Below are 115,343 nucleotides of genomic sequence, written 5' to 3'. Positions count from 1 at the left end.
TCCAGACAATCCCGGAACATCGAAGATCACGTCTTCTTCGGTCTTCCCCCGTGAATCCATGAGGGGCATCAACCGTTCAATGACATGCTCCCCTATCGCCGTGATCAACTCCGGTGGTATCTGCAAGGACAATCCCCGGCCCTGATCGCTCCCGTGACCTTCCTTCATGGACGGACTGTTCATGGATCATTCTCCATTCCCGTCCATCCCCGGCTGGCCCGGCAGATGGGTTTGTGTTCCTCATTCAGCAGCATCAACAAATCTTCCCCCCTTGCGTCTGTCCGTTTCCTGATGCTCCGGCTTGTTGTTCTTATCATGTGCCAGCGATTATCTCCCCCGGGTGCGGGTCTTCTATCGTCCCCGGCAGGGATCGTTGAAAATAGACGCCATTTCCCCTGATAAGCCCCCCTCGTTTCGGTCGGATCGCGTCCATCTCTGCCGCGCTTCTTCCCGCTCTTGTGAAATTCGGGTTCTTCCCCATGCGGAAAGGATAGAGGATACAGGCGGGGGAAATGCAGTCCCGTACAAACGCTGCCTTCCCGCCTTGGCAAGCAAGGCAGAAGAGGCGGATCAACCGGACCGACGGACGACCTTTTCCAAGTCGGTGGGAATCGAACCCACACGGTTGGAAACCGTCCCCGCTTGCTGACTTGTCGCCGTCGCATCCGGTGACCCTCGCGTTTTGTCCTCCGCAGCAATGAACACAGTACCGTCTGATCGCTTGCCCTGGTGTCATTCGTAGCTGCACCCTTTCTTGTGACCCCGGGGGGAGGGGGTCTGGGCATCGGTGAGAAATCCTATCTCTCCCCTTTCTGTACGAATCCATTTTCACCGCCTTAATTGCTGACCGGTCTCGGCGTAGCGTCCAGCATCGCGGCCAGCGCCCGGAGCTGTGCGTCCACATCAACTTCCACCTGCACGGGCGCATAATCCCCGGCCAGCTTGAACCCCATATCAAGCCCCTTGCCGACAATTGACAGGTCCTTGCACTCGATCATGTCTTTGAGCTTCTGGACCCTTCTCCGTCGCGGGATGCCTTCCTGCGCCATCAAATCGGCCATTGCCACAGCTACGTCGGGTTCCTTGGAAAGCCGGTGTCCTATCGCCTTCGCGGATTCCCGGTCAGAGCAATCGTAAGCCTGCATTGCCGATTCCGTCTGACTCTTGCCTTCGCATCGGGCAAGAACGAACCGCTGTTGCTTATCCGTGAGCTTGTCGAAAGACTCCGGGGGCTGCTGTGCTCTGATCTTCGCCATCCGCTGACATACGGCTGAAGGGGATGCTCCCAGGATGCGGGCCGCGTCTTTCTGCTCGACGCCCTTGTCAATAAGGGCCATCAGTTCCTCGTTGGTGAATTTCTTCTTGTTGGTCGCCATGGATTCACTCCTCACATGCATGAATTGCTTGAACACGCCTTAAGCGTCCTGAATTGCCCTAAATCTCCCGGCTTTTCTTTCGCCTCTTCAGTTCTTCGAGCACGTCGTCATAGAAACTTCCGCCCCCGGGAACGTCCTGCCTGCCAAGGGAATCGCTTGTAAAACTGGTGCCTGTAGTGGGAACCTCCGAATCACCCCAAGCGACCCCGGACAGGGAACCCCCTGTTTCCGTATCAGCCGTGCCGGACCCGCCCCGGATTCTCCGCAGGTACATGGACAGCGCGGAAAGCGTGTTGTTATCGTCGGAGGTGTCGAGAAGTTCAGGCAGGGCCAGGTTTCCGGCATACTTCAAGGCCTTGCCGCCAAGTCCCCCGGCTGCACCCGCATATGCCAGGGCAGAACCCGCAAGCCCTTTTGAATAGTCCTCACCCGCAATCTTGCTGCCGACGCCGTACCCGGCAGACGCCCCTATCGGACCCCATATCGAACCGATGGCCGTGGCGGCTGGCTTCACGTAAGAACGAACAGACTCCGGGACGTGCTTCCCCGCCTCGCGGATGTAGTAATCGACTTCCAGGGGGTCCAGGGCCTCGTCAATCCCCTTGCCGATGTTCTCTATCAAGTCACCCTCGGAAGAAGTGGCCTTCGACAGCCCCTCCGTCGCCAACCCGCCGCCGAGCGAACCGATGTTGTAGGCAATGTCCAAAGCGTTCTGGACACCCGAAGACACTCCCGATTCCTTCGCCAGCGTACCGATGGGGTTGCCGAGAGCATAAAAGGCCGAAAACGGGTTGTCCCATACCGACTCGTCCCGACCGGCCATGTAGTTCTGATAAACGCTCCAATTTCGCTCGTACTCCGACTGTGGGGCAAACGGTGACGAATAGGCGGCACCGGCCCGGTAATCATCCCCCAAACCTGTATATCCAAGGGCCGTCTTGCTGCCTGTCATCAAGTCCTTCGCGCCCCCGTAGATCCCGAACGGGTCGTTGTCGGCATTGTAAAAGGTCGTGTCCGGATCTCCGAAAATCTCCGAACGCAGCGACTCCCGGTCATCCGCGCTCAGTGTCCCGATGAACTCGGTCCACTTCGGCGAGGTGATGAACCCGCTTTCGTCTGCTATCGCCCGAAGATCAGCCAGCTTGCTTGCCATGGTTTTAATCCCTCCTATCGGTTGTTTCTCTTCCGCCCTGCCGGGCGTCTTTTTAGTTTTGCCGTTTAGTGTTTAGGGGGGTAACCCCCCCTTCTAAACTAAACGGGCGAAGCCCTATTTAACTAAACGGCTATCATGTTGATTATGTGTATGTTCTGCCGTTTCGTTTAGCTCCGTTTAGCTCTTTGTTTAGCCTAAACGTTTAGCGCCTCCGTTTAGCTGCTAAACGCCTAAAAACCCCCCTTGATGATCTTCCCCTGCTTGTCCAAAATGCCCGCCTCCACGGCATCCCTTTTGATTTGCGATATGCGCCCCTTCGATATGTCCAGAGCCTCCGCGATATCCTGGTACGAAAGGCCCTGGTCCAGCATCCGGATGGTTTCCTCTTTGACAGCAGCCTTCACACTCGCCCATGACCAGACAAGCCCGCCGTGTTCGTCCTGCTTGAGGGTGAAGCGGGTCTCCTGAATCAACGAAAGATCCTCGTGGGACACGCGGGTCTTGCTGAAGGACATGATGAAGTCAGCGCCGTTCTCCGGCTGGTAGTTCTGCGGGTGCTTCAGGATGATGGACAGGTCAATGTTGTCTTCCCTGCTCGATGTTCCCCGCTGGCTCCCTTCCTTGCCGACGTGGTGCAGGAGCATGGTGGTGATCCCGGCGAAGCGGAGGTCTATCAACCAGGCGTTGATGGGGTCCCAATCCTTTTTTGAATTCTCGTCTATGCCACCGGCCAGGGATGCAATGTTGTCCACGACGAAAAACCGGACGTGCCGGGTGACAAGAATTCTCTTCATGGTGGATCGCCACGACTCGTTTAGGAGGTTCGCCCGGGGAAGTCCCAAGGTGTTCGCGTAGGCATCCGAATAGATGTAGAGGGGTTGTTCCCTTCCATCAGCAGGGCAAAGCAAGGCTAAACGCTTCCGAACGTCCTGGGCTGCCATTTCCCCGTCCAAGTACAGGCAGGGGACAGCTTCCCGGACCTTCCAGGGGCCGAAGGCGGACCGCTTCGTGATTGCATCGGCCATGCTCAAGCCCGCCCATGTCTTCCCGGTTCCCCGCCAGCCGGAAACGAGAATGATTTGATTCTCGGTAATCAACGGATGCAGGAAAGACCGCTTTTCCGGAAGGCTGATTCCACAGAATCCCGTCGAATCCATGACGGCGTCTTCGATGGTGAAAACCTTCGGTGGGGAATAGGGCGGTGCTGCTTCGATCATGACAGACAGGCGTTCCGCAGCCTCTTCCTTACTCCCGAACCTCTTGACCCAATCCGAAACGTCTCCCTTGCTCGGAACATCTGACAGGTCTAACCATTTCAGGGAAGCGGCGATCCCGTTCAAGTAGGATGCAACTTGCGCCCCGTGTTCCCGGCCCTCCTGGTCATTGTCGGGGATCAAGACAACATTCTTCCCCTGCAAGCTGTCGCCGTATTCAGGTCGCCACTTCTTCGCTCCCATCGGGGACGTGGTGCCGCAAAAGCCAAGAGCCGCCACGGTGTCGGCGTCCTTCTCACCTTCCACAATGACAACCTCGGACGCCTTCAGCACTTCCGGCAGACGGTAGAGGACCCGCTGCACCCCTTCCAGATTGTAAATCCATTTGCCCGTCCCGTTCATTCGGCGCTGCTTGAACGTCTTGGGATCATACCGGCAGACTTGGAAGAGCAGCTTTCCTTGTGCGTCCGTGTAGTCGTAAGCCTTGACGAACCGGGGGCCGCTGTCATCAACAGGGATGCCGAAATCCTTGGCAATGCCCTTGAGGACCTTCGGGAAGTCCCGTTGCGTGTCCAGGTTGTTTAGCTTCGCGTAGAAATGGACGATCCCGCCCTTTTTCCCGCAGCCGTGACAGAAATACCCGCCCGTCATGGCGTTGAAATTCAGGGACGGCACCTTGTCGTCGTGGAACGGGCAGAGGGCCTGCCATTCATCCCCGCCGATCTTCCGGGCCTGGGGCAGGTACTTGCTGTAGAAGGTCTCGTACTGTCCCTTGAAGTGAGTCCTGATGATGTTTTGATCCATCCGCTACGCCTCCAACAGATAGACGAGACAATCCAGCTTGCGGGAAAGGATCGTATCGGGTTCTGCCGTCATCTGACCTTCAAGGATAGCCTTCATTTGCAGGAGAGACTGCCGGAAACGTAGGGCGCGGATCTCATCATTGATGAGCTTGACGGCCTGCCGTTTCAGAATGATCTTCCTGCGTGTGGTCTGTAATGGGTCTGGTGTGCTTTTTTTCATTTGCCGTTTCCATCCGTATCCTGCTAGCGGGCTGCAAGCATCCGAGCCCTTAGTTTCCGCAAGCGGGAAACGTAGTCCAGAAGGGGAACCTCTGGATTTTCATTGTAGATACTGATTGCTCTTAGGACAGATTGGGAGTTCGGGAAGTCGAAGACAACCCGCGTTCCCTGTTTGGTGAGGCACGGTGCATAACCGCGCATGTCGAGAAATGCTGCTGTGTGGATGTCAAGGATGGGGATCTTTTGCCGTTCCATTTCCATTTCCTCCATTCAATCGCCAAATAAAAAAGCGGCTTCCATCAGCAATGCTGCCAATAAGAAAGCCGCCCCAGTTGTCCCGATAGCGTTATTTCAGGTTAGGATTCTGTACGCACGCTTATTTATTGGCTTCAATAGCGTGCACACAGTACCATGTGTTTTGGAGTGATTGAAGATGTCAGAATTAAAGTCTTTTTAGTGCATCAAATCTGCCATCCCCTTTTGGGGAATATACCCATTTCCGCCGATTCTATAAGCTCAATCGCCTTTGCGTGGTATCTTTGGTATTTCCTCTTCGTCATTTCAAATTCTGCACTCTTATCTGCTGCGGTGCCGATATCTTCGATGATATCTCTCCATTTCATTTTCTCTTTCCTTCGATCATAAACATCGAGATATGCCTGATATTCATCTCGAATATTTCCAAGTTGTTTCTTTTTGATCAAACTGTGCTCGGTACGCTTTTCTATTTTTCTGTTGATAATCTCGACTATTGATCTCATCGAGGGCTTACGGTCCAGACTTATTTTTAGATACAGATAACCATCTTCCTCTTGATTCCTGAAATACGCCCCCAATGAATCGTCAAGAGATTCGACATTTCCATTTATTGTTTCCTGCCCTAACACGGCATAGTAAGCATAGATCGAATATTGTTCTTCGAGGTCTTCACAGAGATCGCTCACCTTTCTATTTCTCTGTCTTTCTTCTTCCCACCATTCATCAAATCGCCGATTGTATATGTCTCCGAAGCGCTGCCAGTTCCTATATAGAGCAAGATCGGCAAGGCTCGTCGGCCGTTCTTTACTGCTTCTCTTGCAAAAAGATTCATACTTTTCGCTTCTCTTTAAGTATTCCCATCGGAACTCGGCAAGCCTTCGATCTTCTCCCATGTTGCGCCTCCCGAAGCGCTCCTGATGCAAATCCGGGAAGGCGGGTCAGGATGCCCGCCTTATCGGCCTGCAGAGCCTATCCCGGATTGTATCTACATCTAAACGTTGCCTTCTATCTTTCTATTTGGACCGGGATCGGCAATGTATTGCTAATCTCGGCTTCCACTTCCCCTCTCACCTCAACTTGCCCCATGATCGATACAACGGGAAGTCTGTCTGATACTGCCATTCGCTGCTCGGGACGTGAAGATTTGAAGTCGTGGATAGTGGGGGGCATCCGGTAGAGAATCATGATTTGAACTGTAAGGATACCAACAAGCAAAATCACAATGATCCTCTGATAAAAATCCTTCTGATCAAGAAAAGCTCTGACAAGGCCGAAACCGGAAATGAAAACCTTCTTCATGTGCTTTTCCCTCCTTGATTGTAGGGTTCCAATGGTCTGACCGGCGTACCTTGTGCATAATCTGAATAAATATCTCGAATAACTCATTAATAAGTCAAACAATTTATGATTGCCAAGGGGAGGGAGAAGGCCACCCTCCCCATTACATATCACTGTCTCTTTCGTTCCCGCTTTGGGAGCAGGATGTCACAGGTTCAAATCCTGTCGCCCCGGAGGTTGAGGGTTCAAGTCCCTTCACCCCGATTACTCCCCGGCCTTGGGCGTGAAAATGACGGCTAACCGCACCCCGCCTTCCATCGCGGACTGGTTGTAAGTTGCCCTCTCGATTGCAATGATACCGTAGTGCTCCTTGATGTATTTGATGTGCTGCTCAAGTTTGTGAGTCAGGCTTTCCACCAATTCCTTACCTGCGTAACCCAGCCCATTAACATCTTTGTCGTCCAGGTCGTTCTCCGGGTTCGCGATCACATCGAAAATTGTCTCGATGTGTTCAAGGCCACACCCCACAATGTCCTCCACTGTTTCGTGATAACTCACAATCCTCTGGCCGTTCTTGGTGAAAAACGCGGGCATTCCGTTATCGTCTTTTTGGGTGATCCCATCCTTAACAGCTATAACGTCATATCTTTTCTTCATTCCGGCACCCCCTTTCTGTGCAATTTCAGTCCCGACGCTGTTGTCTATTCCGGAACCATCAACCCCCTGATGCTATCGGTAATGTTGTCGGAATTGTCCCTGATATCGTCCGCAACCTGATCAAGAATCCGCGAAATGCCCTCGGCTGCCGATGCGTCTAAGGTCAAGTCACCCTGTTGTTGCCCCTGATCGTGATAGACCAGGGTCGCCATTGCCCGCAGTTTCCAGACGGCATCAAGCAGATTCGCGGCGCTTTCCTTCATGGCTTCCATCTTTGCTGCTGGTACGGCTATCACACCCATAGCGACCTCCTTTGAAAATTAAAACCCCCGAAGATCTCTCCCGGGATAGGGTATCCCGCCCGGGCGTCGCCGCTCCGGGGATCTTCGGGGATTGTTAATAGTTTCTATTTACCCTATCGAGGAGATACGATAGCATGTATATATCCCCGCATAAGGTGTAAGTCAAGAGCGAATATTGCCCCCGTCGTCGGGATATGGTATGGGGGATTATGCCAACAGAAAAACCGAAAGTGCTAATCACCCTGGAAGACGAACTACTGGAACGGATCGAAGACTTCCGTTACGGAAACCGCATCCCTTCGCGTGCGGAGGCTGTTCGCAAACTCATAGAGGAGGGATTGAAAAGCCTTACTCCACAAAACCGGGACCATAAGGAACAACAAAGACGTAAATGAATTAGGATGTTTGAAACGCGAATCCTATGAACGATAAATTTCATAATAGATTTAGTATCAATCTTGATCTTGATGAAGCCAAGCGACGTTTTATAAATCGAGTTAAGAACTTTATTTTCTTCGATTTTTTCTACACTAGGTTTACCGATGCTGAAAGAAAAAAGATGAGCTTGAAGTCTGCAAGTTTTCTTGGTGAAGATTATTTCCCCAATTTTATATTTACCATATTTATTAATAATGATTTTTATCGTTGCTTGCAAGCTCTTGAAGCTTTTTATAGATCAATAGATGCTAGATACGGTAGTGAAAAAAATGATTTCGATAAACTTATTATGCTTATTATCAAGGAATCTGAGATTGACTTGGGAATAACATGGGAGAGTGGCAGATTTCTTAGGACTGGGGCGAAACTACTTGATGAACAGTTAGTAAATGAGAATTTGCGATGGCTATCAGATGAAAAATTCTCTGCGATATTACAGCCCTTTGAAAAAGGTTTGATGCATTTCATAGAAGCAGAGAAACGTCCGGAGTTGCTTTCTGACGTTATAACGGATATGTACGAAGCCTTAGAAGCATTGGCTATGATCGTAACCGGAAGGGACAACAAAGACTTATCAGCGAATGTCGAATTATTCATTAAAAAAACTGGGGCTTCACAAAACTACAAAAAGATTCTTAAGGAATATATTTCATATGCCAACGATTTCAGGCACGCTCAAGGGAAAAACAAAAAGAAACCAGATTTATCAAAAACTGAAGTTGAGTCATTTATATACTTAACAGGGATTTTCATTAGACTTTCGGTTAACTAAGACATAAGAAATACTGTTCCGACGATTAAAATTCACCCACCTGTACTGATTCCTTCATTTTCTTCTAACGCTTACCCTCTTGCTCTCCGGGGCGGTCTCCACGGCCTTCGGCCATGCTTAGCGCTGTTTTTCGGGATCGTTGTTAAGACGGGTGAGGGGGCGAAGGGTGCGTTCTGGAATCGGTTCTGATTCTTGCACCATGGTGCAAAGGGGGGGCGTGTTTGGTGCTTAGAAGAGATTGCCAGCCTTGTTTAGTTAAGAACCGTGATCGTAAAGAGAGAATCCCCTATCAAGCCAGAGAATATGAAATATCCGCCTATTGATGGCATCTCTATAGCCGACCATGGGCTTTTTATCATGAAATCTGAACGCAATTATATTAACATCATCTGAAATTTCGGAAGGAATGCCGCGACGCAAGGCGCTCCGGGGGATTATCTCATAGCCGCCCCTTTTTCCTTTCTGCCGAAGATCCGCCCAAGAGGATTGGCTTAATTCATGCAATGTGATTGAAAAATGAGCTCTTTCTTCTTGGGTGCAATTAGTAATGCAGTAATCGCGTCTTATTTTCAGAGAGAATATTGGAGGGAGTTTGTCGGGTGATTCTTCGGTTGGAGTAACGGAAGGCTTTATCTTCTTTCCACCATGCCCCTGGATTTCTCGAAGTTTTCTACTCATTTACAAGAAGTGTTTTGAAATAATATCTCATTGATTTCTTTGAAATAATCTTGTCCCCCTTCCACGCTTCAATCCACGGAGGTTCTTCGTGCGTCATATTCCTTAGTTTCCACGCAGAAAATTGTCCGAATACGCTATAAACATCATCAAGTAAGGACCTTACGTCTTCGCTAAGATTAGATACGTCGAAATAATCCGGGGGTGGTATTGGACCATCCGCGAAGCATTTATAATCATGATAAAGTGCTGGAATGACGGGTCCATGAGCCCATGCCTCGATAGAATCTGAGAATAGTGGCTCATCTTCGATGGCAAGATGGAATCCCTGGGCGTAATAGACCAGCTTTTGAAGTTTTAGATTTGAGATTAGGTCGCCAATCTCTGGGTCATTCAGGGTCAGGAAATATTTTGCGACGTCTCTGCAAGAAACCATTTCCCGCACCTCCCGAATGGTGATAACAATCAATTTCAGTATCGATACGCTTGCTAATTTGTCAAGAAATAATCTTATCAGCGCTCTCAATTGGTTCATAAATCACAATAGAACGTCCGTTCTGCAATGTCTACCAAAATCTTTGTGGTGGTTGACAATTAATGCTTGACTGCCCATGCGTCCCGATAGCTGCACCTTGTTCATGTTAGCCCCCCTGTGAAGTAATTGTGAACCTGACCAGACGGAACGGGCCGTACCATCCCGGAAGACGGTACGGCCCCCATGCGTCAATCCCTAACAAAACCGAACAGGAAGGAACAACAGCCAGCAAGAGTTAAGCCGTTGAAATAACTTTTAATCCGTTGGTCGTCGGTTCGATCCCGATACGTCCCACCAGATAAATCGAAAGGGGTCACAAATCGCACTCGCGGGTTGTGACCCCTTTTTTGTGATGATTGTCCGGTCGATCACGTCTCCCGGCATCAGTCTGTCACCGAATTCTGCTACCAGGACGCCGACTTGTCCCCTTCATCTCTCTTTGAGGGCATCGTCATTCGCCCCGTCCGGCCTGCATTCCATTATTGCCTTTCCCGGACGACGTGGCCCCTGCTCTGAAAAGCGAAAGAGTGATGCGTCTCGAGATTGATCATCACGGATTCTATCAGGGGTTCACGTACCGGCGTCTCCGACACCCATTCCACGAGGAAGTTCGCTCCCGTACCGCTCTGGTCGCTCTTTGGGATGAAGAAGTTTGTGGCCCCCAGGGGCTCCAGGTACAGGCTCGGCGGGGTGAAGTCCTTCACAAGCTTCCCGTCGTTGTTGAAGTACAGCACCTTCGTGATCCGGATCCGATGATCCAGGTCCGTGTTGTGGATGGCGATGAAGGCGCTCACATCGAACATCTTCCTCTCATCGCGGGGGAGGTTGGAATAGATGGGGACGTAGAGGACCTGGCCTCGCACCTTTCTGAAATCCGCCTGCTTCACCGTGAGCACGCTTGCATCAAACGAGCTCTCCGATGCGGCCTGCGTGACTTTCGCCTCTTCCCTGTTGCAAGCGGTCAGGCATGACAGGATCAGGATACCCGTCACGAACATGGCCAAGTGTTTCATTGCGTAGCCTCCTGAGAGATCAAACGGGCGGGGATCATCTCCTTCCCTGACATTTGTGTACCACACCTGGTGGCCGATTTCTGCTACTTTTGGGGCTGTGTCGTTGACGGGCGACGTTCTTCAAGGTATAAGCGGAGACGCTTCAACACATCGATCATCATTTGAAAAGGGTTCACGGCTCCCCTCCGGAGCCGTGAAGGGATGATGCAGCATGGTCGGGCCGCCATGGCGTGATACACCGTCATGGCGCTTTTTTTATTGAGGGCCGGAACATGTCCATATTTCAAGGAGCAGCCGGCAGGATCCTCCGCCTGAAACGTCGATGCCCCAAATGCAGCAGGGACCAGGTGGTTCCGGAGAGCAGGGAACGTGAGACGGTAAAGTGCCGTTTCTGCAAAGCCGATATACCCCCGAAAAAGCCATGAGCCGCCCCCCCTTCGCACCTCGATTCCAACCGTGCCCGCCGACCGGAACCAGCGCTGTCCCGACGGCAATTCTCTGCTGGCTTGCTCTTCTGCTGGCAGCGGAATGGATGCTTCCCTCCCTGGCAACAGCGGCGGAGGGAGCCGGCGGCGGTCACGGCGTCATCGCCAACATCGCCATGTGCATGATCGGCGCCAGCGCCATGGGGCTCCTGATGAGGCTGCTCCGCCAGCCGGTGATCCTGGGACATATCCTGGCAGGGGTACTCATCGGTCCCGTCGGCTTCGCGCTGATCGCCGGCCACGCGGATATCGTCACCGTCTCGGAGATCGGCCTGATCCTGCTCCTGTTCATGATCGGCCTTGAGATCGACCTCCACAAGATGCTGTCCTCGGGCCGGCTGGTCCTCCTGCCCGGTCTTCTGCAGTTTCCCCTCAGCCTCGGGTTCGGATACGGCGTCTTCACGCTTCTGGAGGGGATGGGGGTCTCCCTGGCACAGGGCGGTTTCGCGAAACTGTATTTCTCCGTGGCCATCGCCATCAGCAGCACGATGATCGTGGTGAAGCTCCTCTACGACAAATTCGAGATGGACACGCTGGCGGGCCGCATCACCGTGGGAATCCTGGTCTTTCAGGACGTGTGGGCCATCATCGTGCTTGCCGTTCAGCCGAACCTGGCCAATCCCGATGTGCCGAACATCGTCCGGACATTCGCAACCGGCGCGGTCCTCGTGGCGGCATCATTCGGCGCAAGCAAGTATCTTCTGCCCCGGATGTTCCGGTCGGTGGCCAAGATCCCCGAGCTGGTGGTCGTCATGAGCCTGGGCTGGTGCTTCCTGGTGGCCCTCGTGGCGGATCACCCCCGGGTCGGGCTCTCCATGGAAATGGGCGCCCTCATTGCCGGGGTGTCCCTGGCGACATTTCCCTATAACCTGGAGGTGGTCGCCCGGGTGGTGAGCATACGGGACTTCTTCATCACCCTGTTTTTTGTCGCCCTGGGCATGCAGATCCCCTGGCCCAACGTGGACATGATCATCATGGCCCTCGCCCTGGCCGCCGTGGCGGTGTTTGTCCGATTCATGAGCGTCTTCGGCATTCTCTATCCCCTCCGTGCGGGCCACCGTGTGTCGCTCCTCTCCACGATCAACCTGAGCCAGATCAGCGAGTTTTCCCTTGTTATCCTTACTCTCGGAATCGGTTTCGGGCACATCCCGAAGGAGACCGTCACGCCGGTGATCTGGGTGTTTGCCATCCTGGCGGTGGCATCCACCTACGCAATCCAGTACAGCCACCCGCTTCAAGACCGGGTAAGCCGCCTGCTGACGCTGATCGGCCTGAAGGACGTGGGCGGCGGGGAGGAGGAACCGGAAGGGGAGGCGGTCCACCCGGTCGTGGTGCTGGGATTCTTCCGGAATGCCAGCGCCTTTCTGGACGAGGCGGCAAGGAAGTCGCCCCATCTCATGAAGAAGATCGAGGTCATCGACTTCAACCCCGTAGTCAAGGAACGGCTGGATAGAATGGGAATCCCCTGCGTCTACGGCGACATCAGCCACCTGGACACGCTTCATCACGCGGGCATCCACCATGCCCGGGTGGTTCTATGCTCGATCCCCGACAGCATTCTCAAGGGAACCAGCAACCTCCGCCTGCTGCATATCCTCAAGGGGATGTGTCCGAAGGCGGCTGTCATCCTGACGGCGGAAGGGTCCCAGCAGGCCCGGGAACTCCTGGCCGCCGGGGCCGACTACGTGATCCAGTCGGCGGCCCTGGCAGGACGCGACGCACTGCAGGCGGTGGAGCGGTGCCTGGAGGGAAGGCTCGGCACCTTAAAGGAGGATTCGGTTGCGGACCTGGCGGGCCGGCAAGAGATCCTGGATTGAGCCGCCTGACACGTCCATGGGAAGACACCTTCAAAGGCGCCAAAGACCCGCCAAAAAAGGAGAACACCCGGAACGGGCCTGCAGACGTTCATACCGGGGCCGGGATGGCGGTCATGGCATCAATCCCATGGATATTATAAAATGATTCGCTCGGGCAGATTCCTTCCGGAACCCCGTCCCTTTCTCCCCTGAACCTTTCAAGGTACGTCCTCGACCTGCCCCATGCAGCCGTGTCGTCAATTCCCTGACGAGCCTCGTCAAGCAATCCACCATGCCGGGGCTATCCTCCTCCTGCTTCTTCCGGTTGCCTCCCCGGAATGAAGGGACGGCATTCATGCCCTGCACGAACGGCGTGGCCGGAAAGCCGCCTGTCCGGTTTCTTCCGCTCGCATCGTTCCCGAAGGCTTGAAGATACAAGCATTCCCCCCCCTTCATCCGTTCCGAAAGGTCCGAAAGGACATGGTCCGGAACGTGCATGACCTGCTCCGAACGCATATTTCCCTAAACGTACCTGCAAAGGTCAAACAGACACAAGGAGGCAAAACGTATGAAGAAGACCATGTCCCTGAATTTCAAGCTGGTGACGGGCGGCATTCTGGTCGTCCTGATCCCCCTGCTCGTGGTCGGCGTCTTCAGCGCCTGGAAATCGTCCGAAGCGCTGTCCGACATTGCCGAAAACCAGGCCGAAATCGTGGCGAAAAACGTGGCCGGAATCGTCAACATGGCCCTGGCGGAAGAGATGAAGCTCATCGCGGGGCTCGCCGTCGATCCGGCCGTCATGGAGGCGGCGTCCGGAAAGACCGACGGGGCAACCCAACGATTGACAGCCATGATGAAGAAGATCGGCCATGACTACGAAGGCCTCTTCGTCAGCGACGCCTCCGGCGTCGGCCGCGCCGACGGCATCGGTGGCGGTTACGTGGGCCTCAACGTCAGTGACCGGGACTACTTCGCCGCGGCCAAGGCCGGGAAGGTAAACGTCGGATCGGTCATCAAGTCCAAGAAGTCGGGAAGCCCCGTGGCGGTCGTCGCCGCTCCCGTCCTGGGAAGCGGAGGCGAGTTCCGGGGAATGGTAGCCGCAGTCCTGAAAATCGATTTCCTCGTCGAGAAGATCGTGGCCGTGAAGGTCGGCAAATCAGGCTACCCCTTCATGACCGACAAGGCCGGGCTTGTCATCGCCCACCCAAAGAAAGAGTTCATCCTGGAGCTGGACCTGAGCAAGCAGGCGGGGATGGAGCAGATAATGAAGAGGATGCTGGCGCATGAGACCGGATCGGAACGCTATGTGTTCCAGGGCACACCCAAGATCGCCGGCTTCGCCCCTGTGGAGCTCACCGGCTGGGGCGTCGGCTTCACCCAGGATCAGAAGGAATTTCTTGCTCCCGCTCACACGATCCGGAACTTCATCCTCATCATCGCCGTCGGCTTCCTGGCCCTGACCGTCGTGGGCGTCCTCTTCTTCGCCCGCAGCATCAGCCGTCCCATCACACACTCTGCCGACCAGTTGGGCGAGGCGGCGCAGCAGGTTTCCGCAGCGGCGGGTGAGGTCTCCGCCTCCAGCCAGTCCCTGGCGGAGGGAGCCTCCGAGCAGGCGGCGGCCCTGGAAGAGACCTCCTCCTCCCTGGAAGAGATGTCCTCCATGACGAAACAGAACGCCGGCAACGCCTCCCAGGCGGACGCCCTCATGAAGCAGGCCAACACCGTCGTGAAGAAGGCCAACGACTCCATGGAGCACCTGACCAGCTCCATGCGGGAGATCACCGCGGCGAGCGAGGAGACATCCAAGATCATCAAGACGATCGACGAGATCGCCTTCCAGACCAACCTCCTGGCCCTGAACGCGGCCGTGGAGGCGGCGCGGGCCGGGGAGGCCGGGGCGGGATTTGCCGTCGTGGCGGAAGAGGTCCGGAACCTGGCCATGCGGGCCGCCGAGGCCGCGAAGAACACTTCGGGCCTGATCGAGGGCACCGTCAAGAAGATCCGGGAAGGGTCCGATCTGGTGGGGAAAACAAGCGAGGCCTTCAGCGAGGTTGCCGTAAACTCCGCCAAGGTCGGGGAGCTGGTCGGGGAGATCGCCGCCGCCTCCAGCGAGCAGGCCCAGGGCATCGACCAGATCAACAAGGCCGTCGCGGAGATGGACAAGGTCACCCAGCAGACGGCGGCGAACGCCGAGGAATCGGCCTCCGCCTCGGAAGAGATGAACGCCCAGGCCGAGCAGATGAAGCAGGTGTCCATGGAGCTCTTGACCGTCATCGGCGGCAGCAGCTCCGACGGGCGCGCCGAAATCCAGCTTTCGCAAGGCCCTGCGCGGAAGCTCCGCCTTCCCACCCTGAAGCGTCCCCCCGCGGCCGGCAAGACCCCGGGAAAAGGGATGAAACCCAAGGACATCATTCCCCTGGATGACGGCGAGTTCAAGGATTTCTGAGAAGAAACCTCCTCGTCACCCCCTGCGGAAACAAAGGAACCAAAGCCTCCGGCCTCGCCGGAGGCTTTTTATTGATAACCCTTCAAGACAAGTCCGTGGGGAAAGCGAATGTCCCCCAAGCATCCCGCCTGGCCGCAATGCCACACCGGGAGCCTTCCGGCATATTCAGCGAAGGATCTTCCCCATGGACTCCATCGCCGCCGTGAGCCGATCCGTCTTCGGGCTCAGCAGGTACAAACACAATGCATGATCGTCCGTTCATGGATCTCTTCAAGGCCGCACCTGAACAAATTGTATTCCACCGGATTGGGAGATCGACAGGAAAGGCCCTTGAACGGGCAAGCAAGGGCATTCGGTCCGGCAGGAATGACCAGTGAGGTCGTGTTTCGCCCCCCCTTCTGAAAGAGGAGATCGCCTGGAAGGAACGGCGGATCTTCCGCTCGACGGATCGAGCCACGGATGAAACAAGGGGGGCACGGACAGAACGCCCGTGCCCCCCTGCACTCCCTGCATACTATGGACACACCGGATCAATCATAAACGACGTGAATCTGGATCGTGGACACGTCGCGCAGCTCGTCATGGGGCACATTGGCGAATTTGGATACATAGCTCGCCTTGTTTACAAGGGGATAATACTCGAACGTCGGGCTGCTCAGCTTCACGCGGGACCGCACAGCCGGCCGGAAAGGTTTCGACCGCCCGTAAACGGTTTTCTCATCGGACATGGATGATACGGCAATCAGCTCCTTCAGGGTTCGCTTCCCGACTTTCGTAATGATCCGGAACCGGCGCACCTCTTCGCTGAAATAGGTCAGCATCCGCTCGCACTTCCGGTTGCCGCTGTCGGCGCATTTGAAAAAGAGCCCGCCGTTGGAATACGCCATGATCTTGAAACCCAGAGCCATGAATTCGCTGCTGGAGGGTACGGAAATCAAGGAGTTGTCCAGGCCATAACGGCCGGGGAGCTGGATGGAATAGTGGATCGAGAGGTTGGAGGTTCCGTCCCCGTTGTCCTCCACCTCCGGCTCCCGGCTGTCGATCCGGTAGGCGGCGGCCACCTCCTTCAGGAATCGTTTGACCAGTTGCCGGTCGTCCTGCTTCTTCTGCCGCTCCAGGAGGGAAACCTTCACCAGTTCCTCCCCGCTGACGAGCATGGTGAGCCCCTTGTCGTTTTCCAGGATTCTGTCCAGGGCCGCCTCCCGCTTCAGCCTCAACTGCTGGTGCTGTTTTCCGCTGAGCGCACCCTTCAGCTGTGCATTCAACTGCTCGATATCCTTCCGGAGGGCCTCGTTTTCCGTCGACAGTTTCTTTGCTTTTTCCTCCACGTCCTTGCGGTCCCGGAGGGCCAGGAGCTGCTTCACCAGGACGCCCGGGTCCACCGTCGCCGAGACATGTATCCGGATCAAGGTCGCCTTGTTTTCCAAAAGCCTTCTTTCTTCATTTACCTCCCGGACTTTCACGATACCGGCGCTGTACTGCCGGATCTCGTCCCGGGAGACGGCGTTATCCCTCACCTCCGTCGTGCTCTCCACGTATGTCCCAACCTTCTCCAGGGCCAGCCGCTTGGCGTCCTGAAGCGCCAGTTTTTTGGCTTCGATGACGGTATCGTTGTCGCCCATGATGTATTCGCCGGTGGCTTCGATGGTCGTCGTCCCGGCAAAGGAGGGAAGCGGGAAAATCAGAAACAGGGCAACGATCCACAACACGCTCATGAATTTTTTGTTCATCTCGATTCCGGTCTGCTCCTCGATTTTTTTGGGGTTTCTCCTCTCTTCAACATGCAATCTCCGGTCCAGTGGGATTCCCGGACCGGTTCAATCCCCTGTTTCAGCCTGGTTTCACATCGATGGCCTGCTGCTCCGGCACAACCAGGCGGATGGCTTCCACGGGGCAGTCGGTTTCGCAGAAGCCGCAGGAGATGCAGGCCTTCGGCTCCGCCAGATAGGCGATCTCGTGTTTCCCGCTGCCGTCCGTCCGGCCGGCCAGACAGGATGCCGGACAGCCTTCAATGCAGATCCGGCAGGACACGCAGGTTTTCCCGTCCACCACCGGTTTCGGCCACAGGGACAGCTTCGGGATTCTCCGGCAGGCGATCCCGAAGGCGTCCTGCACCGCTTCCTGGGGGCAGATGCGCCCGCAGGCGCCGCACTCGATGCACAGGGACGGGTTGATAACGTGAAGGACCTTTCTCTCGCCCGTGATGGCCCCCGTCGGGCAGAGGCGAACGCAGGCCGTGCAGCCGTTGCATTCGGTCGTGATCCGGTATGCCATGATCTACCTTCCTGTTCCGGTTTCCGGAATCTTGATTCCCAGGCGCTCCAGCGCTTCGGGATCGGGCACTCCCGTCTCGGGATCCCAGCCGAACTGGTCCCAGTATTGGCCCCTTATTGTCTCCAATTCCGTAGTCCGGCCCTTGTTCGCTCCCGCGGGAAGGGCCGGCTTTCCCAGCATGCGGTCGGCGACCCTGATGGAGCGCGGGTCCACGCCCTGCTTGATGTTGAAGGCCTGCTTGAGGGTCTGGATGCGCGAGCCGATGTCCAGATACTGCCCGGGTGTCTTCCGCCACCCCGTCGCGGCGTTGAGCCACGCAAACAGGGGGGTCCGGGTCACTCCCATGAGCAGGCCGAACATACAGAGTCCCGCCCCGTTGGCCACGTTCATGTACTTGCTGCACGCGGCCGCCATGACCGCCTTCTCGTGGTCGGCCAGGTATTTCCTGTCCTTCGAATAGAGGGGCTTCGCCCTGGGGATTCCCTTGACCTCCTTCCAGAGCTGGAACATTTCGTAATAAAGTTGGGCACCGATGGTGTGGCGTCCCGGCGTCGCCTCCACGGCATAATGGACGTTGAACCCCGGGTCGTTTCGGCCGTCGTGCATGGCCGGCTCCTGGCCGCCGACGTGCATTGCATACGCCTCGGAGCCCTTCCCGATCCTTCGGGACGCGACTTTCGTGCCGTCCGCGAGGACGTCGCCGATTCCCTCGCGCCGGATCATTTTGTCCACGAGGGCGAGGATGGCCGGGGCGTTCCCCCAGGTGAGCTCCAGGCCGCCGGTGTCCTCCTTCGTGAGGACCCCTTTTTCATAGCACTCCAGGGCAAAGGCCACGGTTCCCCCCGCGGAGATCGTATCCATCCCGGCGCGATTGAGCATCTCGTTCATGTGGAAGATGCTGTCGGCGTCCTCGTTCATGCAAAGACCGCCCAGGGCGAGGACCGTTTCGTATTCCGGCTTGTGGGTCTCCCCGCCCTTCTGTCCCGGCAGGGAGCATTTCCCCCCGCACCCGAGGGGACAGGAATAGCAGTGATACTTCACAAATTCCCGGCTCGTGATGGCATCCGGATTGATGGCGAGAGAGCGGCTGCGCCCGAAGTCCTCGTTCGTCCCTTTCCAGTTCTTGATAGGCGAATCCCCCATCTCGATGGACACCTGGTTCATGCTGACGGTTCCCCACTTCTTGAGGAAGAACTTGTAGAGCAGGCCGTCCTGGGCCATCTGCGTCGGGAGGATCCTCATCAGGGCTCCCACATGGGAAAGGGCGGGCCCCGAAAAGAGGGGCGGCTGGAACTGGACCCAGCGGTTGCAGGCCTGGCTGACACGCTTCATCTCGTGGCGGTTGAAGGGATGGATGCGCCGCTTTCCGTTCACCACCAGCGCCTTCAGGCGCTTGGAGCCCATCACGGCCCCCAGGCCCGACCGGGCGGCCAGGCGCCCCTTGTCGTTGCAGATCCCGGCAATGAGGGAACGGTTCTCGCCCGCCGGCCCGATGCAGGCCACCCGGGCTCCCTTTCCGCCCTCCCGGAGCAGCGTCTCCTCCGTCTCTATGGCATCCCGGCCCCAGAGGGAAGAGGCATCCCGAATCTCGGCCCGGCCGGAATCGACGTACAGGTAGACGGGTTTTTCGCTGATGCCCCGGAAGAAGATCCCGTCGTATCCGCAGCGCTTGATGGCCGGCGACAGGTTTCCGCCGCAGTTCGCATCCCCCCAGCATCCCGTCAGGGGTGACTTGCCCACCACCATCCACCGGCCCGAGAAGAAGCTTCCCGTACCCGTCAACAGACCCGTGACGAAGCCGAGGATATTGTCGGGTCCCAGGGGATCGGCTCCCGCGGGGATCCGGTTGTAGAGGATATAGGCCCCGAGGCCGATGCCGGAGAGGTAATTCTCGTAGATGTTGTCCGGGATGATCTCCTCGGCGACTTCGCCCCTGGACAGGTCCACCATCAGGATCTTTCCCATGTAGCCCTTGTTCATACGGCACTCCTTTTCCCTGCACCCGCTTCAGCGGCCTTGCCGCGCGGCGATCCCCGGCCTTACCCTTTCCTGATGCGGCTCCGGTCCAGGGGCCGGCCCTCCCAGGCCGCTTCCAGGATCATCAACATGTCTCTGGCGTCCATCTCCTCGGGATTGTAGAAGACGGCCCCGTCACGCCGGGCCGCCTCCACGATGGCCGGAAGCTTCTCGCGCGGGACCATGGGCTTCCCGTCACGATCCACGACTTCCTTGAGGAAGCGGAAATGCCGCCCTCCCGTGGCGTCGTGAAGATCCTGGTTCATCTGCCGGACAAGGTCGATCACCTTCTGCGCCCGTCCGGCCGGCGGTGTGGCGGCGTAAGCCTCCGGACCGGCCAGGGGCAGGAGCAGCTCGGCGATGACGGCCTCCCGCTTGTGGAGGTTGTATTCCAGCCCGTAAGGAAGAAACATGGCCATGCAGGCCCCGTGGGGAACCCCGCAGGCGGAGCCCGTGGCATGGCCGAGATTGTGGACGAGACCGACCATGGAATTGGAGAAGGCGATCCCGGCCAGGGTCGCCGCATTGGCGAGGGCCAGCCTCCCCTCCCGGTCACCCGGATTCCGGACCACGGCGAGGAGGTGCCGGCCGATCAGGTCGATGGCGGCCAGGGCGTGGGTGTCGCTCAGGGGATTCTTGGCGAGGCAGAAATAGGCCTCCATGGCGTGGGTCAAGGCGTCCATGCCCGTCGAGGCGGTCAGGGCGGGAGGCAGCGTGAGGGTCATGCGGGAGTCCAGAACGGCCGCGTCCGGGAGAAGAAAATAGCTGGCAAAGGCCAGCTTCAGGGACTTCTCATGGTCCTTGATCACCGCCGCCTGGGTCACTTCGGAGCCCGTACCGGCGGTGGTTGGAATGGCGAGGAAGGGCTTCAGCGGGCGCTTCAGGGCGTTGGCGCCACAAAACGCCAGGAGGTTGTCGGAATTCTCGGAGACCAGGATGTTGACGCCCTTCGCCGTGTCCATGACGGACCCGCCGCCAATGGCAACGATGCAGTCGCAGCCGCTCGCCCGGAACAGTCCGGCCAGGCGGTTGACGACCTTCACGTCCGAATCCGGCGGGACTTCGTCGTTCACCGCCCCGATCTCGACGCCGCCCCGGACGGCGTTCGTCACCAGATCCAGGAGCCCCGCCCCGGCCACCCCCCGATCCGTGACGATGAAGGGCCGGCCGGCCCCAAGCCCGGCCAGGACGGCGGGGATCTTTTCCAGCGCGTCGTGGCCGGACAGGACGTTCACGCGGCAGCAGAATTCGTAATAGCCAGGCACGTTCATGGATTTCACCTCTCGCCGTTCAGGCGGCTCTTTTCCCGTTCCAGGCCTCTTCGAGGACCGCCATCGAGTCCTCCACCATCCATGATCCCTCTCCGCTCGCGGCACCGCCTGCCAGATCCGCCATGCGCTCCCGCGGCAGGCCCGCCTCCTCCAGGTTCCGCGGGACGATTCGCCCCGCGGCCGCCAGAATGTCCTCCAGCATGCGGCCGAGAAGGGGGGGAACCGCTGCGCTGCGCTCCGCCTCCGCCGTTTCTGAAAACCGGTCCATCCCGGCCAAGGGAAGAAGAAGACGGGAAAGGTCCCGGCCATCCCGGCCCGCGAGGCGGGCGGCAACGGAAGGCAGGAGAAGCCCCATGGCGGCCCCCGCGGAGATATCCGCCGCGCTCGCGATGGCCTCTCCCAGGACGTGGGCCGGCCCGAGGGGGGCATTGGAGAAGGCGCAGGCGGCACACACGGCGGCATTCGCCAGGGCGACCCGTTCGTTTTCGTCCGCCGTTCCACGGATTCCCGGAACCAGGGCTTCGCGAAGAAGGGCCAGCGCCCCTCCGGCATACGCTTCCACCAGGGGATTTTCCGGGGCGGTGAAGTATGCTTCGACGGCATGCGCCCAGGCCGCGAGGGCGCCTTCCACCAGGGAGGCGCGATTTCCGGGTGCGAGCATCCGGGGGTCGATGACGACCAGGTCCGGCATCAGGCGGCGGGACAAGTACTTCCTGTCCCCGAGAACGGCATGCTGCGACGCCTCGTAGCCGGTCCCCCCGGAACGGGGAACGGCGACGAAGGGACGAAGCCTTCGCGGTATCCGGTCCTCCCCGGCAAAGGCTTCCAGGTCTTCGGGTCTGCCGGAAACGGCGATGTTCAGGATTTTGGCGGTGTTCATGACGGAACCGGACCCGACGGCCACAAGGGCGTCGAACCCCCGTCCCAGGTACAGGCCGGCCAGATCGCGGATCAGGGCGGGATCCGGGTCCGGAGGAACTCCGCCGTAGAATCCCAGGACCAGGCCCGACTCGCCGAAGGCTTCCTCGACGATCCGGTCCAGACCGGCACGGATTCCCTCCGGATCCGTCAGGATCAGGGGTTTCCCCGCGTTCATCCCGTCCAGTTCGAAGGGGAGGTGCTCCAGGGCTTTCCGTCCCGCGTTGATTTTGATGGGGCTCAGGAAGGCAAAGGATTCGGTCATGGCTCTCTCCTCAGATCCCCAGGACGGACCTGAGATAGATCAAGGGCCGGCCGATCAGGATCCGCCGCAAGGGCCAGGATGGATACCGCTTGACCGCCAGCCTGGCGATGGGTTTCACCAGCAGGTAGACCTCCACGGCGTCGAGGATCCGGACGACGGCGCAGGCCGCGGGGATATCGCCGTCCACGATGAGGCGGTTTCGCGCCGTGGCGGCCGCCGTGCTCTCCCGGAACGTGAACATGAGCATGGCCGCCTCGATGTTCTTGATCTTCATCTCCAGGTCCGGCTTCCGCGGTCCCGGGCTCGTCCCGAGATAGCGCACGCCCCCGCTCGCATCCTTACCGATGGCCATGGCCGGACCCGACGGCAGGACCGCCAGCGAAAAGGTGAATCCGGGTGGCAAGTCATCAAATTCCGAGGCGATTTCGTCATCCACCCGGGCGGCGGCCTGTATCGCCCGGCCGACGAACCAGAGCATGAAGGCAACATACATTCTCTGGAGAGGCTTTTTCCCGGCCGCGACCTGCCGGAATGCATCCATTCATCCACCTCCTGTTCCTTGAATCGACCCGTGGACGGCACCCACTCCATCCGCGGACGGGAGAGCCGATTCCCCGGTCAGGACAGGCCGGTTTTCACGCCGGCACCTGACGGGCATGGACTTCCGAGCGGCGCATTATACAATGACCGGACCGTTCCCCAAAAGACATATTGATAAAAAAATCAAGCGGACCATGAAATCTGTCCGTCGCGTGCAGAACGCCTGCGCGCGGGCCGCGGAGAAGATTCCGCGTACAGGAGGGAGACGGGAACGAGGAGCCATGCAAAGAGGCAGCGGAAGGGGCCGCCTCCGGTTCGCGGCGATGTCTCTCCATCGGCAGTTGCAGGGCTCGTCTCCCCGCCATAAATGCTTGACTTGGGAGCCTGTCCCGATTACATTCGCCTCCCGTGGAAACATCCGGAAAGGCAGGATTTTGCGTATGCTGGAGACCGTAAAGAAATACTTCATTGCCACCCGCCCCTGGTCGTTCACGATGTCTCTCATTTCCGTATCGGTGGGAACGCTGCTCGCCGCGGAGGAGGGATCGATATCCTGGATCTGGTTCGCCCTGACGGCCGTCGGCATCACGACCTTCCACGCCGCGGCCAATCTTATCAACGATTATTGCGACACCCGCTACGGCGTCGACCAGGAGGACTCACCGACGGCGAAATACCGCCCCCAGCCGCTGATCTCGGGAATGCTGACCCCCCGGCAACTCCTTGCGGAGACCGCCGTCATGCTGGCCATCACCATCACCATTGGAACGGTGGCGGCTTTCTTCCGCTCCTGGCACGTCCTCTGGATCGGGATCATCGGGGTCCTGACCTGCGTTTTCTACACGGCGGGGCCCGTCAAGTTCAAATACCGCGCCCTCGGCGAATTCGCCGTCTTCATGATGTGGGGCCCCCTCATGATCGAAGGGGCATATGCCGTACAGCGCGGGGGACTTTCCAGCAAGGCTCTGCTCATTTCCATTCCCTTCGGCGTCCTTGTCGCCCTCGTCCTCTTCGCCAACAACATGCGGGACATTGCCTATGACGCCCGCCAGAACGTCAAGACCATCAGCATCATGCTGGGCAGCCGCAGGAGCTACCTCCTCTTCGCGGGGATGATCGTTCTCTCCTATGCGTACGTGCTCGGAATGATTGCAACGGGCGTCATGAGCTTCTGGGGACTCCTCATCTTTCTCTCCGTTCCCAAGGCGGTGAGCCTTCTGAAGACCTTCCGGGAGAAGATCCCCGACATGGCCGACGCCCTGACGGCACAGTTCGATACCGTCTTTGGGATACTCCTCCTGCTGGCGATCCTGCTGGACACCAGGGCGGTCATTTGATGAAGTCCCGGCTTTTCCATTTTGAACGAGAACCGAAAAAAGCTCCCCCTGGGGAGCTTTTTTCGGCCCGTCCCTGTCCGTATCTGCCCGGCCCGTTCGCCGGCTGGATACTGCAACAAGCGATGCAAACACATACGGAATCTGGTATGGTGCGCATGCCATACATAAATAATGTGCCAGGGAGGATATGATGAGTAACGAAAACCTGGAAGGAAAACGTTGGTGGATCGCCATTGCGGCGATCGTAATGCAGTTGTGCCTGGGAACGGTGTATGCGTGGTCCGTTTTCAAGAAACCCCTGATGAACACCCACGGCTGGGGGGAGACGGAAACGCAGGTCACCTTCATGATCTGTATAGGCGTGATTGGTCTGGCCGCGGCGTTCGGTGGAACCCTAGTGGATAAGAAAGGCCCCAAGTTCGTGGCCACCCTGGGAGGCGTGCTCTTCGGCATCGGGACACTCATGGCGGGGCTGGCCGACTCGATCGGCAGCATCTGGCTCCTGTACCTGGGCTTCGGCCTCATCGGCGGTCTGGGGAACGGCTTCGGCTACGTAACGCCCATCGCCACTCTGATCCGGTGGTTTCCCGACAAGCGGGGGCTCGTGACGGGACTCGCCGTCATGGGATTCGGCGCCGGCGCCTTCTTCATGGGCAAGATCGCCCCGGACATGGTCATCTCCATGGGCGTGGCCAACACGTTCTACATCTGGGGCGTCATCTTCCTGATCGCCGTAACCGGTGCCGCACAGTTCTACAAGAACCCCCCGGCGGGCTGGCTGCCGGCGGGCTTCAAGCCGGCCGCAGCCGGCGGCGTCTCGGCGGCGGATTCCTACAAGTTTGACGAAGCGGTCAAGACCCGCCAGTGGTGGATGCTCTGGGCGATGCTGTTCCTGAACGTCTCCGCCGGCCTGGGCCTCATCTCCCAACTCTCGCCCATGGCCCAGGACGTGGTGAAGGCATCGAATCCCGGGATCCCGGCTGCCGCCCTCGCCGTGGCGGGCGGAACGATCCTGGCCGTCGCCTCCATCTTCAACGGCCTCGGCCGGCTTCTCTGGGCCTGGCTCTCCGACGCCATCGGCCGGAAAAACGTCTTCATGACCATGTTCGTCACCCAGGCGGTCCTGTACATCGTCCTTCCGGGCATCTCGAGCCAGCTTCTCTTCACGGTCATCGCCTGTTATCTCCTGGCCTGCTACGGCGGCGGGTTCGCCACCATGCCGGCCTTCGCCGCGGATTCCTTCGGCCCCAGCTACATCGGCAAGGTCTACGGGATGATGCTGACCGCCTGGGGCGCCGCGGGAGTCGTCGGCCCCCTGGTGTTCGCCCAGATGAAGGGAATCGCCCTGTACGTGGCGGCGGGGCTCCTCATCGTCGGGTTCGTCCTGGCCCTGCTCTACAGCAGGCCTGAACGGAAAACCGCCTGACAGAAACACGCCCGCAGCGGCCGGTCATTTCGCCTTCGGCCACCCTGCTCCGTCACCCCGGCCTGCCAGCGTCCATCCCTGAACCTGGCAGGCCGGGCGTAACGGCTGGAATCCGTTACCCCAAGGAGGGAGCCATGACCAGAAAGCGTTTCGTCGACCTGAGCATCGCCATCGAGTCCGGCCTTCCGTCGGACCCGCCCATGATGATCCCGAAGATCGACTACATCGATCATGCCATGGGCGCCCCCAGCATGCTCGATTTCTTCCCGGGAATCCGGCAGGACCAGCTCCCGGGCGGTGTCGGCTGGGCCGTCGAATTCGTCCATCTCGCCACCCACAGCGGAACCCACCTGGATGCGCCGTACCACTACCACCCCACCCAGGACAAGGGGAAGCCAGCCATGACCATCGACGAGATCCCCCTCGAGTGGTGCATGAGCGACGGGGTCCTGCTGGACTTCCGGCACAAGGGAGACGGTGAGCGCATCACCGCCGGGGATGTTCAGAAGGAGTTGGACAGAATCCGCTACGAGATCAAGCCGCTGGACATCGTACTCGTCCAGACGGGGGCGGAAGCGGCCTGGGGAAAGGCCGAGTATCTGCTCAAGGGGGCGGGCATGGACCGGGAAAGCACCCTCTTCCTGACGGAAAAGGGCGTGCGCGTGGTGGGCATCGACGCCTGGAGCTGGGACAGGCCCCTGCCGTTTCTGGCCAAGGAATTCCAGGAGAAGGGGGATCCCCGGGTCGTCTGGGAGGCCCACTTCGCCGGCATTGAAATCGGCTACTGCCACATGGAGAAGATGGCCAACCTCTCCGCCATCGGTCGCCCCCACGGGTTCACCGTCTGCTGCTTCCCCGTCAAGATCAAGGGGGCATCCGCCGGATGGTGCCGGCCGGTGGCCATCATCGAGGATTGAACACGGGAAGGGAACGGTTCCTTTACAGCCGTGTCGGGGTCACGGTCACGGAGGCACCCGTCCAGACTTTCAGGAAGCTCCGGTAGGGAACCTGGACGGCAAGCCCCGTGGCGGGCTCCGCCAAGGTCATCACCTGCCGGCTGTCATCGTACCCGATGACCACAACAAGATGCCCCTCGCTCTGCCCCGGCTCCTTCAGGGGCACCATGACAGGCACATTTGAATCGATGCAGCGCTTGACGACTTCAAAGCCGGTCCGCTCCCGGAGCCAGGCCCGAAGCCCGGCGATGCGATTGATGTAGCGGCAGATCGTCGCCAGGGTGGTACCGGTATTCCGGTTTTCGTAAACCCCGAAGGCGATATCGTCCTGTCGTCCGGGGAAACCGTAGTATTTCAGGACCATCTCGGCGCTGGCAGCCACACACCAGGGTCCCTTCTGCTTCACCAGGGGGAAAGGGGTGATGAGATGGGAGGTTGCGGCAGATGCTTTCGCCCTGTCCGACGACGAGCCGGCATCCTGCACGGATGCGGCGGAACGGGGATTCGACGACGAGGCCAGCCCGGAGGAAGGCGCCGGCGGGTCATGGAAGATCCGCTCGGCCTGGGCCGGTGCCATGGGCATGTTGGTGAAGAGAACGCTCCCGTCCGGGGCGGTGTAGCGATAGATATCCCCTGCCTCCGCGAATGACGGCAGAAGCATCGCCAAAGCCGGCAGGACAAGGAAGGCCAGGAGAGCAGATCGCGTAACCGTCCCGGGTCGGCCGGCGGCACACAGGAGGAACCTTTGTCCGGAGCCGATTCGGCTCAGGATACCGGACACCGAACCGCGTGTTCGTCCTTCTCCGCAGGATCGCCGTTCCCGGGGAAATGCCTGTCGAACCATCATTCGAGATCAGCCCCGGAAAGAAGGGTTTCGATGCGATCGAAAACATCTTCCAATTCTTCTGTCTGGTCGTCGTCCAGTTTCAAGGCATAGACGGACTGTTTCAAATCTTCCACGGCCTCCCGGATATCCTCGATACGCTCCGCCAGCTTCTCCGCCATTTCCGAAATGGACTCGATCTGAGTCTGCAGCCGCTCGATCATGACTCAACCTCCCCGGCTCCATTCATCCCGGTTCAAGCAAGCAAATCTTCCATTTTCTTGAGGTGCGCCTCGAATCGGGCCCTGTCCCCGTCATCCAGCGAGCTCTGAACGATTGCCTGCCTCAGGTCACCGACGGCCGCTCTGACCGCCTCGACCTTTTCCTGCATGGATATGGATTCTTTCTGTACGTCCTTCAGGATATCCCAGACCGATTCCAGACGCCTTGACAGGACATCCACGATTTCCTCGTACGTCGCCTCCAGTTCACCCTTCAATGCATCCATCGTCACGGTTCACTCCCGTTTCATTGCCGCTGCGCTCCCCGGACCCACAGGCAGTGTGAAACACGGCTGAAAAAGGTCGGGAAGAAATGGTCCTTCCACATCAGAATGCTGACGCCGTCCCGGGTCCGCCAGGCCTACACGTCCCTCATGGAGGGGGCGGAAGCGCCCTTGATATGCATCATACGATTCCCCGGCGGCGATCGTCAAGGAGCAAAGCCGGACCGTTCATGCCTCCCGGATGTATGCGGGGGGGCCTTTACGGAACCGTTGCGAAACCACCACGAATCGGGTACAGCCGTGCTGACGGGAAGGGGGTGGCATGGTGTCATGGCTGAGGCGGACCATCCGCCGCATGGGGCAGGCGGGACCCGACGATTCCGGCCGTGAAGCGGGCCGGTATTGGCGGATGAGCGCCGATGACGACCGGATCCGGGACCAGTCTCACTGGTGCGGCTCCGGGCGCTGGGCGCGGGAACGCTGGATGGAGCACGGGGAGTTCCACCGGGATCTCCTGGAAGAACGGTTCCGCCGTTTTGCCGCTGCCGGAACTGCGTTTCCCCCAGGGGATGCGCAAGCCCTGGAATGGGGATGCGGCGGCGGCGCCCTGACCCGGATCCTCTGCGAGCGTTTTTCACGGATCTACGGGGTCGAAATCTCCGGCGCCACCCTCCAGGAGTGCAGATGCCAGATGGAGCGGCTGGGGCACCGGAATTTCAGGGACACCCTGATCGCCGCAGAGCATCCGGAATCCATCCTGGACATCGTCCCGGCGGGTTCCGTGGATTTCATCCTGTCCATTGCCGTCTTCCAGCACTTCCCTTCACGGGCCTATACCGGACGGGTGATCCGGGTCATGGAGAAGCTGCTCCGGGATGGCGCCTTCGCCTTTTTGCAGATGCGCTACTCGGACGGCTCGGACCGGTACCGGACAAAGGAAGGGGAAGGATCGTACGCCGCTCACGTCATCACCATGACGTCCTTCCCATTCCGGGACTTCCGGAATCTCCTGGAAGACACCGGCCTGGACGTCCTGGAGGCGGCCCGGGATCTGGACGACAGGCAGGAAAACCACGGCTACTTTTTCATCCGGAAAAGAGGCGGTTTGTCAGGCTGAGATTTTTCTGGTAAGCAGAGTCCCCACCCGGGCCGCCGATTCGACGGAGGCGGCGAACTCCAGGAGGAATTGGCATACCATGAGTACGGATCCATACGAAATACTCGCCCAGATGAAGATATCCTCCCTCTGCCTGCAGGTCTGCATGATGAGCACCGATATCGGCGAATCCATGGCCGCGCAGGAAGAATTCGAACAGGTCGTGGAGAACTTCCACAAGATGTTCGGGGACCGGATGGCCCCCGGGCAGCTTGAGACGGCTCGCAGAGACGTGGACCTGTTCCTCTCGATCCTGCAGCCCCTCCTGGACCAGCACATCCGGGAGCGGCAGGCCGGGGGAAGCCGGACGGACCGGCCGTAACAGGATCTCTCCGGAATCCGCTATTTCTTCTTTTCCGTCTCGCTGTCGTATATTTTGATGACCCGGTCCGTGATGTCCAGGGCCTCGTCATAGGCGGCGGCAGAGGATTTATAGAGAATAACCGTCAGCTTTTCCTTCTTCCGGAACTCCGCCAGGATGCGGTTGAGATCCTGGATTACCTTTGCCGTCAGCTCGATTTCCTTTCGCCGCAGTTCCTCTTCGAGATCGTCCTTGAACCGCTTCAGTTCCCTGGCCTCGATATTGAACTTGTCCGTCTTTGTCTTCCGGAGTTCCGCCGGCGCATTGGCGTCGAGTTTTTTCAACTCCTCCTGGAGCTTCACAACCTCTTTCTCCCGCGCGGCATAGGCAGCCTGCCTCTTTTCCTGCTCCTTCTGAAAGACAGCCCGGGCGTCCTTGGCCGCCTTGGAATCCTTGATGATTTTCTGGACGTCGATGATGCCGATCCGCACGGGGGCGGCCTGCGCCGCCGTGACAACGGAAACAAAAATCCACGGGATGCACAACAGAGACAGAACCAGCAGTCGTTTCATAAACATTCCTCCCATCTTCGGCCGAGAGGCCGGAATCGAGTACATGGATCGGGAAGCGGTCCGTGGCATATACCAGAAAAGGGAAAGGCCCGACAGGGAAAAGAGGTGTCCTTCCCGGGGTCATTATGCCCGTCGTATCATGGACTTCTCCATTTGATCGTGTTACCTTGAAGCGGAAGGAACCAGCCGGCCGAGATCTTTCACTTCAAGCCCGATTCAAACCGACGGCACGAAGCGTCGAAAGGGAAGCCCGCCATGCACCCGAGGAAAGACACGTACTGGGGCCGTTTCGCCGCCCGCTACGACCGTGCCACGGAATATGTCGTGGGACGGGACATCCGGGAGAGGCTGGTGGATGAACTGCGACGCGAGGGACCGCTGAAGGAGGTTCTCGAGTGCGGATGCGGGGCGGGTTATTTCACCCGGATTCTCGCGGAGCGTTCGTCACAGGTACTGGCAACCGACCTGTCCGGAGAAATGCTCGAGACGGCCATGATCCGGCTGGGACGATGTCCGAACGTCCAGCTGCGGGAAGCGGACTGCCGGAACCTACCCTTTCCGGATGAGCGTTTCGATACGGTCGTCATTGCCAACGTCCTGCACACGATCCCCGACCCGCTGAGGGCTTTGCAGGAAGCGGGCAGGGTGGTCAGGCGGCATGGCCGGGTCCTGGTCATTTCCTACACGGATTTCGGCATGCCCCCCTGGGAGGTGTTCTGGATGGCAATGCGTTATTACAGGATGTTCGGACCGCCCCCTCCGGATGGGCTGATCTTGTTCACCCCCTCCCGGCTCAGGGAGCTTCTGGAAGAAGCTTCTCTCACCGTTGAGGAGATCCGGATCGTCGGATCAAGAACGACGGCGCTTTACGGCCGTGCCGTCAAGTGAGCTCCTGCCGGAGCCATTCCCGGTAGGCGGGACTCACCTGCACCAGGGGCATGGAGACGATTTCCGGAACTTCGTAAGGATGAATTCCCCGAATGGCCTGCTCCAGCACATCGAACCGGTCTTCCCGGGTCTTCAGGAGGCACTGCCACTCCTGTGCCTCCTCGATCCGCCCTTTCCACCAGTAGGTGCTCGTGATCGGTCCGACCACCTGGGCACAGGCGGCAAGGCGCTTCTCCACCATGGCCCGGGCGATCCGCTGTGCATCCTCCTGCTTCTCTACCGTCGTCACGACCTGGATAAACGTCTCCATCGGCATGCTCACTCTTCAACCACGGATTCCATACTTCTTCAGCTTGTACCGGAGCATCCGCTTGTTCAGCCCGAGGCTCTCCGCCGCCTTGAGGTGCTGTCCCCCGGCTTTTTCCATGGCATCCAGGATCAGCCGCCTTTCCAGGTCCTCCACGGCGTTCCTGAGAGGTCCCTCGCTACCCGTCCCATCCTCCTCGGCTTCGGACCAGTCGTCGCGGAAGGGGAGGTCGTCCGCCGTGATCAGCGGGTTCCGGGCGATCACGACCGCCCGCTCCAGGATGTTTTCCAGCTCCCGGACGTTGCCAGGGTAGTCGTATTTCATGAGCAGATCCTGGGCTTCCCGGCTGACTCCCTCGATCTCCTTGCCGTTTTCGGCACGGAACCGCGAAATGAAATGCTGCACAAGGTCGGGGATGTCGTCCTTTCTTTCCCGGAGGGGCGGAACGGACATGAGGACAACATTGAGGCGGTAAAACAGGTCCTCCCGGAATGCTCCCTCCCTGACCCGGCTTTCCAGGTTGCGGTTGGTGGCGCTGATGATCCGTACGTCCGACCGGAGCGTCTGGTTTCCCCCCAGGCGTTGGAACTCACGCTCCTGGAGAAAGCGGAGCAGCTTGACCTGGACCGATGGCGAAAGCTCCCCTACCTCGTCCAAGAAGAGGGTCCCCCCGTCGGCCTCCTCGAACCGTCCGATGCGTCGCGCCACGGCCCCCGTGAAGGCGCCCCGCTCGTGTCCGAAGAGCTCGCTCTCCAGGAGGTTCTCATGCAAGGCTCCGCAGTTGACAGCGATGAACGGTTTCGTAGAGCGCGGACTCAACTGGTGGACCAGGCGCGCCATCAATTCCTTTCCCGTCCCGCTTTCCCCCTGGATTAGGACCGTTGCCCGGCTGGCAGCGACCCGTCCCGCGAGGTTGATGAGTTCCCCCATGGCGTTGCTCGCGTAAATGATCTGCTCCGAGGTAACGCCTTTCTGCTGGAGCTCCTGGCGGAGAAGCTCGTTTTCACGGATCAGCGTCCGGCGCTCCGCCACCCGGTCCACCAGGAGGAGCAGCTCGTCGAACTCGATGGGCTTTGTGATGTAATCGAGGGCGCCGGCTTTCATGGCGTCGACCGCCGTCTCGATGGTTCCAAACGCCGTGACGATGACGACGTCGATTTCGGGATTGATCCGCTTGACCTCCTTGAGAACCTGCATGCCGTCCATACCGGGCATCTTATAGTCCAGGAGAAGCAGGTCGAAATGGCGGTTTCTCACCTGGGAAATGGCGGTCTCGCCGTTCTCCGCCTCGGCCACGCTGTACCCTTCCCCGTTGAGGAAATCGCGGAGCATCTGCCGCTGCGACTGGCCGTCTTCAACGATCAGGATATTGAGGTTCTTCATTCCCGTCCCTCTAGGTCATTCTTTAGAGTACAGCCTGGCAGATCGGGAAAAGATTCAATCTGTCCCCAACCCGAAATGTTGCAGGCAGCTACTTTTCAACATCTTTGTCAACTCACAAGCCTTCACAGGGCTGCTCAAAAATGTCCGGATGCGAGGCTCCCGATGGACTGAGCCGCGAGTCGTCCTTTTTCGTACATCGAGCGGCGAAGGACGAGGGGAACAAAACAGACGGGCGTTGTTCAGCAGCCCCATCACACTTTGGAGCCGGCTCTCTCCGCCGGCAGAAATATCTCGAAGGTCGTCCCTTCCCCCTGGCGGCTGGTGACCCGGATCTCCCCGCCGTGCCCCCGGATGATTTCATGGGCCAGAGGAAGCCCCAATCCCAACCCCTTCTCCTTGGTCGTGTATTCAGGGTTGAAGATCTGCTCGATCTGTTCCTCCGTCATTCCGCATCCCGTATCGGCAACCCGGATGTTCACCCGTCCACGGGAGGATCGACCTGCCGCCAGGGTCAGCGTACCGCTGTCCTCCATCGATTCCATGGCATTCTTAATGAAATTCAGAAGCGCCTGCTGGAGCTTGTCCACATCCATGGGAACAACCACCGGCGGATCTCCCCAGCGGGTCTCGATGGCAATCCCTTTTTCATCGGCCTCCGCCCGGATCAGGTTCACGATCTTCTGGAGGACCTCCGACACGGGATAATCGTGCAGCTCCAGCCGACGGCTCCTGGAGAAGGTGAGGAATTCCTCGATGATCCCGTTGAGTCGCCGTATCTCGTCTCGGATCACGCCGGTCAGGACCTGAAATTCCTCCTTTTTGCCATCCGCATCGGGCACATAGTCCCGCTTCAGGCGCTGGCTGGCCATGCTGATGGCGTTCAATGGATTGCGGATCTCGTGGGCCACGCCCGCCGCCAGTTTTCCAAGAGCCGAGAGCCGTTCCGCCTTCTCCAGACGCCTCTCCATCTCGACAATCCGGGTGATGTGCCGGTTCTGGCTCTGGTAGAGGAACCACATCGACAGGAGCATGATGACCATGACCAGGGCCGCAAAGATAAAAATCTGGCGCTCGTTTTCCGACAGGATCTGGTCCGCGGCACCCCGGTCGAGGCCGATTCGAACGTATCCCGCCACCTGGCCGTTCAGTTTCAACGGGGTCGCAAAGTCAAAGAGCCTCATTCCCTCGATGGTAACCTTGCGGCTGGAGATCGCCTGGGATCCGGCAAGGATTTTTGATAGCGGAACCTCTCCTTCCGCCCACGCCTCGGGCTCTTTTCCCAGACTTCCCAGGAGCCGTCCCTGCGGTTCCTTCGCCGCCAGGTAAACAAGTCCCTGGCCCTTTCCGAGCTCCCGCAGGGCTCTCTCCACAGAGATCCTGATCCCGAAGGAGCGGTTGGTCTCGGCATCCAGGGCAATGACGGTCGTCCCACTTCCATCGGGTCTCCGCAGGGCGATAAAGGATATCCGCTTCTTCTCCGACAGACGGTTGAGGCCGGAAAGGGTGACAGGCCGGGAACCGGCCGTATCATTCCGCTCGGCATCGGTGGGCAGAAGCCGGCTCGAGTAGACGGAGACGCCTTCCCGGTTGAGGGCGGCGATGAGCCAGACGCCCCGTTCCGCAGCGAGTTTTTTGAGGGAGTCATTGCTCAACCGTCCCTCCTTCCAGTCCCGGTCTACATCCCGGGCGATCTCGACAAGGGAGGCCATGAAAGAGCGCTGGGTGGCCAGCATCGACTCCGAAAGCGGGGTAAACCGTCCTCCCTGGCGGCGCTGTTCTTGCACGAGCCGATTGAGATTGTCGATGTTCTCCTGGGCCAACCGTTCCACGACGCCTACGAAGCCCTGGGCACGCTCCTCCATGAACCGCGTCAGGGTCCGATCGATGCTCTGGCGGGTGAACAGGCCCATAACCAGGATCAGACCGATGAAGACGCCGCAGACAACCGTCATGGCCAGCGGGGGCAGGAACGAACGTCGATCCCGGGCGGCATGGTGTTCCCAGACAATTTTTCGAGGGTCCTTCACGGAGTCGATTCCCTCCGGCAAGATTGTGGAAGTTTTCCGCATCATAGGAGTTTCCCGGGAAAAGTCAACCGCGACGACGTGCCGTGACGGACAACGAAGGCCACCGTCGGCACGGTCCGGGGGGGAGAAGTTTCCCCAACTCCGGCAGGGAATGGACGGCAGACATTTTTTGTCAGGGCGTGACAATTTTTGTCACGATTCTTTAGTAACCGATTTTTCTGTGTTTTTTAAAAGAGAGCCCCGGAAAGCGATCAGCGGGTTGAACAGGCTTTGTTTTCTCCGACCGGATCCAGGAATCGGCCATTCGATACATACGGAACAATATCGAACGGTTACAAACATGCCCGCTTTGGCACGATTCCTGAATAAAGAAAGGCAACAAACGAAACAATACGGCTGATCAACCGGGCAGGGTCGGCCGATGGCAAAGCAAGCGTTTCAAGAAGCAATCCAACAAGACAACCGGAAGAGGAGGCCGTCAGGCCTCCTCTTCCTTTTTGTGCCTGCCCTTCGAATCCTGCATCCGTTTCCGCCACCAGGCCAGTCTTTCTCCGATCATCTTTTCGTATCCCCGGTCCGTCGGGTCGTAAAAGCGCTTCCCCCGCAGCTCTTCCGGCAGATGTTCCTGAAACACCATGGCGTCCTCGTAATCATGGGCATAGCGGTACCCATCGCCGTAACCAAGCTCCTTCATGAGCCGGGTGGGAGCGTTTCGAATATGCAGGGGGACCGGCAGGCTTCCCGTCCTGCGGATCTCTCCCTGGACTCTGCCGAAGGCAATGTAGGCGGCATTGCTCTTGGGGGCCGTGGCCAGATAGAGGGCCGCCTGGGCCAGTGCAAGCTCCCCCTCCGGAGAACCCAGGAAATGGTACGCCTGCAGGGCGTCGATCGCCAGGGATAATGCCCGGGGGTCGGCATTGCCGACGTCCTCCGAGGCAAAACGGATCATCCGCCGGGCCACGTAAAGAGGGTCCTCCCCGGCCGCCAGCATCCGGGCCAGCCAGTAAAGAGAGGCATCGGGGTCGCTGTCCCTGAGGCTTTTGTGCAGCGCCGAGATGAGATTGTAGTGTTCCTCCCCTTCCTTGTCATACAGGAGCGACTTTCTCTGGAGAATCTGTCCGATCCGCTCCGGTGTCACCGCTTCTCCGTCACCTTCCCCGGAAGAAAGAAACGCCGCCACCGCCTCCAGTCCGTTCAGGGCCGCCCGGGCGTCCCCGTCAGCAAAGCGGGCAAGGACCTCCAGGGCGCTGTCTTCGATCCGGAGGTTCATCTTCCCGAGTCCCTGGTCCGCGTCTTCGATGGCTCGCCGGAGAAGACGCACCAGGCTTTGCTCCGAGAGGGGTTTCAGAACCAGGACCCGGCAGCGCGACAGGAGAGGGGCGATGATCTCGAAAGACGGGTTTTCCGTCGTCGCCCCTACCAGGGTGATCAGGCCGCTCTCCACATGGGGGAGAAACGCATCCTGCTGGGCCTTGTTGAACCGATGGATTTCATCGACGAAAAGGATGGTCTGGCGTCCGAGCTGCCTCATCCGGCGCGCCTCTTCAATGACGGCCCGGATTTCCTTCACCCCCGACAGCACGGCGGAGAAACTGATGAAATGAGATTTCGTCTCGCCGGCGAGAATCCGGGCGAGGGTGGTCTTTCCGGAGCCGGGAGGACCCCAGAGGATCATGGAAAACAGGCGATCCTGGCCGATGGCCCGCCTCAGAAGCGTATCCGGCCCCACAATATGCTCCTGGCCGGAGTAATCCTCCAGGGTGCGCGGCCTCATCCGCTCCGCCAAGGGGCGGCCGGCTGCTCCGGGTTCATCCCTCTCGAAAAGGTCCATGATTCATCCCGACGGACCAGTGGACCGTCAGCGCCGCTTTCCCTGCTCCGCCGCATCCAGGATGACGGACATCCGATCCCGGGGCACCGGTTCCATCAGACGCCGGATCTCGTCTTCCGGCAGGCGTTTCATCAGCCGTTCACAGACCTGCGGAACCGCATGCCAGCACTGGAGGGTCCTTATGCAGGGACGCCCCGCGGACTCCCGGAGACAGTAGGTCAGGTGAACTTCTCCACCCAGGCGGGGACAGCGTAGAACGAGTTTCCCGGACTGTTCAGCCATTCTTATCATCCTCTCCCGGGCCCGCCGCCGGCGGCGGGTCCGGCAACGGCTGCATCATGCCCCATGTCGTGGGGGTTGGCAATGAATTAAACGGAAGGAAACGGAGGCCACAAGGGGGTGGGATCGTCCCCATGGCGCAGGATCGTCGGGTAATCCTATCAGAACCGGACAAGCGATCCGCCGCGGACATGACGAGGCATCCGTTCCGATCGGACCCGTCCCGGCGGCAGCGGGCTGGCCGCCGCCACCGGGATGGAAGGCCGATGAAGCAGGAACGAATCCCCGTCAGGGTTTGGGAAAACCCTCGATCGCCTTCAGGGCACGCTCGATCTCCTCTTCAGGCAGTTCGTAGGGTAACAGGTTCCCTTCGAAGTAGGCATCATAGGAGGCAAGATCCACCATTCCATGGCCACTCAGGTTGAAGAGGATCACCTTTTCCTTCCCCTCGGCCTTGGCCCGGCGCGCCTCGTCCACCACCGCGGCAATGGCATGATTGGACTCAGGTGCCGGGATGATGCCCTCGGTCCGGGCAAACTGAACACCCGCCTCAAATGTTTCCAGCTGGTGATATCCCCGGGGCTCGACCAGGCCGAGCCGGACCAGGTGGCTGACGACCGGTGCCATGCCGTGATAGCGGAGGCCGCCAGCATGGATTGGTGCCGGCACGAAGTCATGCCCCAGCGTATACATGGGAAGGAGTGGGGTCATCTTTGCCAGATCGCCGAAATCATAGGCAAATGGCCCCCTTGTGAGCGTCGGGCAGGACGTCGGCTCGGAGGCAATGACCTGCACCTGTTTTCCATGAATCTTGTCCTGCAGAAACGGCGTGGCGATCCCGGCAAAGTTGCTGCCGCCGCCGGCGCAACCGATGACCACGTCGGGATATGCACCAGCCTTATCCATCTGTTTTTTTGCCTCCAGCCCGATGATCGACTGGTGGAGAAGGACATGGTTCAGCACGCTCCCGAGGGAGTACCTGGAATCGGGCTTCGTGACGGCATCTTCAATGGCTTCGCTGATGGCGATTCCCAGGCTGCCCGGGGAGTCGGGATGCTCCGCCAGGACGTTCCGGCCCGCCTGGGTCAGGGTGCTGGGACTGGGAAAACAGTCTGCCCCCCAGGTCCGCATCATCATTCTCCGGTAGGGCTTCTGTTCATAACTGACCCGAACCATGAAAACCCGGCATTCCAGCCCGAACATCGCACAGGCCATGCTGAGCGCGCTTCCCCACTGGCCGGCCCCCGTTTCCGTCGAGAGCCTTTTGATCCCAAAAACCTTATTGTAATAGGCTTGTGGAATAGCCGTGTTGGGCTTGTGAGAACCCGCAGGGCTGACTCCCTCGTATTTGTAATAGATCTTAACCGGGGCACCGAGAAGCTTTTCGAAGTTCCTGGCTCGGCACAGGGGACTGGGGCGATAGAGGATCAGTTTCTCCAGCACCGGCTCGGGGATATCGATCCACCGCTCGGTGGTCACTTCCTGCTCGATCAGGTTCATCGGGAAGATGGGAGCGAGGTCCTCGGCCTTGACGGGCTCTCCTGTTCCGGGGTGAAGAGGCGGGCTCATGGGAGTGGGCACGTCCGCCAGAATATTGTACCACTGCCTGGGGATCTCCCGGTCTTCAAGAAGGATCTTCGTCTGTTCCATGGTTTTCTCCTTTCGTTGTCGGCTGATCGGCCCCGGACCCGCCCATCCGCGAAGTCCTCCGGCCCCTTCGGGAAGAACCCGTCACGGCAAAAAAAATGCCATGGGGTCTTCCCATGGCATGCTCTTTCAGGTTTGTCAGAGTCATGGGAAGGGATCCCCCTGCCCACGGCTCTTTTCGGCAAAGAACGCTACGGGCAGACGCTGTGCGCCTGCCACCACCACAACCTGGATATTGCTGCCTTCAATACGGTCATGTGAACGTCTCTCTGCAAAAGTGGGGGAGGAAATATCACACGGAAATCGGGAAAGTCAAGGTGATTTTCCCTTTCAGATGTCGACCCGGCCCAGAAATCCCTTGTGCCGCCGGTACCAGAGATTCGGAATAAGCCGGTAGAGGATCCGGGAAATCGGGCCGATGTATTCCTTTGTTCGCTTGTCGAACTGGCAGGCCTGAATGAGCAGCTCGCGAATGTCGTTCTTGCTTCCCCCTTCGTTGAAGATGCGATAGGCGCAGGAGAAGAGAGGGCTGTACATGTTTTTCTTCTCCAGGAATTTCTGGACGTTCCGGATGGTGTTGGGTCCTTCCGGAGTCCCGTCGATCTTTTCCAGGACCTTCAGGTTCGTTTCGATGGGATTGCCCGAGTACAATTCGTAAAACAGCTTCCCGTACCGATAGTTCTTGCTCGCCTCGGAAGAGACGGTAACGTACATGTCGCCTACCCCGGCCTGGCTGAAAAAGGCCTGGAAGCTCCCCCCCAGGAGCTTCGAAAGGGATCGGATCTCAACGCCGGACCGGGCAAACAGGGTGCCGGGAATGGAATCGCCGAGTTTCAGGCAGTCCGCAACCCCCTTGATGTTGGCCACGATGTTCTTAAGGGATCCGCAGGCCTCGACCCCGACAATGTCGAAGTTGTAATAGGAAGACAATTCCCGCCGGTTGAACTTGATGATCCGCTCCCTGACAAGCATGGCGTTCCGCTTCTTCCCGGCCACGGTCACGCACACGGGGTTCCCCAGGGCAATGTCCACATCGAAAAACGGACCGCCGATGCAGACGATATCGTACTTGTACTTCAGCCTGTAGAGGCTGTTGTGGATCATCTGGGAAGGAGTCATCAGCTCCTTGGTGATCGGATCCGCCGCCAGTCCCTTGATGGGGGAGATGAGGCAGGTATCCCCGCCCTTTCTTTCCATGATGGGTTTCAGGTAGTCGAGGAATTCCGGAAGGCGGTTCATCGTCAGGGCCAGAACGATAAAGTCGTTGTCTTCCACGATCCGTTCGAGGTCGTTGGTGGCAAAAACCTTGGGGCCCAGCCGGGGCACCTCGTCCATGCTCCCCAGGCGCCGGGCCAGATCTTCCGTCAGATGGATAGGATTGAGATGCTCCCGGTTGATGGATTTGCAAACGGCAGCGTCGTGATAGTAAATGGTCACGCGCTTGTTGTCCCGGCCGAATTTGTAGGCGAAGGATGTTCCCAGGCGGCCCGGTCCGATAATGGCAATGCGGGATGTGTCGAGATCGGTCAGGAGCATGCGCACCCGCTTCCAGGTATTTTCGAGGCTTCAGGTCGATTCACGGCGGCACCCCGAAGATGCGTTGACAAACGGCGGTCAGTCTATGAGAGGCGACCTTGTTTGTCAACGTGAAAGGGCCGGACCGGAGGCATCCCGGTGCGCCCTCGACGCTCCGCCTTGACATGGAGACGGCATCAACGGTATGGATCGCTGACCATCCCTGAAAATCCGTCCCGGAAACGAACCAGAGGAAACCGTCTCATGGCAAAAAAAGCCGAAACTCCACGAGAAGTCATCGCCTACTACGACGAAGAGAACAAGCATATCAAGGAGCACAAAACCCTTCTCGGGAAGAAGCTCGACGGCGAGTACACATCTTATTACGCCAACGGGCAGGTCATGGTGCGGATGCAATTCCGGAACGGCATGCGCCAGGGAGAAGCCGAAGCCTACTACCGGGACGGCCGGATCCGGGAGCGGGCGTCCTTCCTGGACGACCGCTTCGAGGGGAGCTATACCTCCTGGTACGAAAACGGGCAGATCCGGGAACAGGAAAACTACCGGGGTGGCCGGCTGGACGGCCCCTACCGGATGTATTACCGGACCGGACAGGCCAGGGAGGAAGAATTATTCGCAGACGGGAAGCTGCACGGACCCTACCGGTCATGGTACAAGACAGGCCAGTTGAAGGAAGAGGGCTTCTTCGAGAACGACCGGCGGGAAGGTGAATACAAGGCCTGGCACCGCAACGGACAGATCCGGGAACAGGCCGTTTACCGGAACGGCAAGCTGGTCGGAAGGTTCCAGTCCTTCAATGAAAAGGGCGAGCCGGTCCGAACCGTCTCCGAAAACGAAGATATCCCGGATTCAGAGGAAGAATGGCAGGAAAAGGAGCGGCAGGCCGACAACATGCTGCGGGACCTGGAGACCTATCGTGAGGAGGACGAGGAATCGGACAGGAGGGAAAGAACGTGATCGAGCACATCCTCATCGCCACAGACGGCTCCGCCCACAGCATGACAGCCCTGGAATACGGAATCTACATTGCCCGGAAACTCGATGCCCGGCTCACGGGACTTCATGTCATGGAACTTCTGCAATTGCAGGCCCCCGTTTTCAGCGACATCTCGGGTTCCGTCGGCATCCCCCCATGCCAGGAGTTTCTTCCGGTCATGGAAAACACGCTGGAGACAAAAGCGGATGCCATTCTGAAGACGTTTCGACAAACGTGCGAAGATGCGGGGTTGAGACCGGACATCAAAAAGCGTCTCGGGGTCATCGACGAGGTTATCATTGAGGAGGGCCAGCAGGCGGACTGGATCATCCTGGCCCAGCGCGGCGAGCACTTCCATCTCGGAGGCGGAGCGATTCTGGGCACAACGGCCGAATCGGTAGTCCGGAAAGCGGGAAAACCGGTCCTCGTAACGCCAGCGACCTACCGGGATATAGAAAGCATGGCCCTCGCCTACGACGGCAGCCCTCCCGCCGACCATGCCCTGAAGCTGGCTGCCGAACTCTCCGACAAGGCCGCCTGGCCTCTGACGGTTGTCACGGTATCGAACGATCCCGCCGTATCGGACCGGGTGTGCAAACAGGCGGAGACGCTGCTGGACGCCTGGATCATCGACTGGGACATCGTCCAGTTGACCGGGAAGGAAGATCGGGAAATTCTCCGCTTCCTTAAGGAGGGCTCCACCGAGCTCCTGGTGATGGGGGCCTACGGGCACAACCGGCTCCGGGAGCTTTTGGTAGGGAGCACAACCAGCCACGTCATCCGGAAGAGCCCCGTCCCGGTTCTCCTGACCCGTTGAGGTCCTTCTCCACCAGATCCCTCAGGTCGCCGAATACGTCCATCCGCGTCAGGTCGCTGTGAATGGGCGTGATGGTGATCCAGCCCTTCCGGAGGGCGGTGATGTCCGAGTCGGCGTCTTCCGAGGGCGCCGGCTGCGTTTCTCCAGCCAGCCAGTAATAGGTGTTGTCCCTGGGATCCACACGCTTCTCGAAACTCTCGATGAGACGGGCCTTTCCCTGTTTTACGACGGTCACGCCCCGGATCCGGTCCTCCGGCAGCGCCGGGATGTTCACATTGAGCGAGAGGTTTTTCGGGAAAGGGTATTCCATCATAAAGCGGCAGATTTTCCGGGCAAACCGGGCGGCAAAAGAAAAATCGGCTTCCCGGTGGGTGTCCAGGGAAATCGCCACGGACGGAACCCCCATGATGGCTCCTTCCGTGGCCGCCGAGACGGTGCCCGAATAGAGGACGTTGATTCCGACATTGGCCCCCAGGTTGATGCCGGAGACCACCAGGTCCACGGGCCCGCCGGCCAGTTCCCGGATGCCGATCTTCACGCAATCCGCCGGCGTCCCCGCTACGGCATAGCCGAGGGACTGTCCGTTCTTCCTGGCCTTTCTCACCATCAGCGGTCTGAACAGTGTGATGGCGTGCCCCACGGCGCTCTGTTCCACCTCCGGGGCCACAACGAGACACTCGGCATCCAGGGACAATTCGCGATGCAGGGCAGCAAGCCCCCGGGCATAGATCCCGTCGTCATTCGTCAGCAGAAACCTCATCGGGAATCCTCTATTCTCTCACGGGCACGATCTGGCCCTGGGTGATTCTCAGTATCACGGCGCTCCTCCGGCTCTCTCCGTCCGGTGCAAATTCAAGCCTGCCGGCAACTCCCCGGAAATCCCGGTTCTCAAGGATCATCCGTCGCAGTTCCTCCCTGGAACCGGGTTTCTCATCCAGGATGATCCGGACGGCAAGATTCGTCCCGTCAAATGCCATTGCCTCGAGGCTTCCCGGTTCACGACCGGTTGCTGCATAATACCGCTCAATAAAATTATGGACCGCCCGGGATGGATCATTCGTGCAGAACATATCCGTAAAAACGGCTCCTTCCAGAACGTTCCCTCCCGTCCGAAGCCTGGCGGGATGGTTCCAGGATGACAGGCCCATCATCTGGACACCCCCGATTTGAAGATCGGCCAGTTGCGAGGCCGTCAGCAATGCCGGTCCCAGGGAATCGGGAAGGAAAAGGGCTTCGAAATCCACGGCCGCTGATCCCTTAATCTCGATCGTTCCCTCCGGCTCCACAATCACTTTTCCGGGAATCCCCTTGACGCCGGTCAGGGACCGGATCTCGTCCGCAAAATCAGCCTGCCGGCGGCCATACGTTCGCTCGCGCAGGATCCGTCCGCCGCGGCGGGTCACTTCCTCCCGGAACAGCATTGCCGCTTCCCTGCCGCTATGGTCCCCGGGATGGAGCATGGCAAAGCGCCGAAGCCCCTTTCGAGTGACGGCATGGTCGGCCAGGGCCTGAATCTGTTGCCGGATTGTAAGGGAATCTCTCAGGACATAGCCATTCTCGCCACCGATTCCCTCCTGCTGGGTAAACACGAGGATCGGCACCTTCTTTTCCCGTGCGAGGCGTGCCGCCTCCGTTCCCTCCCCCAGCGGCCCGAGAATCAGGATGACCTTCTCGCGATCCGCCAGTTCCTGAACCAGGCCGTAAAGAGTCTCGGAACGGCTTTCTGAATCGCGGATCTGCAAGGTGAGACGGGAGTGGTTCGTGCGATCCCAAACGGCCGCGGCCATCAGGATGGCGTCCAGGACACGGTTCCCATAGGCTGCATATTTACCGCTGAGCGGAAGAATGACGCCGATCGTCGCCGTTGTGCTTTTTTCCCCAGCCTTTCCGGAAACGGGCGGGAAGCCCCGCTGATCCGAGCACAAGGCAACCCGGGCGGGAAGGGAGAAGATCAGAATGGACAGAATGATAAAGAGGAAACGTTTCATTGGTGGACCACCGGAATCAAGCGTTGACATGCTACAGGAAATACGTCCCTCCGTCGACAAAAAAAGGCCCGGAACCGGTCTGACCGGCCCCGGGCCTCAAATCGGGGGACTGTGCTTACTTGACCTCCTCGAAATCGGCGTCCACGACATCGTCGTCTTTCTTCCCGGCGGACTGCTGGGCCCCACCCGCCGCTCCTCCACCGGCGTCCTGGGGTCCGGTCCCGGGTCCGGCGGTGGACTTGGCATACATGGCCTCCGCCAGCTTGTGGGATGCCGTGGTCAATTCCTCCTGTGCCGATTTGATGGCCTCGAGATCGTCGCCTTCAATGGCTTTTTTCAGCCGGGCAATCGCCTCTTCGATGCGCGTCTTCTCGGCGGCATCGATCTTGTCGCCGAATTCCTTCACGTTCTTCTCCACGCTGTATGCAAAGGCATCGGCATGGTTCCGGGCCTCGATGAGCTCACGCTTCCTCTTGTCATCATCGGCGTGGAGCTCCGCCTCCTTGACAAAGCGCTGGATCTCGTCATCCGAGAGGCCGCTGGATGCCGTAATGCGGATGCTCTGCTCCTTCCCCGTTCCGAGGTCCTTTGCCGCCACATGGACGATGCCGTTGGCGTCGATGTCGAAGGTGACTTCGACCTGCGGGACTCCCCGCGGAGCCGCCGGAATGCCGACGAGCTCGAAGTGACCGAGGGTCCGGTTGTCCGCTGCCATGGGGCGCTCGCCTTGGAGGACGTGAATCGTCACGGCCGTTTGGTTGTCCGCCGCCGTCGAGAAGACCTGGCTCTTCTTCGTGGGGATGGTCGTATTCTTCTCGATCAGCTTCGTCATGACTCCGCCCAGCGTCTCGATGCCGAGGGACAGGGGCGTCACGTCCAGCAGCAGCACGTCTTTCACGTCACCCGCGAGAACACCGCCCTGGATCGCGGCTCCCACGGCCACGACCTCATCCGGATTGACCCCCTTGTGGGGCTCTTTCCCGAACATCTCCTTGACCTTCTGCTGCACCCGGGGCATACGGGTCATTCCTCCAACGAGAATGACCTCGTCGATGTCCTTCGGCGCCAGGGATGCATCCTTCATGGCCATCCGGCAGGGAGGCTCCAGCTTCTCGATCAGATCCTCCACGAGCGCTTCCAGTTTGGCTCGGGTGAGCTTGATATTCATATGTTTCGGACCCGAGGCGTCCGCGGTGATGAAGGGAAGATTGATGTCCGTCTCCATGGAGGTGGACAGCTCCATCTTGGCCTTCTCTGCCGCCTCCTTGAGACGCTGAAGCGCCATCCGATCGTTTCTCAGGTCGATCCCCTGGTCTTTCTTGAATTCCGTTACCAGGAAGTCGATCAGTTTCTGGTCGAAGTCCTCGCCTCCGAGGTGCGTGTCCCCGTTGGTGGACTTTACTTCAAACACCCCGTCCCCGATTTCCAGAATCGAGATGTCGAAAGTTCCGCCACCGAGGTCGAAGACGGCGATCTTCTGGTCCTTCTTCTTTTCCAGGCCGTATGCCAGTGCGGCCGCCGTCGGTTCGTTGATGATGCGTAGTACATTGAGCCCGGCGATCTTTCCGGCATCCTTCGTCGCCTGGCGCTGGGAGTCGTTAAAATAGGCCGGTACGGTAATGACGGCATCCGTCACCTTCTGCCCCAGGTAGTCCTCCGCGGTCTGCTTCATTTTTACCAGGACCATCGAGGAGATCTCGGCGGGACTGTAGTTCCGTCCCCGGACGGACACCTGGGCGTCGCCGTTGGGCGCCTCCGTAATTTTGAACGCCGTGATGGACTTGTCATACTGAACCTCTTTCGACGAGAATTTCCGGCCGATGAGGCGCTTGATGGCATAAACCGTATTTTCGGGATTGGTGATGGCCTGTCGCCTGGCCACCTGACCGACCAGGCGCTCCCCGCTGTCCGGAAACGCGATGACAGACGGCGTGGTGCGGTTTCCCTCCTGGTTCGCGATGACGACGGGGTCTCCCCCCTCCATGATGGCAACGCACGAGTTGGTCGTCCCCAAGTCAATTCCGATAATCTTTCCCATGATCCTTCCTCCTTAGCCGCCGTTTCGGGCGGTTTCATCTTCACAATGAATTTTGCCGCCGGTTCGTTTGCAGACGGACACCTTGGCGGGCCTCAACAGGCGACCGTTCAGCAGGTACCCTTTCTCCAGTTCGTCCACGACCTCGTTGTCTTCATGCTCATCCCCGGATACCTGCATCAGTGCTTCATGCAGATTCGGATCGAACGGCTTATGGAGGCAATCGATGGCCTCCACACCATGACGGCCCAGGCAGGCTGTCAACTGGGACCGAAGCAGGTCGAGCCCCTTTCGGAAGGCCTCGAAATCGCAGGACGTCTCCGAGTGGTGCAAGGCACGGTCCATGGCGTCCGTCAGCGGGAGCAGGTCTTTCAGAATGTGTTCGTTCCCGTACTTGACAGCGTCCATTCTGTCCCTGGCGGCACGCTTTCTAAAATTGTCCAGTTCAGCCATGGCACGCAGATACCGGTCGTAATTCTCGGCAGCCTCCCTCTCCTTCTCCTGCAGTTTCGCCCTCAGGGATTCCACGGTATCTTTCACAAAATCCGCACCGTCGGCATCCGCCCCTGCACGGGATAACGGCTCGCCTCCCGGACCATGCACCTCGGTATGTTCCTGTTTCGGCTTCTTGACCATATCCATCATCCATCATCTATCCAGGGGCCGGGTTGCCTTCATTTCAATTCATTTCAGGTCCGGCTTCTGAAAAAGTTTATAATCCACCATCTCGCAGATCACGTGTCCGACCGTGATGTGCACCTCCTGAATGCGGGGGGTGCTGCTGGAGGCCACATTCAGGGAGTGATCCGCCATGCGGGCTATCGGGCCACCGTCCTTCCCCGTCATGGCCAGCGTGATCATCCCGATTTTCTTGGCCGTTTCCAGCCCTTTGAGAACGTTGGCCGACACGCCGCTGGTGCTGATTCCCCAGGCGATGTCGCCCGGTTGTCCCAAGGCCCGGATCTGCTTGCTGAATATTTCACCAAAATCAAAGTCGTTGGCGATGCTCGTAATCACGGACGAATCGGTCGTCAAGGCGATAGCCGGAAGAGGCGGCCGCTCGATCATAAAGCGGTTGACGAACTCTCCTGCCAGATGCTGGGCATCACCCGCGGATCCTCCGTTTCCAAAAAGCAGGATCTTGTTTCCCGCCTTCAAGGCGGCTGTGATCGCAACGACAGCCCCCACAATTTTTCCCAGGTTGTCGTTGATGAAGACATCTTTCAGATGGGCACTCTCTCGAAATCTCTGAACGATCTTGTCTTCCATAAGGCCCCTGTTTTATTGTCTTTATTGCCGACAAGCCCGTACTTCCCAAAGCGTGCCTAATGTAGGAATCGATCCCGGCAATGTCAAGGGTACAGGCCTCTTTCCTGCCTGCAGAAGCGAGGGTTCCGGAGGACAAACCGGGAATGGGTGGCAATGTGAAGTGACGTTGAAACAGATGATGCCCCTGATCTCAGGGACGGGAAGGAAATCCTCGCGTCCGATCCCTGAGCTCCGCCCGCTTTCCTCGGTTCCATGCCGATACCCGACTGAAATACTGCGTGATCTGGGCGATCTGCTCCATCCGGGTGGAACCGCAGCGCCCGCAGGTGTCCCTGAGTCCGCGTTCGACAGCGGAACAATGGAGACAGGATGTGAATTCCGGCGACAGGGATATGCAGCCGCAGGTCGTTTCCCGGAAGACCCGTTCAAGAAAGCGTGATACCGTTTCAGGCGACGGCCTTTCCTCTCCCAGCCAGATCTGGGTGATCGGGAACGCAGGCAGATAAGGGTGGAAGGCTCCTTCCAGCCTGGCCCGCTCGAAGGGCTCCATCGGATCGGAGATGGGCTGATGGGTGGAGTTCGTGTAATACAGCTCCCCCCGGGCAAGATTCCCCCGCACCGTATGACCGGCCCGGGGGGAATGGTACTTAAGGTCCAGGCGGGCAAAACGGTACGAGGTCGTCTCCGCATGCGTCTGTCCCGCCAGAAGTTGAATTCCGAGGCGCCTTCCCTGCTCCGCCGCAGCGGATTCCAGCCGGCGCACTACCTCCAGGCCGAATTTCCTGGCATTGTCCGACCCGTTCAGCCCCTCGCCCCGGTGAAGCAAAACGAGTTCGTGGAGACCCACCATCCCCACGAGCGATGCGGACCGGGCTATATCCATGAACGGCTCCCCGTTCATGGCCATGACCAGGGTGGCCAGGGGACCTTCATCACCCAGGCCGATCAGGCTCTCCAGGTATCGTTTCTTCTGAAGGTGTGCCCGGGCAGCCAGATCGACCCTGTCCCCCAGCAGCTCGAACAGCCGGTTATCGTCCCCACCGGCCAGATAGCCCAGGCGGGGCAGGTTGATGGTGACGTTGTGAAGAAGGAAGGATCGGGATGCCTCCCCTCCGGACAGCGTTCCCGGAAATCCCGGGCCAAAAAGGGACGGAAGTGCCCCCCGGTCAAAGACAAAACAGGGGTTTCCCTTCTCTACAGCCGCCTCGGCTGCCTGTTCCAGCAGCGGCCCCCCCTGGGGATCGGCGAAAAAGCTCTCGGTCAGATGTATCAAGGGGCGGGGGAAAACGAACGGCCGTCCCGTGGCGTCGCCCTTTCGAAATACCTCCAGAAGAGCCGATATGAACCGCCTGGCATCGGGCAGACAATCGGCATAGCTCCCGGATTTCTCCATTCCACCCGGCCCGGTGATTTTCAGTCCCTTGAAATGCGGCGGAATGTCCCAATAAAGGTGAATGTCCGTGAACATTGCCTGTCCGCCCCTGCCGGCGGTGAGTTGTGAAAACTCATAAACAAGCATCTGGGCGAACTGGCGGATTTCCCGGTCCGACATCCCCGCCAGGTAGGGGGCAAACGACAGGTTGATCCCGTCCCACGCCACCATGGCGGCAAGGTGCCCCTGAAGGACCGAGCTGAACCGGACCATGTGAGCCAGCAGAACCTCCGGATGTTTCGCCGGCTTGGCTGCGTTCATGGAATGGGGAAGGCACAGCCCCGCTTTCTTGAGATGCTCCAGGGTGAGGCAGGCGCTGTAGGGCCGATCGACAAAGCCAAGGCCGTGGAGGTGGATGTCACCGGATGCATGGGCATCCCCTACCTCCTGGGAAAACACTTCATGGAGCGCGTATTCGCGTTTGACGCCCTCGGCCAGAAGAAGATTGGTACCCTCCGGACCGTGCGGAATATTTGCGTTTTCCTTGTTCTCGTGAAAAATGAGCTGCCGCACGTCGTACAGGGGGAAGCCGAGGCGGGCATGCATTTTTCTTGCTTGTTCCAGGCCCCGCTCAATCAGCTTTGCGTCCACCATTTCACGGATGAGGGAAGCCGTCAGGACGGCGATTCCCGATGCGACAATCTGTTTTTCCACCTCCCGACTCACAGCCTCGGCTGTCTCCCGGTCGATGTCGGTCTCCCGCATCAGGGCGTCAACGATGCGCTGGCGGTTCCATCGGGCGATCTCCTCGCCGGACGTGCGGACGAAAAGCGTGATGTCTGTGGTCTCGGAAGGAGGTCGGGAGATCATACGTTCGTAGAGGAGGCTTCTTCAATCAATTCAAGGGCCTTTTCCGCAGCCGCGGAGAAGGATCGATCATGGGCGTGGTTGAGTGCAAATACCCGGAAATGAACCACCCGGGCGGGGATGAACCGGTAGATCTCCCGGAGGGGCTCCGCAGAGGTCTGCCCCGTCACCGGGTCGAAGATCAGGATGCGCCTCTCCGATTCCGCCATCGGATTGATGGGACGGGGATCCTGCGTCGCCAGATCGACCCGGAATGACAGGCCCCGCAAGGGCTTCGGCAGGAGAGAGCGGATCCGCTCTTCAAAATGGGCGGCGCTGGAGAATTGGGTGCCCCTCGGGAGACGATCAACGGGGATCTCCGTCGAATAGGCCATTTTCCACTTCAGCTCCCGATTGTAGAACCGTTGCCACTGGCGGGCGAGGCGCTCCTTCTTCCGGTCTCCGCATCCCTGCCACGACCGGACCTCCTGGAAAAGCCGCCACTCGTCGCAATCGAGATACCCGTCCAGGTCATCCGCAGGGCTCCCCGTCAGGAGCAGGTCGAGGGTATCGCTGAAAACCTCCTGGAGATGAAGATCCAGCGCGCGGGTCGTGCGATGGAAATAGACGTTCGTGTACAGGTTCAGGCGGGCATTGACGAAGCGGCTCAGGGCGGTCACGCCGGCCTTGTGAAGGGTAAGGCCTTTCTCCGTGAAAAAAGTATAGAACCGGAGCCGGGCCATGTCCACCATATCCAGGGAAAAGCCGGTCATGTACGCGTCCCGTTGGACATAATCGAGGTTGTCCACGGTGTAGATCCCCGAGAAAAGCTGGCGCAGGAAACGGAGCCAGCGGGGCTTTCTTCCGTCGGCCCTGGACGGTCTCTTGATCAGGAAGGCCACATCACCCGGATTCAGCCGTTCGCCCTCGTCAAACGGCCCATCGGGGCTTCGCCGGATCCTGGTGATCATTCGGCCGAGCCGGCGCGTGATGATCAGCCCTCCGAGATCCTCGTGCGTCAGCCCGTAACGTGACAGGTAGTGATCGTCAAAGAAGTGTCCGTATGGGCCGTGGCCCACGTCGTGGAGGAGGCCGCCCAGGCGCAGGAGCTCTTCCACAAAGGGAAGGCTCGGGGCGTCGGCGCAGATATTCTTGAGGCTGGGATAAAGGTGCCGGGCAAACTCGCCGGCGTTGTGCATCGTCCCCAGGGAGTGCTGGAAGCGGGTATGCTCCGCGGAGGGATAGACCCAGCGGGCGCTCTGGAGCTGATAAATCCGTCGAAGCCTCTGGAGCCAGGGCGTGTCGATCAGGTCCTTTTCGGTCACCTCCCCGGCCGTACCCGGCGTCGGCACGGTGAAGAAAGCATACGAATAGATCGGGTCGGCAATGAGCGCCTTTCCCTGGTAGACCCGGCTGGAATCGTTCCCCGATGAATCCATGAGCGCTTTCTTATACCATTCCGGTTGAAAGTTCAAACGGCCAAAACCTTTTGTTCTTGACAGATTTCGGGGGGATTCCTATCATCAGCGCCGTTCCGTTCACCGTTCCGGGACCGGCACGCATCCGCAACAGGGGGGGTTCCCATGGGCACAAACAACATTGTCTTTCTGGAAGTCATCGAGTGGTTCGACGATTCGGGGCAGGAGCTTGCTCACCGCATCCCCCAGGAAGGTTCGGGGGAGATCAAGTGGGGGGCACAGTTGACCGTGCGGGAAAGCCAGGCGGCGGTCTTCTTCTACAACGGTAAGGCCGTGGATGCCCTCGGACCGGGACGGCACACCCTGAAGACGATGAACATCCCGATCCTGACGAAGATCCTGAGCACCCCCTGGGGAATGACCAGTCCCCTCCGGGCGGAAGTCTACATGGCCAACATGAAGGTCTTCCCAAATTTGAAATGGGGAACCCGCGATCCCGTGGCTTTCCGTGACTCCGAACTCGGCCTGATCCGCCTGCGGGCCTTCGGCGTCTTCAACATCCGGATCGTCCAGCCGGTCCTCTTCATCAACAGCTTGGTGGGAACGAAGGCATCCTACGGAACGGCAGACCTGGAAGAATACCTGAGCCGCGTCATCGCATCGCGGTTCAACGACTTCATGGGAGAGCAGATCGACACGATCTTCAATCTGCCGGCGAAGTACGACGAGCTGTCGGCGGGGCTCAGGCAACTCCTCCAGGAGGACCTGGCGCAGTTCGGGCTGAGACTGCTGGATCTCTACATCAATTCCATCACGCCCCCGCCGGAGGTCCAGAAAGCCATCGACGACAAGAGCAAGCTGGGGGTGTTTGACGACCTGAACAAGCTACTCAAGATGAAGGCCGCCATGGCCCTGGAAAGCGCCGCTGCGAATCAGGCCGAAGCCGGTTCGGCCTTGGGCATGGGAATGGGCTTCATGATGCCCGCCATGTTCGCCGACGCTTTCCGACCCGGCGCAACGGCTGGTACCGGCACGGCCGAGGCCGCCCTCTCCTGTCCAGGATGCAGCCAGCCCGTTCCGAAGGGGGCCAAGTTTTGTTCCTTCTGTGGCCAGCCGCTCCTGCTGTACAAAAAGTGTGCTTCCTGCGGCGGGGACATTCCGCCCCAGGGCCGGTTCTGCCCGGCATGCGGAAAGCCGGCGGATGAAAAGCCCGTGATGAAGAAGTGCGGCGCCTGCGGGACGGAAAACCTGCCGGGATCTTCTTTCTGCAATGCCTGCGGCGAGCGGATCTAACTGGCAGATCGAGCAGCAGTGCCCGCAGTGCGGGGCTCCCGTCACCCTGGACGAGACGGATCGCCTATTTCTTTGCGGGTACTGCCGGACGAAGCTCTACCTGGCCTCGGCCGGTCCTTTCCGGTACTATATCCCCCCCCCTCCCCAACCGGGCAGGAAAATTCTTTTTGTTCCCTACTGGCGGCTCAAGGGGCTGGCATACCGGATGGCCGACCTCGAGTTGCAGCAGCGATTCGTGGACACGAACATCCTGGCCCTCGACACGGCCGGACCTCCGGCTTCGCTGGGTCTCCGTCCCCAGGCCATGAAGCTCCATTTCGTGAGCGACAAGACGGAAGGCAGGTTCCTCGCAGCGGGACGTCTGCCCAGGGAGGCGGCGCCCCGATTCGATACCGACGGCCGCCCGACCCGCCTGGCTGACCAGGCCTACATCGGCGAAACAGTCAGCATTATTTATACACCTGCATACCTGGAGGGAGACCGTCTGTGCGATGCGATCCTCCGGAAGCCGTTCCCCGATTGCCAAAAGGAATTCCGGGACGTCCTTACCCGTCTCCCCGCTGCCACCCCCTGGAATGTCCGTTTCGTTTCAACCCTTTGCCCCTATTGCGGCTGGGACATGGAGGGGGAAAGAGACGCCCTGGTCATGACCTGCCGGAACTGCAACTCCGCCTGGAGTTGCAACGGAGCAGAATTTCAACCCGTCCCGTTCGGCTACCTGGAAAGCCCCTCCGAACCATTCCTGTACCTGCCTTTCTGGCGCCTAGCAGCCCATTTCAAAGGGATTCCCATGGATTCCATTGCCGACCTGATCCGCCTGGGCAATCTCCCGAGGGTGGCGACCCCCACCCTGGAGGCGGCGCCGGTCCATTTCTGGTCCCCCGCCTTCAAGGTGAATCCGGCCCTCTTCATCCGCTGGGCCCGCCAGATGACGATCTTCCAGCCGGAGGAGAAAGAACTGGACGTTCTGCCGAAGATTCCGGCCCACCCGGTCACCCTGCCGCTCTCCGAGGCTTTCGAGACCATTCCGATCACGATGGCCAACATCGCGGCGAACAAACGGATGTTTCTGGCCGGCCTGCAGGACATAAGGATCCATCCCGGAGAATACCGGCTGGTCTATCACCCGTTCATCGTGAAGCAGAACGAGCTGGTCCATGCCGCCATGGGGCTTGCAGTGGACCGGCGGGCCCTGACCTTCGGCGGATTTCTGTGACGAGAGAACCGTCATACGCAACTAACCCCGCATGAACCTGCCGAGCACGTCGGCGATGGTAATGCCCTGCGCCAGGGCCTTATCCCTGACCGGCACCAACTCCCGGGCGCCGGCAAGGCGAGGCTCCTCGCTTGCCGCTCTGTCTTTCATTCCCGCCATGTTCATCACCTCCCTTCACATGTCCTCTGTCTGGATGTGATTGTGCTCCCATGCACCGTCATTTCAATCCGCGATCTTCGCAAAGATACATCAGTACACACGGATGTCCGGGATCGGAGCTGGTCCGATGGTCTTGGTTTTCCTATATAAAAAAGGCCGCCCGGCAATGCCGGACGGCCCTTGGCTTTCAGACCTCTGGCGTCTTGATCAGAGCACTCCAAACCCAAGCATGAGGGCAAAGACGGACAGGACAAGGCCGATCCAAAGGAGAACCATGGTCGTATAACCCATGATGTCCTTGGCGGAGAGCCCTGCCAGGCCGAGAAGCGGCAGCGCCCAGAACGGCTGGATCGCGTTGGTCCACTGGTCACCCCAGGCCACCATCATGGCCGATTTCACCATGTCGATGTTCATCATCTTCGCCGCCTCGACGGTGATGGGCCCCTGCACGGCCCACTGGCCGCCGCCGGAGGGCACAAACACGTTGATTATGCCGGCTCCCCAGAACTGGAACATGTAGAAGGTCTCCGCCGTGGAGAAAGATACGAACCACCCGGCAATGATCTTGGCCAGGCCGGTGCCGATCATCATCCCCATGATGCCGCCGTAGAGAGGGAACTGGAGGGCGATACCACCGCAGGAGCGGATGGCCTGATTCATGGCCTTGACGTAATTGATGGGCTTCCCGTGGAGAATCACGCCGAGCATGAAGAACGTGAAGATGACGATGTCCAGGTTCAGGTCCAGCCCCTTCGCGGAGAAATGGCTGTAGAGGTAGATCAGCCCCATCGCCGCAAAGATGAAATTGATGACGTAGCTGTGGTCCACCCGCTCCGCCATCGTCGGGCTGGCAGGCTTCTCGACGTGGACCGTCTCCCCCAGGAGTTCCTTTACCCTCTCCTCTGTGATCGTCTGGCTCTCTTCTTCCTTGGGGTGCATGAAATAGAAGAGAATGGGGATCGTAAAGAGCAGCAGGAGCGCCGGGATCAGGTTCCAGGAAGCCAGAATCGTATCCGATATCGGTGTGACCGCGCCCGAGACCTTCTCGACCAGGTTCTGGGGATGCTTCGCCGTGGCCAGGAGGAGGGGAATGGAGCCGGAGAAGCCCATGTGCCAGATGCACAGGCCGCTGTAGGCGCCGGCGATCAGGAGCGGAAAGTCGGATTTCCTTTGCCTGCGGGCGATTTCCAGGGCCAGAAAGCCGCCGATGATGAGGCCGAAGCCCCAGTTGATCAGGCCGCCGAAGCTCCCGACGAAGGCGGTGATCATGGCTCCCTTGACGGGCGTCGTCGCCAGGGAGGCCACCCAGTCGAGCACCTTCTTGACAGGCGGGGTCAGGGCCAGGCAGTACCCCGTCACCAGGACCAGGATCATCTGCATGGTGAAGGCAAGGATTCCGTAGACGCCTTTGCCCCAGGTCGTGATGACCTTCATGAAATCGGCGCCTGCAAAGAGCAGCGCCAGGATCGCGGTCAGAAACGTGAGGAGAATGGCGAACAGGTAGGCATCCGGAAGGAAATGCCTCATGACGTAGGTGAAGAAACCGGCAAGCTTGCGAATCATAGAACACCTCCTTATTGAAAGAACAGAACATGAGAAAGGCATCCCCCCGGACAGGCGGGGCGTTCCTCAAAAAAAAACTCCAACTTCAGCATGGAAGTCGGAGTTCGCCCCTTGGAAACACCATCGCTTCTTCCTCCAGGATGAATTCATGATGGTGATACTGAAGGACCGTATCAAAAAATGCCTATACTTGTCAAAGACAAACACCGATTGACACCGTGTCGTTTCCATCGGCTCTCTGATTCATCATCAAATGATACCGCGTTTCCTCAGATCGATTCTCGAGCGGGCGTCAATCCTCATGGCTTCCAGCAGTTCGTTCGTGTGCTCCCCCAATGCCGGCGGCGGCGTTCTCCAGCCGGGCTGCTCCCCGGAAACTTTTACGGGAAAGGCCTGTTGCAGGATCTCGCCGTTTCCGGGCTTGAGCGCCTGAAACCAGAGCCCCCGGTGACAAATCTGCGGGTCATCCAGGACCTCGTCCAGAGAATTCACCGTGGAGAAGCAGACGTCGAAACGGTCCAAGAGTTCCACCCATTCCCCCCTGGTCCGCTGCAGAAAGACGGCCCGGAGCTCCGCGATGATCTCCGCCTGCCGGTCAAGCGGTGCCAGCAGATCCTCTGCAAGGTCATTGCGGCGGATTGCCCGGCAGAAGGAATTCCAGAACTTTTCCTCCAGGCAGCCAAGGGCGATGCAGCGGCCGTCTTTCGTTTCGTAAACATTGTAGCAGGCATAGCCTCCGCCGACCCTCGCTTCTCCCCTTCCAGGCGCGGCCCCCCGGACCGCGATCTCGGACATGATAAGCCCCAGGTAGGGAGACAGTCCATCCAGGAGAGACACATCGAGGTATTGTCCTTCCCCGCAAATACCTCGACGGAGAAGCGCAGCCAGGATGCCCAGGGCGGCCAGGATCGCCCCTCCCGCCCCGGCGATCTGGACCGCCGGCACGATCGGCCGCCGGCCTCTTTCACCCAGGAGATCGAGGATGCCGGAAACGGCCAGGATATTGATGTCATGGGCGGGCTTCTGGCTGTACGGACCGGCCTGGCCGAAACCGCTCAGGGAGCAATACACGAGGCGGGGATTCATCGCCCGGACCGCATCGAAGCCCAGTCCCCAGCCGCCCATTGTTCCCGGGCGAAAGTTCTCCACCAGAATGTCCGCCTCCGGGATCATGCGGCGCAGGATCGCCCGGCCTTCCTCCTCTTGCATGTTGAGGGTCATGCTCCGCTTGTTGCGGTTGATGACGAGAAAAAAACTTCCCGTGTCTCCCATCAGGGGCGGTGACTTTCGAAAACTGTCGCCCCCTTTCGGATTCTCAATCTTGATCACGTCGGCACCGAGGTCCGCCAGAATCTGGGTGCACAGCCCCCCCGGGAGCACCTGCGAGAGGTCCAGCACCCGGGTTCCCTGCAAAGGCAAAGTCATGGACACACTCCTCACACCTTTCATTCTTCCTGGTACTGCCCAAACGATAAATTCGAGAATGGAAGGAACAGGATCGGAAAAGCCATGGAAGGGAATGGCAGGCCGGAAATGGTACACGACCGGCTCATCCTATGGCTGCCGGCGTGACAGGTATTGCTTAAGCCGCTCCAGGCCGCGATAAATCCGCATCTTGGCGGCACTGAGAGAGATGCCCATCACATCCGATGTCTCCTCCAGCGAAAGACCCAGGTAATACCGAAACACCAGAACCTCCCGCTGATCCACCGGCAGACGTTCAAGGGCCCGTTCCAGCATCTGCGCCGCCCTTGCATCATCTATTCTTTCTTCCATACCCGGGGTCTCGTCATCCGCCTTTATGTCCGTCCAGTCCGAATCGACGAGCCTTGTTTCCTCCCGTTGTTTTTTCTTCAGGTGGTTCCGAATTCCGTTCAGGGCAACCGTGTACAGCCATGTGAAAAAAGGCCGCTCCGGGTCATAGCGATGGAGATTCCGGAAGGCCCGAATAAATGCATCCTGAGCCAGATCATCGGCATCCGCCAGGCTTCCCGTCATCCGGTAGGCCAATTGGAGAATGGGATTCTTGTACGCATCGACCAGGAGGGCATAGGCATTGGTCTCCCCTGCCAGAACACGCCGGACAACATCTCTTGCCTGCCGCTGATCCACCCTTCCCCTCCCGGTCCGGAAATCGCAACGACGATCCCGTACCCTGCTGACGCGTCCTCCCGTATGTTTTCACGTTTGGATCCCGGCATCGAATCCCGATAATTTATTTTGATACCATGTTGCCGGCAGCATGACAATGACGGAGGGAATCCGGCTTCTCCTACGTATGATCAGGACGCCTGCCGCCGACATCCAGCCGGAAGCACGTCCGGGATCCACCGGGAAAGGCCTTTCATGATCTTGAAAAACTCAATTTCATGGTTGACAACCCGAATCCCTTGTTTTACAGTTCACGAACTTTTTTCGGGGTTTTTCGATGATGATGGCGATCGTGAAGGACAGTGCAAAGAGCATGACGCGGGATCTGCTGCTCCTATTGTGCCTTCCCCTGCTCCTTCTGGGGTCCCTTCCGACGCCCATCGTTTTTAGGAAGATCTGACCGAAACAAAGCAAGACGATCCTAAAGGCCATGGGTGAGCAGCCCATGGCCTTTTTGTTTGTAACGGACCACTCAGCCAACAGGGAGAATACATGTACGAGATCATCTGGCACGGCAGGGGAGGCCAGGGCGTCGTCATCGCCGCACAGATGCTGGCGGAAGCGGCCTACCTGGAAGGATTCAAGGGTGTCACCTCGGCTCCCACGTTCGGTCCGGAGCGGCGGGGAGCCCCGGTAACCGCCTCGACCCGGATCGCCGAGGAGCCGATCCGCACCTTCTCCCAGCTCGAGAAGGCGGACATCACGGTCGTTCTGGATGACACGCTGTTTCAGGTGGCGGACATCTGGGGACGCTCGAAACCAGGGGGCATGGTCATCATCAACACGGCAAAGCCCCCGGATCAGTTTCCACACCCGGCGGGAATCCGGAAGGCCATCGTGGATGGGGCATCCATTGCCCTGAAGAATCACCTGGTCCGGGAAGGGGCCCCGATCATCAACACCCCCATGCTGGGGGCCTTTGCCAAGGCCACAGGCCTGGTAACCCTGGAAAACCTGGAAAAGGCGCTGGAGGAGAAGCTGTCTTCGGGGGCGGTCCGCCGGAACTTTGCGTCCGTTACGGAAGCCTACCGGGAGACGGCGATCATCAACGGCTGACAGAGCTGCGGTCGCATTGCGGGATGATGGAGACCCGGTAATCGACAGAGACTCTCCTAAAAAAACGAGGCGGTTATGGAAAAACGAGACGAGAACATTTCGGCCATGTGCAAGCCCTCCATCGGGGAGGCGGGACGGACCGGAGACTGGCGCACCGTCCGTCCGGTCATCGATCCGGCAAGATGCATCCCCGCCGTGAAGAAGAAGTCCGCCTGTTTCCTCTGCTGGCTTTACTGTCCCGAGGGTGTCGTCAAAGCCACCATCCCGGTCGAGATCGACATGGACTACTGCAAGGGATGCGGCATCTGTGCCGAGGAGTGCCCGGCCAAGGCCATCCAGATGGTAAGGGAGGACCAGCCCGATGAGTAAGGTGCGGATCATGACGGGCAATTCGGCGGCGGCCGCCGCCGTGATGCTCTGCGACGTACAGGTGGTGGCGGCCTACCCGATCACCCCCCAGTCTCAGCTGGCGGAAATGATGTCCCAGTATATCGAAAGCGGAGAATTGAAGGCTGAATATGTCCGGGTCGAAGGAGAGCACACCGCCCTGACCGTCTGCATCTCCGCCTCCACCGTCGGTGCCCGGGTCTTTACCGCAACGAGCGCCAACGGCCTTCTTTACATGCACGAGCAGCTTCACTGGGCCGCGGGTGCCCGCCTTCCCATCGTCATGTGCTGCGTCAACCGCGGTGTCGGCGCTCCCTGGACGATCTTCAACGACCAGCAGGATTCCCTGGCCCAGCGGGACACGGGCTGGATCCAACTCTACTGCCGCAACAACCAGGAGATCCACGACACGATCCTGCAGGCCTACCGGATCGCCGAATCCGTCTACGTCCCGGTGATGGTCTGCTACGACGGCTTCGTCCTCTCCCACACCATGATGCCCGTGGAGATGGCTGAGCAGGAAGCGGTGCGAGAGTACCTGCCCCCCTACAGACCCCACACGATCCTCACCCCCGAGGACCCCCGCTGCCTGAACCCGGTTCTCTTCCCGAACCGGCGGGCGGACAGCGAAGGGGTGCTCCGGGACGGATACATGGAGATGCGCTACAAGCTGGAAGCCGCCCTGGAGGACGCCCTGGAGGCCATCACCGACGCAAGCGATGCGTTCGCGAAACGCTTTGGAAGGAACCATGGGGGCCTGGTCTGGGATTACCGGACGGAAGACGCGGAACTGCTCCTCGTCGCCATGGGCTCCCTCGCCAGCGAGGCCACCCTTGCCGCCGATGCTCTCCGCGAACGGGGAATCCGCGCCGGCGTGACCGGAGTGCGGGCCTTCCGGCCCTTTCCGAAGGAAGCGGTTCGAAAGTCCCTGTCCAGGGCAAAGGCCGTGATCGTCTTCGAAAAGAGCATCAGCTATGGAAACGAGGGAGCGCTCTGTACCGAAATCAAGGGAGCGCTGTTCGGAACGGAGAGCCGGCCTGCCATATATAACTATATAGCCGGCCTGGGGGGACGGGACGTGAAGTCCCGCGAACTGGAGGCTGCGGCCGCGGAGTGCTGGACCGATCTGGAAGCGGGCCGGCGGGAAAAGAAAACGACGTGGCTCAACTGCATCACGGGGTGAGACAATGCCGGAAAATCTCTTCAAGATCAACAGCAAGGAATACATCCTCCCGGGAAGCCGGGCCTGCCAGGGCTGCGGGTTGTCCCTCTTCTACCGGTATGCCCTGAAGGCGCTCCGGGAAAACACGATCGTCACCCTTCCGGCCTGCTGCCTTTGCGTCCTCCAGGGTCTCTACCCGAGCACACCGGTCATGATGCCTGCCCTCAACAACTCCTTCGCCAGCACGGCGGCATCGGCATCCGGCCTGGTGGCGGGGCTCAGGGCTCTCAACAGAGCGGACACCACCGTTGTAGCCATCGCCGGGGACGGGGCAACCTTCGATATGGGGATCCAGGCCCTGAGCGGAGCCGCCGAGCGGGGAACGGATTTTATCTACGTCTGCTATGACAACGAAGGGTACATGAACACGGGAACCCAGCGCTCCAGCGCCACCCCCATGGGCGCCCTGACGACAACGACGCCGATTCTCACGAAACAGCAGCCGAAAAAGGATTTCCTGAAGATCATGGAGGCTCACAACATCGCCTATCTCGCGACGGCCTCCCCATCTTATCCCCTCGATCTGTATGACAAGTTTGTGAAGGCCAAGAAGATCAGGGGCACCCGGTACATGCACATTCATGTTCCCTGCCCGCCGGGCTGGGCCTATCCGCCCAAGGACACGGTAAAAATGGGCCGGCTGGCTGTGGAGACGGGTCTGTTCCCCCTGTTCGAGATGGAAAACGGGAAATTCCGGTTCACAGGCCGCAGCAAAACCCAGGCAGAGCGCGGCAATCGCCTGCCCGTTATCAACTATCTGGAAAAACAGGGGCGCTTCCGGAAGATGGATGCCGAGCAGCAGCGCCAGATGCAGGCCATGGTGGATGCCAAGTGGGAAGAGTACAGGAGGAAGCTGGAGGACTAGAACGCGGAAAGCAGCCCGGCAACCCAAAGAAAAAGACTCTGCCCGGATGGCGGACTGTCACTTTTTTTCCAGTTGAATCCGAACCATGGCGGCATACCGCCGCGCCGCTCCCATGTTGGCGATGACCGTATCCCGCCCGCGGCCGCCCCGGCGCGTCCTATCTTCCGGATCATCGAGAAGCCGGACGATTCCCTCATACAGGTCGTTTCCGTTTTTCACCGTCAGACCGGCCCCCGCTTCCTCCATGAGCGCTTTTTCCTCCACGAAATCATCCATGGAGGGTCCGTAGAAGACAACCTTGCCCCAGGCGGCAGGCTCCAGGATGTTCTGGCCCCCCTTCGGGACAAGGCTGCCGCCGCAGTACACGACGGTGGCCACGCTGTAGAGCTTGAACAGTTCCCCGATGACATCCACCAGTACGACCCGCTCGGCCTGCCGTTGACGGCCCGCCTGGATCTCCGAGAGGGTGATCACATCGTCGAAGCCCGCTGAACGAACCAGCGAAAGCACCGCCTGGGCACGCTCGACATGCCGGGGAACCAGGATCAGCCTGAAACCGGGATGATTTTCCAGGAGGCGGCGATAGGTCTCCAGCACCACCGCCTCCTCTCCCTCATGGGTGCTCCCCGCCACCAGCACCTCTTCCGATCCGTTGAAATTCAGCTTCCGGACCGTCTCTTCATAAAGCATCGGTGAGGCATTGGCGGCCAGGCCGTCGTACTTCGCATTGCCCAGGACATGCACGCGGTCTTCCGGAAGCCCCAGTTCCACAAGCCGGCGGGAATCCGTGATGGAGATCACCCCCACATCCGCAATGGTGTTCAGGAGAGGCTTCCAGAAGAAGCGCGTCAGGCGGTAGCCGCGAAACGATCGGGGCGAAATGCGGCCGTTCACCATGAGGGCACGGACCCCTTTGTCCCGGCAGATCCTCAGGAAATTCGGCCACAGCTCTGTCTCCACCATGATGAAGACATCCGGACGGACCCCGTTGAGCATCTTCCGGATGACCCACGGGATATCCAGAGGATAGTAAAGAAACGCCGAGACATCCTTGACCATGCGCCGGGCCATGTCCTGGCCCGTTTCCGTGCTCGTCGAGACAACCAGGCAGGCACCGGGATAATGCTCCCGCAGGGAGGCCACGATCGGAGCTGCGGCCGTCACCTCCCCGACGGAAACGGCATGAATCCATATCCGCGGGCTTCCCTGCAGCTCCCGGAAGAAACCGGGATCGACATGACCGAATTTCCGTGTCAGGCTTTTCCGGTACTTCCCGGTAGTCCACATTTTCACGGCATAGTAGGGAATCGCGAAAAGGCCGACGACAAACATCAGCAGGTTGTACAAAAAAAACATGAACGTCCCGTCACGTAATGGTTTGCCCCTGCAGAGCCGGGGATGCGGCGAGGATCTTGGTTCTTTTCCCGGTGGCTGTCAAGGCCTATCAGCCCTCGCGCCCGGGCCCGGCGGTGCCTCCGCTTAATGCAGCCGGGTTGAAGAAAGAAAGGCTTGAATTGACAGGGGTATGCCAATTGTGTATGGAACCGGCAGACACAAGGGAGGACATTTTGTGAAACGCATCGCCCCATCCATCCTTTCCGCCGACTTCAGCCGTCTCGGGGACGAAATCGCAGCCGTTGAGCAGGCCGGGGCGGACTGGATCCACATCGACGTCATGGACGGCCGCTTTGTCCCGAACATCACCATCGGACCAGCCGTCGTCGGACATCTGAGAAAGTGCACAAAGCTCCCCTTCGACGTCCACCTGATGATCGAGGAACCGGAACGGTATGTCGATGCATTTGCAGAAGCCGGGAGCGACTATCTGACGGTCCACACCGAGGCATCGCGACACCTGCACCGGACCCTGTATCAGATCCGTGAGGCGGGGATGAAACCCGGGGTCTCCGTGAACCCGTCGACACCTCTGTCCATGATGGAAGAGATCCTTCCGGACGTGGACCTGCTCCTGCTCATGACAGTGAATCCCGGATTCGGCGGGCAGAAGTTCATCAGGAGCATGCTCCCCAAGATTCAAAAGGCGAAGGAGCTGATCGACCGGATCGCTCCCCGGGTCATTCTGGAGGTGGATGGAGGAATCACGCCGGAGAACATCGGAGAGGTTTCCGCGGCCGGAGCCGGGGTGTTCGTAGCGGGTGCGGCCGTGTTTGGCTTTCCGGACTATGGTGAAAGGATCCGTCTTCTGAAGGAAACCACCGTATAAGGAACTTCTTCAACAGGGCCCCCCTCCCCGACGGGAGGGGGTTTTTGTCTCGCCTCAGGCCATCTGTCGGCCCATCTTTTCCTGCACGGCCTTCGCTTCCGCCACCATTCGCTCGAAGAGCTCCGCCACCGTCGGCTCGTCGTGAATCAATCCTGTGTTCTGGCCGATGGGTAGAATGCCCTTCTCCACGTCGCCGTCTTCCGTCGCCGCCTTGAAGAACCGGAAGGCGTTGGCCATATAGGCAAGCTGTTTGGCGTTGCTGAATCCGGAAGCAAGGACTCCGAGGAACAGCTTGAAGAAAGGAACCTTGATCTGCCGGGCGATGTCCTGGGAACTGAAGAAAGCCGAGATCCAGTCCAGGCCCTTCTTTTCCTGCTGGCGTGCCGCATCCGTGTCCAGAACACGGCAGTAGATGCCGTCGATCCGCTTGGAGAAGATCGTGTCGTAGACGTCCTTCTCAAGGGACAGCTTCTTGAAATTCGAATGAAGAGGGCTCTCCTTCGTATTCATCAGGCGTGTGCCCATGGCGATTCCCTCGGCCCCCAGGGCCAGGGCCGCTGCAAGCCCCCTGCCGTCGGCAAAGCCGCCGGCGGCAATGACGGGAATCGTAAGGACGTCCGCCAGGCTCGGAACCAGGACCAGGGAGGTAACTTCTTCGCCGTGGGCGGCGGCCTCGTTCCCGGTGGCAATGACACCGTCGGACCCGTAATCCTGAGCCCGCAGGGCATGGCGAGCATTGACCACCGTGGCGACCACCTTTCCGCCGTATTCATGGGCGCGCTTGACGATCCAGTCTCCCTTTCCAAGGGCAAAATTGATGACCGGGACCTTCTCATCCAGAAGAATCTTGGCGTTTTCCATGGCTCCCGGGAAGAGAAGGGAGGCGTTCGCACCAAAGGGTTTATCCGTCATCGTCCGGATCTCCCGGATGGCCTTGCGGGTTTCTTCCGCCCCCAACGCTCCCGTGGCCAGAATTCCAAGCCCTCCGGCGTTGGAAACGGCCGCCACCATTTTCGGTGTGCTGATCCAGCTCATGCCGGACAGCAAAATGGGATACTGAATTCCAAAAAGCTCCGTTATCTTCGTCTTCACAGCCTGACTCCTCGTAAAGAAATCGATACCCCTCTCCCCGTCGGGGAGAGGGGCTATGCTTAAATTGAAACCACTGTTTCTACGGTTATCCCTATCTCGTCTGGAGATACCGACCGATGGTCATGATCTCCGCTTCCTTCGTCCCCTCGTAAAGCTCCAGGATCTTTGCATCCCGGTACCACTTCTGCACCGAGTACTCGTCGATGTACCCATATCCTCCGTGAAGTTCGACGCCTGCATTCGCGCAGAACACCGCCGTCTGACCGCTGTAGAACTTCGCCATCGCCGCCAGCGTGTAGTCCGGCTTGCCAATGTCGATCAGCCACGCCGACTTGTACACCAATCCGCGGAGCGCCTCAATCTGAATCACCATCTCCGTCAGCTTCTTCTGGCTCAGCTGATAGTTCCCGATCGGTTGCCCGAACGCCGTGCGCTCCTTGCAGTACTTCACCGACGTCTCCAGGCACGCCTGGGACAGCCCGAGACCCTGGGCCGAGACCATGACCCGCGTCGTGTCGAAGAAGTGCATCAGCTGGATGAACCCCTTCCCTTCCTTCCCGATCAGGTTCGCCTGCGGAACACGGACGTCCTCCAGCGCGATCTCCGCCGTGTCGCTCGCCCGGATCCCCAGCTTCCCCTTGATCTTGTTCCGCGTGATCCCCGGGGTATCCATCGGGACGATGATCAGGCTGAAGCTGTTGTGTTTCTTTTCATCGGGGTTCGTGATGCACGCCGTCACCATGAAGTCCGCAACCGTTCCGTTCGTGATGAACATCTTGTTCCCGTTGATCACGTAGTCCGACCCGTCCTTCACAGCCCGCGTCTTGTATCCCGACGCGTCCGTCCCCGCGTTCGGCTCCGTGTACCCGCCCGAGCTCACCCAGTCGCCCGCACATACCGGCGGTATATATTTCTTCTTCAGTTCCTCGCTGCCGTACTGGAAGATCGACTCGCAGCCGAAGCACGCCGCCACCACGTTGAGCCCGATGCCCATGTCCACCTTAGACAGCTCTTCCGTGATCACCGCATTCCCCAGCATCCCCGCGTTCGCCCCGCCGTACTCCTCCGGAACCCAGGCCCCAACCAGGCCGTTCTCCGCCGCCTTCTTCCGGATCTCCGGGGTGTACTTCTCGTGCTCGTCACACTCTTTCGAAATCGGCGTGAACTCCGCCACCGCGAACTTGTACGCCATCTCCTTCAACATCTTCAGTTCTTCCGACAGCTCATAATCCATTTTAAAACCTCCTGAGGTCTATGATTGTCCGTCCCTCCCGCCGGGAGGGGCAAGTCTCTGAAACATTATGCCCCGTACGTCTTCCGCAGCGCAATCTTGTTGATCTTACCCACGCTCGTTTTCGGAATTTCACTCACAATTTCAATCCGGTCAGGGATCCCGTATTTCGGAATCCGGCCGCCTTCGCTCATCTCCGTCAGGAATTTCTTCAGGTCGTCCGAAGAAACCCTTCCCTGGAAGTCCGCCTTGAGCACGGCCACCATGAACGGCCGCTCACCCCACTTCGAGTCGGAGATGCCAATTGCCGCCGCCTCCAGCACCGCCTCATGCTGGCTGAGCAGGTTTTCCAGCTCCAGGGAGGAGATCCACTCACCGCCCGTTTTGATGACATCCTTGATCCGGTCGGTGATCTGGAGGTACCCTTCCTCATCGATGTTCGCCACATCCCCCGTATGGAGCCATCCATCACGCCAGAGCTCCCTGGTTCGCTCGGGATCCTTGTGATAGCCTTCCGTGAGCCAGGGCGCCCGGACAACAACCTCGCCGGCGGATTTCCCGTCGTGAGGCAATTCATTTCCCCGGGCATCGCGGACGCGCACGTAAACCAGCGGCGCCGGAATGCCTGTCTTGGTATAGTAGTCCACGAGTTTTTCCTTCGGCAAGTCCAGCATCCAGGGCTTGACATTGCAAAGGGTCAGGAGCGGACAGGTCTCCGACATCCCGTAGGCGGCGTAGATCTGGATCCCCAGTTCCATGGCCGCCAGGGCAAGCCCCTTGGACAGGGCCGCCCCACCGATGACGACTTTCCAGTGGCTCAGGTCGAGCTGCTTGACGAAGGGGTTGGAAACGAGCATCTGGATGATTGTGGGCACGCAGTGGGAGAAGGTGACCTTCTCCATGAGGATCAGCTTGAGGAGCATCTCCGGCTCGTAGCGCCCAGGATAGACCTGCTTGACACCGATCATGGTCGCCGCATAGGGCACGCCCCATGCATGGACGTGGAACATGGGAGTCATGGGCATGTACACGTCAGTAGACCGCATGCGTCCGATCCCTTCATAGGAGCCCGTGACGATCATCAGGGCCTGGGCGTGAAGGACGAGCTGCCGGTGGGAGAAATAGACGCCCTTGGGAAGCCCCGTCGTCCCGGTGGTATAGAAGGTCGTGGCCCGGGTGTTTTCATCAAAGTCCGGGAAGTCATAGGGTGGGGCGGCCCCGGCCAGAAGCTCTTCGTACTCGGTGGTGAACGGGATCTTCGAGACCGGCCGGCTGCCGTCCTCGGTGATCAGGATCACCGTCTTGACCGTCTGGATCTGATCCCACACGGCCTCCAGAAGCGGCAGGAAGTCCGTATGGATAATGACGACCTTGTCCTCCGCGTGGTTCATCGTGTAGAGGATCTGGTCCGGTGAGAGGCGCCAGTTCTGGGTGTGCAGGACCGCCCCCATCATGGGCACGGCAAAGAAACACTCCAGGTAGCGGTTGCTGTCGTAATCGAAAACGCAGACCACATCCCCCTTTTTCACACCAAGCGTTTCCAAGCCTCCCGCAAGTCTGTGAATCCGTTCATTCAACTGGCGATATGTCAGGCGGAGCTTGTCCCGGTAGACGATCTCCTGGTTCGGTGCAAACACCAGGGGCATTTCGAGGATATGCTTGATGAGGAGTTGATAATGATAAGGCTGTCCCGGCTCATAGGTTGCCGACATGGGAATTCCCTCCTCTGGCGGAAAGCCGGGAACGGCCCCCCCGAGCCGTCCCCGGGATGTGAATGCGGACGTTATTCTTACTTGTAATTAAAAACGCCCTTTCCCACCTTTCGGCCATATCGGCCTGCTCGGACGAGCTGCACCAGAAGCGGCGCCGGACGGTATTTGTCTCCCAGTTCGCGATGGAGTCCTTCAATGACGCGCAGAAGCGTCTCGTTGCCCACCAGGTCCGAAAGGGCCAGGGGACCGATGGGATGGTTACAGCCCAGGACCATTCCCTTGTCGACGTCCTCCGCGCTGGCGAGCCCTTCGCCGAGTACAAAGAATGCCTCGTTCAGCATCGTGCAGAGGATCCGATTGACCACGAAAGCGGGAGCCTCTTTCACAACCACCAGTTCCTTTCCGATTTTCTTTCCCCAGGCCTCGGCTGCCGCAAGGGTCTCCGCGCTTGTTTCATACCCCTTGATAATCTCAAGGAGCTTCATGACCGGAACGGGGTTGAAGAAGTGCGTACCAATGAACTTGTCGGGCCGCTTGGTCACTGCCGCCATCTCCGTGATGCTCAGGCCCGATGTATTGGTGAAGAAAAGGCAGTGGGCCGGAACGATTTCTTCCAGCTCCGCATAGACTTTCTTCTTCACGTCCATGACCTCGATGACCACCTCGACAACGATGTCGGCATTGGCGGCGGCTTCCTTCATGTCCAGGGTCGGTTTGATCCGGCCCAGAACCGCATTCATGTCATCCTGGGTCCGTTTGCCCTTCTCCACTTCCTTGGTCAGGTTCTTCCGAATCGTGTTCATACCCCCGTCAATGAAGCGCTGCTCGATGTCCCTGAGGGTGACCGAATACCCCGCCTGAGCACATACCTGCGCAATTCCATTGCCCATGAGACCTGCACCCAGCACACAAATGTTCTTGATCTCCATCTCCAACCTCCTTCCCGTGATTATGCGCGGACCGTACCCGCCTCCTGCGGATCGATCGTTGCTGATGATGTGGATTCAGGATGGGCCGTGACAGCCGGGAAGCTTTCAGCTGTCGGTCCCTTGCAGACCGACGTGACAATGGCCTGCCGGAACGGGTGGAACGGGTGGACTTTTTTCGGCCGTTGGACTACATGCTTTTCATCACATGCGACGGCGTTTATAGCACATTCACCAGCCGGTGACAACGTCATGATTGACATTTCAGTCAAGATGCATGCGATTTCATAGAGGGTTGTTATGCATGTTATCCTGGATGGTTACAATGTCATCCGCCAGTCCGACCTCTTGAGATCCTTTGAACGGAGGAGCCTCGAGGAGGCCCGTTCCTCACTGGTCCGTCTTGCGGCGGCATATCAGCGGAAGAAAGGTCACCGCGTCACCGTCGTTTTTGACGGATGGTCCGGCGGATTTCCGCTGGAAGAGCGCGACCGTTACGGAAATGTCGACATCATCTATTCCCGGAAAGGAGAAAAGGCCGACGAAGTCATCAAGCGAATGGTCCATCACAGCGGTGAGGAAATCATTGTCGTCACGTCCGACCGGGACGTGGCGGATTATGCGAATCGCCGTGGGGGAAGCGCCGTTTCCTCACAGGACTTTGAGCCCATTCTGACAAATGCCTCTCTGGAAGCAGGCATAACAGTCGGAGCGGTGGCTGCCGGCGAGGAAGAAGATCGTCCGGCCAAGGGAAAAGGCCCCTCCCGGCGTCCGTCGAAGAGGGAGAAGGCGTATAAGTCTCGATTCCGCAAGCTATAACAGGCAGGCGCCGTCTGCGTCATCCATGAACCTGACAGGGGAAAGGAGGTCTGTCAGCGGGAACAGACCCTGATCAGAAAACGTTCCAGCATGTGCCTGGGGTTGCGGGCAGTCGACTTCAAGGCCAGGTCCATCGCTGCCAGTTCAACGATCCAGGCATTTAGATCGCTGTCGGAGAATGAGCGGGCGTTCCGCAGTGCCAGATAGATAACGTACGGATGCTGGCTCCGGAAACCACCCTCCGGCGGGGCGGAACCGACACCCGCCCGCAGGGCGGGATACACGGCACGCTGAAAGTCATGGTACTCCATGTCGGCCCGATAAGCGGGCGGAAGCTGCCCGGACCGGAGAAAAAGGGCGGCACCCCGGAGATTGCGAACCTCCCGGGCGATCATGGAGAGGATGAAAACGGGCGCTTCGCCTCTCAGGAAGAGCTCATCGAGGGTCAACAGGCATTGGGAAAGATCCCTGGCTGCCAGGGCCGTTGTCAGGTCGAAGACCGTGTCCTCTTTTGTCTTGCCGACGGCTTCTTCCACGTCACGTGCTTCGATGATCGCCCGCTCTCCCGTATAGGCAATCAACTTTTCAACCATCTTCAGGGATTCGCGGAGTTGGAAACCGGTTTTCCGCCCGACGGCAAGCAAAGCGTCACCAGCCAGCCTCTTGCCTGTCCCCGCCAGAAGGTCCTCGACGGACCTGGCAAGGGATTGTTTTTGTCTCGTCTCCCCCTTCACCTGCGCAAACGTCAGAACCCTGCTCTTTTCACTGATGATCTTGAATAGCCTCATCCGGCGGTCCACCGCCGGTGCCGTCAGGATCAGACAGACATCGTCCGGCAGTCCGGCACGAAAAAAGTCCTCCAGACGGCCCGCACCGTCTGCGGACGAAGATGCCGTCACCCCGATCCGTTCACACATCTCCAGGAGTCGGGGGAGCCAGGAAGAGAGATCCCGGGCGGCGTCCACGCCGGCAAAGCGAATCCATTCTTCTGCGGACAGGCTTTTCCAGCCGCCGTCTTTCAGGTCGTTCGTCTGCAGACCGCTGATCGCAAGAAACTGGGAAAAGGCCTGCACGGCCAGAGCCGGACTGCGATCCATGAGTTCCCGGACTTTCTGAATCAACTGTGGAGTTGTGGCGGATGACTGAAACAGCCTTGTGTTCCGTACGATCACGACCTTGCGTCCGGGGATAAGCGCGGGGGTGTTCAGTTGCTCAAGTAGGCGCGACGGGGTTTCCTGCTCTCCGTCGAAAATGAAAAGACTCCATTCCCGGTCGGACTCGGGGACCAGTTCGTTGACGATCTTCTGGAGCGCATCCTGGATGAGAAATTCTTCATCGCCCAGAAGCAGATAGCAGGAAGCGACGGTCCCCTGCCGGATTTCCCGCAGGACGCCCGTCAACGAATCTCTGGTCTCCATGACTTTTTCCCCTGAAAAGGGAACTGAGGATATGCCGGATCTTCCCTCGGGAAGGGATGTGCGGAACGCAGGACAGGTTCAGAGGATGACGAATTTCTGGATATGCCGGACGGCATCCTCCGGGTCATCCGTGATTTTCAGGAGCCCCAGATCCTCTGGATCGATCTTTCCTTCCTTCACCATCACCTTCCTGAGCCAGTCCAGCAGCCCCTGCCAATAGGCCCGGCCCAGCAGGATAACGGGAAAGCTTCGGATTCTCTTTGTCTGAATCAGCGTGAGGGCCTCGAAAAGCTCATCCATGGTGCCGAAACCACCGGGGAAAATGACATAGGCCACGGCATATTTCACAAACATCACCTTCCTGACGAAGAAATACTTGAAGTCAAGGCTGACATTCGCGTATTGGTTCGGTTTTTGCTCATACGGAAGGTGGATATTCAACCCGACGGATTTGCCACCCGCAGCAGCGGCGCCTTTATTGGCCGCTTCCATGATCCCGGGACCACCGCCGGTGATCACGCCGAACCCTTCTTCCGCCAGTCGCCGGGCGAGGATCTCCGCCTTCTCGTAATAAGGATCGGAGGCAGTCAGTCGGGCCGAACCGAAGATGGTGACCGCGTGCTTCACCTTGGAGAGGGACTCGATCGCTTCGACGAATTCCGCCATGATGCGGAAGATGCGCCACGACTCATCGATGGACAGAGCATCTACAAGATACTGCTTTTCATCCATCCCGACCTCCCCTGGCGAAGGAATTCCACGCCAGTCACCTGACCGAAGGCAACAGGTTCATTCCGTCCCGGATACAACCACCCCCTGTTTCAGGAATGACGGCGGCGCTGCACCTTCGCAAAACGACGGCGGGCTTCGATGGCTTTTCTCTTTCGCCTTACGGAGGGTTTTTCATAGGCCCGACGCAACTTCAGCTCCTTGAACAAGCCGCTCTTGGAAAGCTTGTTCTTGAGAATCTTCAAGGCCTTTTCCACATCGTTGTCAAATACCTTTACTTCCAAGGCCATCCATCCTTTCTTGTCATGGTTGACTCATTCCTGTCTCCCCGAATCCAGTCGATCCGGCTCCGTCATACTTAGTGTTATCCTTACATTTCAACAAGATAGACACGATCGGGCATCGGGCACAAAAAAAGGGTAGTACGGCGCATCTGTCCTAATCGTGCCGTAAACCACCCTTTGACGCCGAGTATTCTAGATCACGCTCCTTATCGGCCCGAGACGAGAACGCTCCTGACAACTCTCAGGAACTCCCCGTTTTCTTTTCGCGTCCCGATCGTTACGCGAATGCCGCTGGCTACCCCCGGCCGGACGATTTTCTTGACAAGAATACCCTCCCGGAGGAGCGCATCATATACGTCATCATCTCGGAATTTGCAACAGAAAAATATGAAATTGGCATCTGTCGGATATACCTGCACACCTTTAATGGAACGCAGAGAGTGCAACAACCTTTCCCGCTCCCGGCGGATTCTAGCGACCTGAGCGAGAAACACCGTTTCATGTTCCAGATAGAAAGACGCCGCAATCTGGGAGAGTGCATTCAGGTTATATGGCAGACGGACTTTATTCAACTCCCGCACCAGTACTGGAGCAGCGATTAAAAAACCGACCCTCATGGCGGCCATGCCAATCTTGGACAGGGTTCTTAATATCACGAGCCGGTCGTACTTTTTCAGTTTTGGGAGAAACGTTCTGCCGGAAAAATGATAATATGCCTCATCCACAACGACCACTCCGGGGGAGGCCTGGATCAGGCGTTCCACACGTTCCGCATCAAAACAGGCACCGGTCGGATTGTTCGGATAACTCAGGAATGTGATGGCCGGCTTCTCGGTTTTCAGCAGCCACTCCATGCTATCAAGATCAAGGTCTCCCTGTTCATCCAGGGCAACATCGAGAACCCGGAGTCCGTTATTCATAGCCGAAATCCGATACATGGCAAATGTGGGCACGGGGATCAGGATCGTCGCCCCGGGTCGTGCCATGGCCGTGCAGAGAATGGCAATGGCCTCGTCGGATCCGTTGCCGATCATGATCATGTCTTCACCGACCCCGAAATGCTTCGCATAGGCCTTCCGGAGGTGAAGAGAACCAGGTTCCGGGTAGTGATGGAGGTCAACGGCCTTCATGGCTGCGAACAGCTTGCTTCGCAGCCGCGGGGGAAGCGAATAGGGGTTTTCATTCGCGTCCAGCTTGATTCTTGCGGGCGTATCCTCGATGGAATAAGCCTGCTGGCCAGCCACTTCATCACGAATCAGGGACAGCACCGTTTTCATGTATTCATTCTCCTGCCGGAATTCCTGAAGGAGCACCGTTCTCACGCCTATCGCGCCCGATTCGCTCCGCCAGGGTCAGCTCCCTATCCGTCAAGTTTGATCGGGTGAAGGAAATCCCCCACTCCAGGATAAATGCATCTTCCAGACACCGGCTCAGCACCAGGGGCGTTTCATCCCCTGCGGGACGATAATCGCGAATGCAGGTCACCGAATCCGAAAGCGATCGGACCTGTGCAGCGGAATACCCGCTGGCGCAGAGAAGCTCCACGGTCCTTTCCGCGTTGAAATCGATCAGCATCGATCCATGCTGGAGAAAAGCGTCCTTGGACCGTGCCTGGGCGCTGCCGCAGATCTTGCGGCCGTTTACAAGCAGCTCATACCGGGACGGCCTGGCAAAGCAGGAAGCGTCCAGTAACGCCCCCGGTGAAGGCCTGCCCGATTCCGCATAATCCACCGGAATCCCCCAGTCCCGGAGAGCCCTTCCCAGGCATCGGCTGATCGCAAGGTAGGTTTGCAGGATTCCGGGCTCAAAACGTCCGTCCTGGCGGGCGATCACGGCATAGGTCAGATCGCCTTCGTGCAGGACTGCCTTTCCGCCGGTGGGGCGCCGAACGACGTCAATTCCAAGACGTCTGCAGGCGTCAAGGTTGACCTCTGAGTGGAGGTCTTGAAAATACCCAAGGGAAATGGATGGTTGACGCCATCCGTAGAATCGGATGGTCGGCGGCGAACGGCGGTCCTGAACTTCACGGAAAATGGCCTCGTCGATTGCCATGTTTTCGAATGCCGAGTGAACCTGATAGTGAATGATTCTCCATGAAGACAAGGAAACCTCAGCTCGCCTCCCCTTCCTCGGCAATAAAGTCCTGGTATCCCCTGGCATCCAGAAGATCATCCAGTTCTTCGGGATCCTTCATGGCGACAACGATCATCCACCCCGTATCATGGGCGTCACTGTTAATGATTCCGATGTCATCAGACAAGTCTTCATTGACGTGAACGACGTCACCCGTCACGGGAGAAATCAACTCCACCACACCCTTTACCGCTTCAATGGTACCGAAGGGCTCATCCCGTTCCACCTCATCCTCCGGATCCGGCAATTCGATTGCATGCACTTCACCAAGCCTCTCTTGAGCGTAATCGGTGATCCCGACCGTTGCCAGATCGCCTTCGATGCGAACCCAGAGATGCTCCCGGCTATAAAACAAATCATCAGGAAATACTTTCATATGTAGGCCCCTATCGTAAGAATTCCCCATTGTTGTCCGGTCAAGGATTGCCTCGCCCGGCACAACGATGCATCATTACAAAACTTTCAATTCCTTGGGCATCCTGGAAAGGATCTCCATTCCATCACGTTGGACCAGCACCATTTCCTCAATCCGTATGCCCCATTTTCCCGGAAAATAAACGCCCGGCTCGACTGTTACCACCATCCCTTCTTCAAGCACCTCATCGGATCGTGATGACAATCGGGGCGCCTCGTGAACGTCCAGTCCGACACCATGCCCCGTTCCATGGGAAAAAAAAGGTCCCCACCCGGCCCGTTCAATCCTCTGGCGCGCCTTGCCGTCCACTTCCCTGCAGGAAACACCGGGACGGACTGCGTCAAGCGCCTCCAGAAGAGCCTCTCTCACAACCGTGTATGCCTCTTTCTTTTCCGGGTCCATTGGCCCCACAAAAACGGTCACAGTCTCGTCAGAGCAATAGCCCTCGAAGATCGATCCGCAATCGATGATCACGGCATCACCTTCCTGAATGCGGCGAGGTCCCGGCGCAGCGTGCGGAAGCGCCGAATTTTCACCGGAAGCCGCTATGATCGGGAAAGAAGGGCCATCCGAGCCGTTCTTTCGCAGAAGGTACTCAAGTTCGGCAGCAAGCTCCCGCTCGCTCACTCCCGGCACGATTCGGGGGAAAATCGCCATTACAGAATGGGAAGAAATGGCGGCGGCCTTCCGCATGAGATCGACTTCGCCATCCTCCTTGACAGCCCTGAGATGTTGAACTTCCTCTCCGAGGGGAGAAAGATTCCTGTCACCAAAGGAATTCTTCAAGGACAGGTAAAGATCCACGGACAGAGCGGAGGCATCGAAGCCAAAATTCCGTTGTCCACCATCCAGTAATGCCTCCAGGAGACCCGTTACCTTGTCCTCGAACAGCCTGATCTCCACGCCGTCCGCCTGACCGCCCGCCTGCGTTTTATATCGACCGTCGACCAGGAGAATCGTCCGATCAGGCAGCAGCAGGAGCACTCCATCGCTTCCGGAAAATCCAGAAAGATAGCGGATTGTACGCAGATTAAAAAAAATGATCCCGTCGAGATGGAACTCCGGGAGCATGGAGCGGACCCGAGCCTGCCGGTTGCGGTGGGAACTACCCTCACGTTCCATGGGATTTCAGCCTGTTAATATTATTGAGCCAGCGGGCAAGTTCCTCGGCCAGCCTCCTCCCCGAGCCTCCGCCTCCTCCTGCATCTTCTCTCGGAAGCGATGCCAGTCTCATTCTGGCCTCCTCGTGATCCGGATCCCGCATCAGGATATCTTCCAGAACCCTCCGGGACATGTCCGGATGCCCCTGGCGGGCATAGAGATCGGCCAGAGTGACCGTCCAGAACTGGCGGTCAATATCTTCGATGCGGACATGAGAACGGTCCGAATCGCTTTCCACCGCCAGGTTCAGATCACCAGCATCACCGATTCTGGATGCAATCTCTTCCGCTTCGGATGCATCCGGATCCAGGTGCAGGAACTTCCGGTAGAAGCGGGCTGCATCGTCCAGACGTCCCTTCCTGGCAAATGAGTCACCCGCCTCAAGATAGATTCTGGCTGTAAAACAAATCCAGCGATCAATTTCATGAATCCACTGCTCGGCGGCGTCCAGGTCATCCATGCCCAGGAGAGCTCGGCAGAGGACAATTCTCCCCTCGATGTCGGAGGGGAGGCGGGTCAGGTTCTCCTCCGCAAGCCGACGGGCACTGTCATAGCGACCCTGCTCGAGCAGCAGTTCCGCTTCTTCCAGAAACAGAGAGCTTCCTTGAACGTCTCCTGGTTCCATCGATCAATGTATTCGAAATGTTTAAGTTTTTAGCCACTAAATACGGCTCGGCGAACGCTAGCATAGCCCCCCCGGGGTGTCAAGGAGGAAATCTCCACAACTCAAGGAGATATGCGTGTCGGTAAAGAGAGAAAGACATGGTTTGGTGAAAATGCCGCCCAAATGGTGAAAACCCCCGGTTGTATTGCTTTGAAGCGGGTTATGATCTCCTTTTCAGAAAACCCCATACACATACTTACACCATATATTACAGCAGCTTCGGTACAGTGGAAGTGAATTTCGGTTTTGATGGTCTGACAATTGCAGGGCTTGTCACACTGCCTGAAGAGGCAAACTGCCCGAAAGGGCAGGACGCAAAACCAGCGGCCTACGTCTTGAAAAGGATATGGTGGCAGGGTTGCCGGGCGACAGCAGTCAACAACATCTTTCCAACCCCGGGGTATTCCCGACGGCTGTCCGGAAACCCTGCCAATCGCCCTTCAAGCCGCGGCCTGAAACAAACCGAAAAGGCCGATTCGTTTGTGGATACGCTTCTTGATTTTGCCGTTTGGATATGAGAATATTTATTTGATTTCAATCATATCCCCCCCCTAAAGGAGATCAAGGAGCATGCAAATGACATCGTTTGAGCGGATCATGAAGCGATTTGTCCCGTTGATTCTTCTGGTACTCGTTTTCAGTCTGCCCGCTCAGGTAAACGGCCAAGGCAAACCAGCGATAAAAGACCCCTGTTCGTCTATGACGGAAGCTGCTTTGCATGATATTTTTGACAAGATTGCACCGGGCGGCGTGTCCATCCTTTCAAATCGAAAAAGTCCGGTGGACGGCTTCTGCGAAATCGCACTCGGCAGCAAAATGAATCCGCAGATTGTTTATCTGGATTATACGAAAAATTTCATCCTCGCAGGATCGATGTTCGATGCCCACAGCATGACCAATCTCAGTCTGATATCGAAAAACGCGATTCAGGATCAGTTCCGGGTTGATGTTGCCAAGATCCCCCTGGACAATGCTTTATGGATGGGAAATGCAAAGGCAACAAAGAAAGTGATCGTATTTACGGATCCCGACTGCCCGTTCTGTTCCTCCCTTCACAAGACTCTGCATCAGATCGTAAACGAAAGGCAGGATGTGGCTTTTCTCATCAAGCTTCTGCCACTCCCCATGCACAAGGATGCCTACTGGAAATCCAAGAGCATCCTCTGCAACCGCTCTTTGAAAATGCTGGATGAAGTCTTTGAAAAAAAAGAAATACCCCGGACGGACTGCACGATGGATGAACTGGAAAAGAATCTCCAGTTTGCTCAATCTTTTGACTTTGGAACCCCCACATTGATTTTCCAGGACGGCTCGGTTATTCCCGGGGCCGTACCGAAAGATGAACTGATGAAAAAGCTGGATTCGAAGAAATGACACCGTTACATCGGCAAAGATCATCCGGTTGCCAGGCACAACCATTCGGGAGCACTGGCGGAGGTTTCAATCCCAGAGGGTTCAGTCTCGCCGAGCTCCTGATCGTCATTGCCATCATCGGCACACTGGCGGCTATTGCGGGGTATTCCTGGCAGCGTTATGTCACAAATTCCAATCTCCGGGCTGCTGCCCGCGAGATTGCCTCGGATTTCTCCGCGGCAAGGGAAAACGCCATCAAGGGAAGCCAGAACCATACGATCAACTTCGATGTGTCCGGCAATCAATACACGATCTCTCCGGGAGCAAAAGTCAAGACTCCAACATTCTTCGGCTCGGATATCCGCCTCACGGCCGCCAATTTCGGTATCGGGGGCACGACCATCACATTTCTGCCAAGAGGGACGGCCTCGGCCGGGAATGTGTCGCTTGTAAACAGTCGCGGGTCCACGGCGCAGATCGTAGTAAACATTACAGGAAAGAACTATGTCCAGTTTGCGACGCAATGAGCGGGGGATCGGCCTCCCGGAGGTCATCATCGCCATTTTCCTGACCACCATCGGAGTTCTGGCCATTCTGTCCCTGCAACCCTCAGCATGGAGAACCGTGGGGCGATCCGATTTCCTGGGTCGGGCGGCGGAGGTTCTCTACAAGGAGATGGACACCCGTGAAACCTGGATCATGAATCCCTGTAATGCCGTGGCAACGGGAACCACGACCACAGCGGTCAAAACCAGCGGCATGGCCGGAACAATCGCCGGGGACGCCACGTACACGGTAACCACGACGATCACCAGCATCGGGACCGGAGTCTGGCGGGTAACGGTCAGGGTAACCTGGCCGATCAACCAGACCGGAATCTCAGAAAGCCTGGTGGTCACACGGCAGGAAAAATTCCGATTCCCAGAGGGGTGTCCAAGCGTATGAGAGGCCAGAAAGGGTTTACCCTCATCGAATTGCTGATCACGTTGGTCATCGCCGTCATCCTCATGATGGCGATCTACGGGGCGATCAACACCGCACAGCGATCCACCCAGGGGATCGAGCGGAAGGTGACGGCCCAGCAGGACGCCCGCGCCGCCCTGGAGCTGATGGCAATGGAGATTCGCATGGCTTCGTACAACCCGAATGTTGTCACGAACCTCTGGGTTGACCCGGGCAACTGCTTCAGTGCGAGTGGAAACCAGACCTACCAGGGAATCCAGGCGGCAACGAACAATCTCATGACGATCCAGATGGACATCAACGAGAACTCCGTCATCACGAACAACAACAATACGGATCCCAACGAAACCATCGCCTACGTCTATGATGCGGCCAACCAGTATATCACCAGGGCAACCAACTGCAGCGGCTCTGCACAGCCGTTTCTAGGAGAAACCGCGGCCAGCGGCCGCCCTCGGACGGTCCGGGTCATCAATGACGTGAACGGAAACGGCGCGTACGACGCGGGCGTCGATATCCCTATTTTCCGCTATTTCAACGGGAGCGGAACCGAACTGACCAGTTTCCCGGCGGATATCCCGAACATCCGGAGGATCGACATCACGCTGGCAGTGGAGACGGCGGAAATCGATCCCATGACGAACCAGAGGAGACGCCTTGTCTACTCAACCAGTGTTACTCCGAGGAACCATGCTGCCAACTGATTCGAAGCATCGGCAATATTTTCCGTCAGAACGCGGGTTTGCAATGGTGGCGGCCATTATGGCCTGCCTGATCCTTTTGGCCATCGGCATGCTGGTCATCCACCTGTCCACGGGGGATTTGAGGACCAGCGCGATGACCGTCGGGGACAAGAAAGCCCTTGCCGCCGTGGAAACAGGGATCCACCGGCTCATGCAGACCTTCGACCCGGAAAACCTGTCGGCAACGACGTCCAGCACCCAGGTGGACTCGAGCAACGACCCGAATTCCTTCTATTCCATCGGAGCCGCGGTTTCACCCACTTCGGGCCCCTCCATCATCCCCATGGCAGGGTTTGCGATCGGTGGAGGGCAACAGTGGGGACAGGCCCGTTTTAATGTCGATATTACCGGAAGGAACACCACCTACAACTCTACCGTCACGGTCGGGATCGGCCTCGGCTATGGCCCGGTGGAGATCAGCCTGATGCACCGTTAGACCGGAGGAGACCCATGAAGCGTTCGGCTTGTTTTCTATTGATGTTGTTTGTTTGCCTGGTCCTGCCGTTGACGGCAAACGCCCAGGAGGATGAGGCGGACGAGTCCGCTCTGTTCACCTCCCTGGCGCCGGACGCACTGATCGTTCTCGACCTTTCGGGAAGCATGAACTGGGCGGCCGCCGGAGAATACATGTATGCAGCCAGCTGTTCCTCCGACGGGCCGTTCTATAACGATCCCGCTGCAGGCCTCATAAAGTGCACGATCAGTACGACGAATGTCCCCAAATACGGAACAACGAATTGTGACGGGGCTTTCTACAAGACCAGCCATACTGGTTATACAACCAACTGCAGCCGCCTTTCCATCGCCAAGCGGGGGCTATTTGAAATCCTGGACGACAACAACGACACGTACATCAACCTTCAGGACTCAAACAGTCTGGGAATCCGGCTCGGGTACATGCGCTATTACAATTGCGGATCCGATGAAAGCGGGAGCTACTCAAGCGGCTGCAACATGGTCCTGAAGACCATCGACACCAAGTACAGCTCCATCTATTGCGGCAAAACTTCGAGCTGCTCAACCACCGATGTCGGATCAAGTTCGACCATCTCCGGGGCCACCGCCACAGGCGGCACACCACTGGCAGGCGCCCTGACAGAAGCCAAGTCATACCTTGACTACCACAAAAACACCGACAGCGCGGCTCTATGCCGCTCGAAGTTCGCCATCCTGATCACCGACGGTGCCGACACCTTTGCCTGCAGCGGCAATGGCCAGGAAAACCAGGTGGATCAGTACAAGCGTCGGCGGGCCTTCGTGGAAAAAGCACGGGCGCTTTCCGCCGCCGGCTACCGCACCTTCGTAATCGGCTTTGGAGCCGCCATGCCCCACTTCCTCAAAAACACCTTGAACTGGGCCGCCTACCTCGGAGGCACAGACAACCCCCAGGCAACCAATACAGGGAACCCGACGGCCTATACCGAGGTGACATCCCCGTGTACGGCCGTTACGGTCACCAGCGGCAGCCAGTGCCTGGCCACGGCGGATTACAATGCAGCGAATTCAATCTGTTACCATACCCTGACGGGTGAAGAGGGCCATTACTACTCCCCCAACGACCCCGGGGAACTGTCCCTCTCCGGGTATGCCTTCATCGCTTCGAACCCGGCTGAGCTCTCCTCAGCCCTGAAGGCGGCCTTCACGATCATTCGCGAGGCAACCTATTCCTTCTCCCAGGCCTCCGTCCAGTCGACCCGGACGCAGGACGAGAATTTCATCTATGAAGGCTCCTTCCAGCCCGTGACAAACGATCCCTTCTGGCTCGGGCACCTGAGGAAATACAACATCAATACCGACGGAAGTGTCGGCAGCGTGGTCTGGAACGCGGGCACCATTCTCCAGTCCCGGGGGGCCGACACCCGGACCATGTATACGTACGTGGGAGGAGCCCTGACAGCCTTCACGACGAGCATTGCCAGAAGCTATTTCAACGCCGATTCCGATGCCGAACGGAACATGATCGTAGGATATCTGCGCGGCGAATCCGCTTACAACTTCGATTACTGGAAACTCGGGGACGTGTTCCGCTCCAACCCGATCACCATCAGCACGCCGTCATCCTTTTTTAATGACACCCGAGACGCCAACAACGCGTTTTCCGCGTTTCGATCGAGCCACGCCAGGACCTCCGCCATCGGGAACCGGGTCATCCTCGCCGGCGCCAATGACGCCCAGATGCATGCATTTAAGACAAGTGACGGTGAGGAGGCGTGGAGCTTCATCCCTCCCAATTTCCTGTACCGACTCAAGTCGCTTGCCCATTCAACCCATCCCACGCTGCTGGCCCATGCCTATTACGTGGACGGGCAGGTAACCGTATCCGAGTACTGGACCGGTAGCGGTGACGGCACCAGCAAGACATCCACCGACTGGAAGAGCATCCTCGTCTTCGGCCTGGGCAGGGGCGGAAGCACAACCCTCTGGAGTTCATCCGCTTCCTGTGACACCGGCTTCAATTCCACATACAGCACGACATACTCCAACTATTGCGGATTCTATGCCTTGAACGTAACCAATCCGCTAACCCCGACATACCTGTGGCGCATCATGCCTTCCAGCACCCAGGCGCCGTACCTGGGAGATCCCTGGAGCCGCATGCAGATCGGACGGGTCAGTATCCTGGGGAACGAAAAATGGGTGGGTTTCATCGGAGCCGGCTACAATGCCTCCGAGTGCGCCGGCGGCGGAACCTGCGATCCCCGGGGCAAGGGGTTTTACATTATTGACCTGGCGGACGGTACCGTCCTGTGGAGCTACACCCGGTCGGACAATACGAACATGAATTACAGCCTCCCGGCCCCTCCGGCCATTGCCGATACGGACAATGACAACTTCATCGATACAGTTTACATTGGAGACCTTGGTGGAAGCATGTGGCGATTCAAGATGTGCTCTGCTGCGGATCTCGCCAGCAATCCCTACTGCACGACATCGAGCTGGTCGGGAGGTTATCTCTTTGCCGCCTCTACCGGTACCATACGACCCATTTTCACGAGTCCCGCCGTCGCGAAAGACAAGCAGAACAACTTGTGGATATACTGGGGCACGGGTGACAAGTCGGATCCGACGGCGTCCAACGCTCAGGAAAAATTCTTCGGCCTTAAGGACAATGACCGGACGACATCATACTCGATCAATGACCTTGAAAATATTACAACAGGAACCTACGACACCGCCTCGACCACAAAGAAAGGGTGGTACATCAACCTCGCCGGCCAGGGTGAAAAGATGCTGGCCGACCCCACGGTCTATGGAGGCGTTGTTTATTTCACATCCTATACACCTCCGATCGGGAGCGATCTCTGCTCACAGGCTGGGACAGCAAAACTCTATGGCGTGAACTATACGACGGGTGGTGCGGCCCTGACGACCAGTACGGGAACAGCCCGCAGTGTCACGCTCGGCGTGGGGATCCCCTCCGCACCGGTCATCTCCCTGAAGCCGGGATCGTCGCCGGTGCCGGATCTCTACGTGACCGTCAGCGGAGGTGCCGGAACGGGTGCCAGCACGATGCGTGCTGACATCAACCCCGTGTCGCCATCCAATCGAACGAACATGCTCTACTGGAGGGACCGGCGCCTGCAATAGCGATCCGCCTAGCGAAGAGCGGATTCGGGAGTCAATAGCCAAACCCATGAAAGGGGACAGACACGTCGAGTCTGTCCCCTTTCTTTATAATTCTTGGGTCCTCCATCTACTGAAACCGCTCGGATAAAGGAAGATTCCCTCTCGATTGTCTGGAGCCCCTTGTTTTCTGCACGCTCCGGGAATGCCTCCATCCTCCATTCCGCCATTCATCATTGCGCATTGCGGTGCGCGCACCCATCAATGAACGGATCTACTCCAAGTACAGGACGTGGATCAAGCCATCGACCTTGTGGAGGCAATCTAAACCCCGGTGGGCACTGCAATGATAAAAGCGAAAGATTCTTGACACTACCCAGTTGCGCTTCTCTTCGCTCGCTGTGATCAACTTGCGGCGGGACTTGCACCCGCATGAGTGCGGCCATTCTGGGCGTACAAGAGAAAGCCCCTCCCCGAGCAATTATGCAGGGAGGGGCTTCCCATGTCTCCAGGTTCTGTTCTGCGCGTCCGTCTATCCTTCCGCTGACATCAACGCCGGCTCGGCAAAAACCGCTGTATCCGTCGAATTGATGATCTTTGGCGTGACAAAGATAAGCAACTGCGTTTTCTTCTTCGTGATGTCTTCCGTCTTGAAAAGCCAGCCCAGAACAGGGATCTTATGGATCCATGGAACCCCCGTTACGGCCTCCGTGTCCGTGGTTTTCATGATTCCACCAATGACGATCGTATCGCCGTCTCTCACGACAACCGTGGACTCGATCTCGCTCTTGTTGATCGGTGGGTTGTTCTGCAGGCTTGCGGCCCTAGCGTAGTCTGCATAGTCGTTGGACGCCTTGATCTCCATCGATATCTTTCCATCCGGCGTCAAACGGGGTTTCACCTCCAGCTTCAGGACTGCTTCCTTGAAGGATACCGTGGCCGGACTTGTGGAGGATGCCGGTGTCACGTACGGTACATCCTCACCCTGCTTGATAATGGCCTTGACATTATCCATCGTCGTTATTTTCGGAGAAGATATGATACGGGTCTCACTGATTGTTTCACTGGCGGCGAGCTGCACGTCCAGAACCGCCTTGGAGCTTCCCAGGACGATGCCGAGCGTCGGAGATGTTATGGTTGAGGCCATGGGCAGGAAATTCACAGCCAGGGCCTCACTGGTAAGGCCTATCCCCGTGGGCGGAGTGGTCACGAGAGAATTCAGCAGGGACGGGTTGGTTCCTCCTGCCGCACCATAAGGATAACTGTTTGCACCTCCCAGACCGGTGCCACCGGCCGCCCATTGAACGCCCAGATTCCGGATGAAACTGTCCGTCGTCTCGATGATCTTCGCTTCAATGGACACTTGCCGCAGCCGACCCTTCTCGACGAGCTGTTTCTGTTCTTCTTCCTTGCGGGCCAGTTCCGATTTTCTCTGTTCGTCTTCGATGGCCTTCCTGTCGGCTGTTTCTTTTTTCAGTTTATCCTGGGTTATGATGGAGATAACGTCACCCGATTCCCTTTTCGTCAGGCTGTTCAGGGAAAGAATCGTATCCAGGGCCTGATCCCAGGGAACATTCTTCAGGGTAATGGTAACGCTCCCCTTGATGTCCTCTGCCGAAACGATGTTTTTCCCGCTCACTTCGGAAAGGAGACGAAAGACGGAACGGATGTTCGCGTCCTGGAAATCGATGGAAATTCTCTGGCCGGTGTATTTCGCTTTTTCCCCGTCCGCTGCATCCAGGTCGTAAGATTTTGCGACCTGTACCGGTTTGGTTTCCGCCGGTGCCTGCCCGAGAAGAAGCGCCTTGCTGGAAACTACCGGCGTTTTCGTCGAGGCGGACGGCTTTACGACCGGCACGGAAGGCTTTACAACCGGTGCGGCAGGCTTCGCGAGCGCCAGCGTGGTCACATTGAAATCTACAAGTATAGAACGACTGCTCTGCCTGACGACGAACGGTACCCGCTCCTTCAGGCTGACATCCACGGCGACCCAGCTTCGGCTCCCTGATCCTTTGCCGTCAGCAACAATACTCTTGATGTTGTCTAATTCTCCAGCTCCATGGGTCCGTTTGAGCTTGTCCGGCACGGAAGCCCCTTCCAGCCGAATTCGCACAATGTTTCCATCCCGTTCCTCCACTGTGAATGAAGCGGGTTTCGATACCAGGATATTGACCCGCTCCTTCCCGGTCGGATGATCGAATGTGATGCCTTCCAATACAGCTGGATCGGCGGCATTTCCTCCAGGCAGAAGGACGGCCAGTACAAAGAAAACGACGAGTAGTCCCTCAATCAATCGCTTCATGGTTTCACCCCTTCATCCTTGTGAAGCAGAATCGGAATCCGCTTCGCTTTCACCTTTCCTCCGCCCTCTCGCAACCTCTCCTCCACGATGATCCGATCGGCCAGGATCTCCACCACGCGGCCATCGTTTTGTCCAATGTACGTGCCAGACACCACGGGATAAAACTTTTTGGCGATTTTATCCTCCATCATGGCGACACGACTGGCTTTGCCAACGGCAATACCCACCAGGGAAAACTGTTCCAGAGACAGATTCTGCAACGGGGAGATGGGGCCCATTTTCCGGCGGCCGGTTGTCTTTTTGACCACCAGCGGCTTGTTCAACTCGATAAAGGGCTTGAACGGATCCGGCTTCCCTGCTGGAACATACCGGTACGTCTCCACCGGAACCTGCGGCTGTGGAACCGGCTGTACCGCCGTCTGGGTCCATCCGTCGGCCGCCATCAACAGAAACGCTCCACAGGCGGCTATTCCCATCCAACTACGGTTTTTTCTTTTCATCGGCCTTATCCAGGAACATGTATGTCTTGATGATACAGGATGTTGTAAGGACCCTCTGACCTTTCAGATCCTTTCCCTCTCCCATGGTTATTTCTTCGACATTCACGATTCGCGGAAGCTTGGCCACCTTGTCGAAGAAGACGGCCGCACTGTGAAACGGGCCGTTCACAGAGACCTTTACGGGGATTTCCTCATAGAATGATACGGGCTCAGCCTGCTTCCCCTTTGCTCCCTTGGCCGGTTCCCCTGCCTTTGCATCCGGAGTCTTCTGTTCCGCCCGCTGGTCGGAAGGCTTCAGATTCTGGGCGACCTGTGGCTGCGCCTCTGTTTTCTTCTCCGGGGCCTTCGGTTCAAAGAGAACAAACTCAACCCCCGCCTCCTTTCCGGCTTCCGCAACAGCCAGGAAAAGTCCGGGAATTTCCCTCTGGTTTGGAAGTTTGGTGAGAGCCAGTTGGTATGCATCCTTGAGGGCCTGCACTTCCTTTATAAACTTATCCCTCTGCTTGGCGATGCGGTCTTTCTCGTCAATCTGCTGATCCAGGGTCGCCTTTTTTTCTTCCAGTCCCTTCTTCTTCTCCAGAGCGCCTTCCAGGTAGAAGAACCAGAAAAAATACCCTAGCAGGAGAAGGACCGCGCAAAGAATTCCGATCTTCGCCGGCATGGACAACTTCTTCAGATCCTCCAGGGACGACAGGGCCATGGCTCACATGCTCCTTCTGGTGATGCACTTCAGGGTAAATTGCTGTAGTTTGCGGCCGGTAAGATCTTTTTGCCTGGAGGAGACGAGATCGACAGACTTGATGAATGAGGCCGTTTCAAGACTTTTCATGAATCTGGCAACGGCAATGCTGTCCACGGCCATTCCCTCGATGGTCAGATTCGTCCCTGTTTCCGCAATCTTTTCGAGCCAAATCTCCTTTACCGGAACCAGGGATGTAAACTGGTCCAGCATTCGCACGGGATAAAGACGGTTCTCCTCCAGCTTCTGGATAATGGAAAGCTTTTTCTCCATCAACAATTTATCGGCCTTGAACGTTTCCACCTCGCCGACAATTTTGTTCAGAACCGCAAGTCTTTGTTCATTATTTGCAATATCCGATTCAAGGCTGCTCGTTGTCATGATCATGTAGGCAGCCACGGAACCCAGGAGGACAAGAAACAGGAGAATCACTCCGGCATAGACGAACAACTCCGCTTTTGTGTCTTCTTTTTTCTTCTTCTCAACGTATGGGAGCAGATTGATGCGGATCATTAGTCGCCAATCCTCCTCAATGCGAGACCCACCCCTACCGCGGCAATCGAGGCGATGCGATCCATGGTGTCCGGATCCAGCTTCTTCCTGTTGATGCCGATCTTCCGAAAGGGATTGACGATCTCGGTTTCAATGTTGAGTCTCTGATACAGTTCTCCTGCTAATCCCGGCAGGTTGGCTCCTCCGCCGGAAAGGATGATCTTCTTGATGGATGCGCCTCCATAAGAAGACTGAAAATATTCAATGGATCGTTCTATCTCCAGGATCAGGGGCTCGGCGAAGGAAAGGAGGCTGGCCATGACCTCACGCCGGGCAGCGTCGTCGAAGGCCATCTTCCCGGCTTTGACCTGATCCGCTTCTTCAAACGTCAACCCGAACCGCTCTTGAATCGCCTCCGTGACGGCATTCCCTCCGAGCGTGAAATCGCGTGTAAAAACAGATGTTGCGCTCTTGATGACGCTTATGTTCGTAATGGTCGCCCCGATATTCACAATCACGACCATCTCGTTTTCCTGATAATCGTAATTCTCTTCGTACATGGTCTCCAGGGCAAAGGAATCGACATCCATGATTGCAACGGAGAGGCCCGCATCCATAAGGGCATCCACGAAGCTGTTGACCGCCTCTTTCTTGGCGGCAACGATGAGAACATCCATCTGGTTCGGATTGTATTCCGAGGCTCCGAGGATCTCGAAGTCAAAATTGATATCATCCATGTTGTCGAAGGGAAGGTACTTGGCCGCTTCATCCCGGATCAGCTCACGAAGCTCCTCCTCTTCCATGGTGGCAAAATTGACTTTCTTCACGATCACGGAATGACCGGACAAGGATGTAACAATCGCTTTCTTGCTGCAGCCGGAATTTTTAAACAGTTCTTTAACTTTTTCAGTGAGGGCTCTCTGGTCGACCAGCAAGCCGTCGACGATAATGCCTCTGGGAAGGGGGATCTGAGAAAAGTGATTTAAAAGATAGCCATCAGCGGAATCCAGAACTTCCACCAGTTTCAGTGAACTGGACCCGATATCCAGTCCCACAACCTGTTTCTTTCCGGCAAACAAGTTTCTGATATCGAACATGGGATCACCACAAAAGAAATGGGTTCGTCACTCTCCTCCTGCCGCTGATGCCGGCAAGCGGGCTATTTCCGTCACACTTATTTCGGAAATCGATATACAACGTCTCCTTTCTTGACCATGCCCAACTCATTGCGGGCCACCATCTCAATGTAACCCAGATGGTTTTTCAGCAAATCGATTTTCTTCTGATACTCCCTGTTCTCTTGTACGATATCCTCATTCGCTTGCTGGATGGCTGCCAGCTTCTTGCCCATCCTGTAATTATCCAGCAACCCCCGGTTTCCGAAGGTGATGAGAATCGCCATAAACATTATGAATACGAAAAGATACCTACCTACCCGCATAATATTTAGATTGAGACAGGTATTTCGTTACGCAATTTGGATAGGAAATATAAAGCAAATTTAAACGCTTTGCAACATAAAATCAAATTCAGGATAAAATGATTGAGTTGGAACTTACAATTGGTCAAAAAATGTAAGGCAAAGGGTAGGATGGAATGCTTATTGAGCATCCACCGTTGGCAGGCTCTGTTGAGGTTCGCCGAGCAAAAAATCTCCCCGCTCGATCCAATCCTTGAGGATAACTGCAATTTCCCTGGCTTTATACATACTGGACAACGGCGCCGTCGGCACATCTTTCTCAAACAGCCGAACCGAACCGCTCCGGAGTTCCTTGTAATTCACTTCCGCTAGGCTTTTTGCTGCCCCCTTCGGATAATCCATCCCATAGTCATAAACCTGTGTAACAATCTCTTCATCCCGGACCGCTGTGAAACGGGCCATTTCTTCGTTCAGGATGGGAATCGGAATACCGATCCCTACGAAAAGGGATACGCCATACCCGAGAATGCTTGCGCCGACGATCCAATCCGGAGACATTTCCTTCAGGTTTCCAATTGTTGCAATTGTACCAGCCCCCTCCCGAGGCACACCGTTTTTCCCCCTCACGGCATTCGGATTATGCTGGGTCCCGGGCCAGGCACAGAATCCCTGGGCTCCGCCCAGGAAAATGCGTGTACCGATACCTATGGTCCGGTAGTAAGGGTCATTAAAGAGCGGGCTGAGCTGGCCGGATGTCGAATAATTCGCATTTCCGGCCCGGGGTCGCAGCATCCCCATATAGGTGTAGATTGTGCGGTCCGAAAGATTCACGGCGCAACTGTAGTTCTGATAGGCATTCCGGGGATTGAAAAGAGTCCCGTCTCTAAGATCGTGGATGGTGATGTTTTTCTCGAACTTACGGAGGGGATAGCAGTCCGTTCCATAGGATTCAGCCCGCAACCGGATCAGGTTTCCTGCAACCAGGTCTTCTAGCACGTGGCCGCCACCGTAGTTGAACTCGCCCGGGTACACACTGTTGAGAGGATCGCCCTCCACCACCTCCGTCGCCCCGATGTAACAATCCACCGCGGCGATTCCGGCATAGGCCGGCACGTCGTTGAGCCATACCTTGGAGGCTTTGATTTTTGGGGACGTGTGCCCAAAGTTCAGAAACGCACCGGATGAACACATGGGGCTGAACGTACCGGTCGTCACCACATCGACTCGACGGGCCGCCTCGACGTCCCCATGACGCTCGACGATATCGATCATCTCTTCCGCCGTAACAACCACAGCTCTTCCCTGGCGGATCCGATCGTTGATCTCCCGATAGCTCTTGGCAACCCGATGTTTCTTCATGCTTCCACCCTCATTCCGTATGGCCGAAACCGCCTTCTCCCCGAAGCGTGGAATCGAGGTGTTCCCGCTCAACCCAGATCACCCTGGCCACCCGCTGCACGACAAGTTGTGCGATTCGATCCCCCCTTCGAACGGTAAAGGGGGTACGGCCGTGATTGATGAGGAGAATGCCAATCTCTCCCCGGTAGTCTGCATCGATCGTTCCCGGGGTATTCACCAGTGTTATTCCGTGGTTGAGAGCCAGTCCGCTGCGGGGCCGAACCTGAGCCTCAAAACCCGCCGGGAGGGAGATGGCGAATCCGGAGGGAATCCTCACTCTTTCTCCCGGCTGGATGACCGTATCTCCCGTCACGGCCGCGTGAATATCCATCCCTGCGGAATGCATGGTCATATAGCATGGAAATGGCAGTCCCGTACCACCGGGAAGACGCTGAATGGCCAGTTCCAGGATTTCCATGTCAGGCGTATGCAATCACGGATGGAGAATAGCAAGGGTCAGGTCCTTTTCGGAAACCCTCCCCGTTGCCGCTACCGATATCTTGTCGGGATTGAACATTTCCCGGGCAAGTTCCAGGACATCCAGACATTCCACGGCATCAATGGCTGAGACGGTCTCTTCCGGTGGAATCTGCCGTGCGAAACAGATTTCGTTTTTTGCCAACCTGGTCATATGGTTGTCGGTGCTTTCCATGCTCAGGAGGAAGTTGCCCTTGATCAATTCCTTGGCCCCCCGGAGTTCCTGGTTTGTCAAAGGCTCGCTGGCCAGACGCAGCATCTCGTCCATAACCACCCCGACCACTTCCCGGACCTTGCTGTCACTTGTTCCCACATAGATGCCCAGCATTCCCGTGTCCAGATAGGGGGTCAGGTAGGAATGAACGGCATATGCCAATCCCCGTTTCTCGCGGATTTCCTGAAAGAGCCGGGAACTCATGCTCCCGCCGAGAACGGCATTCATCAGAAAGCCGGCGTATCGTCTCGGATCGATGGATGATGGAGCCGGCGTGCCGATAATCAGATGCACCTGTTCCAAATCCTTCTCCAGGGATCCTATCCGGGGAGTGATCATGGGAACATTCGTCACCTCCCGGACAGCATCTCGTTGAAGTCCCGAAAAGGAGGACTTCACAAGGCGAACCAGCGTTTCATGTTCCAGCCGCCCGGCCGCCGAGATGACTAGATTCTCCCCCCGGTAACGCGGGGAGAAAAACTGCGTCAGGGACTCCCTGCTGAAGCCCTCGACTCTCTCCTTCGTCCCCAGTACGGGAAGCCCGAGTGGATGCCCGTCCCAGAAGAGAGCCTCGAAGAAATCATGGATCTGCTCGTCCGGTGTGTCCTCCAACATATGAATTTCCTGGAGAACAACCGATTTCTCACGCTGGATCTCCTCCGGATCGAAAACGGATTCCTGAAGGATGTCCGCCAGGAGATCGATCGCCATGGGCAGATGATAGTCGGGGATCTTGACGTAGAGGGATGTCAGTTCTTTGCCTGTAAAGGCATTGAGGACGCCTCCGACCGAATCGATGGCCGATGCGATGTCGAAGGCGGACCGCTTCCGGGTCCCTTTGAAAAGCATGTGCTCAACAAAGTGAGACATGCCATTGGTCAATCCGTCTTCATACCGCGTCCCGCACTGAACCCATACCCCTATCGTGATCGACCGGACATGGTCGATGCTCTCCGACACGACCCGGATGCCGTTATCGAGAATGCTTTTCCGGATCATGCTTTCACAGGGCTTCCTTGCGGCTGAGGCGGATCTTTCCGGCCTTGTCGATCTCCAGGACCTTCACCATGACTTCATCCCCTTCCTGGAGAATGTCGGTCACCTTGTTCACCCGCTCCTTGGCCAACTGGGAAATATGAATCAGGCCTTCGGTCCCCGGCAGAATTTCGACGAAGGCGCCGAAATCGACGATCTTTTTCACTGTTCCCCGATATATCTTGCCGATCTCAGCATCCTCGGTCAGCCATTTCACCATGGCAACGGCGCGGGCCGAAGCCTCGGCGTCGCTGGAGGCAATCGTCACGGTCCCGTCGTCTTCCACGTCGATGGTCACACCCGTTTCGCTGATAATCTGGCGGATGTTTTTCCCGCCCGTCCCAATGACATCCCTCACCCGTTCCGGGCGAACCTTCACGGTCGTGATTCTCGGGGCATAAATGGAAATGTCGCTTCTGGCCTGGGAGAGTGTCTCCTTCAGTTTTCCGATGATATGCAAGCGGCCTTCCTTGGCCTGCTGCAGGGCCTGGCGGAGGATTGCCTCCGTGAGGCCGTCGATCTTGATGTCCATCTGCAGGGCTGTGACACCGTTTTTCGTACCGCAGACCTTAAAGTCCATGTCACCTGCATGATCCTCGTCGCCCAGGATGTCGGACAGAACGGCTACATCTTCCCCTTCTTTCAGGAGACCCATGGCAATGCCTGCCACGACGTCCTTCACAGGAACACCGCCATCCATGAGGGCCAGAATACCCCCGCAAACGGTGGCCATGGAAGACGAGCCATTCGAGGAAAGAATCTCGGAAACGATCCGAATCGTGTAGGGGAATTCCTCCGACGATGGCAATACCGGTACCAGGGCTCGCCGCGCCAAGTTCCCGTGTCCGATCTCCCGACGGCCCGGGCTTCTCAGCGGTCTCGCCTCACCCACGCTGTAAGGCGGGAAATTGTAGTGCAGAAGGAAGGATCGGAACTCTTCCCCCATGATGAAGTCGAGTCTTTGTTCATCGGACGAAGTACCCAGCGTCAGGGAGGCCAAGGCCTGGGTTTCACCCCTTGTGAACAGGGCCGAACCATGCGCTCTCGGCAGGATGCCCGTTTCCGACCATATCGGTCGGATTTCAGTGTAAGCACGGCCATCGATTCTCTTCTTTTGTCCCAGGATCATGCCCCGCAGGACCTGCCTTTCCAGGTCCTCAAAAATTCCCCGGGCCTGTGGCGCCGATGCCTCATTTTCTTCTGTAACCGTCTTCAGAACGGTGTCCCTCAGGGCATCCAGTTGGGCATAACGGTCATGCTTCCCAGGCGTCACATAGGCCTGCTGCAATCCAGGCAGGGCCAGTTCCTTGATCCGCAGTGCAAGCGCTTCATCCACCTTCGGCGGTTCAATCACCCGCTTCGGTTGACCGATGGCTTCCCGCATCTTGTCCTGGAGATCAATCACCGCCGCGAGTTCGTCCAAACCACATTGTATGGCATCCACCAACACGTCTTCCGCGACTTCTCTGGCCTCCCCTTCCAGCATGACAAGGTTTATATCGTAGGGCTTTCCGCCGGTACCTGGAGTGACCTTTCGTCCGACGAGAAATAGGCTGAAGTCGCTCTGGGTCATCTGCTCCTGTGAAGGGTTACAGACAAATCGGCCGTCAATTCTTCCCACACGAACCCCACCGACGGGACCCTTGAAAGGAATGTCCGATATTTCCAGGGCGGCCGAGGCACCCAGCATGGCCGCTACATCCGGATTGTTCTCGTTGTCCACCGACAGCACCGTCGCCACGATCTGGGTTTCGTAAACATATCCCTTAGGGAAAAGGGGACGAACGGAGCGGTCAACGATTCGCGAGGTGAGAACTTCCCGTTCGTTGGGACGTCCTTCACGCTTGAAGAAGCCACCGGGAATCTTTCCTGCGGCAGAAGTCATTTCCTGATAATCTACTGTAAGGGGTAGAAAATCGAGTCCTTCCCTCCTGCTTTTGACGGCCACGGCTGTCACGAGAACAACCGTGTCTCCATATTGGACGAGCGCACTGCCGTTGGCCTGGCCCGCCATGTAATTCACCTTGACCGAAATCGGTCTTCCGGCAAAATCTGTACTAAAGACTTGACTCATCGTATTTTTCCTCTTTTTCAGTCGATCCTTGATCGGGCAAGGAATGTAAGGATTCCATGCATTCCTCTCCCGTTTCCGGGATCGGCGGCACGGTTTTCGGACCGCGCATTACTTCCGGAGACCCAGCCGGGAGATGATGCTTCGATAGCGATCCACATCGCTTTTCTTCAGGTAATCCAGCAGCCTTCGCCGCTGGCCGACAAGCTTCAAGAGCCCCCTGCGGGAATGGTGGTCCTTCTGGTGCATTTTGAAATGCTCCGTCAGATACTCGATGCGGGCGCTGAGGAGGGCAATCTGCACCTCCGGGGAACCGGTATCTCCCTCATGGAGTTGATAGCTCTTGATGATGTCTTTTCTCTTCTCCGTATCTAACACCTCTATATCCTCCCTCTTTCACTGATTTCGGTCTATGCTGGACGGAAGAAATACTCGCAGGAGCCTCGCCGCCTGAATATCTCCCTTTTCGGTCAGCAGTTCTTCCGAAGAAAAAAGCATCTCGGCAACGGCGACCAGTTCTCCTTGCACATTCAATACTTTTATCATATCTCCGGGGGCAAGAAAAGGGATATCAACCCCCCGGAGCGCATCCACCCTGGGCTGTCCGCCATCCAGGATTCTCCCTTCCTCATCCGCGTCGACGGTAACGGCACGGACACCACTCCCCAAGGCTTCCGCCATGGGGATCACGGCCTCCAGCAGGACGCTCCGGGCCTCCTCCCGTGTCATGCCGTCGAAAAACACGGCATTTTCAACCGCAAAAGGACCGTTTCGAAGGCGTCGCAACTCTGTGAGGCAGGCCCCGGAGCCAAGGGCTTCTCCAATGTCTGCACACAGAGACCGGATATAGGTCCCTTTCGAGCATGCAACCCGCAGGGTCAGGTACGGAAGCCGGATCTCTTCGACATCGAGACGGTAAATATCCACCCATCGGGGAGGCGACGAAACGGCTTCCCCCCGCCTGGCTCTCCGGTGGAGAGGCTCCCCATGCAGTTTGATGGCGGAGTACACGGGGGGCACCTGTCGGATCCGGCCTATGAACCGGGGGATTGCTTCCTCAATGTCTACGGATGAAACATGAACCTCCCGTTCTGAAAGGATCCGTCCCTCGCGGTCCAGGGTATCCGTCGTTGTCCCCAGGAGCAGCGTCGACCGGTATTCCTTGATCCCCTCCATCAGAAAAGGGGCCAGTTTTGTCGCCTCCCCCAGGCACACCGGAAGAACTCCCGTAGCAAGCGGATCCAGGGTCCCCGTATGGCCCGCTTTCCGGATGCCCAGCGTCCTCCTCACATCCTGAACGACGCGATGAGACGTCCTTCCCGCCGGCTTGTCCACGACTACGACACCATTCATTCCGACAGGACCGCTTCGATCTCCTCCAGGACCCGCCGCACGACATCCGCCAGTTCGCCCTCCAACCGGCAGGCAGCGGCATTCATGTGGCCCCCGCCACCAAAAGAACGGGCCACCTTCTCGATATTAACCCTTCCCTTGGAGCGCAGGCTGACCTTGTACGACCGATCCGCGACCTCCGTGAAAAGGACGGAAACCTGCACCCCCCTGATACCCCGGGGAAAATCGACAAAGCCTTCCGTATGCTCGAAGAGCGCTCCGGAGGCGGCAAAATCGGCCAGCGTCACAACCATCAGTCCGACCTTTCCGTCGAGCTGAAACTCCATAGTCGCCATCGCCCTCGCCAGAAGCCGGATTTTTTCAAGGGGCTTGCTTTCATACACATTCTCGGAAACCCATTGCGGATTGGCTCCACTGGCCACCAGGTCTGCCGCCGCGAACAGACTGTCCCGGCCGGTGTTGCCGTAACAGAATCCTCCCGTATCCGTGAGGATTCCCGTGTAAAGGCAGTCGGCGGCTTCTTTTGACAGTTCCCACCCCAGGGCGACCGCCAGGCGATAAAGGAGTTCGGCCGTCGAACTGGCATGGGCGTCGATAAGGAACACATCGGTGAACCGGTCGTTGGAGATGTGGTGATCGATATTGACAAGCGGACCTGCCTTGCTGATTTCCTCCCACCGGTCTCCAACCCGGTCCAGTTCGCTGCAGTCGAGAAGAAACACAGCATCATACATCCGGCCGGCCGGAAGATCGAACACGACCTCGCCGGAACCCGGCAGAAAGCGGTAGTTTTCCGGAATCGCGTCCTGGGAATAGACAAGCGGTTCTTTTCCGGCGGTCTTCAGCATGTGGTAAAGCGCCAGCATGGATCCGACAGAGTCCCCATCGGGCCTGGCATGGGCGACGACGAGAAAAGACCGTCCCCGGTGGATGATATCAAGAATCTTCTGCATCGTGCTCTGCGTCTCTCTGATGAATCTCCTTGAGCAGTCCCTCGATCCGGCTCCCGTACGCAAAAGACGGGTCGTGCTTGAAAACAATATCCGGCACGTAGCGAAGATGGAGCCTGTGCCCCAACTCCCGTTTCAGAAAACCGGCTGCGCTTTCGAGTCCTTCCCACGTCTCGGCGGCCACATCGTCCTTGCCGAGTTCGACGAAGAAAATCCGTGCCATGCGAAGATCATCCGTCACACGGACATCCGTGATGGTAACGGATCCGATCCTCGGATCACGGATCTGACGACGGAGGATCTCCGAGATCTCCATCCGGATCTGGTCCGCCACCCTCTGTGCCCTCTTGAAGGGCTGCATATTTCCGCTCCTCATAGAGTGCGGGGGACATCCGCTCCGACACACTGGTTATTTCGATCATGGTCTGCAGAATTTCGGCCAGTTGCTGTTCCTGGATAAAATTCAACACCATGTCGATCTTCCGGTTCACATAGGCCCGGTCGTTTCCTACGATGCTGAACCCGATTCTCGCCCGTCCCCACAAGTCCTGCAGGCCCACCTCGGCGATGGATATATTGAACGAATTCTGTGTTCTCTTGAGGATCCGGTTCAGGACTCCCCGTTTGTCCTTGAGGGACCGGCTGTCGGGAATCAGGATTTCCAGGATTCCGGATCCGATGACCATCTTAACTCCCACCAGCCGGAATTCATATCCCGGTAGTTCATCTCTATAATTTCCGCTCGACCCGCTCCTTCACATAGGCCTCGATCACGTCTCCTTCACGGAGGTCGTTGAAGTTCTCGATGCCGATCCCGCATTCATAACCGGTCTGGACCTCCTTGACATCGTCTTTCAGGCGTTTGAGGGAAGCGAACCGGCCGTCATAGAGCACGACCCCCTGTCGAAGCAGCCTTAGTTGGGCGTTGCGGGAGATCTTGCCGTCCACGACATAGCTGCCGGCAATGGTCCCCGCCTTAGGAATCTTGAAGAGCTGGCGGACCTCCGCGTGTCCCTGGACCACATCCCGGTACTCCGGTTCCAGGAGCCCTTCCATGGCCGCCCTCATATCGGCGATTACATTATAGATGATATCGTAAGGTTTGATCTCGACGCCTTCGTTTTCCGCAAGCTCGGCAACCCGCGCATCGGGCCGGACGTTGAAACCAATGATGATGGCATTGGAGGCGGAGGCCAGCATGACGTCCGTCTCCGTCACGGTGCCGGTGGAACTGTGAATGATCTTGACCTTGATTTCATCCGTACCGAGCTTGTTGAGGGCATCTGCGAGGGCCTCGACGGACCCCTGAACGTCGGCCTTGAGGATGACGTTGAGTTCCTTAACACCCTCCTTCATTCGTTGATAAAGTTGTTCCAGGGTGATCTTGGATGTTGCGGTAAGCTCTCTCTCCCGTTCCTTGCGTACCCAGTATTCGCTGATGCTTTTGGCCTTCTTCTCGTCTTCCACACCCACAAACTCGGCCCCTACATGGGGAACCCCTGAGAATCCGATGACGACAACGGGCATGGAGGGTGGGGCTTCTTTCACCCGTCGCCCCTGGTCGTCGATCATAGCCCTGACCCGTCCGAATTCCGTCCGGGAAACAAAGGGGTCCCCTTCTTTCAGCGTGCCTTCCTGAATCAGGACAGTCGCTACGGGCCCGCGTCCACGATCAAGTGTTGACTCGATGATAATACCCCGGGCCGATTGATCCGGATCGGCCTTCAGTTCCAGCACGTCCGCCTGGAGAAGAATCATCTCCAGTAGTTCCTCGATACCCTCCTTTTTTTTCGCAGACACTTCCGAGAAGATCGTGTCTCCTCCCCATTCCTCCGAAACCAGGTTGTATTCCGTCAGTCCCTGCTTGATCCGTGGGATGTCGGCATTCGGCTTGTCGATCTTGTTGATGGCCACCATGATGGGAACGCCGGCCGACCGGGCATGGTTTATGGCCTCCACGGTCTGTTCCATGACGCCGTCGTCGGCGGCAACTACGAGCACGACGATGTCCGTGACTTGGGCTCCGCGGGCGCGCATGGCTGTAAACGCTTCGTGGCCGGGTGTGTCCAGGAATACGATGTCACGGTCCTTGATGTGGACGTGATAGGCACCAATCGCCTGGGTGATTCCGCCCGCCTCTCCTTCAATCACGTTGGTCTGGCGAATCGCGTCCAGGAGAGACGTCTTTCCGTGATCGACGTGCCCCATGATCGTCACGACGGGAGCCCGCGGCTTCAGATTCGCCGGAGCCGTCTCCGGACGCTGAATGGTTTCATCGTAATCAAAAGCGGCCGCTTCCACTTGATATCCGAAGTCACCCGCGATCAGCACAGCCGTGTCGAAGTCGATGGACTGATTGATCCCCGCCATCAACCCCAGCCCGATCAGCTTGTTGATGACTTCGCTGGCCTTGACGCCCATTTTCTTTGCCAGTTCCCCGACGGTGATGGCTTCCATCACCTTGATCCGCCGCTTGCTTGCCTTGGGAACCGTGATCTGGGGCTTCTGCATGCGGACAACCGTGGCCTTCTTCTCATCACGCCAGTGCGCCACCCGCTCGTCGGTATCCAGTTCCTGCCGGATGTCCCGCCGGTCAAGGGATTTGCGCGCCATAGACTTCTTCTTCTGACCCGGCTGCTCGCCCATGACCACTTCAATGGTCTTTTTCTTCTTGTCGGCCACCCATTTCGGCTTCTTGTCCGGTGTCCCACCCGCTGGAGGAGCTGCCGGCGGAACATCCCTCGTCACTTTTAGATCGGGCCTGCGGGGCGCTTCTTTTCTTGCACCCGGGGCGGCAGGAGCCTGCCTCGGCGAAACCGGTTCCCTTCTCACAAACGGTTTTCGGATCTCACCCGGGGCGGGCCTGGATATGACCGTGGCAGTCGTGCCGCGGGAGGGAACCTCCGGAGGCTTTTCAAGCTTCTTTTCCTCTGCAGGAGGAGCAGCCGGCTCCGTCGCTGCAGCGACCGGTTGCGCCGGTTCGGCTTCCTTTTTTAGCGGTTCCGGTGGGGTGGCCGGCGCAGCCGCAGGTTGCACCGGTTCGGCAGGCTCCGGCACGGCCGCTGCGGGCGCTTCATCCGCTTCCGCTTCCATTTCGGCTTCCGCTTCCACAGCCGTTTGCTCGGGCACTTCAGCAGGTTCTTCTTCCGCAGCCGTTCGTATCGCACGGCGCCGGATCACGGTCGACTTGATCCGCTGCTCCACAACCTCCCGAGGCTCCGGCGCCAGCAATTCTTTCTGGATCCTCTCCAGGTCCGCCTCCTCGAGCGTGCTCGAGTGAGATTTCACGATGACACCGATCTTTTCCAGGCGGGAAATGAGCTCTTTGTTGTCCAGGCCCAGCTCCTTCGCCAGTTCGTATACCCTCTTCTTCGACATCCCGACTTCCTCCGACGAAGTCCAAACAGAGGAAAACACCCTGTTGGGTCTTTGATCACTCGCTTTTTCCGGCGACAGTACTCTGCGTGATCATCCTTCCCGCTTCTTCAATCCATTGGGCCGCCACTTGAATGTCCATACCGGGCAGCGCGGAGATCGCCTCCGGATCCGCGGCAGCCAGGGCCGCCACGGTCTTGAAACCGTTCTCATAAAGCTGTTCCGCCTGCTCTTCGCTCATCCCGGGGATCCCCATTAACTCCTTGTGTCCCGGATCCTCCTGGGAAGAAATAAGTGCTTCCGTCTTCACATCGATTTTCCAGCCTGTCAGCTTAACGGCCAGCCGAACATTCTGCCCGTTCTTGCCGATGGCCAGGGAAAGCTGATCATCGGGAACGATGATCTCCATGGCACGGTTTTCCTCGTCCATGAGCACTTTTTCCACCTTGGCCGGGGACAGGGCGCTGCAGACGAACTTGACCGGATCGTCGGAATACGGAACGATGTCGATCTTCTCGCCCCGCAGTTCCTGAACCACGCTCTGCACGCGGGATCCCCTCATGCCGACGCAGGCGCCCACCGGATCGATATCCTTGTCCTTGGTGCGCACGGCGATTTTCGCCCGTTTCCCGGGTTCTCTCGCCACATTGACCAGTTCAATGAGTCCCTCGGAGATTTCCGGAACCTCGACCTCGAACAGTGCCCGCAGGAACCCAGGATGGGTCCTCGAGAGAATGATCTGCGGCCCTTTTGTAATTCGCTTCACTTCCAGGATATAGGCACGAATCCGCTCCCCCCGCTTGTACACTTCCTTGAAGATCTGTTCGGATACGGGAATCACACCCTCCGCCCGACCAAGGTTTACAATGATGGATCCTCCCTCGAATCGCTGGACAAATCCGTTGATCAATTCCCCTTTCCGGTCCTTGTATTCGTCATAGATGTTATCCCGTTCCGCGTCCTTGACCCGCTGGATGATGATCTGCTTGGCCGTCTGAACGGCGATTCTTCCGAAGGTGCTCGTATCGATCTTGATTCCCAGGCTGTCCCCGGGCTCCGCCTCCTCGTCGAGCGTCTGTCGCGCTTCGTCCAGCAGGATATGAAGATCCGGATCGAGAATCTTGTCCACCACCATCTTGAACTGGAAAACCTCCACCTCGCCGGCTTCATCGTTATAGTGAGCCTCGATCTCCACGTGGGGACCCAGCTTCTTGCGCGCTGCCGTCAGCATCGCCGCCTCCAGGGCCTCGATGATGATCTGCTTGTCGATTCCCCGGTCTTTCCCCATCTGTTCGATCAGTCGTTTCAACTCCGGCAACATGAACGTTCCTCCGCTTACAAAATATGGCTCGTCACCAGGCACGCGATCAGGACGGATGGCAGGCCATTCGTCTGCCCCGGGCGCCTGCCGGCGGCTGCCGTTTCCAAGTCTGTGCGCCGATCCGGAGACGATGTGTGCCACCCCGGCTGCGACTCAGTGACGGGTTTTCCTCTTTCCCTTTCGGGGGACCTCCGTACGACGGGTCTCTCCCTCAACATCAATCAGGTTTGCCTTCACAACGGCTTTTCTCGGAATGCGCCGGACCTCACGGTCAACCTCCACCAGGAGCATCCTCTCCGCCTCTCCGGCATCGTACTCCAGGAGGGTTCCGCGGACATTCCTCAGCCCGTCCAGCGAACCGTCCAGCCTCAGCATCACCGGGCTTCCACAAAAGCGGGAAAAGTCACGGTCCCGGGACAGAGGCCGGTTCGGCCCGGGCGAGGAGACCTCCAGTGTGTAAGGCCCCGGCGGCAGATCATGGACCTCCAGGAGATCCCCCAGAACGTGGCTGACCCGCGAGCAGTCATCCAGGGTGACGCCCCCTGTCTTATCCAGGAAAATCCGCACGATCCAGCGGGTCTTCATACGGATGCACTCCACGTGGATCAATTCCACGCCCTCTGCATCCGCAGTGGGTTCCGCCAAATTCCAGATCGCTTCCTCGATGGACCTTCCGGTCGGGCCGTTTTCCATTGCTTTGAAAAAAAAAGTGGGCTCAGGCCCACTCATCAGAAATCCACGATGATCTGGCGGGGCGGTAACATATCCAAACCGCAATATCAAGTGTTTTTTTCCGCAGGAAGCCCGGATTTGCCCCGAAAACAGGGGCTGGAGATACCCCATGAAGGAAGGAAATCAATGGAGCGGGCGATGGGAATCGAACCCACGACGTTCAGCTTGGGAAGCTGACATTCTACCTCTGAATTACGCCCGCCCTCGATGATTCCTGATGTTGAATGGGAGCGCCATCCTAATGGAGACCGATATTTTTATCAAGGGTTTTTTCCCGTCGTATCCTCTTCAAGAGCCGATTGTCGGGAGCCCGGATCGCCGGACGAAGTCCCATCCATCCGGACGGATGCGGCCAACCCGTGTCCCGTCAGCCCCTCCATCGCCGCAAAAGCCGCAACCGAAGCCCCGTAGCGACCGTAGGCCTCCGGCGAAAACTGGATGATGCTTGTCCGCTTGAGGAAATCGTACACACCCAGCGGAGACGAGAAGCGGGCGGTTCCACCGGTAGGCAGGATGTGGTTCGGACCGGCGAGATAATCCCCGATCGCCTCGGGTGCATGCGCCCCCAGGAAGATGGAGCCGGCATGCCGGAACCCGGACAGGATACTCCGGGGATTCTCCACCATCAGTTCCAGGTGCTCCGGCGCGAACCGGTTGGCGACGTCCGCCGCCTGCTCCAGGTCCTTCACCAGGAAGATCGCACCGTACCGATCCAGGGACCGTGTCAGGATCTCTCTCCTGGACAGGCCGCTCACCAGCCGATCCACCTCTGCCGACACGCGGGAGGCATACTCCGAATCGGGCGTAACCAGGACCGCGCTGGCCGATTCATCATGTTCCGCCTGGGCGATGAGGTCCGCGGCGGCGAATGCTGCGGGAGCGCTGCCGTCGGCAACGATCAGAACCTCACTGGGTCCGGCGATCATGTCGATGGAGACCTCCCCGAAGACGATCCGCTTGGCGGCGGCCACATATGCATTGCCGGGCCCTACGATCTTGTCGACCCTCGGCACCGACGCGGTCCCGTGCGCCAGAGCCGCAATGGCCTGCGCTCCCCCGATCTTGAGGATGCGCGTGACCCCGCAAAGCTTCGCCGCTGCGGCGATCAGGGGATGAAGACGCCCGTCCCGTACCGGAGAGGCGAGCAGGATCTCCTTCACCCCGGCGATCCGGGCAGGGATCGCGGCCATCAACACCGTCGACGGATAGGCCGCGAGTCCTCCGGGGGCATAGATGCCCACCCGGTCCAGCGGAAGAACCCGCTGTTCCAGGAGCACGCCCTCCTCATCGTCGATCCGCCAGTCCGGGAGAACCTGTCTCCGGTGATATCGCTCGATCCGCCCGGCGCTCAGGCGAAGGATCTCCCATTCCTGCCGGGAAACGGCCGACAGCGCGGTTTCAATCTCCGCCGACGACGCCTCAACCGCACCATAAGAAAGAAGGCAGCCGTCGAATTGCTTCGTATAGGCGAAAAGGGCTTCGTCGCCCCGGTCGGCCACATCCCGAACGATGCGGAACGTCGTGTTCCAGAGATCCTCGTCGAAGACCCGACCCCGTCCCGCGATCTGCCGGAACACTTCTTCAAACCGGGAATCGCCTGTGCGGATGATCCTCATCTCATGCCTTCTCCCTTTTCACATCGGCCCCGAGAGCGGAAAACTTCTTCTCCATGGACTCATACCCGCGATCCAGGTGGTAGACGCGGGCGACATCCGTCCGTCCCTCCGCGGCCAGCCCTGCCAGGACCAGGGACGCCGATGCCCGGAGGTCGGTGGCCATCACCGGTGCTCCGAGAAGCCGCGGGACCCCTCTCACGAAGGCGCTGCTTCCCTGGATATCAATGTCCGCACCCATCCGCAGCAGTTCGCTCACGTGCATGAAGCGGTTTTCGAAGACTGTCTCGGTCACGACGCTGAAACCCTGCCCGAGGGCCATCATCGCCATGATCTGCGCCTGGAGGTCCGTCGGAAAGCCAGGATAGGGAAGGGTCTTCACATCGACGCTCGCGATCCGCCGGGTCCCGACGGCCCGGATTCCACCCGGCTCCGTCTCGATGGTCATGCCCGATTCCTGGAGCTTCACAGTCAGCGCCTCGATATGGCCAGGATCGCATCCCGTCAGGCGGATGTCCCCGCCCGTCATGCCGGCGGCGATGAGGAACGTACCCGCCTCGATCCGGTCGGGGATGACGGAGGCCTCCACGGGGTGAAGGCGCGGGACCCCTTCAATCGTGATCACGTCCGTTCCCGCTCCATGGATGCGTGCGCCCATCCCGACCAGAACATCGGCCAGGTTGACCACTTCGGGCTCTTTCGCGGCATTCTGCAGGATGGTCGTCCCCTCGGCGAGGGTCGCGGCCATCATAATGTTCTCCGTTCCCGTTACGGTGGAGAGATCGAAGTAAATCCGCGCCCCTTTGAGCCTCCGCGCCCTTGCATCAATGTACCCCTCCTCCAGGCGGATCTCCGCTCCCATCTCTTCCAGCGCCTTGATGTGCAGGTTGACGGGTCTCGCCCCGATGGCGCACCCGCCGGGCAGGGAGACCCGTGCCTGGCCCATCCTGGCCACCAGCGGTCCCAGTACCAGGATGGAGGCCCGCATCGTCTTCACCAGGTCATACGGAGCCTCGCAACTGGTAATCGTGGTGGCATCCACCTGGATGGTTCCGTTTCCCTCCGTTCGCACGCCGAGATTGTGCAGCAGCCTGCGGGCCGTCTTGATGTCTACCAGGTTCGGGATATTGCCGAACCGGTTCGTCCCCTCCGTCAGGAGCGCCGAAAACAGGATGGGCAGCGCTGCGTTCTTGGCGCCGCTGACGGGAACGTCCCCCTTCAGTTTCCTGCCCCCCTGGATGACGATTTTATCCATGCTCGATCTCCATTTTCCTGGCTTTCACGACGCGGTCCCGGCCCCCGTAGTCCTGCCGTATGCCGATGCGGTCATAACGGCCGTCATCCTTCAACGCTTCCGCGATTTCTCCCGCCTGCCGATCGCCCGTCTCCAACAGGAGCCAGCCTCCATCCTTCAGGACGGATGGGGCACCCGCAATCAGCCGGCGGTGTACCGCCGTTCCGTCACCGGGAGCCCACAGGGCTTCTTTCGGTTCATATTCCCTTACCCCGGGAGGCAGTTCCCTGAATTCATCCTCCGGAATGTAAGGGGGGTTCGAGACGATCACATCAAAAGGTCCACATAGCGGCTCCAGGAGGTCCGCCACCACGATGGACACCCGATCCGCCACGCCCGCCCGCTCCGCGTTTCCCGCCGCCGCCGTCGCGGCTTCGGGAGAGCAATCCGTCGCCACAATCCATGCCCGGGGCAGCTCCCGGCACAGCGCCACGGCCACGGCACCGCTTCCCGTTCCGACATCCAGGATGCGATCACGGGCCTGTGCCACCCGGAGGGCCTCTTCGACAAGAATTTCCGTGTCCGCCCGGGGAATCAGAACCCGCGGGTCAACGGCGAAGGGGATCGACCAGAACTCCTTTTCTCCGACGATGTATGCGACTGGTTCCTGTCGCCGTCGTCTCTCCACCCATTCGCGAAACCTGCCGAGGGTGTCCGGGCCGACGATTTCCTCCGGATGGGAATAAAGATGCGTGCGATCCGTCCCGAGTGACCGGCACAGCAGGACTTCGGCGTCCAGGCGCGGGGTGGGCAGACCATGACGGCGAAGGACGTCCGTCGCCTCGTGCAGGACGGAACGGATGGTTGCCATGAATCCCCCCGATGCACAACGGTCTCGGGACGAGCCGGCTTCAGGCGGGTGTCGCCGCCTTGAGGGCGTTTGCCTGGAAATGGGTCGTCAGGGTGTCAATGACCCCCTGGATCTCGCCGTCCAGGATGCTTTCCAGGTTATACAGGGTAAGCCCGATGCGATGATCCGTGACCCGGCCCTGGGGAAAGTTGTAGGTCCGGATGCGCTCGCTGCGGTCCCCGCTCCCCACCTGGCTTCGCCGGGCCTCCGTGATCTCGGCGTTCTGCTTCTGCACCATGATGTCCAGAAGCCTCGCCCGGAGCACCTTCATCGCCTTTGCCTTGTTCTTGAGCTGGGATTTTTCATCCTGACAGGTGACGATCAGGCCGGTAGGCAGGTGTGTGATCCGAACCGCGGAATCCGTTGTGTTGACGCTCTGCCCGCCATGGCCGCTGGAATGGTAGACGTCGATCCGCAGTTCGTTCGGGTCGATCTGAACGTCCACCTCCTCCGCCTCCGGAAGAATCGCCACCGTCACCGCCGAGGTGTGGATCCGGCCCTGTGATTCCGTAACCGGAACCCGCTGCACCCGGTGGACCCCGCTCTCGTACTTGAGGCGGCTGTAAGCCCCGCGGCCCTCGATCATGGCGATGATTTCCTTGAAACCGCCCACCCCTCCGGACGGGCTACCGCTGATCACCTCGACCTTCCAGCCGGACCGCTCGGCATAGCGGGCATACATGCGGAAGAGATCGGCCGCAAAGAGCCCCGCCTCGTCACCGCCCGTGCCCGCGCGGATTTCCAGAAGAACGTTTCTCTCGTCGTTCGGGTCTTTCGGAAGCAGGAGGATTTTCAGGCGCTCTTCCAGAAACGTCCTCTGTTCCTTGAGCCGGGGCAGCTCTTCCCGCACCAGTTCCTTCAGCTCCTCGTCGTCCTCCCGGAGGATCCGCTGGTCCTCCTCGATCTGTCCTCCCAGCTTTTCATATTCCCGCCAGGCCTCCACCAAGTCGTGCAGGTCGGAATGCTCCTTGGCATATTTCTGGTACAGGGAAGGCCTGGTGACTACATCGGAACTGCTCAGCAAACCCTCCAGTTCCTGAAATCGCTGATCGATGTCTTTCAGTCTCTTGAACATGGAGTTACCGAGAATCCGGGAGAAGGGGCGGGAATTCCGGGCATGCCGGCATGCCTGTCACGGCCATGCCTGCCTGGAAGACTTCGGGGGACTTTGCCCCGGGAATGCTGGAACGCCGGTGTGCGGATCGGGATGCAACGGAACCGGACCGTCTCTTCCTGTCGATCACTCCACAAAACCGGCCGCCTGACCGGTCTCATGAACACACCCGGCAAGGGGAGAATTCGCTTACTTTTCCTTCTTCTGCTCCAGGGCTGCATACTTTTTCTTGAATCGCTCGACCCTTCCGGCCGTATCGACGATTTTCTGCTTTCCCGTCATAAAGGGATGGCAGCTGGAGCAGATTTCGACCTTGATGTCCTGCCGGGTGGACTTCGTTTCAATGACATTTCCGCAGACGCAGGTGATGGTCGTATTCTTGTATTCCGGATGGATTCCCTCTTTCATGGGATTCTGTCTCCTTTTCCCTTATTTATCCGAACCGTTTCACGAAAGGGTGTGCATCTAATCAAATCGGCCGGAAAATTCAAGCGGTATTTTACTGGTTCATGGAATCCAGGAACAGCTGGTTCGTATCGGTCTTCCGGATCTTGTCGGTGATGAACTCGATGGCGTCCAGGGGATTCATCTCCTGGAGGAGCCGGCGCAGGATCCAGACCCGGTTCAGATAATTCTTCGCAATCAGGAGCTCTTCCTTGCGGGTTCCGGAGCGGATCAGGTCGAAGGCCGGGAAGATCCGGCGGTCGGCGATGCGGCGGTCCAGGTGCAGTTCCATGTTGCCGGTCCCCTTGAACTCCTCGAAGATGACCTCGTCCATCCGGCTTCCCGTGTCAATAAGGGCCGTGGAGATGATGGTCAGGCTTCCGCCGTTTTCAATGTTGCGAGCCGCTCCGAAGAAGCGCTTCGGCTTGTGGAGAGCGTTGGAATCGACGCCGCCGGAGAGGACCTTTCCGCTGGGCGGAACCACGGTGTTGTACGCCCGGGCCAGCCGGGTGATGCTGTCCAGCAGGATGACCACGTCGCGCTTGTGCTCCACGAGCCGTTTCGCCTTCTCGATAACCATCTCCGCCACCTGGACATGCCGGGTGGCCGGTTCGTCGAATGTGGAGGAGATGACCTCCCCCTGGACGCTCCGCTGCATGTCCGTGACCTCCTCCGGCCGCTCGTCGATGAGCAGGACCATGAGGATCACTTCCTTGTGGTTCTTGGCGATGCTGTGGGCGATATCCTGCAGGAGAACCGTTTTCCCCGCCCGGGGGGGAGACACGATCAAGCCCCGCTGCCCTTTCCCGATGGGCGTGAAGAGGTCCATGATCCGGGTCGAGAAGTTTTCCGAATCCGATTCAAGGGCCAGCTTCTCCTGGGGGTACAGCGGTGTCAGGTTGTCGAAGAGGATCTTGTCCCGGGCGGCTTCGGGATGCTCGTAATTAACCGAATCGACCTTCAGCAGGGCGAAGTATTTCTCGCCCTCCTTGGGGGGCCGGACCTCTCCGGAAATCGTGTCGCCGGTCCGCAGGCTGAAGCGCCGGATCTGGGAAGGGGATACATAGATGTCGTCGGGGCTGGGAAGATAGTTGTAGTCCACGGCACGGAGAAATCCGAACCCGTCCGGAAGGATCTCCAGAACACCGGTCCCGGAGATGACGCCGTTCTTGTCCGACTGTGCCTGCAGGATGGAAAAGATAAGGTCCTGCCGCCGCATGCCCCCGGCCCCCGGCACGTTGAGATCCTTTGCCAGGCCAGCCAATTCGCTGATAGGGAGTCTCTTGATTTCCTCGATGTTCATGTCGATTTCCTTTCCGTGTCGCTGCACGGATTCAGCCGGAACGCCGCCATGCGCCGACACGCGTGACTGTTCCCGGCATCACGATTCCCACTGTCTTCAAGTGGAATTGGCCATGAGTCAGAAATACGAATCTGGATTAGAACTGGTTTGCCAATTGGAACGCTGGAAACACTTGAAAAGGGAGGCTTAGACGTTACCTTTCAAAATTCCCGACTCCCTCTACCCGATGCCCTATAATGTGTCAAGGGATTTTTACCTTACAGGATATCCGGCTTTTGGTCCATCAAAATGAAATTCAGGTGCCTCCCCGAGCGCCCCGCGTCCCGGCGATGGGAAAACCAGCGTTCTTTCCCGCAGGAAGTGCACGTACCAGACAGGTGGACATTCTCCGGAGAAAAACCGCGTTCCAGCAACTGGGAGCGATTCGCCGCCGCCAGGTCGAGCCTCCACTTCCCCGGCCCCGCTGGGGTCAGAAACGATGTCTGGCCGGGTCCCAGGTTCTCCATGGCCTGTTGAACGGGCGCATCCACCTCGTAGCAGCATGGCCCAATGGCAGGCCCGACCGCTGCCAGGAGGTCCCGTGGATCGGACGAAAAGCGGTCCCGAAAGCAGTCGGCCACCCGCCCTGCGACGCCCAGGGAGGTCCCCCGCCAGCCTGCGTGGACCGCCGCGACAACCCCCTTCCGGGGGTCCGCCATCAGGATGGGAACGCAGTCCGCCGTCCGGATGCAGAGGGCCAGGCCCGGCCGGGTCGTGACAATGGCATCGCAGCGAAGGGGCTGGCAGGTGAAGGTCATGAACGCGGGATCATCGATGACCAGGACGTCGTTCCCGTGCACCTGGTGAACGTTGAAAAACTGTCGACGGGTCAGGCCGAAGGCCTCCGCCGCACGGTCCCAGTTCGCCCGGACGCATTCCTCCGGGTCCCCCTCGGAAGAACTGAAGTTGAGGCTCTCGAAAGGTCCGGAGCTGGCTCCCTCCCGGCGCGTGCAGAAGGCATGGGTCACGAAACCCAGTTCCCTCAGGGGCACGCATTGAAGAAACGATACGGATCCTCTCTGTACGAGCTCAAACATGCGTCCGCCTCCCCCGGAGGGCTTCGCACAATCCCGCCATGTCCGCAGGCAGGGGAGACTCGAATGACAGAGGAACTCCCTGAAGGGGATGCCGGAAGGCAATCCGGGCCGCGTGCAGGGCCTGGCGCTTCATTCCACGGAGAATTGACCGGGTTTCCATGTCCGCAACCGACTTCAGCAGGCCGGACCGTCCATAAACGGAGTCTCCCACGACGGGATACCCCTGGGAAGCGAGGTGTACCCTGATCTGGTGGGTCCTGCCCGTCAGGAGGCCGACTTCAAGCAGCGTCGCGGCGCCGAAGCGCTCCCGCACGCGCCAGCGGGTGACGGCATCGCGGCCCCGGGAACTCCGGGTGGACATCTTCTTCCGGTCCGACGGATGCCGCCCCACGGGCAGGAGTACCTCCCCGGCATCCGTCGGGGGCACTCCCAGAACCACGGCCAGATAGGTCTTGTCGATGAGGCGCTCCCGGAACTGCGTGGTAAGCCCCCGATGGGCCCCGTCCGTCTTGGCGACCAGGAGCAGCCCGGACGTGTCGCGGTCCAGGCGGTGGACGATTCCGGGTCGGAGCACCCCGCCGATCCCGGATAGATCCCGGCAGTGATGAAGAAGGGCATGCACAAGGGTGCCGCTGGAATGGCCCGCCGCGGGGTGGACCACCATTCCCGCAGGCTTGTCCACCACCAGCAGGTGCTCGTCCTCAAAAACGACGGACAGGGGAATCGCTTCCGGCTGGACATCCATCGGAGCCGGCTCGGGAATTACCAGGTCCACCGTCTCTCCCTCGCGCAGCCGGTGGCCCGCCTTGACCCGCCGGCCGTTGACGAGGACCCGGCCCTCCTCCACGGCTTTCCGGATCTGGGATCTTGAAAGGCCCGCATCCCGGCCGGCCAGGTACACATCCAGACGAACGCCCTCTTCATCGCCCGTTACCGTATACCGCCCTGTCCTCGGGTCCGTCGTCACGACGCCGACACCGCCCGCAGGGCATCCCGGACGGCGTGGAGGTCTCCCTCATCCAGGGTGCGGGCATCCAGGAGGACCTCCTCATCGGCGATCCGGACGACCACCGGCAGCGGAAGCCGGCGGAGCCGGTCTCCGAGGGAAGCCGACGACAGGCCTGCCATCCGGACGCCGATCAGCCATGTGGGGATGTCCCGGGCGGGAAGAGAGCCTCCTCCGGCCATGGCGGTTCCGGGTTTCAGGGACAAGGCGATCCCCTCGATCCCCGACCGCTTGAGGAGGGTCATGAGCCGGCGGGCGCGTCTCCGAACAGTCTCCGGGGGCTCCGAGAGGGCCTTCAGGACCCGGATTTCCTCCAATGCTCGATCGGGTTTCAGATAAGCAGCCAGGGTCGCCTCGAGGGCTGCCAGGGTCAGCTTGTCGATCCGCAGGGCCCGATTCAGGGGATTCCGGCGGATTCTCTCCACGCTCTCCCTCCGGCCGAGGATGATCCCCGCCTGCGGCCCGCCGAGAAGCTTGTCTCCGCTGAATGTCACCACGTCCGCCCCGGAGGCGACGGCCTCCCGGACAGTAGGCTCGCGCTCCAGCCCGAAGGGCTCCAGGTCGATCAGGCATCCGCTTCCCAGGTCATGCATGACCGGGATTCCGACCCTGCGCCCCAGCGTAACGAGATCGGAAACATCCACTTCCTCGGTAAACCCGACCACCCGGAAATTGCTCGTGTGCACTTTCAGGATCAGGCCCGTCTGCTCCGTAACGGCCCGTTCGTAGTCTCCCAGGCGGGTCCGGTTGGTCGTGCCGACCTCCCGGAGACGGACGCCGCTCTTCTCCATGACTTCCGGAATCCGAAACTCGCCGCCGATCTCGACCAGCTCCCCCCGGGAGACAACGGCCTCCCTCCCCTCCGCCAGGGTGTTCAGAACCAGGAGGACCGCGGCGGCATTGTTGTTCACCACGAGGGCCTCCTCCGCCCCCGTCAGGAGGAGCAGCAGATCCCGGACGTGGTCGTAGCGGAGTCCTCGCTCACCCTTGTCCAGGTCAAATTCCAGGTTCGAGTATCCTCCGGCAACCTCCGCCACATGGAGAACCGCCTCCCGGCTCAGGGGGGCCCGCCCCAGGTTCGTGTGAAGAATCACGCCGGTGGCATTGATAACCCGCTTGAGCCGGGGGGATTCCAGGTCGGCCATCCTCTTTTCAATGCCCTCGGCCACCATCTGCCGGTCCGGAACGGGAAATTCCTCTCCTGTACCCGCAGCCAGGATCCGGCGCCGCAGGTCGTCCACGGCGGTACGGCATGCCTCCCGGACGAATTCCCGGGGAATCTGCCGGAGAAGACCCCGCTTTTCCAGGGAAAGCATCAACTCGTCGATCTTCGGCAGCTTCCGCAGCCGGGATTTTGTCCCTTCCTCCATGTTGATTTCCCTCCCTCACGGAATCCGGTGTTTCCAATCACGTCCCGCTTGCCTGCACGACGGGAATATGAATCCGCGACGCGGCGGGTTCGGCCGCGCGGCCCGGATCACCCGGCCACGGAAAAGGCGGGCTTCACCACACCAGCGGAGAAGCGATGGCGTCGCGGCAGAAATCGCGGAAGTTGTTCACCGCCGTGAAAAACTCACGCATCAGGATGACCCAGTAGTAGCATCCCCGTTCCGTCAGGAAAAACGTACCGTTTCGCCGGCGGAGCCCTCCAGCCGCGGTGAAGGCCGCAATGTCTTTCCAGAGATACGGGTACACGGCCCCAAACTTTTCCTTCAGGTATGACTCCTTCAATTCCATGCCGAATAGCTTCATCATGAAATCGTAACGGATCCTCTCCTCAAGGCTGAAGGTCCGGGAGGCCATCAGCGGCGGCTCTCCCCGACCGATCCGGGTGGCATACTCGGCCACATCGAAGGTGTTGGCATAGCAGGTCCCGTGGAGATACCCGATGGACCCGCTGCCCAGGCCGGCATATTCGCTGTAATCCACGATGTATTCGTCGATGAGGGAGGGTTTGCGGCAGAAGCACCAGGCCGAGGACATCCGGTACGTCGGCCGGAGCCGTTCGAGAATGCGCCGGTAGAAAAGAGCCTCCTGCTTCATGTCCACGTATCCGAGCGTCCGGGTGACCATCTGGCGGGTCGAATCGGACACCATCAGGGGGTAATACGTCACCTGGTCCACGCCGCTCCCCAGCAGGACGTCCAGATCCCGATCGAGCATCTTGGGCGTCTGGGTGGGGAAATTGAACATCATGTCGGCGTTGAGCGTATCGAACGCTCCCTGGTATGTCCGGAGACGAGCGAGAATCTCCTCGCCGCCCCCGTACTTGTCGCGCCGCTCCATCTGCCGCAGGAGCCCGTCATCGAAACTCTGGATGCCCACGGAAAGACGGTTCACCCCCGCCTGCTGCAGGATTTCCACGTTCCGGTCCGTCAGGTGATTCGGGTTCGTCTCCACGGAGATCTCGCGGACTCCGAATGTCTCCCGCGCCAGGTGAAGCGTTTCCGCCAGTTCGTCCGGCAGGACCGTCGGCGTGCCGCCCCCGACATAGATGCCCTGGAAATCATAGCCCCGGGCCCGGTAGAGGCCCATCTCGTTTCTCAGGGCCTTGAAGTAGCGGCGGCAGACCTTTTCCTGGAAAACGAAACGATTGAACGAGCAGTAGGGACACAGCCGTTCGCAGAAGGGAATGTGAAGATAGAGCAGGCGGGACTCCGAGTCGGTGCAGGCCGGCAGTTCCGGGGGCGGGCCGGTCTGGAAATTCACGGCCCTGGAAAATTCCTTTTTTGCCTGCCTGCTGATTATCCGGTGAATCAATGAGGTCAACATGGGTTCTTCCGTCGGTGAGGGGCAGAGGCTAACAGACGCCCCACAAATAATCAAGGAGTTTCGCCCACTCCCTTGCATCACTGGGCGCCTGGTGCTATAGGCTCGCAAGAGTCATGAAAAGAAAGGAATGGAAGGCATGGAGGGGAAACGAGTCCTGACCCTGTGGACCGAAACCGGAAAAAATGCCGGCGATGCTGCCATCCTGAGAACTCCCTGCCGGGAGGCGGCATTCCCGTTCACTCCGGAAACGATCCGGAACATCGAGACGCTGGTGAAAACCTTTCTCGATCGCAATGACGCCCTGGGCCTGGCGGCCCCGCAGATCGGCATCAGCGAGAGGATCGTGGTGTTCCGGAACAAGGGCTTCGACGAGAAGACCTGGTCGAAGAAGGAGGACGATTTCGACGTTCTGGTCAACCCGCGGATCACCCAGTCCCGGGGGGAACCGGTGAAGGCCGCGGAGGGATGCCTTTCCTGCCCCGACATCCAGGTGGAGATCGACCGGTTCCCGGAAATCAAGGTCCGGGCCCTGGACCGCCACGGGAAAAAGATCAACCGGCGCTATCTGGACTTCCTGGCCCGCGTCGCCCAGCACGAGATCGACCACCTGGACGGAAAGCTCATCGTCGATTACGAAGGCAGTCTCTGGTATCCGAAGAAGAAGGAACGCTTCTTCGCGGAGGTGCTCAAGGAGCGTTTTTAGAAAACAGGACAAGGTTTTGCGAAGGGTTGCCCATCAACGTGCCCGAACCATGGCACGGGAATCCGACCGTTCCGTCACAATCCCTCATTTCCTTATCGACAAAGATGACATAGCGATGATATGAACCCTGCCTGAATATACATTCCTCAGGCCTGACCTCGAGATTTGCGCCCGCGATCACCGAACACCCTGCCTCTTTGATCCCCGGGAGTATCCGAAACCCGAGCGGAATCAGCGTTCGGAAGCGCCCCGGGCGAATAGAGGAAAACAATCTTTTCAATGTGTCCCCATCGCAGGCTTGCCTGCCATCGTCTGACCGGACCGGAAGGCCGGCCGGAAAGTCCATGATGCCAGAGGCGTTCATCCTCCGGAGAAGGCTCTTGCCGGCGGACAGAGGGACGTTTTCCCGGAATCCTGGTGCCATCCGGGGCATCCCTTTCTTTCACCAAGAGAAAGGCCCGGGAGGCTCACAATGCGAAGTCTCCGGTTTTCCAGGAGATGACGTCTGACGGGGTTCTCCGTTCGAAAGGAGGGACAGGGATATGAATAAGACCGTGATTCAATATGTGCTTTCACGCCTCTCGGCCATCGGCATCAACGACATTTTCGGGGTGCCGGGAGACTTTGCCTTTCCGATTAACGACGCGATCTGCACGGACGACCGCCTCCGCTGGATCGGCAACTGCAACGAACTGAACGCCGCCTACGCGGCGGACGGATACGCCCGGATACGGGGCGCCGCCGCACTGAGCACCACCTACGGGGTAGGCGAGCTCAGCGCCGTCAACGGGATTGCCGGCTCCTATGCGGAGCACCTTCCGGTCTTTCACCTGGTGGGAATGCCATCGAGCGGGACCAAACGATCCCGAAGCCTGGTTCATCACACGTTCGGCAACGGCCAATTCGATTTTTTTTATCATATGACCGAGCCCGTGGTCTGCGGACGGGCGATCCTGACCCCGGACAACTGCATCGGTGAAACGGAGCGGCTGATTGCGGCGGCTTTCTACAACCGTCGACCGGTCTATATGGGCTTCCCGGCCGACTATGCGAACATGCCGGTGAACGGATCGGTTCCGGTCGTCGAGACCCGCGAAAGCGACCCATCCGCTCTCGAAAAGGCAGTAGACGCCATCGTCGACGCCGTGTGCCGCGCCGGCTCCGCCTGCTTCCTGCCGGGCATCATCGTTTCCCGCTGCGGACTGAAAGAATCCGCAACCGATCTGGTGACCGCATCGGGGCTGCCGTTTGCCGCCATGATCATGGACAAGTCCGTGCTGGATGAGACCCATCCGGGCTACATCGGCATCTATGACGGACGGCTCATGAACGAGGAGGTTCGCGAGTTTGTCGAGGGATGCGACTGCATCATCGAAATCGGCGCGCTCATGACGGACCTGAGTTCCGGTGGCTTCACCGCCAGGATCGACCCGGCAAAGAGTATCAACATCATGCTCCACCATGTTCGGGTGGGTTATGCCGTCTACAACAACGTGGAAATCAGGGATGTGCTGGCGGCGCTGGCGGGAAGGCTCCCCCGGCGCACAGATGTCAAAGCCCCGCGGGTCCAGGGTCTCGACAAGCCGGAAGGCAACCCGGCCGACAAAATCACCTCGTCCTACCTGTACCCGCGACTGGAACGGCTTTTGAAACCGGAAGACATCGTGGTGGTCGAAACGGGCACCGCGTCCATGGGGTTCGCGTTCGCCCGGATGCCGGCAGGCTCGACGTTTCACAACCAGTCCCTGTGGGGCTCCATCGGCTGGGCCACACCGGCCGCCTTCGGCGCCGCCCTGGCCGACCCGAGCCGGAGAGCCATCCTTGTCACCGGTGATGGCTCCCACCAGCTTACGGCCCAGGAGATCTGCATGTTCCACCGCTATGGACTGAAGCCGATCCTGTTCGTCATCAACAACAACGGATACCTGATCGAGCGGCTCCTCTGCAAGGACCCCGGCATATACTACAACGACCTGGCGCAATGGCATTATCACAAGCTGCCCGAGGCACTGGGGTGTGAGGGCTGGTTCGCCGCCCGTGCGACCACGTGCGGCGAGCTCGACGACGCCGTCGGAAAGGCGGAGGGATGCGGCAGCGGGGCCTACATCGAGGTCGTGATGGACACGTACGACGCGCCTCCCCTGCCGCGGAAATTCAAAAACGCTTCGTGAAGAGGCAGGGCCGCAACACCTGGGGAATCAGGGCAGGAAGCTTTCCATTTCTGAGGGAGATAAGACAAGGGGAACGCAGCAGACGGGCGTCTTTCAACGGCCCGCAAGGGCCAGCCTCTTCTCCAACCACCTCGACAAGGTCGTGAAGGCAAAACAGATGATGAAATAGACGACGGAGATGAACAAGAAGATTTCCGCCGGGTAGATCATGGTCCGGTTGTTCACCTGTGTGGCCACGTGGGTCAGTTCGGACACACCGACAATGAACGCCAGTGAGGTGTCCTTGATCATGGAGACGAACTGGTTGACGAACGACGGGATCATGTTCCGCAGGGCCTGGGGCAGGATGATAAAAACCATGGCCATCCAGGGGTGAAGACCTGTCGAGAGAGCCGCTTCGGTCTGCCCTTTCGGGATCCCCTCGATCCCTGCCTGGACGATCTGGGACATGTAGGCGGACGTGAAGATCGAGAGGGCCGCAATGACCGTCCAGGCCTCCGGCATCGTCCGTCCCATGACGAAGGGCAGGAGGAAATACATCCAGAAGATCACGAGCAGAAGCGGGATTCCCCGAACCAGGTTGACCACCGCCAGGGTAGGGTAACGGATCAGCGGATTCCGGACCACGCACATCAGCCCCAGGATCATGCCTCCGAGAAAGGACAGGAAGAGGGACACGATCGCCAGGTAGAGCGTCAGGAGCACCCCGCCCATGGGCCCACTGGGGTAGCGGCCGATCATGAAATGGGCGATGTTGGTCCAGATTACGGTGAAGTCAAAGCCCCCTTCCACGATCACTTCCCTCCCATCATGGGACTGAGAACCTTCCGGTTGTAGATCGTCATCATCCCGGCGATGACCAGCGACAGGATCAGG

109 protein-coding genes, 1 tRNA gene and 1 riboswitch (2 of these 111 cut by a window edge) are annotated in these 115,343 nt (G+C 58.5%); of the genes, 27 read left to right on the top strand and 83 right to left on the bottom strand.

The genetic code is table 11. From position 1 onward, the window contains the following. The 9 genes from PLO63_13760 to PLO63_13720 all read right to left on the bottom strand — a co-directional run. Positions 1-183: the 5' portion of a helix-turn-helix domain-containing protein gene (locus PLO63_13760; GenBank protein ID HOI75206.1), read on the bottom strand. 168 nt of this gene lie to the left of the window's left edge; the window shows 183 of its 351 coding nt (coding positions 1-183); it begins with the start codon at positions 181-183; the stop codon falls past the left edge of the window. 653 nt (positions 184-836) lie between these two features. After that, a complete protein-coding gene (locus tag PLO63_13755; protein HOI75205.1) occupies positions 837-1,376 on the bottom strand; it encodes a terminase small subunit in 540 nt (179 codons plus the stop codon). Positions 1,377-1,434: 58 nt separating this feature from the next. Beyond that, the gene (locus tag PLO63_13750) at positions 1,435-2,529 is read right to left on the bottom strand and encodes a hypothetical protein (protein HOI75204.1); all 1,095 of its coding nucleotides are present in this window, start codon (positions 2,527-2,529) and stop codon (positions 1,435-1,437) included. A gap of 230 nt (positions 2,530-2,759) precedes the next feature. Then, positions 2,760-4,547 (bottom strand): AAA family ATPase, encoded by a 1,788-nt coding sequence (locus tag PLO63_13745; protein HOI75203.1) that lies wholly within the window; start codon positions 4,545-4,547, stop codon positions 2,760-2,762. A 3-nt stretch (positions 4,548-4,550) separates the two neighbouring features. Further along, a complete protein-coding gene (locus PLO63_13740; GenBank protein ID HOI75202.1) occupies positions 4,551-4,766 on the bottom strand; it encodes a hypothetical protein in 216 nt (71 codons plus the stop codon). 460 nt (positions 4,767-5,226) lie between these two features. After that, a complete protein-coding gene (locus PLO63_13735; protein ID HOI75201.1) occupies positions 5,227-5,916 on the bottom strand; it encodes a hypothetical protein in 690 nt (229 codons plus the stop codon). Between the two features lie 112 nt (positions 5,917-6,028). Further along, positions 6,029-6,322, bottom strand: coding sequence for a hypothetical protein (locus PLO63_13730; protein ID HOI75200.1), 294 nt, complete (start codon positions 6,320-6,322; stop codon positions 6,029-6,031). Positions 6,323-6,565: 243 nt separating this feature from the next. Then, a complete protein-coding gene (locus tag PLO63_13725) occupies positions 6,566-6,958 on the bottom strand; it encodes a hypothetical protein (protein HOI75199.1) in 393 nt (130 codons plus the stop codon). Between the two features lie 44 nt (positions 6,959-7,002). Next, a complete protein-coding gene (locus PLO63_13720) occupies positions 7,003-7,260 on the bottom strand; it encodes a hypothetical protein (protein ID HOI75198.1) in 258 nt (85 codons plus the stop codon). A gap of 421 nt (positions 7,261-7,681) precedes the next feature. On the opposite strand from PLO63_13720, the gene PLO63_13715 reads away from it, so the two are divergent. Then, a complete protein-coding gene (locus PLO63_13715; protein ID HOI75197.1) occupies positions 7,682-8,470 on the top strand; it encodes a hypothetical protein in 789 nt (262 codons plus the stop codon). A 670-nt stretch (positions 8,471-9,140) separates the two neighbouring features. Here the strand turns inward: PLO63_13715 and PLO63_13710 are convergent. Beyond that, positions 9,141-9,581, bottom strand: a complete 441-nt coding sequence (locus PLO63_13710) for a DUF4065 domain-containing protein (protein ID HOI75196.1) — start codon at positions 9,579-9,581, stop codon at positions 9,141-9,143. 578 nt (positions 9,582-10,159) lie between these two features. After that, on the bottom strand, positions 10,160-10,693 hold the full coding sequence (locus tag PLO63_13705) for a DUF3124 domain-containing protein (GenBank protein HOI75195.1): 534 nt from the start codon (positions 10,691-10,693) through the stop codon (positions 10,160-10,162). Positions 10,694-11,225: 532 nt separating this feature from the next. Here PLO63_13705 and PLO63_13700 point away from each other — a divergent pair. Further along, a complete protein-coding gene (locus PLO63_13700; protein HOI75194.1) occupies positions 11,226-12,995 on the top strand; it encodes a cation:proton antiporter in 1,770 nt (589 codons plus the stop codon). 547 nt (positions 12,996-13,542) lie between these two features. Beyond that, on the top strand, positions 13,543-15,420 hold the full coding sequence (locus PLO63_13695; GenBank protein ID HOI75193.1) for a methyl-accepting chemotaxis protein: 1,878 nt from the start codon (positions 13,543-13,545) through the stop codon (positions 15,418-15,420). A 530-nt stretch (positions 15,421-15,950) separates the two neighbouring features. Here the strand turns inward: PLO63_13695 and PLO63_13690 are convergent. The 6 genes from PLO63_13690 to PLO63_13665 form a co-directional block, all read right to left on the bottom strand. After that, positions 15,951-17,150 carry a hypothetical protein gene (locus tag PLO63_13690; protein ID HOI75192.1) on the bottom strand — a complete coding sequence of 400 codons (1,200 nt, stop codon included), beginning with the start codon at positions 17,148-17,150 and terminating at the stop codon, positions 15,951-15,953. A 100-nt stretch (positions 17,151-17,250) separates the two neighbouring features. Continuing rightward, a complete protein-coding gene (locus tag PLO63_13685; protein HOI75191.1) occupies positions 17,251-17,694 on the bottom strand; it encodes a 4Fe-4S binding protein in 444 nt (147 codons plus the stop codon). Positions 17,695-17,697: 3 nt separating this feature from the next. Next, positions 17,698-19,674, bottom strand: a complete 1,977-nt coding sequence (locus PLO63_13680) for an aldehyde ferredoxin oxidoreductase family protein (GenBank protein HOI75190.1) — start codon at positions 19,672-19,674, stop codon at positions 17,698-17,700. Positions 19,675-19,733: 59 nt separating this feature from the next. Next, positions 19,734-20,981: an iron-containing alcohol dehydrogenase gene (locus tag PLO63_13675; GenBank protein ID HOI75189.1), complete on the bottom strand. Its 1,248-nt coding sequence runs from the start codon at positions 20,979-20,981 to the stop codon at positions 19,734-19,736. A gap of 19 nt (positions 20,982-21,000) precedes the next feature. Then, positions 21,001-22,164: an iron-containing alcohol dehydrogenase gene (locus PLO63_13670; protein ID HOI75188.1), complete on the bottom strand. Its 1,164-nt coding sequence runs from the start codon at positions 22,162-22,164 to the stop codon at positions 21,001-21,003. A 10-nt stretch (positions 22,165-22,174) separates the two neighbouring features. Continuing rightward, complete coding sequence (locus tag PLO63_13665) at positions 22,175-22,705, bottom strand: hypothetical protein (GenBank protein HOI75187.1); 531 nt, start codon at positions 22,703-22,705, stop codon at positions 22,175-22,177. A gap of 439 nt (positions 22,706-23,144) precedes the next feature. On the opposite strand from PLO63_13665, the gene PLO63_13660 reads away from it, so the two are divergent. The 3 genes from PLO63_13660 to PLO63_13650 all read left to right on the top strand — a co-directional run bounded on the left by PLO63_13660 (position 23,145) and on the right by PLO63_13650 (position 26,384). After that, a complete protein-coding gene (locus tag PLO63_13660; protein HOI75186.1) occupies positions 23,145-24,041 on the top strand; it encodes a prenyltransferase in 897 nt (298 codons plus the stop codon). Between the two features lie 190 nt (positions 24,042-24,231). Then, positions 24,232-25,467: an OFA family MFS transporter gene (locus tag PLO63_13655; protein ID HOI75185.1), complete on the top strand. Its 1,236-nt coding sequence runs from the start codon at positions 24,232-24,234 to the stop codon at positions 25,465-25,467. 134 nt (positions 25,468-25,601) lie between these two features. Next, on the top strand, positions 25,602-26,384 hold the full coding sequence (locus PLO63_13650) for a cyclase family protein (GenBank protein ID HOI75184.1): 783 nt from the start codon (positions 25,602-25,604) through the stop codon (positions 26,382-26,384). Positions 26,385-26,406: 22 nt separating this feature from the next. Here the strand turns inward: PLO63_13650 and PLO63_13645 are convergent, their stop codons facing one another. The 3 genes from PLO63_13645 to PLO63_13635 all read right to left on the bottom strand — a co-directional run bounded on the left by PLO63_13645 (position 26,407) and on the right by PLO63_13635 (position 27,760). Further along, entirely contained in the window at positions 26,407-27,084 is a 678-nt protein-coding gene (locus PLO63_13645; GenBank protein HOI75183.1) for a C39 family peptidase, read from the bottom strand. A 182-nt stretch (positions 27,085-27,266) separates the two neighbouring features. Beyond that, a complete protein-coding gene (locus tag PLO63_13640; GenBank protein HOI75182.1) occupies positions 27,267-27,470 on the bottom strand; it encodes a hypothetical protein in 204 nt (67 codons plus the stop codon). Positions 27,471-27,502: 32 nt separating this feature from the next. Further along, positions 27,503-27,760 (bottom strand): hypothetical protein, encoded by a 258-nt coding sequence (locus tag PLO63_13635; protein ID HOI75181.1) that lies wholly within the window; start codon positions 27,758-27,760, stop codon positions 27,503-27,505. Between the two features lie 313 nt (positions 27,761-28,073). On the opposite strand from PLO63_13635, the gene PLO63_13630 reads away from it, so the two are divergent. Together PLO63_13630 and PLO63_13625 are read left to right on the top strand one after the other, a co-directional pair. Further along, positions 28,074-28,868 (top strand): class I SAM-dependent methyltransferase, encoded by a 795-nt coding sequence (locus PLO63_13630; protein HOI75180.1) that lies wholly within the window; start codon positions 28,074-28,076, stop codon positions 28,866-28,868. A gap of 79 nt (positions 28,869-28,947) precedes the next feature. Continuing rightward, on the top strand, positions 28,948-29,229 hold the full coding sequence (locus tag PLO63_13625) for a hypothetical protein (GenBank protein HOI75179.1): 282 nt from the start codon (positions 28,948-28,950) through the stop codon (positions 29,227-29,229). A gap of 20 nt (positions 29,230-29,249) precedes the next feature. Here PLO63_13625 and PLO63_13620 read toward each other — a convergent pair whose 3' ends face one another. After that, on the bottom strand, positions 29,250-29,780 hold the full coding sequence (locus PLO63_13620; GenBank protein ID HOI75178.1) for an OmpH family outer membrane protein: 531 nt from the start codon (positions 29,778-29,780) through the stop codon (positions 29,250-29,252). Positions 29,781-30,035: 255 nt separating this feature from the next. On the opposite strand from PLO63_13620, the gene PLO63_13615 reads away from it, so the two are divergent. Beyond that, positions 30,036-30,668, top strand: coding sequence for a class I SAM-dependent methyltransferase (locus PLO63_13615; GenBank protein ID HOI75177.1), 633 nt, complete (start codon positions 30,036-30,038; stop codon positions 30,666-30,668). Here the strand turns inward: PLO63_13615 and cutA are convergent. The 7 genes from cutA to PLO63_13580 all read right to left on the bottom strand — a co-directional run bounded on the left by cutA (position 30,661) and on the right by PLO63_13580 (position 39,678). Then, positions 30,661-30,984: a divalent-cation tolerance protein CutA gene (gene cutA / locus PLO63_13610; protein HOI75176.1), complete on the bottom strand. Its 324-nt coding sequence runs from the start codon at positions 30,982-30,984 to the stop codon at positions 30,661-30,663. The two genes, PLO63_13615 and cutA, sit on opposite strands and share 8 nt — an antisense overlap. A gap of 9 nt (positions 30,985-30,993) precedes the next feature. Further along, entirely contained in the window at positions 30,994-32,358 is a 1,365-nt protein-coding gene (locus PLO63_13605) for a sigma-54 dependent transcriptional regulator (GenBank protein HOI75175.1), read from the bottom strand. Positions 32,359-32,609: 251 nt separating this feature from the next. Further along, positions 32,610-34,385, bottom strand: a complete 1,776-nt coding sequence (locus PLO63_13600; protein HOI75174.1) for an ATP-binding protein — start codon at positions 34,383-34,385, stop codon at positions 32,610-32,612. A 478-nt stretch (positions 34,386-34,863) separates the two neighbouring features. Then, the gene (locus PLO63_13595; GenBank protein HOI75173.1) at positions 34,864-36,216 is read right to left on the bottom strand and encodes a replication-associated recombination protein A; all 1,353 of its coding nucleotides are present in this window, start codon (positions 36,214-36,216) and stop codon (positions 34,864-34,866) included. Between the two features lie 27 nt (positions 36,217-36,243). Beyond that, entirely contained in the window at positions 36,244-36,498 is a 255-nt protein-coding gene (locus PLO63_13590) for a hypothetical protein (GenBank protein HOI75172.1), read from the bottom strand. 285 nt (positions 36,499-36,783) lie between these two features. Further along, the gene (locus PLO63_13585; GenBank protein HOI75171.1) at positions 36,784-38,145 is read right to left on the bottom strand and encodes a TrpB-like pyridoxal phosphate-dependent enzyme; all 1,362 of its coding nucleotides are present in this window, start codon (positions 38,143-38,145) and stop codon (positions 36,784-36,786) included. 327 nt (positions 38,146-38,472) lie between these two features. Continuing rightward, on the bottom strand, positions 38,473-39,678 hold the full coding sequence (locus PLO63_13580; protein HOI75170.1) for a hypothetical protein: 1,206 nt from the start codon (positions 39,676-39,678) through the stop codon (positions 38,473-38,475). Between the two features lie 243 nt (positions 39,679-39,921). On the opposite strand from PLO63_13580, the gene PLO63_13575 reads away from it, so the two are divergent. Both PLO63_13575 and PLO63_13570 read left to right on the top strand, forming a co-directional pair. Next, positions 39,922-40,635, top strand: coding sequence for a toxin-antitoxin system YwqK family antitoxin (locus PLO63_13575; protein ID HOI75169.1), 714 nt, complete (start codon positions 39,922-39,924; stop codon positions 40,633-40,635). Then, positions 40,632-41,471, top strand: a complete 840-nt coding sequence (locus PLO63_13570) for a universal stress protein (protein HOI75168.1) — start codon at positions 40,632-40,634, stop codon at positions 41,469-41,471. Before PLO63_13575 ends, PLO63_13570 begins: the two co-directional genes overlap by 4 nt. Here PLO63_13570 and surE read toward each other — a convergent pair. The 7 genes from surE to PLO63_13535 all read right to left on the bottom strand — a co-directional run bounded on the left by surE (position 41,431) and on the right by PLO63_13535 (position 50,420). Next, the gene (surE, locus tag PLO63_13565) at positions 41,431-42,231 is read right to left on the bottom strand and encodes a 5'/3'-nucleotidase SurE (GenBank protein HOI75167.1); all 801 of its coding nucleotides are present in this window, start codon (positions 42,229-42,231) and stop codon (positions 41,431-41,433) included. The genes PLO63_13570 and surE overlap by 41 nt on opposite strands. Positions 42,232-42,241: 10 nt before the next feature. After that, complete coding sequence (locus PLO63_13560; GenBank protein HOI75166.1) at positions 42,242-43,459, bottom strand: penicillin-binding protein activator; 1,218 nt, start codon at positions 43,457-43,459, stop codon at positions 42,242-42,244. A 115-nt stretch (positions 43,460-43,574) separates the two neighbouring features. Beyond that, positions 43,575-45,497 carry a molecular chaperone DnaK gene (gene dnaK / locus PLO63_13555; protein ID HOI75165.1) on the bottom strand — a complete coding sequence of 641 codons (1,923 nt, stop codon included), beginning with the start codon at positions 45,495-45,497 and terminating at the stop codon, positions 43,575-43,577. A gap of 12 nt (positions 45,498-45,509) precedes the next feature. Then, complete coding sequence (gene grpE, locus PLO63_13550) at positions 45,510-46,034, bottom strand: nucleotide exchange factor GrpE (protein ID HOI75164.1); 525 nt, start codon at positions 46,032-46,034, stop codon at positions 45,510-45,512. Positions 46,035-46,178: 144 nt separating this feature from the next. Then, on the bottom strand, positions 46,179-46,763 hold the full coding sequence (locus PLO63_13545; protein HOI75163.1) for a D-sedoheptulose 7-phosphate isomerase: 585 nt from the start codon (positions 46,761-46,763) through the stop codon (positions 46,179-46,181). Between the two features lie 190 nt (positions 46,764-46,953). Continuing rightward, complete coding sequence (locus PLO63_13540) at positions 46,954-49,005, bottom strand: anaerobic ribonucleoside-triphosphate reductase (GenBank protein HOI75162.1); 2,052 nt, start codon at positions 49,003-49,005, stop codon at positions 46,954-46,956. Then, positions 49,002-50,420, bottom strand: a complete 1,419-nt coding sequence (locus PLO63_13535; protein ID HOI75161.1) for an HD domain-containing protein — start codon at positions 50,418-50,420, stop codon at positions 49,002-49,004. The genes PLO63_13540 and PLO63_13535 overlap by 4 nt, the downstream gene beginning before the upstream one ends. A gap of 144 nt (positions 50,421-50,564) precedes the next feature. Between PLO63_13535 and PLO63_13530 the strand changes: the two genes are divergently transcribed. Together PLO63_13530 and PLO63_13525 are read left to right on the top strand one after the other, a co-directional pair. Beyond that, positions 50,565-51,692, top strand: coding sequence for an SPFH domain-containing protein (locus PLO63_13530; GenBank protein ID HOI75160.1), 1,128 nt, complete (start codon positions 50,565-50,567; stop codon positions 51,690-51,692). Further along, positions 51,670-52,908, top strand: coding sequence for a hypothetical protein (locus PLO63_13525; protein ID HOI75159.1), 1,239 nt, complete (start codon positions 51,670-51,672; stop codon positions 52,906-52,908). The genes PLO63_13530 and PLO63_13525 overlap by 23 nt, the downstream gene beginning before the upstream one ends. A 21-nt stretch (positions 52,909-52,929) precedes the next feature. Here PLO63_13525 and PLO63_13520 read toward each other — a convergent pair whose 3' ends face one another. From PLO63_13520 to PLO63_13505, 4 genes are all read right to left on the bottom strand, one after another. Next, positions 52,930-53,067 (bottom strand): hypothetical protein, encoded by a 138-nt coding sequence (locus PLO63_13520; GenBank protein ID HOI75158.1) that lies wholly within the window; start codon positions 53,065-53,067, stop codon positions 52,930-52,932. Positions 53,068-53,274: 207 nt separating this feature from the next. Further along, positions 53,275-54,630, bottom strand: a complete 1,356-nt coding sequence (locus PLO63_13515; protein ID HOI75157.1) for a TIGR00366 family protein — start codon at positions 54,628-54,630, stop codon at positions 53,275-53,277. 249 nt (positions 54,631-54,879) lie between these two features. Then, entirely contained in the window at positions 54,880-56,055 is a 1,176-nt protein-coding gene (locus tag PLO63_13510) for a CaiB/BaiF CoA-transferase family protein (GenBank protein HOI75156.1), read from the bottom strand. Between the two features lie 129 nt (positions 56,056-56,184). Further along, on the bottom strand, positions 56,185-56,742 hold the full coding sequence (locus tag PLO63_13505) for a sigma-70 family RNA polymerase sigma factor (GenBank protein ID HOI75155.1): 558 nt from the start codon (positions 56,740-56,742) through the stop codon (positions 56,185-56,187). Between the two features lie 531 nt (positions 56,743-57,273). Here PLO63_13505 and PLO63_13500 point away from each other — a divergent pair. The 4 genes from PLO63_13500 (at position 57,274) to PLO63_13485 (ending at position 60,311) form a co-directional block, all read left to right on the top strand. Continuing rightward, on the top strand, positions 57,274-57,837 hold the full coding sequence (locus PLO63_13500) for a 2-oxoacid:acceptor oxidoreductase family protein (protein HOI75154.1): 564 nt from the start codon (positions 57,274-57,276) through the stop codon (positions 57,835-57,837). A gap of 75 nt (positions 57,838-57,912) precedes the next feature. Next, entirely contained in the window at positions 57,913-58,206 is a 294-nt protein-coding gene (locus PLO63_13495; protein HOI75153.1) for a 4Fe-4S binding protein, read from the top strand. Beyond that, positions 58,199-59,407, top strand: coding sequence for a transketolase C-terminal domain-containing protein (locus tag PLO63_13490; protein ID HOI75152.1), 1,209 nt, complete (start codon positions 58,199-58,201; stop codon positions 59,405-59,407). The genes PLO63_13495 and PLO63_13490 overlap by 8 nt, the downstream gene beginning before the upstream one ends. Before the next feature lie 4 nt (positions 59,408-59,411). Beyond that, positions 59,412-60,311 (top strand): thiamine pyrophosphate-dependent enzyme, encoded by a 900-nt coding sequence (locus tag PLO63_13485; protein HOI75151.1) that lies wholly within the window; start codon positions 59,412-59,414, stop codon positions 60,309-60,311. A 57-nt stretch (positions 60,312-60,368) separates the two neighbouring features. On the opposite strand, the gene PLO63_13480 is transcribed toward PLO63_13485, so the two are convergent. Next, positions 60,369-61,667 carry a 3-deoxy-D-manno-octulosonic acid transferase gene (locus tag PLO63_13480; GenBank protein ID HOI75150.1) on the bottom strand — a complete coding sequence of 433 codons (1,299 nt, stop codon included), beginning with the start codon at positions 61,665-61,667 and terminating at the stop codon, positions 60,369-60,371. 214 nt (positions 61,668-61,881) lie between these two features. Between PLO63_13480 and rpe the strand changes: the two genes are divergently transcribed. Further along, a complete protein-coding gene (rpe, locus tag PLO63_13475; GenBank protein ID HOI75149.1) occupies positions 61,882-62,535 on the top strand; it encodes a ribulose-phosphate 3-epimerase in 654 nt (217 codons plus the stop codon). Positions 62,536-62,589: 54 nt separating this feature from the next. Here the strand turns inward: rpe and PLO63_13470 are convergent, their stop codons facing one another. The 4 genes from PLO63_13470 to PLO63_13455 form a co-directional block, all read right to left on the bottom strand. Further along, complete coding sequence (locus tag PLO63_13470) at positions 62,590-63,654, bottom strand: nitronate monooxygenase (protein HOI75148.1); 1,065 nt, start codon at positions 63,652-63,654, stop codon at positions 62,590-62,592. A gap of 64 nt (positions 63,655-63,718) precedes the next feature. Then, positions 63,719-64,861: an acyl-CoA dehydrogenase family protein gene (locus PLO63_13465; GenBank protein ID HOI75147.1), complete on the bottom strand. Its 1,143-nt coding sequence runs from the start codon at positions 64,859-64,861 to the stop codon at positions 63,719-63,721. Between the two features lie 65 nt (positions 64,862-64,926). Further along, the gene (locus PLO63_13460) at positions 64,927-66,570 is read right to left on the bottom strand and encodes a fatty acid--CoA ligase (protein ID HOI75146.1); all 1,644 of its coding nucleotides are present in this window, start codon (positions 66,568-66,570) and stop codon (positions 64,927-64,929) included. 77 nt (positions 66,571-66,647) lie between these two features. Then, positions 66,648-67,499, bottom strand: a complete 852-nt coding sequence (locus PLO63_13455) for a 3-hydroxyacyl-CoA dehydrogenase NAD-binding domain-containing protein (GenBank protein ID HOI75145.1) — start codon at positions 67,497-67,499, stop codon at positions 66,648-66,650. 297 nt (positions 67,500-67,796) lie between these two features. Between PLO63_13455 and PLO63_13450 the strand changes: the two genes are divergently transcribed. Next, positions 67,797-68,315: an NYN domain-containing protein gene (locus PLO63_13450; GenBank protein HOI75144.1), complete on the top strand. Its 519-nt coding sequence runs from the start codon at positions 67,797-67,799 to the stop codon at positions 68,313-68,315. Between the two features lie 53 nt (positions 68,316-68,368). Here the strand turns inward: PLO63_13450 and holA are convergent, their stop codons facing one another. The 8 genes from holA to PLO63_13410 all read right to left on the bottom strand — a co-directional run bounded on the left by holA (position 68,369) and on the right by PLO63_13410 (position 75,080). After that, positions 68,369-69,733 carry a DNA polymerase III subunit delta gene (holA, locus tag PLO63_13445; protein HOI75143.1) on the bottom strand — a complete coding sequence of 455 codons (1,365 nt, stop codon included), beginning with the start codon at positions 69,731-69,733 and terminating at the stop codon, positions 68,369-68,371. A gap of 78 nt (positions 69,734-69,811) precedes the next feature. Next, entirely contained in the window at positions 69,812-70,465 is a 654-nt protein-coding gene (locus PLO63_13440) for a TIGR00730 family Rossman fold protein (protein HOI75142.1), read from the bottom strand. A gap of 89 nt (positions 70,466-70,554) precedes the next feature. Next, positions 70,555-70,752 (bottom strand): 30S ribosomal protein S21, encoded by a 198-nt coding sequence (gene rpsU, locus PLO63_13435; protein ID HOI75141.1) that lies wholly within the window; start codon positions 70,750-70,752, stop codon positions 70,555-70,557. 200 nt (positions 70,753-70,952) lie between these two features. Next, positions 70,953-72,023: a histidinol-phosphate transaminase gene (gene hisC, locus PLO63_13430; protein HOI75140.1), complete on the bottom strand. Its 1,071-nt coding sequence runs from the start codon at positions 72,021-72,023 to the stop codon at positions 70,953-70,955. A 4-nt stretch (positions 72,024-72,027) separates the two neighbouring features. Then, entirely contained in the window at positions 72,028-72,798 is a 771-nt protein-coding gene (locus PLO63_13425) for a lipoate--protein ligase family protein (GenBank protein HOI75139.1), read from the bottom strand. Positions 72,799-72,856: 58 nt separating this feature from the next. Continuing rightward, on the bottom strand, positions 72,857-73,255 hold the full coding sequence (gene gcvH / locus PLO63_13420) for a glycine cleavage system protein GcvH (GenBank protein HOI75138.1): 399 nt from the start codon (positions 73,253-73,255) through the stop codon (positions 72,857-72,859). A gap of 75 nt (positions 73,256-73,330) precedes the next feature. Then, positions 73,331-74,416: a Xaa-Pro peptidase family protein gene (locus PLO63_13415; GenBank protein ID HOI75137.1), complete on the bottom strand. Its 1,086-nt coding sequence runs from the start codon at positions 74,414-74,416 to the stop codon at positions 73,331-73,333. Beyond that, positions 74,406-75,080, bottom strand: a complete 675-nt coding sequence (locus PLO63_13410; protein ID HOI75136.1) for a tetratricopeptide repeat protein — start codon at positions 75,078-75,080, stop codon at positions 74,406-74,408. The genes PLO63_13415 and PLO63_13410 overlap by 11 nt, the downstream gene beginning before the upstream one ends. A 318-nt stretch (positions 75,081-75,398) precedes the next feature. Further along, positions 75,399-75,485: riboswitch (cyclic di-GMP riboswitch) on the top strand. Between the two features lie 204 nt (positions 75,486-75,689). Here PLO63_13410 and PLO63_13405 point away from each other — a divergent pair. Genes PLO63_13405 through PLO63_13380 form a run of 6 tightly spaced genes read left to right on the top strand, consistent with a single transcriptional unit; the run spans position 75,690 to position 81,766 of the window. Further along, positions 75,690-76,493, top strand: coding sequence for a DsbC family protein (locus tag PLO63_13405; protein HOI75135.1), 804 nt, complete (start codon positions 75,690-75,692; stop codon positions 76,491-76,493). Then, positions 76,490-76,999: a GspH/FimT family pseudopilin gene (locus PLO63_13400; GenBank protein ID HOI75134.1), complete on the top strand. Its 510-nt coding sequence runs from the start codon at positions 76,490-76,492 to the stop codon at positions 76,997-76,999. Before PLO63_13405 ends, PLO63_13400 begins: the two co-directional genes overlap by 4 nt. Further along, complete coding sequence (locus tag PLO63_13395; protein ID HOI75133.1) at positions 76,977-77,417, top strand: hypothetical protein; 441 nt, start codon at positions 76,977-76,979, stop codon at positions 77,415-77,417. The genes PLO63_13400 and PLO63_13395 overlap by 23 nt, the downstream gene beginning before the upstream one ends. Then, positions 77,414-78,139, top strand: coding sequence for a prepilin-type N-terminal cleavage/methylation domain-containing protein (locus tag PLO63_13390; protein HOI75132.1), 726 nt, complete (start codon positions 77,414-77,416; stop codon positions 78,137-78,139). The genes PLO63_13395 and PLO63_13390 overlap by 4 nt, the downstream gene beginning before the upstream one ends. Before the next feature lie 43 nt (positions 78,140-78,182). Beyond that, positions 78,183-78,614: a hypothetical protein gene (locus PLO63_13385; GenBank protein ID HOI75131.1), complete on the top strand. Its 432-nt coding sequence runs from the start codon at positions 78,183-78,185 to the stop codon at positions 78,612-78,614. A gap of 14 nt (positions 78,615-78,628) precedes the next feature. Then, positions 78,629-81,766 carry a PilC/PilY family type IV pilus protein gene (locus PLO63_13380; GenBank protein HOI75130.1) on the top strand — a complete coding sequence of 1,046 codons (3,138 nt, stop codon included), beginning with the start codon at positions 78,629-78,631 and terminating at the stop codon, positions 81,764-81,766. A gap of 508 nt (positions 81,767-82,274) precedes the next feature. Here PLO63_13380 and PLO63_13375 read toward each other — a convergent pair. The 29 genes from PLO63_13375 to PLO63_13235 all read right to left on the bottom strand — a co-directional run bounded on the left by PLO63_13375 (position 82,275) and on the right by PLO63_13235 (position 111,593). Beyond that, positions 82,275-84,044 (bottom strand): secretin and TonB N-terminal domain-containing protein, encoded by a 1,770-nt coding sequence (locus tag PLO63_13375; GenBank protein ID HOI75129.1) that lies wholly within the window; start codon positions 84,042-84,044, stop codon positions 82,275-82,277. Beyond that, the gene (locus PLO63_13370) at positions 84,041-84,544 is read right to left on the bottom strand and encodes a pilus assembly protein PilP (GenBank protein ID HOI75128.1); all 504 of its coding nucleotides are present in this window, start codon (positions 84,542-84,544) and stop codon (positions 84,041-84,043) included. Before PLO63_13370 ends, PLO63_13375 begins: the two co-directional genes overlap by 4 nt. Beyond that, positions 84,525-85,244, bottom strand: coding sequence for a type 4a pilus biogenesis protein PilO (gene pilO / locus PLO63_13365; GenBank protein HOI75127.1), 720 nt, complete (start codon positions 85,242-85,244; stop codon positions 84,525-84,527). Before pilO ends, PLO63_13370 begins: the two co-directional genes overlap by 20 nt. 3 nt (positions 85,245-85,247) lie before the next feature. Then, entirely contained in the window at positions 85,248-85,796 is a 549-nt protein-coding gene (locus PLO63_13360; GenBank protein HOI75126.1) for a PilN domain-containing protein, read from the bottom strand. After that, positions 85,796-86,872 carry a type IV pilus assembly protein PilM gene (gene pilM / locus PLO63_13355; protein HOI75125.1) on the bottom strand — a complete coding sequence of 359 codons (1,077 nt, stop codon included), beginning with the start codon at positions 86,870-86,872 and terminating at the stop codon, positions 85,796-85,798. The genes PLO63_13360 and pilM overlap by 1 nt, the downstream gene beginning before the upstream one ends. Before the next feature lie 77 nt (positions 86,873-86,949). Then, a complete protein-coding gene (locus tag PLO63_13350; GenBank protein HOI75124.1) occupies positions 86,950-87,177 on the bottom strand; it encodes a septum formation initiator family protein in 228 nt (75 codons plus the stop codon). Positions 87,178-87,375: 198 nt separating this feature from the next. Then, a complete protein-coding gene (locus tag PLO63_13345; protein HOI75123.1) occupies positions 87,376-88,554 on the bottom strand; it encodes a homocysteine biosynthesis protein in 1,179 nt (392 codons plus the stop codon). Between the two features lie 10 nt (positions 88,555-88,564). Next, entirely contained in the window at positions 88,565-89,011 is a 447-nt protein-coding gene (dut, locus tag PLO63_13340) for a dUTP diphosphatase (protein HOI75122.1), read from the bottom strand. A gap of 15 nt (positions 89,012-89,026) precedes the next feature. After that, a complete protein-coding gene (locus PLO63_13335; protein ID HOI75121.1) occupies positions 89,027-90,283 on the bottom strand; it encodes a pitrilysin family protein in 1,257 nt (418 codons plus the stop codon). 4 nt (positions 90,284-90,287) lie between these two features. Further along, positions 90,288-92,393: a polyribonucleotide nucleotidyltransferase gene (locus PLO63_13330; protein HOI75120.1), complete on the bottom strand. Its 2,106-nt coding sequence runs from the start codon at positions 92,391-92,393 to the stop codon at positions 90,288-90,290. Between the two features lie 108 nt (positions 92,394-92,501). Further along, positions 92,502-92,768, bottom strand: a complete 267-nt coding sequence (rpsO, locus tag PLO63_13325) for a 30S ribosomal protein S15 (GenBank protein HOI75119.1) — start codon at positions 92,766-92,768, stop codon at positions 92,502-92,504. 18 nt (positions 92,769-92,786) lie between these two features. After that, positions 92,787-93,743 (bottom strand): tRNA pseudouridine(55) synthase TruB, encoded by a 957-nt coding sequence (gene truB / locus PLO63_13320; protein ID HOI75118.1) that lies wholly within the window; start codon positions 93,741-93,743, stop codon positions 92,787-92,789. After that, positions 93,740-94,696: a bifunctional oligoribonuclease/PAP phosphatase NrnA gene (locus PLO63_13315; GenBank protein ID HOI75117.1), complete on the bottom strand. Its 957-nt coding sequence runs from the start codon at positions 94,694-94,696 to the stop codon at positions 93,740-93,742. The genes truB and PLO63_13315 overlap by 4 nt, the downstream gene beginning before the upstream one ends. Then, positions 94,680-95,009 carry a 30S ribosome-binding factor RbfA gene (gene rbfA, locus PLO63_13310; protein ID HOI75116.1) on the bottom strand — a complete coding sequence of 110 codons (330 nt, stop codon included), beginning with the start codon at positions 95,007-95,009 and terminating at the stop codon, positions 94,680-94,682. The genes PLO63_13315 and rbfA overlap by 17 nt, the downstream gene beginning before the upstream one ends. After that, positions 94,972-95,379: a DUF503 domain-containing protein gene (locus PLO63_13305; protein HOI75115.1), complete on the bottom strand. Its 408-nt coding sequence runs from the start codon at positions 95,377-95,379 to the stop codon at positions 94,972-94,974. Before PLO63_13305 ends, rbfA begins: the two co-directional genes overlap by 38 nt. Positions 95,380-95,422: 43 nt before the next feature. Then, positions 95,423-98,071 carry a translation initiation factor IF-2 gene (infB, locus tag PLO63_13300; GenBank protein ID HOI75114.1) on the bottom strand — a complete coding sequence of 883 codons (2,649 nt, stop codon included), beginning with the start codon at positions 98,069-98,071 and terminating at the stop codon, positions 95,423-95,425. 55 nt (positions 98,072-98,126) lie between these two features. After that, complete coding sequence (gene nusA, locus PLO63_13295; protein ID HOI75113.1) at positions 98,127-99,389, bottom strand: transcription termination factor NusA; 1,263 nt, start codon at positions 99,387-99,389, stop codon at positions 98,127-98,129. 153 nt (positions 99,390-99,542) lie between these two features. Next, on the bottom strand, positions 99,543-100,034 hold the full coding sequence (rimP, locus tag PLO63_13290) for a ribosome maturation factor RimP (GenBank protein ID HOI75112.1): 492 nt from the start codon (positions 100,032-100,034) through the stop codon (positions 99,543-99,545). A gap of 214 nt (positions 100,035-100,248) precedes the next feature. Beyond that, positions 100,249-100,323, bottom strand: a tRNA-Gly gene (locus PLO63_13285). Positions 100,324-100,381: 58 nt separating this feature from the next. Continuing rightward, positions 100,382-101,737, bottom strand: coding sequence for a histidinol dehydrogenase (gene hisD, locus PLO63_13280; protein ID HOI75111.1), 1,356 nt, complete (start codon positions 101,735-101,737; stop codon positions 100,382-100,384). 1 nt (position 101,738) lies between these two features. After that, positions 101,739-102,989, bottom strand: a complete 1,251-nt coding sequence (murA, locus tag PLO63_13275) for a UDP-N-acetylglucosamine 1-carboxyvinyltransferase (protein HOI75110.1) — start codon at positions 102,987-102,989, stop codon at positions 101,739-101,741. Continuing rightward, positions 102,982-103,839 carry a peptide chain release factor N(5)-glutamine methyltransferase gene (prmC, locus tag PLO63_13270; protein ID HOI75109.1) on the bottom strand — a complete coding sequence of 286 codons (858 nt, stop codon included), beginning with the start codon at positions 103,837-103,839 and terminating at the stop codon, positions 102,982-102,984. The genes murA and prmC overlap by 8 nt, the downstream gene beginning before the upstream one ends. Positions 103,840-103,879: 40 nt before the next feature. Continuing rightward, positions 103,880-104,953 (bottom strand): peptide chain release factor 1, encoded by a 1,074-nt coding sequence (gene prfA / locus PLO63_13265; protein ID HOI75108.1) that lies wholly within the window; start codon positions 104,951-104,953, stop codon positions 103,880-103,882. Positions 104,954-105,181: 228 nt separating this feature from the next. Beyond that, positions 105,182-105,400, bottom strand: coding sequence for a 50S ribosomal protein L31 (gene rpmE, locus PLO63_13260; GenBank protein ID HOI75107.1), 219 nt, complete (start codon positions 105,398-105,400; stop codon positions 105,182-105,184). Between the two features lie 91 nt (positions 105,401-105,491). Continuing rightward, positions 105,492-106,739 carry a transcription termination factor Rho gene (gene rho / locus PLO63_13255; GenBank protein ID HOI75106.1) on the bottom strand — a complete coding sequence of 416 codons (1,248 nt, stop codon included), beginning with the start codon at positions 106,737-106,739 and terminating at the stop codon, positions 105,492-105,494. A 257-nt stretch (positions 106,740-106,996) separates the two neighbouring features. After that, positions 106,997-107,815 carry a peptidoglycan editing factor PgeF gene (gene pgeF / locus PLO63_13250; GenBank protein HOI75105.1) on the bottom strand — a complete coding sequence of 273 codons (819 nt, stop codon included), beginning with the start codon at positions 107,813-107,815 and terminating at the stop codon, positions 106,997-106,999. After that, positions 107,808-108,782 (bottom strand): RluA family pseudouridine synthase, encoded by a 975-nt coding sequence (locus PLO63_13245; protein ID HOI75104.1) that lies wholly within the window; start codon positions 108,780-108,782, stop codon positions 107,808-107,810. Before PLO63_13245 ends, pgeF begins: the two co-directional genes overlap by 8 nt. After that, the gene (selA, locus tag PLO63_13240; GenBank protein HOI75103.1) at positions 108,779-110,191 is read right to left on the bottom strand and encodes an L-seryl-tRNA(Sec) selenium transferase; all 1,413 of its coding nucleotides are present in this window, start codon (positions 110,189-110,191) and stop codon (positions 108,779-108,781) included. The genes PLO63_13245 and selA overlap by 4 nt, the downstream gene beginning before the upstream one ends. A gap of 133 nt (positions 110,192-110,324) precedes the next feature. Then, positions 110,325-111,593 carry a coproporphyrinogen III oxidase family protein gene (locus PLO63_13235; GenBank protein ID HOI75102.1) on the bottom strand — a complete coding sequence of 423 codons (1,269 nt, stop codon included), beginning with the start codon at positions 111,591-111,593 and terminating at the stop codon, positions 110,325-110,327. Between the two features lie 136 nt (positions 111,594-111,729). Between PLO63_13235 and PLO63_13230 the strand changes: the two genes are divergently transcribed. After that, complete coding sequence (locus tag PLO63_13230; GenBank protein HOI75101.1) at positions 111,730-112,296, top strand: peptide deformylase; 567 nt, start codon at positions 111,730-111,732, stop codon at positions 112,294-112,296. A 542-nt stretch (positions 112,297-112,838) separates the two neighbouring features. Next, complete coding sequence (locus tag PLO63_13225) at positions 112,839-114,467, top strand: thiamine pyrophosphate-binding protein (protein ID HOI75100.1); 1,629 nt, start codon at positions 112,839-112,841, stop codon at positions 114,465-114,467. 93 nt (positions 114,468-114,560) lie between these two features. Here PLO63_13225 and PLO63_13220 read toward each other — a convergent pair whose 3' ends face one another. Beyond that, a complete protein-coding gene (locus PLO63_13220) occupies positions 114,561-115,259 on the bottom strand; it encodes an amino acid ABC transporter permease (protein ID HOI75099.1) in 699 nt (232 codons plus the stop codon). Between the two features lie 2 nt (positions 115,260-115,261). Then, positions 115,262-115,343: the end of an amino acid ABC transporter permease gene (locus PLO63_13215; protein ID HOI75098.1), read on the bottom strand. 629 nt of this gene lie beyond the right edge of the window; 82 of the gene's 711 nt are visible here — the last part of the coding sequence; its start codon lies off the right edge, out of view — the gene reads right to left on this strand; its stop codon occupies positions 115,262-115,264.

This window comes from Syntrophales bacterium, from assembly GCA_035363115.1.
GTDB lineage: Bacteria > Desulfobacterota > Syntrophia > Syntrophales > PHBD01 > PHBD01.
This window is presented reverse-complemented; position numbering and strand designations above follow the sequence as displayed.

What these genes read in the sequence shown, in the direction of transcription:
- PLO63_13700 (HOI75194.1), top strand. Translation starts at nt 11,226, where the DNA reads ATGCTTCCCTCCCTGGCAACAGCGGCGGAGGGAGCCGGCGGCGGTCAC.
- PLO63_13730 (HOI75200.1), bottom strand. Translation starts at nt 6,322, where the DNA reads ATGAAGAAGGTTTTCATTTCCGGTTTCGGCCTTGTCAGAGCTTTTCTT.
- PLO63_13630 (HOI75180.1), top strand. Translation starts at nt 28,074, where the DNA reads ATGGTGTCATGGCTGAGGCGGACCATCCGCCGCATGGGGCAGGCGGGA.
- surE (HOI75167.1), bottom strand. Translation starts at nt 42,231, where the DNA reads ATGAGGTTTCTGCTGACGAATGACGACGGGATCTATGCCCGGGGGCTT.
- pilO (HOI75127.1), bottom strand. Translation starts at nt 85,244, where the DNA reads ATGGCCCTGTCGTCCCTGGAGGATCTGAAGAAGTTGTCCATGCCGGCG.
- PLO63_13455 (HOI75145.1), bottom strand. Translation starts at nt 67,499, where the DNA reads ATGGAGATCAAGAACATTTGTGTGCTGGGTGCAGGTCTCATGGGCAAT.
- rho (HOI75106.1), bottom strand. Translation starts at nt 106,739, where the DNA reads ATGAACATCGAGGAAATCAAGAGACTCCCTATCAGCGAATTGGCTGGC.
- PLO63_13235 (HOI75102.1), bottom strand. Translation starts at nt 111,593, where the DNA reads ATGTTGACCTCATTGATTCACCGGATAATCAGCAGGCAGGCAAAAAAG.
- dut (HOI75122.1), bottom strand. Translation starts at nt 89,011, where the DNA reads ATGGAAATCCTGGAACTGGCCATTCAGCGTCTTCCCGGTGGTACGGGA.
- PLO63_13415 (HOI75137.1), bottom strand. Translation starts at nt 74,416, where the DNA reads ATGGAACGTGAGGGTAGTTCCCACCGCAACCGGCAGGCTCGGGTCCGC.
- PLO63_13605 (HOI75175.1), bottom strand. Translation starts at nt 32,358, where the DNA reads ATGAAGAACCTCAATATCCTGATCGTTGAAGACGGCCAGTCGCAGCGG.
- PLO63_13625 (HOI75179.1), top strand. Translation starts at nt 28,948, where the DNA reads ATGAGTACGGATCCATACGAAATACTCGCCCAGATGAAGATATCCTCC.
- PLO63_13725 (HOI75199.1), bottom strand. Translation starts at nt 6,958, where the DNA reads ATGAAGAAAAGATATGACGTTATAGCTGTTAAGGATGGGATCACCCAA.
- PLO63_13330 (HOI75120.1), bottom strand. Translation starts at nt 92,393, where the DNA reads ATGAGTCAAGTCTTTAGTACAGATTTTGCCGGAAGACCGATTTCGGTC.
- PLO63_13450 (HOI75144.1), top strand. Translation starts at nt 67,797, where the DNA reads ATGCATGTTATCCTGGATGGTTACAATGTCATCCGCCAGTCCGACCTC.
- prmC (HOI75109.1), bottom strand. Translation starts at nt 103,839, where the DNA reads ATGGCAACCATCCGTTCCGTCCTGCACGAGGCGACGGACGTCCTTCGC.
- PLO63_13400 (HOI75134.1), top strand. Translation starts at nt 76,490, where the DNA reads ATGACACCGTTACATCGGCAAAGATCATCCGGTTGCCAGGCACAACCA.
- PLO63_13425 (HOI75139.1), bottom strand. Translation starts at nt 72,798, where the DNA reads ATGGCAATCGACGAGGCCATTTTCCGTGAAGTTCAGGACCGCCGTTCG.
- PLO63_13615 (HOI75177.1), top strand. Translation starts at nt 30,036, where the DNA reads ATGCACCCGAGGAAAGACACGTACTGGGGCCGTTTCGCCGCCCGCTAC.
- PLO63_13520 (HOI75158.1), bottom strand. Translation starts at nt 53,067, where the DNA reads ATGGCGGGAATGAAAGACAGAGCGGCAAGCGAGGAGCCTCGCCTTGCC.
- PLO63_13540 (HOI75162.1), bottom strand. Translation starts at nt 49,005, where the DNA reads ATGATCTCCCGACCTCCTTCCGAGACCACAGACATCACGCTTTTCGTC.
- hisD (HOI75111.1), bottom strand. Translation starts at nt 101,737, where the DNA reads ATGAGGATCATCCGCACAGGCGATTCCCGGTTTGAAGAAGTGTTCCGG.
- PLO63_13585 (HOI75171.1), bottom strand. Translation starts at nt 38,145, where the DNA reads ATGGAACAGACGAAGATCCTTCTTGAAGACCGGGAGATCCCCAGGCAG.
- PLO63_13395 (HOI75133.1), top strand. Translation starts at nt 76,977, where the DNA reads ATGTCCAGTTTGCGACGCAATGAGCGGGGGATCGGCCTCCCGGAGGTC.
- pilM (HOI75125.1), bottom strand. Translation starts at nt 86,872, where the DNA reads ATGTTCGATATCAGAAACTTGTTTGCCGGAAAGAAACAGGTTGTGGGA.
- PLO63_13710 (HOI75196.1), bottom strand. Translation starts at nt 9,581, where the DNA reads ATGGTTTCTTGCAGAGACGTCGCAAAATATTTCCTGACCCTGAATGAC.
- infB (HOI75114.1), bottom strand. Translation starts at nt 98,071, where the DNA reads ATGTCGAAGAAGAGGGTATACGAACTGGCGAAGGAGCTGGGCCTGGAC.
- PLO63_13675 (HOI75189.1), bottom strand. Translation starts at nt 20,981, where the DNA reads ATGAACGTGCCTGGCTATTACGAATTCTGCTGCCGCGTGAACGTCCTG.
- PLO63_13380 (HOI75130.1), top strand. Translation starts at nt 78,629, where the DNA reads ATGAAGCGTTCGGCTTGTTTTCTATTGATGTTGTTTGTTTGCCTGGTC.
- dnaK (HOI75165.1), bottom strand. Translation starts at nt 45,497, where the DNA reads ATGGGAAAGATTATCGGAATTGACTTGGGGACGACCAACTCGTGCGTT.
- PLO63_13595 (HOI75173.1), bottom strand. Translation starts at nt 36,216, where the DNA reads ATGGACCTTTTCGAGAGGGATGAACCCGGAGCAGCCGGCCGCCCCTTG.
- PLO63_13535 (HOI75161.1), bottom strand. Translation starts at nt 50,420, where the DNA reads ATGGATTCATCGGGGAACGATTCCAGCCGGGTCTACCAGGGAAAGGCG.
- PLO63_13225 (HOI75100.1), top strand. Translation starts at nt 112,839, where the DNA reads ATGAATAAGACCGTGATTCAATATGTGCTTTCACGCCTCTCGGCCATC.
- PLO63_13375 (HOI75129.1), bottom strand. Translation starts at nt 84,044, where the DNA reads ATGAAGCGATTGATTGAGGGACTACTCGTCGTTTTCTTTGTACTGGCC.
- PLO63_13490 (HOI75152.1), top strand. Translation starts at nt 58,199, where the DNA reads ATGAGTAAGGTGCGGATCATGACGGGCAATTCGGCGGCGGCCGCCGCC.
- cutA (HOI75176.1), bottom strand. Translation starts at nt 30,984, where the DNA reads ATGCCGATGGAGACGTTTATCCAGGTCGTGACGACGGTAGAGAAGCAG.
- PLO63_13460 (HOI75146.1), bottom strand. Translation starts at nt 66,570, where the DNA reads ATGTCGGCAACCTATGAGCCGGGACAGCCTTATCATTATCAACTCCTC.
- PLO63_13315 (HOI75117.1), bottom strand. Translation starts at nt 94,696, where the DNA reads ATGCAGAAGATTCTTGATATCATCCACCGGGGACGGTCTTTTCTCGTC.
- truB (HOI75118.1), bottom strand. Translation starts at nt 93,743, where the DNA reads ATGAATGGTGTCGTAGTCGTGGACAAGCCGGCGGGAAGGACGTCTCAT.
- PLO63_13655 (HOI75185.1), top strand. Translation starts at nt 24,232, where the DNA reads ATGAGTAACGAAAACCTGGAAGGAAAACGTTGGTGGATCGCCATTGCG.
- PLO63_13580 (HOI75170.1), bottom strand. Translation starts at nt 39,678, where the DNA reads ATGCTCCTGACCGATCTCGACACATCCCGCATTGCCATTATCGGACCG.
- rbfA (HOI75116.1), bottom strand. Translation starts at nt 95,009, where the DNA reads ATGGAGATCTCGGAGATCCTCCGTCGTCAGATCCGTGATCCGAGGATC.
- PLO63_13525 (HOI75159.1), top strand. Translation starts at nt 51,670, where the DNA reads ATGCCTGCGGCGAGCGGATCTAACTGGCAGATCGAGCAGCAGTGCCCG.
- holA (HOI75143.1), bottom strand. Translation starts at nt 69,733, where the DNA reads ATGGAGACCAGAGATTCGTTGACGGGCGTCCTGCGGGAAATCCGGCAG.
- PLO63_13665 (HOI75187.1), bottom strand. Translation starts at nt 22,705, where the DNA reads ATGGATGCATTCCGGCAGGTCGCGGCCGGGAAAAAGCCTCTCCAGAGA.
- PLO63_13670 (HOI75188.1), bottom strand. Translation starts at nt 22,164, where the DNA reads ATGACCGAATCCTTTGCCTTCCTGAGCCCCATCAAAATCAACGCGGGA.
- PLO63_13485 (HOI75151.1), top strand. Translation starts at nt 59,412, where the DNA reads ATGCCGGAAAATCTCTTCAAGATCAACAGCAAGGAATACATCCTCCCG.
- PLO63_13645 (HOI75183.1), bottom strand. Translation starts at nt 27,084, where the DNA reads ATGCTTCTGCCGTCATTCGCGGAGGCAGGGGATATCTATCGCTACACC.
- PLO63_13545 (HOI75163.1), bottom strand. Translation starts at nt 46,763, where the DNA reads ATGGAAGACAAGATCGTTCAGAGATTTCGAGAGAGTGCCCATCTGAAA.
- PLO63_13350 (HOI75124.1), bottom strand. Translation starts at nt 87,177, where the DNA reads ATGGCGATTCTCATCACCTTCGGAAACCGGGGGTTGCTGGATAATTAC.
- PLO63_13465 (HOI75147.1), bottom strand. Translation starts at nt 64,861, where the DNA reads ATGGATTATGAGCTGTCGGAAGAACTGAAGATGTTGAAGGAGATGGCG.
- PLO63_13695 (HOI75193.1), top strand. Translation starts at nt 13,543, where the DNA reads ATGAAGAAGACCATGTCCCTGAATTTCAAGCTGGTGACGGGCGGCATT.
- PLO63_13745 (HOI75203.1), bottom strand. Translation starts at nt 4,547, where the DNA reads ATGGATCAAAACATCATCAGGACTCACTTCAAGGGACAGTACGAGACC.
- murA (HOI75110.1), bottom strand. Translation starts at nt 102,989, where the DNA reads ATGGATAAAATCGTCATCCAGGGGGGCAGGAAACTGAAGGGGGACGTT.
- PLO63_13495 (HOI75153.1), top strand. Translation starts at nt 57,913, where the DNA reads ATGGAAAAACGAGACGAGAACATTTCGGCCATGTGCAAGCCCTCCATC.
- rpsU (HOI75141.1), bottom strand. Translation starts at nt 70,752, where the DNA reads ATGGCCTTGGAAGTAAAGGTATTTGACAACGATGTGGAAAAGGCCTTG.
- PLO63_13370 (HOI75128.1), bottom strand. Translation starts at nt 84,544, where the DNA reads ATGAAAAGAAAAAACCGTAGTTGGATGGGAATAGCCGCCTGTGGAGCG.
- PLO63_13685 (HOI75191.1), bottom strand. Translation starts at nt 17,694, where the DNA reads ATGGCATACCGGATCACGACCGAATGCAACGGCTGCACGGCCTGCGTT.
- PLO63_13510 (HOI75156.1), bottom strand. Translation starts at nt 56,055, where the DNA reads ATGACTTTGCCTTTGCAGGGAACCCGGGTGCTGGACCTCTCGCAGGTG.
- PLO63_13305 (HOI75115.1), bottom strand. Translation starts at nt 95,379, where the DNA reads ATGGTCATCGGATCCGGAATCCTGGAAATCCTGATTCCCGACAGCCGG.
- PLO63_13660 (HOI75186.1), top strand. Translation starts at nt 23,145, where the DNA reads ATGCTGGAGACCGTAAAGAAATACTTCATTGCCACCCGCCCCTGGTCG.
- selA (HOI75103.1), bottom strand. Translation starts at nt 110,191, where the DNA reads ATGGAGGAAGGGACAAAATCCCGGCTGCGGAAGCTGCCGAAGATCGAC.
- PLO63_13345 (HOI75123.1), bottom strand. Translation starts at nt 88,554, where the DNA reads ATGAAGAAACATCGGGTTGCCAAGAGCTATCGGGAGATCAACGATCGG.
- PLO63_13620 (HOI75178.1), bottom strand. Translation starts at nt 29,780, where the DNA reads ATGAAACGACTGCTGGTTCTGTCTCTGTTGTGCATCCCGTGGATTTTT.
- PLO63_13705 (HOI75195.1), bottom strand. Translation starts at nt 10,693, where the DNA reads ATGAAACACTTGGCCATGTTCGTGACGGGTATCCTGATCCTGTCATGC.
- PLO63_13575 (HOI75169.1), top strand. Translation starts at nt 39,922, where the DNA reads ATGGCAAAAAAAGCCGAAACTCCACGAGAAGTCATCGCCTACTACGAC.
- PLO63_13515 (HOI75157.1), bottom strand. Translation starts at nt 54,630, where the DNA reads ATGATTCGCAAGCTTGCCGGTTTCTTCACCTACGTCATGAGGCATTTC.
- PLO63_13640 (HOI75182.1), bottom strand. Translation starts at nt 27,470, where the DNA reads ATGATCGAGCGGCTGCAGACTCAGATCGAGTCCATTTCGGAAATGGCG.
- pgeF (HOI75105.1), bottom strand. Translation starts at nt 107,815, where the DNA reads ATGTTTGAGCTCGTACAGAGAGGATCCGTATCGTTTCTTCAATGCGTG.
- gcvH (HOI75138.1), bottom strand. Translation starts at nt 73,255, where the DNA reads ATGAAAGTATTTCCTGATGATTTGTTTTATAGCCGGGAGCATCTCTGG.
- PLO63_13735 (HOI75201.1), bottom strand. Translation starts at nt 5,916, where the DNA reads ATGGGAGAAGATCGAAGGCTTGCCGAGTTCCGATGGGAATACTTAAAG.
- PLO63_13230 (HOI75101.1), top strand. Translation starts at nt 111,730, where the DNA reads ATGGAGGGGAAACGAGTCCTGACCCTGTGGACCGAAACCGGAAAAAAT.
- PLO63_13715 (HOI75197.1), top strand. Translation starts at nt 7,682, where the DNA reads ATGAACGATAAATTTCATAATAGATTTAGTATCAATCTTGATCTTGAT.
- PLO63_13440 (HOI75142.1), bottom strand. Translation starts at nt 70,465, where the DNA reads ATGGATGAAAAGCAGTATCTTGTAGATGCTCTGTCCATCGATGAGTCG.
- PLO63_13360 (HOI75126.1), bottom strand. Translation starts at nt 85,796, where the DNA reads ATGATCCGCATCAATCTGCTCCCATACGTTGAGAAGAAGAAAAAAGAA.
- PLO63_13750 (HOI75204.1), bottom strand. Translation starts at nt 2,529, where the DNA reads ATGGCAAGCAAGCTGGCTGATCTTCGGGCGATAGCAGACGAAAGCGGG.
- PLO63_13650 (HOI75184.1), top strand. Translation starts at nt 25,602, where the DNA reads ATGACCAGAAAGCGTTTCGTCGACCTGAGCATCGCCATCGAGTCCGGC.
- PLO63_13560 (HOI75166.1), bottom strand. Translation starts at nt 43,459, where the DNA reads ATGAAACGTTTCCTCTTTATCATTCTGTCCATTCTGATCTTCTCCCTT.
- hisC (HOI75140.1), bottom strand. Translation starts at nt 72,023, where the DNA reads ATGAAAACGGTGCTGTCCCTGATTCGTGATGAAGTGGCTGGCCAGCAG.
- rpmE (HOI75107.1), bottom strand. Translation starts at nt 105,400, where the DNA reads ATGAAAGAGGGAATCCATCCGGAATACAAGAATACGACCATCACCTGC.
- PLO63_13500 (HOI75154.1), top strand. Translation starts at nt 57,274, where the DNA reads ATGTACGAGATCATCTGGCACGGCAGGGGAGGCCAGGGCGTCGTCATC.
- PLO63_13335 (HOI75121.1), bottom strand. Translation starts at nt 90,283, where the DNA reads ATGATCCGGAAAAGCATTCTCGATAACGGCATCCGGGTCGTGTCGGAG.
- PLO63_13690 (HOI75192.1), bottom strand. Translation starts at nt 17,150, where the DNA reads ATGAACAAAAAATTCATGAGCGTGTTGTGGATCGTTGCCCTGTTTCTG.
- PLO63_13740 (HOI75202.1), bottom strand. Translation starts at nt 4,766, where the DNA reads ATGAAAAAAAGCACACCAGACCCATTACAGACCACACGCAGGAAGATC.
- PLO63_13530 (HOI75160.1), top strand. Translation starts at nt 50,565, where the DNA reads ATGGGCACAAACAACATTGTCTTTCTGGAAGTCATCGAGTGGTTCGAC.
- PLO63_13755 (HOI75205.1), bottom strand. Translation starts at nt 1,376, where the DNA reads ATGGCGACCAACAAGAAGAAATTCACCAACGAGGAACTGATGGCCCTT.
- prfA (HOI75108.1), bottom strand. Translation starts at nt 104,953, where the DNA reads ATGTTCAAGAGACTGAAAGACATCGATCAGCGATTTCAGGAACTGGAG.
- PLO63_13405 (HOI75135.1), top strand. Translation starts at nt 75,690, where the DNA reads ATGCAAATGACATCGTTTGAGCGGATCATGAAGCGATTTGTCCCGTTG.
- PLO63_13385 (HOI75131.1), top strand. Translation starts at nt 78,183, where the DNA reads ATGGTGGCGGCCATTATGGCCTGCCTGATCCTTTTGGCCATCGGCATG.
- PLO63_13390 (HOI75132.1), top strand. Translation starts at nt 77,414, where the DNA reads ATGAGAGGCCAGAAAGGGTTTACCCTCATCGAATTGCTGATCACGTTG.
- PLO63_13720 (HOI75198.1), bottom strand. Translation starts at nt 7,260, where the DNA reads ATGGGTGTGATAGCCGTACCAGCAGCAAAGATGGAAGCCATGAAGGAA.
- nusA (HOI75113.1), bottom strand. Translation starts at nt 99,389, where the DNA reads ATGTTGCCGGAGTTGAAACGACTGATCGAACAGATGGGGAAAGACCGG.
- PLO63_13480 (HOI75150.1), bottom strand. Translation starts at nt 61,667, where the DNA reads ATGTTTTTTTTGTACAACCTGCTGATGTTTGTCGTCGGCCTTTTCGCG.
- PLO63_13590 (HOI75172.1), bottom strand. Translation starts at nt 36,498, where the DNA reads ATGGCTGAACAGTCCGGGAAACTCGTTCTACGCTGTCCCCGCCTGGGT.
- PLO63_13410 (HOI75136.1), bottom strand. Translation starts at nt 75,080, where the DNA reads ATGGAACCAGGAGACGTTCAAGGAAGCTCTCTGTTTCTGGAAGAAGCG.
- PLO63_13680 (HOI75190.1), bottom strand. Translation starts at nt 19,674, where the DNA reads ATGAACAAGGGCTACATGGGAAAGATCCTGATGGTGGACCTGTCCAGG.